The sequence below is a fragment of the Anabaena sp. CCY 9910 genome (assembly GCF_963920875.1).
GTDB classification, from domain to species: domain Bacteria; phylum Cyanobacteriota; class Cyanobacteriia; order Cyanobacteriales; family Nostocaceae; genus Trichormus; species Trichormus variabilis.
In genome coordinates this window covers 1-115,343 of record NZ_CAWUDJ010000011.1, presented here as the reverse complement: position 1 = coordinate 115,343, position 115,343 = coordinate 1, and the positions used below count along the sequence as shown (strand labels likewise).

The window sequence follows — 115,343 nt, the reverse complement described above, 5'->3', positions numbered from 1 at the left end:
GTACACAAGTACCCATGTTTATTACTCATAAGAAAGGCATTCAATTAGATGGGAATAACTCCACTTATCTTTATGCCTATGGTGGTTTTAATGTCTCACTCACGCCCAATTTTTCTGTAAGTATGTTGGTATGGATGGAAATGGGTGGTGTTTATGCCATGCCCAATATACGCGGTGGCGGAGAGTACGGCGAAGAATGGCATCAAGCAGGGATGAAGGATAAAAAGCAAAATGTTTTTGATGACTTTATTGCTGCTGCTGAGTGGTTGATGGCAAATAATTATACAAAACCGGAAAAACTAGCGATCGCTGGTGGTAGTAATGGTGGTTTATTAGTGGGTGCTTGCATGACTCAGCGTCCTGAGTTATTCGGTGCAGCTTTACCAGCCGTTGGTGTGATGGATATGTTACGGTTTCACAAATTTACCATTGGTTGGGCTTGGACTGCTGAATATGGTTCCCCAGATAACCCAGAAGAGTTTCCTGCACTCTACGCTTATTCGCCACTGCATAATCTCAAACCAGGTACAGCATACCCCGCAACCTTGATTACCACCGCCGATCACGACGATCGCGTTGTCCCCGCCCACAGCTTCAAATTTGCCGCAGCTTTGCAAACTGCACACAACGGCAATGCACCCGTATTAATTAGAATTGAAACTAAAGCTGGACATGGTGCAGGTAAACCTACGGCGAAGATTATTGAAGAGGCCGCAGATAAATGGGCTTTTTTAGTCTGGGCTTTAGCTGTTGAGGTTTAGCGGCAGAGGATATTAGGACTTACCGATGAAAGGGTGTAGGGGTATAGAAGTGTAGGGGTATAGGTGTTTAGGGGTGTAGGGGTTTAGGGGTATAGGTGTTTAGGGGTATAGGGGTTTAGGGGTGTAAATGTTTAAAATCCTGACACCTTTTCGTCCTTAACCCCTGATATCTAGTCTCAACAAACAGCCTGGGTGCGTCAGTCCTAAATATTTTTATTCCCGATCAGAAACTGGGAATTATTCACCAGCAAAAACTCTCCGTTGAATTAGTGTAATAGCAATAATCACCACTGCTAAGAGAAAGGCGATCGCCGCAGCATATCCCATCTGTAAATAACGAAATACCATTTGATAAATCAGCAGTACTACAGTCAAGGTGGCATTATTAGGGCCACCAGTACCACCAGAGAAAATATAAGATTGATCAAATAATTGAAAAGTGCCAATTACCCCCACTGCAATCACAAAAAAAGTCACAGGTTTCAGCAGAGGAATTGTGATGTAAATAAATTTCTGCCACCAATTTGCACCATCTAATTCTGCCGCCTCGTAAAGTTTTGCTGGTATATCTTGTAAGGCTGCTAGATATATCACCATATAAAATGGTGCAGTTGACCAAATATTCATGAGCATGATGCCTTTGAGGGCAACAGCCGGATCACCCAACCAATTATAAGTAGGCAGTCCCACAAAAGCTAAAAAATCATTTAATAGTCCATCGGTATTATAAATCCACATAAAAATTAGCGTCAGCACTGCGGAAGAAGTGACTGTTGGCAAAAAGTAAAGGATGCGCCACCAGTTTTTACCCCGGATTCCAGCATTTAAAGTTACCGCTAAAATCAACGCCAAAATAGTTTGGCTTGGTACAACAATAACCACATATTCTGCTGTATTTCTTAAAGCAATCCAAACTAATTGATCATCAAATAATCGCTGAAAATTTTGTAAACCAATGAATTGATAGGCAACACCACCTAACAGTTGAACTTTGTTGAGTGAAAGGAAAACAGAGTAGAGAATAGGTAGAACTACGAAAGTTCCCAAAACCAACAGAGTCGGCATCATGAACACATATCCGAACAAGCTGTCTGTGATGTTCCGTCTATGGTTATTTCTCCACCTTATGATTCGCAACACCATCTAACCTGCCTGTAGCTAGCTGTACTGTGCGATCGCTATCGTAGCGGAAAGGATGAGTTGACTCATAGACACCCTATGGATGATTTTTCCATTTTTTCCTCAAGACATAGCCTGGTTTTAGCGAAAAATAAGGCGAAAAAGTTCTTGCGCCATCACCACACTCAAGGAATTGAGCCTAAGATAAATAATATAAGCCTTCAACAACTGTATTAAGTGAGGTTGTTTTCAGGGCTATAGAGTCTTTGGAATCATGTTCTGCGGATACTCAACTACTAATTGTTAACTGTGACTGTGTAAAAATGCCTAATTTGACATCTTGCACTTGATAAATGACAAGGTGCTGGGCATTGCCTATCAAATAATAGGTAACAATTTAACCACAATTCAGGAATTATTAGCAGTTAGTCACAACTGATGAAGAAAGGAACACAAAAATGAAGATAGCATTTGCTACAAGTGATAGGATTAATGTTGATGCTCACTTTGGCTGGGCGCAAGAAATTGATGTTTATGAAATTTCCGACGGGGGTTATGAATTTATCGAAACTCTCTCCTTTAATAAGGAAACTCCAAAACCTAGTGAAGACACAATCGAAAAAGGCGAAGGTGGTTGCAAACACGGTAAAAGCGATTGCAAAAAAGCTAAAAAAGAAGAGGAGCAAAAACCTAAGGTTCAAAATGGTGAAAGCGATGATAAGTTAGCTCAAAAAATCGCAGCTTTATCTGATTGTAAAATTGTATATGTGGCATCCATTGGCGGTACTGCTGCTGCCAAATTAATCAAAAAGGGCGTAATGCCAGTTAAACCACGTTCAAAGAAGGAAGATATTATCTACCTTTTGAACAGATTAGTGCAAACTCTTAAAGGTAATCCTCCTCCTTGGTTGCGTAAAGCTCTGCGGCCAAATCAAGAAAGTCTCGGCGAACTAGAATCTGTGTAGGAAATTATCTCTGGGTTGATGCTAATTAGGGATTAATCATAGATGGAAATTTTCGCTTCATCTTCCATCTCAATTTTCCTATTTATCAATTAACTAGGTTGGTAAAACATACTAGAAGACGCGATGAATCGCGTCTCTACAAATGGTTTATTCAAATGGGTATCACTTAAATTAATACTCTGTTGCAATTCCAAAATAAACAAGTCAACAAATCATTCTTGTCAAATGTATTAGCTATGTTATTCACTTCATTTATTACTTTAGGGCTAGCTATATTTTTTGTAGTTATTGGTCTAAAAATTACCAATCAAATCTGGCAAGTTATTTGTATAATCGTAGGATTCTTTTGGCTATGCTGTAGCCTTAAATTCTCATTGATTCCTTTGGAAGTATTATTGTTAATTGCTCTGTTTATGACTAGAAAACTAACACGCAAGTATTCTGGTGAATAAATCTAGGAAAAGGATTGTAGCTAATCTTTCATTACATATTCTGGGTTATTTATAACCATTTAGCATGGGCGATCGCACTTTTGTCTGAAAATAGAGGTTAGGGGCTAGAGAAGACAGGTGACTAAATACTCCTCAGGATGAATGAAAATATGACTCAAGTAGTATAAAAATTAGGTCTGTATATTTCCACATTAATTATCGATATGTCACTCTTGATGTCTAAAGTTCAATAACAGGTAACATAATCTCTCCCTAATGCAAATTTCACACTAGGAAAAAGAATTTAGTTAAATCCTGTTAGTTAAAGTCTTGATATCTTTCTCCCTCGTCATCTTATCCCTCATCCCCCAACATTACATGAGGAAATTACCATGACCAATGTCATCAGTTACAACAATGACAAAGGACTTCTTGCCTATATTCAGTTTTTGGTAGATAGGGCGTTAAAACCCAGCAATGGTAACACTGACCCAGTTTTTGACTTCGAGGACGCACTCGACCAAACAGAAATGGCGCAGTTAGCTGTTGATGAGTTGAAAAAAATTCCCGAAGTTAACACCTTGTTTGCGGAACGCTGGCTACCAGCACCTTTCAATTTAGATGATTTAGCTAAACTCCCAGAGGGAACATTAGGCCATGTCTACGCCATTGAAATGAAAGCTAGAGGTTTCGACCCCTATTTTTATAAGAAAGTCCCTGTGGTTGATGACATCTCATATCTGAAAATGCTTTGGCGCTCCACCCATGATATTTATCATATCGTCGCTGGATTTGATACTGATGGGATTGGTGAAATTGGTCTTCAAGCTTTTGTTTTGGCTCAAACCCCAATTCCTATTAGTGTGATGCTGGTAAGTTTTGGTATGGTGATGACTAGTCTTTATCAACCAGCAAAATTCCAAGATTTAATGGCAGAAATAGCTCGTGGATATAGTTTAGGTTCCCATACGCCGAGGAAGTTAATCGCTCAGAAATGGGATCAGTTTTGGGAGGTACCAGTGATTGAAATTCGTGAATGTTTAGGCATAAATACTGTAAAGCAACGTGAAATAGCTTAGGAGAGTGGGAATAAAAGAAAAAACCCAGCCTTGGGAAAAACTGGGTTACTGAAATTTAATCATCCGAGATGCTTTAAATATCTAGAGCCAATCTCGATAGGCAGAAATTTCATTGACACTAATCTCTAAAGGTTCACCTTTGCCAAAAGGGGGATAAACGCGAATTTTGGCATTTTTGGTAAACCTCTCTAGACGATTTCCTAATTGAGGAATATTGCTGACTATATGCCAGTAAGAGACAATATCTGGACAGTCAACAATCAGCATAACGATCGCATCTTTTTTGGTAAGATACCACTGGCAATTATTTAGCAATGCTTGGGTAATGCGATCGCAAGCTTGATAAAAGCATCTGCCAATAGACTGTTCTAATTCCAGATGCAGCATTCCATCCTCTTTTGACACCACACTAGGCGGTAAATCGTCAGGTGGAAGCAGATTCAATTTAGACATAATTTTGTACCTCTTGGTTGTAGCGCTGCAAGCTTTCCTGATTTTTTTGCAAAGCAAAAGATGAGGGTTTGAGCGCTAATGTACCTAGATCCAATTCGTCTTGAAATTTCTTGATTTTGTCTCGACAAGTAGCAACATCACCAATGATGGAATTTTCAATCAAGTAGTCTTCATCAAAACAAATATTTGTGCGGTCAAATTGCTTGTGACCGCTAGAACCGTTCTGCATTACTTGAGACGAATTAGCTGTCATTTTCTGGCTAAAATACCTAATAAAAGGTAAAGCTTCACTGACTGCTTCATCATAGGTTTTACCTACATAAAAGAAGCGTGCTAAAACAAATTTTTCCCCACCACTAGAATTTAAGGCTCGATAGGTTTGCACTGTCTTTTTTAATCTCTCCAGAGCAAACGGCGGCCCCCCCATCAAAGCAAAGGATTGTTTGGCCGCAAATTCAATACCTGCATCATCACCAGTGGCTAGATAAACCGGGATTTCTTGCTGTAAAGGTTTAGGGTAAACTGTGAGGCGATCGCATTGATAATATTGTCCGTTAAATGATACATCAGTTTCATATAAGAGCTTTTGAATCAATGCCAGTGCCTCTAACATCATCGCGCGAGATTCACCCATTGGTGTGGCAAAGTGCTTGTTATGTTGGGGAAATGGCCCCCCTTTAGCGACACCAAATAATAATCGTCCATTGCACAAATTATCTAAGGTAGCAATATCTTCCGCCACCCGAATCGGGTTGTGGAATGGTAATAACACCGCCGCCGTACCTAATTTAATAGTTGAGGTGACACCTGCTAAATGTGCCATCAACAGCAATATTGACGAACTGAGATTTACTTCATTAAAATGATGCTCTGTTACCCAAGCCTCGTCAAAACCCAACTTTTCCGCCTGTCGTACTAGCGCCACTTGTTCAAAAATGGCTCGACGCGAGTCTTGGTGATGATTTTCGTAATTGCAGAACAGTCCAGTTTTCATTATTTGCTAGCGATTCCTACTCTACCTTGCTACCATCTGCAACTCCAGCCATAGGCGTGGGTCGTTATCTTTCAGCTTAGACATGGGGTCTCGCAATAATCGTTTAGCATTCATGCAAACTACTTGCACTAATCCCATGTTTTCAGCTACTTCTCTGAGTATTTCTTTTTGAGACTGCACATAAGGGAGCATTTCACCAGAACAATAAATCCCTATATATTGCAAGCGTCTAGCAGGTCGTCCCCAGAAACAGGTGATGACTTTCACATGACACCCGTCTAATAATTCCCCGACTTTTGGGTAGTAGTGATTGACGACTCTTGTGAATTCCTTAGCTAGGATATCTTCCGCAATCATTGCAATTGATATTTATGTAGCGTACATCACGCTAACTAATATAACATATTTTTGTCATACAATGTTGACAAATTCAGTATTATTTTTTCTATTTATTAATAGAATATATGTGAAAAATTAGATTTTAATTAACATTTATAATTCCATACAAATTGAAATAAAATATCCCCGACTTGTTAAAGAGGTCGAGGATATTAAATCTTATCTAGACTTGCGCTCTGCAACTAATACTTCAGCCACAATTTCTGGTAAATGACTCAAGTCGGCAAATCCTTCAGAAGCATGAATAGGGGAAGCAAAAGTATAGTTAGGGTCACATTCTCCTGTATCGTAAACTTGGATATACCACCTATCAGGAAATCCTTCTATACCTAACTCTACAATATACCAACTCTGACCCGTCAGACGAGAATTAAAAACGCTAAACCAATCTCTGTATTCATCTACAATATTCCAGTCTGCTAGGAGAAACTCTAACGCTATGTGTCCAGCATCAGTTGCAGTTAGTAGCATTATTATCCCTCATTTGCTCCTTCAGATTTTTGAAAATCAGGATACAAGCCCAAACTTTTCGCTAACTCACGAGCTAAAAAAAATAAAAACTGCGCCCCATCTTGATTACCTTGATGTGCAAATGCTGTTGCTACTTGTACGATAGTTTCCACAAAACCAGCATCAATTAATTCTGCTTTAGCTTCTAATATTGCTGGTTCTTGACCATTCGGACATTGTAGTAATTCATCAATTAGATTAAAGTATGAAGTTTGGCGTTCTTGTGTTGCTTCAGTCATAGTGAATTTGTTTTTTTACAAAATTGTTAGTTGTCAGTGGTCAGTCGCCAGTTATTTTTATTGTGAATTTTGAATTGATTCATTGTTCAATACTTTGCTGCCAAAGTCTTTCTAACATTTCAATTTGTTCTCTTAAAACAGCAGCACGGTAAACAAGATATCTGTCATAAACAATAATTCCTAACCCAATAAATATAGGGGTTAGCAAAACGAACCATTGCAGGAGGACAGCGAGTTTATACTGTTCAGCAGTCAGCAGTTGATTCACGATATTTCGATCAGAAATTTGGGTGCTAACTTGGGGTAATTCTAAGTTTTGAGTTGTGCTTGTGGTGGATAGAGTGGTATCTGCTGGATTAATATTATTGACTGCAAATGCTAATTTCTGTGTTTTAACGAACTCTATATGTCTTACCCAAACGACACCGAATATGATTAGCCCTGGAGATAACACCGTAAAAGTAACTAAAAAAACCGTGAGAACATTTAAGAGTTTGACTTTCATCTTTGCTCTCCTATCTTAAAGAAGGGAGTGGGGAGTAGGGAGTGGGGAGTAGTCTGACAAACTTTTTCATGTTCTCATTATCAATAAAGTTTGATGGTCTAACTAAGTAGCCGACACTGAAAAATAAAATATGTCATAATTGAAAAATCATATTATTTTAAAAAGTCGGTATACTTTGGCAAATTTAGATGCCACCAATACCTAATTTAGGTTATCAGCTATTAATTTTTAAAGATGTTCACCGATTACTCTTTAATGATTAAGAAGTCCCCCCTAGTTCTTTGGTTTAACCCATTGAATTTCGGGGGGTAGAGGGGAATCTCTGCGTAAATCCTATTAGTTTTATATCAGCCGACCTTCTTGCCTATGGTTTATATGAGTCGGATCAAGATTATTAAATTTATTAGTTTTGTACTCAAATCTGCAAACCCTTATCTTATAAAGATTACAAAAATTATTTGGGGTATGGGTACTAGTATTTTTGAGGTGGGGTACTAGCATTTATTGACTGGGGTTCTGGCATTTATCAAAGCAAGCTCAAAGCTAAATAGGCGGCGAATACAATCAACTTTGTGGTTGAGTGATTTATGCTGAAAAATTGTACTCAAGCAAAATATATGTATCGGTGAGTATATAAAAACAAGCCAGAAAAAACAATTAAAATTATATAAAATGTGTGATTTGAACAAAGTGATACAATAAATTCACCAAATTCTTAGTTATGTAGACGATGGCTACATAAATAGAGTTCCATGAGCAAGAGATATTTAATATTTTTTAATGTGTAAATGTGTTTGGGAAGACAAATTTTATTTAAAAAGAAAAATACTAGGTAAATGTTTTTAAATAGCTTTATTTAGTCACTGGTTTTATGCTTTAGTGAAAGTACATCACATATATTCTCACGCAAGCTGATTTGTAAATTTAATACGTATAAGCTAATTGTTATAAGTAAACAATTCACTCTGAATTAAGAATTTTAGGAGTAAAATAATGCGAATTGCTAATGATGTAACAGAACTTATTGGAGGTACACCTTTAGTTAAGCTGAATAAGATTCCGCAAGCGGAAGGAGTAGTTGCGAGAATAGTTGTCAAACTAGAAGGTATGAATCCAGCCTCTTCCGTAAAAGACCGGATTGGGGTGAGTATGATTAACTCAGCAGAAGCGGAAGGTTTAATCACACCGGGAAAAACTATTTTAGTAGAACCAACTTCTGGTAACACAGGAATTGCCCTGGCAATGGTAGCCGCCGCCCGTGGTTATCGGTTAATTTTGACTATGCCAGAAACTATGAGCCAAGAAAGACGGGCTATGTTGCGGGCTTATGGTGCAACTTTAGAGTTGACTCCAGGTACAGAAGGTATGCGGGGAGCCATTCGCAAAGCTGAAGAACTTGTGGCTAGTACCCCTGATGCTTATATGCTGCAACAGTTTCGCAACCCAGCTAACCCCAAAATCCACCGCGAAACTACTGCTGAAGAAATTTGGAATGATACCGATGGTGAAGTTGATATTGTAATTGCTGGGGTGGGTACTGGAGGAACCATTACCGGGATTGCAGAGGTACTGAAGCAACGCAAACCTAGCTTTCAGGCGATCGCAGTTGAACCCAGCAATAGCCCTGTCCTCTCCGGTGGACAAGCCGGGCCGCACAAAATCCAAGGTATCGGCGCAGGCTTTGTTCCCGATGTCCTCCGCCTGGAATTGGTGGATGAAGTTATCAGGGTGAGTGATGATCAAGCGATGAGTTACGGGCGGCGTTTAGCCAGGGAAGAAGGTTTGTTATCTGGTATCTCCTCCGGTGCGGCTTTGTGTGCAGCTTTACAGGTAGGGAAACGTCCCGAAAACGCAGGTAAGTTAATTGTCATGGTTCAACCTTCCTTCGGCGAACGCTACCTCAGCACGCCTTTGTTTCAAGATTTGACGAATGAAACTGCTGGCGTTCGGTAATTTTGTGCAATAACTTTGTTGGAGTTGGAGACGTAGCACTGCTACGTCTCTACAAGTGTTTAGTGTTTAATGATGACAGCTTTGTCTGTGGTGTTCTTGTTGACCGTGATGGTTGCATCCGCCTTGATGGTCGTGGTGATGATCGTGACTATGACCATTACCGTGGGCGCAGCCTTGCAAATCTTGGCTCATGAGGTTTTCGCTCATGGCGCGGAAGGATTCGTCTACGGGTTTTAAGCCAATCCAAGTTTCGAGGATTTCGACATCAAAGCCAACTTCGCGGCGATCGCCTACTTGCAGTAAAGGGCGACGGATTAATAAAGGTTCTCTCAGCATTAAAAGTAAGGCTGTTTGTTCGTCTAGTTGTTCGGGAACAATCTCACCAGACTTGATTTGTGGCGCGGAACGATTAAACCAGTCGGTGACTGGGCGATCGCCAAAAAATGAACGCAGACGTTCCACAGTCCAAGGTTCTGTAAGCAGATTGTAAGTGATCACTTCATGTCCAGCAGCAGTTAACAAAACTTTCTGACGAGTACCACCTTTACAGCCGGGTTTTTCATAGAAAATTACTCTAGCCATTTGAAGTATCTCCTAATGAGTAGGGAATGGGTAATGGGGAATAGGGAATAGGAGGATAATTAACCTGATGTGTAACTTATTCTTGAAACCCCTCTCCATAGCTTGCTACTCTACGAGTTCTCCGTAGAAGTACCCGCAGGGTAGCTTTAATTCTTGCTCCCCTTCCCTTGTAGGGAAGGGGTTGGGGGTTAGGTTTGAAAAAGTCGCACACAGCGTTAATTATTAACTCCTACCTTCTACCTCCCCCTTAAAACTTTTTGGCATTATGGGTAACTGCATCAAACTCGAATCTTTGTTTGGGGTCAGTTTCGCCATAGATATTAAAGGTGACAGTTGGTTCATCACCTATTGCTTGGACGCTATGAATTGCATCGGGAGTGAAGCTAATCATGTCCCCTGGTGATAAAATAATTTCTCCCGTCGCCTCGATTTTGTCTTGAGAATCTGGGGTTTTTGTGCGTCGCCAAACAGTATTTTTTTCTTGCCCTTTTAAGACCGCGACAACTCCCCAAGTTCCATGATTATGAATAGTAGATAGGGTTCCTGGTGCAAATGTGACTGTTTGCACAGTCAAGGGAAAACCCAATTCATCATATAGGAGGAGAACAGAGGTTCCTGTGGTTGGAGAAGGGTCTAAATACTGACTTCGCACCCAGTACGAATTTACAATCAAGCGCCTAACGAGCATTCGGATTTCAGGTAAGCGAGTAGATTCATCGCTTACCTGATTGAGAACATCTTCCATCTCAGTTAAAAACCGATAAAGACGATAATTCTCTTGTAATAAATCCCAACTTCTCGCAGATTTACACACTTGATATTGACCGTCTCCTGTCAAGAGCCAATCCCTACCTTGCATGATATTTAAACTCTCAGTTAAGAAAATCTGGGAAGCACAAATACGGGGGTATTAACATTCGGGAGGTTATCAGTTGTGGGGAAAGTTGGAACTACAACTGTAGAGGGAAATTGGTTGTTATTAGTGTTAGAAGATGTAGATAGAGGTTGAGGGGAAGATGCGCTGAAAAAAGAGAAAATATTCATGGTTGTTGAGTGTTAACTGGTAAATGTTGACTGATTTAATCGTCTTCTTCTGCTGGACGCGTCAAAACATCCAGTAGGATTCCCGCTCCGAAATCATGCTTGTCATCAATTTCCTTGACTCTCATGCTGATTTCCTTAGCTTGCTCGATTTCCCCTAACTTAGCTAATACCAATCCAGCAGCCGCATAAGCATTCAAGTATAACCTGATTGGGGATTCCTGTTTGCGACTAACCAAGATAGGTTTAAGTTCCTCCCATTTATCAGGAAACTTTTCCGATTCTCTAATTTTATCTAATAATTGGTAAGTTGTTTGCAATGCTAAAGAATAATTATTTTTATAGTAAAAAAACCTATATGCTGCTACTAATATATCAGTATTTCCTTCAGTTCTAACTAAAGCTTGTTGGATATATTGCTCTGATACTGAAGTATTGTCCCAACTCTGTGCAGCTAAAATTAACAAATGTTTGATATCTTCAGGGACTTGGAACCAGGAAAATTTATTAGTGTCTGTATGCAAAATAACCTCCTGGGAATTGGTAATAGCTAATGATTAATTGGTAATTGAAGAAACTATTACCGATTACCTATTACCGATTACCAATTACCCTTGTATTTACAAAAGGTTGAGCAGATAAACCAAGGTAAAAAGAACAATCCAGATGATGTCTACGAAGTGCCAGTAAATTTCTGCCATTTCGATACCTGTGTGTTTAGTGGCTGAATAATGACCAGAACGGCGCGATCGCCACAACACACCTAAAATCAATAACAGCCCGATAAATACGTGCAGTCCGTGGAACCCGGTCATGATATAGAAGCAGTTAGCGAACACATTGGTGGTCAGACCGTACCCTAAATTCTGGTACTCGTACACCTGACCAGCTAAAAACACTGCTCCCATAATCGCCGTGAGGAAATACCAAATCCGCATTCCCCAGACATTACCTCTCTTAATCGCCATATCACCGAAGTGAATGACCACACTACTAGATAACAGAATGGCGGTATTAATTGCTGGAACAAACAACTCTACCTCTGTTCCTTCCGGCGGCCACACCTCGGTAGTCCCACGAAAAAACAGATAAGTAGCAAAAAATCCGCCAAACATCAAAGATTCAGAAATCAGGAAAGTCAACAACCCCCAAACCCGTAAATCTGGATGCGCCTCATGTCCCCCATGAGCCTCATGCACCGTCACACTAGTCATATTCACTTCTCCATCAATTTTTCGGTTCTTTACCTCTCACCCAACCCCTCTCCTAGCAAACGCCCAGCCTGTAGCGAGTAGTATGGCAAGTCAACTGTGCAAGGTTAATAGCAGCAAAAAACCTCTTTCTCCCCCTGCTTCCCCTGCACCCCCTGCTCTCCCTGCTTCCCCCTTCCCTAGTAGGGAAGGGGGTTAGGGGGTTAGGTTTGTACACTTACTTCCGGTGCAGCTTCTAAACTATGACCATAGTCATAAGGCCCATGAGTCACCACAGGTAAAACTTCCCAATTCTCCACCAATGGGGGAGAAGCAGTAGTCCATTCCAGGCTCAAAGCTTCCCAAGGATTATCCCCTGCTAATTCGCCCTTGCTCCAACTCCAGAGAACATTGATTGTAAAAGGAATCACCGATAAGCCTAAAATGAATGCACCGATAGTACAAAGTACATTCAAATCCACAAATTGAGGATCATACATTGCCACCCGTCGAGGCATACCTTGTAAACCCAATTTGTGCATAGGTAAGAAAGTCAAGTTAGTTCCCACCAAGGTCAGGGCAAAGTGAATCCGACCCCAGCCTTCACCCAACTTCCGCCCCGTCATTTTGGGGAACCAGTGATAAATCCCGGCATAAATCCCAAATACAGAACCACCAAACAGAACGTAGTGGAAGTGTGCCACTACATAATAGGTATCGTGGACGTGAACGTCAAAAGGTGCTGTACCCATTGTCACGCCACTTAAGCCGCCCATGACAAACATGGATAACAAGCCAATAGCAAATAGCATGGCGCTGGTAAAGCGAATCTTTCCGCCCCATAAAGTTGCCACCCAACCGAAAATTTTCACACCAGTGGGAACAGCAACAATCAAGGTAGAAATGGTAAAGAACATCCGCATCCAACCGGGTGTACCACTGGTAAACATATGGTGAACCCAGACGAACAAACCGACAACACAGATGGCGACACTAGAATAGGCGATCGCCTTATAACCAAAAATTGGTTTCCGTGCATGAACGGGAATCACCTCCGACATAATGCCGAAGATGGGCAGAATCATCAAATATACTGCGGGGTGAGAGTAGAACCAGAACAAATGTTGATAAATAACGACGTTACCGCCAGCATCTGGTTTGAAGAAGGAAGTACCAAAGTTGAGGTCAAATAATAGCAGAACTAAACCCGCAGCTAACACTGGTGTAGAGAGTAGTGCTAGTACAGATGTTGCCAAAATTGCCCAGCAGAACAAAGGTAGTTGATCCCATTTCATGCTCGGAACCTTCATCATCAAGATGGTGACGACAAAGTTCACAGAACCGAGAATGGAAGAAGTCCCGACTAATACAATCGCCAAAATCCACAGAGTTTGTGCCATTGGCGCTGTTACTAAACTCAATGGTGGGTAAGCAGTCCAACCAGACTGAGAACCACCAAAAATAAAGCTAAGTAACAACAGTAAACCGGCTGGTGGATTTAACCAAAAGGCGATCGCATTCAGTTTGGGAAACGCCATATCCCGCGCCCCAATCATCAAGGGAATGAGATAATTACCAAAACCCCCAATGGCACTAGGAACAATCCATAAGAAAATCATGATTGTTCCGTGATTGGTCATGAAGGCGTTATACAGATTCGGATCAATGAAGTCCGCATCGGGTGTTGCTAACTCGGTACGGATAGCGATCGCCATCAACCCACCGATTAGATAGAACAAAAATGCTGTTACCAGGTATTGGATACCAATAACCTTATGGTCTACATTAAAAGTGAAGTAATCTCGCCATTTCCAAGCTGGCAGAGTTACGCCATGTCCAACCGCCAAATTTTTCGGCTGATTGTCATCTGGCGGAATGTGTGGTGGAAATTCAACTCGTGTCATAAGGCTATTTTGTGATGATATTTGTAGAAACGTTGTATGGAACGTCTCTACTTAACGGACATTCCCTGCAACGTATCTGCACTAATTCCCAAATCTTGGGTGTAAGGTGCAAGAAACTCGGATGTTGATAAATTAGCTGGGTTAACTGCAACAGCCTGACGTAGATTTTGTTGTTGAGCAACCTGATTTTCTGCAAGCCAGCTATCAAACTCCTCTGGTGTGTGGACAATTACCTGCGATCGCATCGAACCATGATAACCACCACAAAGTTCAGCGCACACTATCGGATATGTCCCTGGTTTGGTAGCCACGAATCTTAATTCGGTAGGAACCCCAGGAATTGCGTCTTGCTTCAGTCGGAATTGGGGAACCCAGAATGAGTGAATTACATCCTGTGCTGAAAGATTAAGTTGTACATCAGCCCCTACCGGAACGTGTAGTTCTCCGGCGGAAACACCGTTATCAGGATAATCGAATAACCAAGCAAACTGCATCCCAGTCACATTGACAACTAAGTCTGCGGTTTTACCGGCAGTTGTCGGACTTGCACCAATCCCAATTCCCGGATTAATTGCAGATGTCGAGGTATCGTTTAGTGTTGCTGCTAATGCAGTACCTGAAGAGTGCGCCACATGAGCGGAAGCATGGGGATGAGTCCCAGGTTCTAATCCTCCCATTTGGTTGAAGACATCTACACTATAGATACCCAAGCAAACCACAATTATTGATGGAATTGCCGTCCAAAAAATTTCTAAGGGAACGTTCCCTTCCACTGGTACGCCATCGGTATTATCACCCCGACGACGACGATACTTAAATAAGAAAATCAGAATCGTACCTTCTACTACCAAAAACAGCGCCACTGCAATGGTAAACATAATATTAAAAAATCCGTCTACCAAAGGCGCTTGTTCTGATGCTTGAATAGGTAGTAGGTTATGATTTTGACCAATCCAAAGACTGATTACTCCAACTACTATTCCAGCAATTAGAGTCCAGAGTGAAACAGGAATTTGCTGCATACCACCTACTCATTTACTTATCGAAATTGGGAATTGAGAATAGGTAATTGGTAATCGCCTCATTAACACCAGTACCTAATTCCTAGTCCCTAATCCCCAGTCCCTTTTTATTTCACTTATTAACTTTCTAACTTATGCCCATAAAAATTGGGGGAATTATTCCAGATATCTTCATATCTTTCCCCCAAAACTTAACAATATATTTTTCGCCATCGCCCAAGTAGCTTTTACCTCTCCAAAGCTACTGAAATCAAAAAGACACAATTATTTTTAACAGCAAGTATGCTTTGTTTAATATTTAACAGTTAGTGATTTACGAGTTTGTTTACCGTGAACTTTTTGTTGATTCTCGGTATTTCTTGGTACAGAAACAAAACAAAACTCAATGTATCATCCTTCAAATTCCCAAAACCATTGTTTTTCCGGTTTTTGAATTTTGTTCGCCCTTGGCGTTCCCGCAGGGTATTTTGAATTTTGAATTTTGTCTTCCCCTCTTGTTACCTTGCGAATAATCATGTCCTATGGTGAAAAACTTAATTTTCTAATGGGTTGTGGGTGTAGCAATTCTTAGGACAAATCCGCGCGCAAGCTTGACATCCAATACAGTTTTCTGGATGAGCAACTACCATGACTTTGCGCTCGATTTCATCATCTTCCTCATCCTCTACAAATTCACCCTCTTCATTGAGTGCTTTTAAATCCAACACAGGATAACCACATACCTTAATACATCTGCCACAACCGATACATTTGTCTTTATCAATTGATTCGGCAAATTTAGGTGTCCAAGTGTTGCCTCCAAAGGTCAATCCTGTGAGTACGGCCATGTATATTCTCCTGGCAATTATGCCAATAAACTTCCCAGTGCTTTAATCATCATCTTAACTTAAGATTATCTATTTTTTTGTTGTTAATCTATTGATTTGTGAGAATCAAAATTCCCTGACTTTATACATTTTTTTAGCTAGTTTTGTGTTTTAAATATTAATGAGAAATTTTATTATTAGTTACGAATATGTGTTTAATGTGAAAATACTTATTGATTTTATCCGGTGAGAAACTTACTATAATAGATTAGTTTAAATAGTTGACTTCTGTAGCCAAGAGGTATTTGCGAATACAAGGCGCTACATATTTTTATTGCCAAAATGTTATCTATACATCAGCCTTAAATAAATTGATAATATTTTCTATATAAATAGTCTTTAAATATACGTGGTTTGGGGTGAAATTCTTGACCCATAATTAAATTACCCATGTCATCGGCTATCTTCAGGGAAGATAATTAAACCACAGGAAATATTAAGGCTATTAATAATGATGATTAATCACATTTTTCCTAAACGTAAATGTTCGCCAGAGCTATTTTGGTTAAGGGACTAAGGCTTAACCAAATGTTCGCAAGCGAAGTATTTTTTAAATTCTTTAAAACCATTTGCAGGCTCATTATGAACAAATTTATCAAACTAGCTATGAAATGTTTATTAAATGATTGGATGCAAAATCTCAAGATGGATGTGAGCGATTATTTCGGCAAGAATCAAATATTTTTGCTGGATAGCTAATTAAGTAAATGGTTAGTTATCAATTAACAGGACACATCCAGGGGGAAACTTGAGCCAAACATCTCAACGATTAGGGTGGGAAGAAAGTTATATGCCTTATACAATTCCTAACAACAGTTGCGTTGGATGTGACAACTGCCGTCCCCAATGTCCTACGGGTGCAATCAAAATCGAAAACAATAAATACTGGATAGATCCGTCTCTTTGTAATAATTGTGAGGGTTATCATGCTGAACCGCAGTGTGTGATAGCTTGTCCAGTCAAATCCCCCATACCGTGGCAAGCTAAGAAGGGGCGATGTAGAGTGGAACCGCGAGATGCAACTAGCCCAGACTTATTTTCTAATGGGAAGAATAACCCATTTGCATCGGCGATCGCAATTTGGGAAGCCTGCAACCTACTAGCGCAACGTACAGCCCTGAACTGGGAAACTGACGAAGCAGGCTATCTCTGCTACAGTCGAGCAGTCAACCAAGGACGAGGAAAAATTACCTTTTATATCCAAGACCCGTTCCAAGTCAGCGAAAAAGCCAAAGATGTAGCAGCCATCGAGGTATTTGATATTAGGGCAGCTTGTATCCATTTAATTCTATCTGCCCACGCTACAGCCTTAGATAAGCCTTGGGAACAGGAGTTTACTATTGACGAACGACAGCTAGAAAAATATTTAGGGTTAGAGAAACGCAAAGACCTGAGCAAAGCTGCCAAACTAGCCCTAATGAAAAATCTTGTGCAGCAAGCTTGCTCACTTATTATTTCTATGGACTGGCCTCAGCAAGGACAAGTCAAGGGGTTTTCAGTCACCAATAGCCGCTTGTGGGACTTAGTAAGTATTCAGCACCACTTTCAAGAAGATAAATTGGGTTGTAAATATCTCGTTGGGCTAACATTTAAAGTCAAAGCCGGGACATGGAGCCAATATTTCTTAAACAAGCAAGGATGCAAAGAACGCACTGCATTCTATCAATATGGCAGCCTACCCAAGACCCTGTTAACCACCGTCATGAGTATTTGGCAGCAGCACGAAGGAGCCGTAAGACTAATGCTGTGGTTATTATTTAAAACCAAAATGGGTAAGGAACAACGCATCACTATTCCTACCTTACTACGCATTGCTTATGGTCAAGAAAAAGTCAACATCGCTACTAGATATAGAGAAGAACGTAAACGCCTATTACGGACATTTGAAAATGATTTAGAAGTACTAAATCATTTAGGAATTAAACCCATTTTTGACCCCATCACTTATCCTCCTGCTATCCAACCCCTATGGGCAAAATTAGTAGATATTCCTGAAGACCCCGACGAAGCATTAGAGTTTTGGATTAATGATGCAGGTGGTGAAACTCGCCTCACCGATAGCGGCCCCCGTGGCAAGTGGAATCTGTTGATGAATGCGCGAATTTTATCCTTTGAATTACCACCAGAATGGGAACGACAAATTGCTGAATCAGAAAAAAAACAACGGCGAACTGCTAAGAGTAGACAAAAAATAAAAACCGCAGGTGATTTAGTTGGTGAGCAAATTTTGCAAGCTCGCAAAAGTTTGAACTTATCTCAACGGGAATTAGCAAAGCTCACTGGTAAAAGCCAAAGCTGGATTCGAGACATAGAAAATGGTCGCTTAAAAGCGAAGCTAGAAGACCAAACACTTTTACGCAAAGTGTTACATATTGCTTAAGCAATAAGCAGCAATTTCATAAATTAAACCGTCGATGTCTGTTGTTATTTAGTCTCAAATTACTATTATTAATCGGCGGTTAATTTTTTATAATTATCCAATCGCAAGACATACATAAATCAGTTAAAATTTATATACTTATACCGTTTCTTAATGAAGATGTGCTTTATTCTGAACTGTAGAGACGTTGCATGCAACGTCTCTACATCATTTATTTGGTGCAACTTCATAGAGAATTGGTGTTACATTTTATATAGGAATCCAATTTGATTATTGAAATATACGTAGGGTGGGCAATGCCCACCGGCTCATAGTTTTGGTGGGCATTGCCCACCCTACAGATACTATTATTAACCGGCGGTTAATTTTTTATAATTATCCAATCGCAAAACACACATAAAAAATTTAATTTCCAATCTAAACATGAATAACGATTCCTCTACCACCACAGACAAATTTGTTAATATTTTATGGGAAGCGACGGCGGCTTATCGTGAACAAAACAAAACTCGTCCCCAGCCAGAGGTAATAGTAAATGCTTTGTTACAAGCAGAAACATCAGCTAAAAAACAACACCTAACTTATAATTTTGATAGTTTAGTTGGACAATGGCGATTGTGTTTTGCAACAGGAACGAAAAAAGCGCAAAAACGCGGGGGAATAATTTTAGGTAAGGGTTGGTATGTACCCCAATTTACCAAAATTTATATATCCTTCAGTTCTGGTTCAACAGAGGATGTTAACAGAGGGGAAGTTGGCAACCAGGTACAGTTGGGGTCATTTTTATTAAAACTTACAGGCCCGGCTAAATATTTAGGCAAGAAAAATCTTTTAGCTTTTGACTTTACCCAAATGTATATTCATGTATTTGGTCGAAAAATTTACCAACAAAATATTCGTTCTGGAAAAGTTAATTACGAAGATTTTTACAGCCAATCCATAGCTAAACAAGCATTTTTTGCTTTCTTTATAGTGACACAGGATTTTATTGCCGCCCGTGGACGCGGGGGCGGTTTGGCGCTGTGGATTCGGGAAAGTAGTTTGTAATTCATAATTATAAATCCAGTAAGCATCCTATTTTGTATGAGTAAGAGAAGCGATCGCTTGCTCAATTTCTTTACTTACTAGCTGATTTCCTTGTAAGCTCAGGTGAATATGGTCTCTGTATAAGGCTTTGAAGTTATTTGTGGCGTTGAATATTGGTAAAAAATCTATATATGTCATCTCCTGAGACTGAGTAAAGTCCTTCAGGCTTTGACGTGCTGTGATTTCGTAATCACGGGGGCCTGGTTCACCCAACTCTCGTAATAAGGGAGTCATCACTAGCAGAAATTGGCTATTGTTTTGACGGGCGAATGTTTGAATTTTACTAACAGCATCCAGATTTATCCCTACACGATCGCCCCCTTCTTTCTGTAATGCAGCCAATTCTGGGATTGACTGGGGTTTTTGGATGTAACGCTGCCATACTTCTATTAATGCTAGGGGCGGTTTTTTGTCTGGATAGTTGCGATCGCGTCCTACTGGTAAAGATGTCGGTGCAGTGGCAAATAAATCATCCGTATTCAGTACTAGCACGATTATTTGGGCATGAAAGTTACCATAACGTTGCAAGTAAGCTAGCTCGTTTCTCGGCCCCCAGGAGTTAGCCGAAGCATTCAGTACCTCTACTTGTCGATAATTGTCATGAGTTGATGAAATAAGGGAAACTGTCATTAAATTAGAGATTGTATTCGTTTGATCCGTCCACCAACCACCGTTAATAATCGAATCCCCCAATAGTAGAACCCGCAGTGTGGCGGGTGGAGGTGTCTTAGCGATCGCCGCACTACGCATAGAATATTCATTGATTTCTATACGATTACCAAAGCGACGGGTACGCTGGTTAGGAGCCAACAAGTAACCGATGTGCTGATCGCCGATGTAAACCAAAGGATTACCAAAACCCAAGAGCGATCGCAACCCTATCTCCAGGGCTAGTAATCCTATGGTTATTAGCGAAATCATTGTTAATACTAATTTCATTTATCACCAACCCTTCCTTAAACGCGGAAAATAACTAAATTTAAAGTAAATGATTATACTCGTTTTTACAAATAAAATATCACCCTTTATGTGATGGAATATTTCTGCGTAAATTTATTGAACACAGACTTTTGAGCAATTATTCATTTCCTATTCCCTATTCTTTTAGCCTGATTTTTTCGTATAAAACTGAACAATTGGTCCGGAGGAGCAAGTAAAATTGATGATGGAAATGTTGCAAAGCTTAAACAAAATATTATTAGTAATTTCGCCTGATCAGCGAATAGAAAGACTAAAATCAAAACGGGTAAATTAGCCCAGTCAAAAAGGAGGATTACAGAGTTATGTCCGACTTAAATCGCGGAATTATGAAATTTGAAGGGGCCGATTCCCCTAAAGTAGTTACCGTCTCTACAGTATTACTGTTGGGAGCGATCGCTGGTTTGATTATTTGGGCGTTACAAGCAGCTTACGCACTCAACTGAGCGTGTAATAGCTTAGAGGGACATCAGAAATACAGTGAGGGCTTACGTATGAAAACATACCTATTAGGGTTATGGGTAAGGATCAAAAGCTATTAAACCCTCATATCCTCATACCCCTGAATCCTCACAAATTTTCATTGCGTGAGTCCTCATCGATTTCCATTATGTGTATTCGTCAAGCGACTAACAACATCCCCAGAATCAGCAGCCAAAATTGTAGAAAAACTTTAGATATTGAAGATTTGAGGTTTTAAGTGCAAGATTAATCTCAAATCAAAAATTCATAAATGAGAGAACTTTGGGGTGCCTTAGTTATATTAATTGTCTGTCCCTTCTTGGGCGCGTTACCTGTAATTGCTTGGATTACTTACGCGCTCAAGAAGAGACGTTTAGCTCAAATAGGTACAAGAAATATCAGTGTCTCCGCAGCTTTTTACCACGGTGGCACAATTGCCGGGATTTTAGCGGTTGTATCAGAAGCCCTTAAAGGAGTCGCCGCAATTTATCTTGCTCGTGCTTTCTTCCCTGAGGGGTCATTTTGGGAATTGCTTTCCCTGATAGCTTTGGTACTCGGTAGGTACTTTATGGGCAGAGGGGCGGGGACAACCAACGTAGTTTGGGGATTATTAGTACATGATCCCCTGCTAACAATTTTTGTGAGCCTGTTGGCAATTATCAGCTTCACCCTGTTGCAGTCGAGAAATGTGGTAAAGTACGGGGTCTTATTTGTGTTTCCTTTATTTGTGGTGCTTCTCCACGCCGAAGACTTTCCTAAAATTATTAGTGCTGTGGCACTAGCGGGATTGTTATGGTGGATTTATAAGAAAATTCCTGACGACTTGGATTTGTCTTCCCAAGAGGTAGATGCAGAGTCACAAGGCGTATTTGAATATTTACAGGGCAATGATGTCATCCTCAGTTTAGATGATGAGTTAGACCCGGCGATCGTGGGACACAAAGCCGCTACTTTATCCCAAATTAAGCGCTGGGGTTATCAAGTACCCAAGGGTTGGGTACTCACCCCTGGAGACGATCCAGAAAAATTATTAGAATTCCTCCAACCTTCCGAATTATCACCCCTAGTTGTCCGTTCTTCCGCCATTGGGGAAGACTCAGAACAGGCTTCGGCGGCTGGGCAATATTTAACAGTGATCCAAGTTGCCAGTTATCAGCAACTACAACAAGCCATTACAGAAGTCAGAGAATCATATAATTATTCACCTGCTGTGCAGTATCGGCGCGATCGCGGTCTACCCGACACAGCCATGTCAGTCCTGATTCAACAACAAGTCCAAAGCGCCTATTCTGGGGTAGCTTTTAGCCGTGATCCTATTACCCAGCAAGGTGATGCGGTGATTATCGAAGCCCTACCCGGTAGCCCTACTCAAGTTGTTTCCGGCAAAGTCACACCAGAACAATATCGGGCTTTTGTGCTGGAGGCCGATAATTTGTCTTCGGTGAAACTAGAAGGTACCGGAAGAGTACCCCAGGCATTAATTAAACAAGTGGCTTACTTAGCTCGTCGGCTAGAAAAGCGTTACCTGGGAGTACCGCAAGACATTGAGTGGAGTTACGACGGACAAACCTTGTGGTTATTGCAAGCAAGACCAATCACCACCTTATTACCCATCTGGACAAGGAAAATCGCGGCAGAAGTGATTCCAGGGGTGGTGCATCCCTTAACTTGGTCGATTAATCGTCCCTTAACTTGTGGCGTTTGGGGTGATATTTTTACGATAGTATTAGGCGATCGCTCTACAGGATTAGATTTTACAGAAACGGCAACCCTGCACTACTCTAGAGCCTACTTTAATGCCTCTCTTCTAGGAGAAATTTTCCTCAGAATGGGATTACCCCCAGAAAGTCTAGAGTTTTTAACAAGAGGCGCAAAAATCAGTAAACCACCGTTGCAGTCCACCTTACAAAATCTGCCGGGATTACTCAAGTTACTCAAACAAGAACTCAATTTAGAGAAAGACTTTAAACAAGATTACCAAAAGGTATTTATTCCGGGGTTATCTCAATTAGCCAATGTGTCCCTAGAGGAACAAGAAATAGGGGAACTGCTAGCCGGGATTGATTTCAACCTAGAATTGATGCGCCGTGGCACTTATTACAGCATTTTAGCTCCCCTGAGTGCCGCCATCAGACAGGGAGTTTTTCGGGTGAAAGATGAGCAAATTGATAACAGCGTCACCCCAGAAGTAGCCGCTTTACGCTCACTCAGAGCTTTAGCTGTAGATGCCAAACAGATATTACCAGAGTGTGAACCTGAGCAAGTCTTCGATACATTAGCGCAAGTCCCAGGGGGAGAAAAAATTCTCTATGAATTTAACGAATTATTGGAAGATTACGGTTATTTGAGTGATGTCGGCACAAATATCGCTGTCCCCACTTGGAAAGAAGACCCTCAACCCATCAAACAGTTATTTGTCCAGTTAATTCAACTCAGTGAGCCAGAAAAAGCCGAATTAGAAGCCAAAAAAGTTGTCGCCCCGAAACGCAAACGGGGGACTGTACAACGACGAGTGGATATAAAAGGGCGAGTCACCGAGCTTTATTCCCGGCTATTAGCCGAATTACGGTGGCGATTTGTGGCTTTAGAAAAAATTCTGCTGAAATCGGGAGTACTGAAGGAAGCAGGCGATATCTTCTTTTTAGAACTGGATGAATTACGAGATTTATTAGCCGATACCAATGATGAGTTAAGAGTTAGCTTAAACGAACTGATCAAATTTAGGCGATCGCAATTCCACCAAGACAGTCAAATTGAACAAGTCCCCCTGGTAGTCTACGGTAATATACCCCCTCATCCTTCAGAAACTACAGATGTTTACTCTGACCAAATATTACAAGGTATTGCCGCCAGTCACGGACAAGCCGAAGGCAGAATCAAAGTAGTACGAAACTTACAAAACTTACCAGACATCGACAAAGATACAATACTAGTAGTACCTTATACAGATTCTGGCTGGGCCCCTCTGTTAGTCAGAGCCGGAGGATTAGTTGCTGAAGCCGGCGGTAGACTTTCCCACGGGGCGATCGTCGCACGAGAATATGGTATACCTGCGGTTATGGATGTTAAAGGCGCAACGTGGATTTTGCAAGATGGTCAACGAGTCAGAATTGACGGGTCTAGGGGGATTGTGGAACTATCCAACGATTTACGACCAGAATGAGCGCAAAGAGGCAGGGTAGCAAAGTAAATCATTAATTTACGCAATGTGCGACTTATTTTTGAAACACCTCTCCATAGCGCGGAGTGCTTCTCGTAGAGTACCTTGCCCCTGAAACTGTAGAGACGTTGCATGCAACGTCTCTACTTTAAATCTTACTCCCCTTCCCTGTCTTTGCTACGCAACGCTAACGCCAACGACACGCTGCGCGAACGCAGGGAAGGGGTTGGGGGTTAGGTTTGAGAGAAAGTTGCACACGGCGTTAATTTTGAATTTTGTTGGCGCAGCCTTCCCGTAGGAAATTTTGAATTTTGAATTTTGAATTGTTCCACCTCCTGTCTTCTTAATGCGCGTTGACTAATAAAGCATTAAAATACATGAAGTAAAATGCTCTTTTAACCTTGGTTGCTGCTTCAGCACAGATTAGTATATGACTGACGTTCCCGCAGTTCGCATTCGCAATTTTTGTATTATTGCTCACATCGATCATGGGAAATCTACCCTGGCCGATCGCTTACTGCAAGCCACTGGCACTGTTGACGAGCGGCAAATGAAGGAACAGTTTCTCGACAACATGGATTTGGAACGGGAGCGCGGCATTACAATTAAGCTGCAAGCTGCCCGGATGAATTATCAAGCCAAAGATGGGCAGCAGTATGTACTGAATTTAATTGATACGCCGGGCCATGTGGACTTTTCCTATGAAGTTTCCCGCAGTTTGGCGGCGTGTGAGGGAGCTTTGCTAGTGGTAGACGCATCTCAAGGGGTTGAGGCGCAAACTCTGGCAAACGTATATTTAGCTCTCGAACATAATCTAGAAATTATCCCAGTTCTGAACAAAATCGACTTACCAGGGGCAGAACCAGACCGGGTAGTCGGTGAAATTGAAGAAATTATTGGTCTAGATTGCAGTGGAGCAATTCTCGCTTCGGCTAAAGAAGGAATCGGTATTAATGAAATTCTCGAAGCCGTTGTTGAGCGTGTACCACCACCCCCCAATACAGTTGATCAGCGCTTACGAGCATTAATCTTCGATAGTTACTATGATATCTATCGCGGTGTCATTGTATACTTCCGGGTAATGGATGGAACAGTGAAAAAAGGCGATCGCGTCTATCTCATGGCTTCCGAGAAAGAATACGAAATCGATGAATTAGGCGTTCTTTCTCCCACCCAAAAACCAGTCAATGAACTGCACGCTGGAGAGGTGGGTTATTTCGGTGCAGCAATTAAAGCAGTAGCTGATGCGCGGGTGGGTGACACAATCACCTTATGCAACGCCAAAGCAACAGAAGCTTTACCGGGATACACAGAAGCCAACCCAATGGTTTTTTGTGGAATGTTCCCCATTGATGCTGACCAATTTGAAGACCTGCGGGAAGCCTTAGAGAAGTTGAGGCTAAATGATGCCGCACTGCAATATGAACCAGAAACCTCTAGTGCGATGGGTTTTGGCTTCCGTTGTGGGTTCTTGGGTTTGCTGCACATGGAAATCGTTCAGGAACGCTTGGAACGAGAGTATGACTTAGATTTAATTATTACAGCCCCCTCGGTGGTGTATAAAGTCATCACCACCAAAGGCGAAGAACTGTATATAGATAATCCTAGCCATTTACCAGCCCCCAATGATCGCGAAAGGATTGAGGAACCATACGTCAAGGTGGAAATGATTACACCGGAAACCTATGTCGGCACTTTAATGGAGTTGTCGCAAAATCGCCGGGGTATCTTCAAAGATATGAAATATCTCACCCAAGGACGTACCACCCTCACTTACGAAATTCCTTTGGCAGAAGTTGTTACCGACTTTTTCGACCAAATGAAATCGCGATCGCGTGGTTATGCCAGTATGGAATATCACCTCATCGGCTACCGCGAGAACCCCTTGGTGAAGTTGGACATCATGATTAACGGCGATCCTGTCGATTCCTTAGCCATGATTGTTCACCGAGATAAAGCCTATGGTGTGGGACGTTCAATGGCGGAAAAACTCAAGGAATTAATTCCTCGTCATCAATTTAAAGTCCCCATTCAAGCGTCTATTGGTAGCAAAGTCATCGCCAGCGAACATATTCCCGCCTTGCGTAAAGATGTACTCGCCAAGTGTTATGGCGGTGACATCAGCCGGAAGAAGAAACTCTTGCAGAAACAAGCAAAAGGTAAAAAGCGGATGAAATCTGTTGGTACAGTCGATGTACCCCAGGAAGCTTTTATGGCTGTCTTGCGTTTAGATCAAAGCTAGAGACTATAGCTTAGCGCCTGACTCAGCTAACTAGGCTGGATGTCTCATCTTGCGTATCTGCATTAGGAAAACTATCAGAAAATCATACAGCGCATTTAATCACAATCGTGCTAACCAAAAATGTAGAAGGGCAGAATGTACCTTCTACATTTTTGTATTTTTTATGACTTCACTTTCAACAACTATAACCAGTATCATATTCGGCTAATAACTAATGATGTGCCTGCGCTGATAGGATATAGCTGTTGACTGTTGATAGACTTAAAAGCCTTATTTTGTCAGGGTTTTGTCTTAGCTTGATGTCCTAATCTATCTGGCCACGGCTATATCATTAAGATTTAAATATGGATATTGTAAAAACTAATTTTTTCATATACGTAAATACACTTAAAAGATTATCTAATTAGACTCTATCAAAATTTAAAATTGTTCCTTTTGATAGTTATTAGTGGAAAAATGTATACTATAAGCTTTTCTAATTTTATATCTTAGATTTTACACTCCACCTACTGGTGAGGGGTAAGAGACTTCATTTTAATGTGGCTTTGATCAGCTAATCTAAAGACCTTCATTAAAGCTCTGATAACTTTTTCCCACTAAAATCGCAAAAAATGTAAAAAAATCCGAAAATTTTAGTAACCAAATTCTGTGTAAGTGTCAATCTCATATTTTTAGATATTTATCAGCTAACGTTCTTTTACGTTCCAAGGTCACAAAAGCCAAAATGCTGACCGTTAGGAATTTTCTTAATTTTTAATTGCTGAAAGCATTGGGGAGTTTAGTCAATGAAGATATTGGTACTAAGTTGGGAATTTCCACCGAGAATAGTTGGCGGTATTGCTCGTCATGTGGCAGAACTATATCCTGAACTGGTAAAGCTAGGGCATGAAATCCATCTAATTACGGTAGAAGTTGGTCAAGCATCGATGTACGAAGTCGTGGAGGGAATACACGTACATCGAGTACCAGTTTCTCATAGTAATGACTTTTTTCACTGGGTAGTTAATCTGAACCAAAGCATGGGACATCACGGTGGGAAGTTAATTACGGAGGAAGGGCCGTTTGATTTAATCCATGCCCATGATTGGCTAGTGGGAGATGCAGCGATCGCTCTTAAGCATAACTTTAAAATTCCCCTGATTGCTACTATCCACGCCACAGAATACGGACGCTACAACGGGATTCACAACGACACCCAACGCTACATTCACGACAAAGAAAACCTACTCGCCTACAACGCCTGGCGAATTATCGTCTGTACCAACTATATGCGCCAAGAAGTAGGGCGCACCCTAGAAAGTCCCTGGGATAAAATCGATGTGATTTATAACGGTATTCGACCAGAAAAGAAACAGCACCACGAAGATTTTCATGCTCAAGATTTTCGTCGTCAATTTGCCGAAGACCATGAGAAGATTGTCTACTATGTTGGTCGGATGACTTATGAAAAAGGTGTATCAAATTTAATCAATGCAGCCCCCAAAGTCCTATCAGAGATGGGCGGCTACGTAAAATTTGTGATTGTTGGTGGTGGTAATACTGACAATCTTAAACGTCAGGCTTGGGATTTAGGAATTTGGCACAAATGTTACTTTACCGGTTTTCTTTCCGATGAGTATTTGGACAAATTCCAAACTGTGGCTGATTGTGCAGTATTTCCTAGTCTTTACGAACCCTTTGGGATTGTAGCTTTAGAAAGCTTCGCCTCGCGGGTTCCCGTAGTGGTGTCCGATACAGGCGGCTTCCCTGAGGTAGTGCAGCATACCCGAACAGGTATCGTAACTTGGGTGAATAACCACGATTCTTTGGCTTGGGGAATTCTAGAAGTTTTGAAAAATCCTGGTTATAGTCAATGGCTGATTGATAACGCCTATAAGGATTTGGAACACCGCTTTAGCTGGCCGAAATTAGCCCAACAAACCCAAGCTGTTTATCAACGAGTGGTGAAAGAGCGATCGCAAGTTGAATGGTAACAAAATGTAAAGACAGGCTGAGGCTTTTGCAGAGGAACTCAGGGAAGCAATAATTACTGGGCGTTATCCAGCGCTAACAAACAGTACAAGCCCTGTACGCTGGGAATTTTAGCCTTTGGAGTGCGAAATTAAGCAATAGTTGCAGTTTGCTCCAAAAGGTTCGTATGACAAGGGCATTCCCAAATATAGCAAAGTGCTGGAAGAATTTTATATCCCGTCTTACAGCATACCTGAAACTCTTGTTTCAGGGCAACACTGTCGAGGTTCTTCCTGCCCTAGCTGGCCCTGTCCTTAACTTAGGTGGGGGCGGCCCGGATGTGGAAGCGGCTATTCAGTGGATGATTAACCAAGTCAGGGGAACCGCTAAGGTTAACGTTGTTGTTCTCCGCACTTACGGCGGTAATGACTACAATCACCTGATTTATCGAATGTCCGGGGTAAACTCCGTGCAGACGTTGGTTATCAGCAATCGCCAAGATGCTAACAGAGATGATATTGTCCAGAAAGTCCTCAATGCTGGTGTAGTTTTCTTTGCAGGTGGCGACCAATGTCAATATATTCGTAGCTGGAAAAACACCAAGTTAGAAAAAGCTGTAGCGTCAGTTTACCGTAGAGGCGGAGCTGTTGGTGGTACTAGCGCTGGGGCAATGATTATGAGTGATTTCATCTACGACGCTTGTGCTTGCGAAGACCCCATCGAAACCAAAGACGCACTTGAAGACCCTTACCAGAACATTACCTTTACCTACAACTTCTTCCAATGGTCACATTTACAAGGAACCATCATTGACACCCACTTTGATAGTCGTAAACGCATGGGAAGAATCATGGCTTTTATTGCCAGACAAATTCAAGATGGTGTGTCTAGAAGTGCCTTAGGGATAGCCATTAGTGAGGAGACATCAGTTGTTGTAGATAAATATGGTAAGGCAAAAGTCCTGGGGAGAAACGCCGCTTATTTCGTCTTAGGCGACCATCCCCCAGAAATCTGCAAACCCCGGACACCACTCACATATTCTGACTACAAAATTTGGCGTGTCCCCTGTGGCGACACTTTTGATTTGAATAATCCACCAGCCAGGGGTTATTACTTCAGGAGTGTGAAGCGCGGGAGGTTCGATTCAGACCCTTATTAGTTGACGGTTGGGAATAAGTTTCTTCCTAAGCTGCTACGCATTTAAATTGTATATTTCGCACTCAGGTTGTCAAAAGTCCACAGTCCAAACTAGCCTTTGACTCTGGACTCTTGACTATGGACAGCCCTGACGCAAGAATATTTGATTTACGCGCGTATTAACTTATACCAAACTTGCTTGTTTACGTAAACTTTGAATAGTAGCGAAACACGCGATCGCTACTATATCAATTTCTTCTGCTGTATTAAAGCGTCCAATACCGAAGCGAATAGAAGCATAGGCTAGTTTTTCCTGGCTTCCCAAGGCTGTGAGGACGTGGGAGGGCGCAGTTTTGGTAGAGGAACAAGCAGAACCAGAAGACACCGCCACAACAGGCTGTAAGCCCAACTGGAGTGCAGCACCGTCCACCCCTTCAATACTGATATTCAAGTTTCCGGCTAATCTCTGGGTGGGATGTCCGTTGAGGTGTATTCCTTCCAGTTGTACAAGTTGTGACCACAATCTTTCCCTTAGCTGGGTAAGGCGCTGATTTTCTGTTGTCTGTTCTGCGAGGGCGATTTCTACAGCTTTGGCAAAACCGACGATTTGCGGTGTGTACAACGTTCCAGAACGCATCCCTCGTTCATGTCCGCCGCCATGCTGCTGGGGCGCGAGTTGGACTCTGGGATTGCACCTGCGGACGTATAATGCACCGATACCCTTAGGCCCGTACACTTTATGGGCTGTCAGAGACATCAAATCGATGTTCATCGCCTGCACATCCAGAGGGATTTTGCCAATAGCTTGGGCTGCATCTGTGTGAAAAATTATATTGTGAGTGCGGCATATTTCCCCAATTTCTGCCAAAGGTTGTAACACCCCAATTTCGTTATTAGCCGCCATCACCGATACTAAAATCGTCTCAGGACGCAACGCTTTTTCTAATTGCGCTAAATCAATCAATCCATCTGCTTGGACTGGTAAAATAGTTATCTCAAAACCAAGTGTTTTTAAATATTCACAAGGGTCAAGTACAGCATGATGTTCAGTGGCAACAGTGATAATATGCTGACCCTTGGTAAAATAAGCCTCAGCCACACCTTTAATAGCTAAATTATTCGCTTCTGTAGCCCCACTAGTAAAGACGATCTCTTCTGGAGTCGCATTAATTGCTGCTGCTAAAATTTCCCGTGCTTGTTTCACAGCCGCTTCTGCTTCCCAACCATAAATATGACCGATACTAGCCGGGTTGCCAAATTTTTCTGTAAAGTAAGGTAGCATTGCTGCTAATACTTGTTCATCTAGAGGTGTGGTAGCGTGACAATCAAGATATATAGGACGATTAGACATAAACTAGCTCAAAAGTTGACTTAATTTTTTTAATATGCTGAGAACTTTGTATAATTCATTTTCTCGTTTAAATAAAGTAAATTGGTCAGATAAAGCATAATGTAACCCAGCATTATTAGTTAATTTTATAAATATAAAATCACTTCCATTTGTTACTAATCCAAATATGGGTTGAGCTTGATCGGGATTAGCTATCATATAAGTTAATGCTTGAGGGATACCTTCCAATAGCGACCAACTTGACCTTTTTGATTCAATTACTAATAACCATAATCTTTGTTGAAGGACTAAAACATCAATTCTCCCTCTAACAACTTCTCCTTCCTGCTCAGCCGAAAGTTCTATAGATTGCTCACTTCTAATAAAAAAAGGTTCATCATAGAATCCAGCTAAATCTAACAATGGAGATAAAATTACTAATTTTACAGTCTCTTCAGCTATCGGAGGGCGATTTACTAAACGAAGAAATTGAGATTTTGCTCTATCTAAATAGAGCTTTTCTACATCTGCAATTTCCGGTAGTAACTCGAACCATTCTGTGAAGAAATTTGCATCCTTTGATATTTGCAGACCAAATCTTTCTTCTAGATAGGCAATGCCGATATTTTGTGCTTGGATAAATTGAACCATAGTTCAGACAATAGAAAGCTTACTATTTATTGTAGGTACAATTTTTGTAAAATATTATTTATTATAAAAATATACAAAACTTAGCATCAGTCTATGATTGTTTACTGCGCTGATATTTGTCGTCACCTAATTTAATTATTCATTAATTCTTGTAACTTATTTAATACTGCTTGAGCATGACCTTTAGTTTTGACATTAGGCCAAGTATAGGCAATGATGCCATCAGTTGATATCAAAAAAGTTGAGCGCGCTACACCCATATATTCTTTGCCCATAAATTTCTTTAAGCGCCAAGCGCCATAGGCTTCTATGAGTTGATGTTCTGGGTCACTTAATAGGGTAATCGATAAATTATGTTTGTCAATAAATTTGCAGTGTGCTTTACCAGAGTCGGGACTAACTCCTAAAATTTTGGCTCCTAATTGATGAAATTCCTGATATAAACCTGTGAAATCTTTGGCTTCTGTGGTACATCCAGGGGTGTCATCTTTGGGGTAGAAATATATGACAACCCATTGACCATGAAAATCATTCAGGCTAACTAAATTACCGTTCTGGTCAGGAGTTGAGAAATCGGGCGCTGGCTGTCCGGCTTGGGGAACGTTACTCATGATGATACTGCTGTAATATTGTGTTAGAGACTTCCAGATAAAAAAATATCCAACTGGGTAGGGTGCGTCAGTGGGAGAAAACTTAGCTGTACCAAGAAATTATTCATACTGACGCACCATACTAACCGTCAATTTAGAATAATTTATTTTTTGGTCTTCCCTTATTTGGAGTACCGAGAATATTTGTTGGAATTGATACTTACTCTACATTACCGCTACGCTGTAACTGAGAAGTTTCATCGACATTAATAGCACTGCGAATATTACCAGTTAAATCACAGTTTTCCACTGTACCCGTACTATTTTTATAGGCGTACACTCCATAATATTTATTCTTATTGATACTACATCTGCGAATCACAGGATTTCCCCTGTCTCTAATTTCTACACCAGAAAAACCATTACTGAAGATATTACAATCTTCCACTATCCCACGTCCGTTGAGGTGAACTAAGATACCATCCCCTTGTTGATTATCATGGATTCGGCATTTTTGAATGGTGGGGTTGCTACTATCTCTAATTTCTATGCCGGATAGATTATTGTTGAAAATATCGCAATCTTCTACAATTCCCTGAGCCTGATTACGAAATAAAATACCGCCTTCTTTATCTTGGTGTATTTTGCAACGACGAATTATCGGTTGCGCTGCATCAACGGTGATTTCCGTGGTTGTATTCCCAAAGAAATCACAATCTTCTATTGTTCCGCGACTATTTTCATACAGATAAATTCCACTTTGTTTACCATCATGAATTTGGCATTTTTGAATGACTGGGTTAGCTGTAGCGCCATGAACACCAATTCCCGACAATGAATCAGATGTAATATCACAGTCTGCTAAAATTACCTGTCCTTGGGATATATCTACAGCAAAATACTGCTTGTTTTCCGTTCCCACACGACTACGGAAAGTCAAGCCTCTGACTTCAGCTTGGTCAGTTTTCACTACAAGACAACCTGCATCTTTACTTTCGATGATAATTTCTGCCTTGACCCCATCACCGATGATTTTTAATGCTTTGTCGAGTACTAAACTTTCTTGGTAGAGACCAGGACGTACCAGAATACGCATCCCTGGTTGAGCATTTTCTATGGCTGCACTAATAGTTTTATAGTCGCCACCGCCTTCTTGAGACACAATCAAAGTAGTCTTTGGTAATAATCTAGATAGAGCTAAAGCCCCAGTTAACCCTAGACCACTAAAACCAACTGCTGTAATTAACCGTCGTCTCGTCCATCCTTTTGGTTTTGGTGGAGGTGGTGGAGGTGGTTGCAAGCTTTTTTCAATATCTGCTAACCGTTGCAAAATTATATGGGTATTTTGTGGGCGTTGGGCAGGTAAACGCTCCATCATTTGATCGAGTAAATCTGCAAACTGTGGCAGAATATTAGGGCGATCGCCTACTGTAGGCGTAACACTATTACTTCCAGTAGACAGTAGCCCATCACGCCAGCGTAATTCATCATTTAAATAATTATAAATTGTTGGGTCAGATGGTTCTTTTCCTGTTAATAAATAAATGAAGGTACGTCCCAAAGCAAAAAAGTCTGATTGCTGTACGGCTTGACCGTTAATTTGTTCTGAAGGTGTGTAACCTGCGGAAATAACCCCTGTAACTTGTCCTACCGCTTGCTTGGCTATGTAAGTTCCCGTCACTGACCGCGCTGTACCAAAGTCTATCAGCACCAGACGACCATCCGCCCGTAACATAATATTTGATGGTTTAATATCTCGATGAAACAAGCCTTGCTGATGGACTTGATGGAGAATTATCATGACTTCTTTGAACCATTGCAAAGCTAACTTTTGGTCAATGGGTCGATAATCTCTTTGTCTTAAATATTGACCTAAATCTAAACCCTCAATTTTTTCCATGACCAAACAGTGCATTGGTTCTTGACTATTTCGCGGAAAATACACGAAATAACCATTGGCTTCTACTGTCGGGATTCCGGGATAATTGAGTAGAGCTAAAACTTCGGCTTCTCGTTGAAATAGCTCCACTGCTTTGGGATGATTGTTAATTAGGACTTTGAGGACTTTTGCTGTTTGAGTACGTGTATCGTTGACTGCAAAAGTTTTACCAAAGCCACCACCTCCCAGAACACTAACTACTCGGTAGCGTCCTTCCAGAAGTAATTCTGAGCCACAAGTCTGACAAAACAGGACATTATCAGGGTTTTGTGGTTTTGAGCATTGAGGGTTTATGCAGAGGCTCATCGCTTCGGCAAGTAACAGTTTTATCAGAATAGTTTAACCTGATCAGGATTCTTCATAATAAATTAGGCGATCGCAATAAGCTATTCTGCTTTTAAGTCCCACAATCCTAGTACTTACGTAGTGTTGCTAATTTTCTGGCTTTTTTATCAATAGTCAAAATCAAGGTTTTTGGACTGTGGACTATTGACTATTGACCTTTCTTCATCATGATTTTTCCATTTCATGGTTCAAAAAAGCTCCTACTGTGGCACTCTGAGAAACATAGGCTTTTAAATCTGATATTTTAACTACAGCAAATCCACCTAATTAAGGTTATGCAAACTCTGCCGACACCCACAACATCCAGTAATACAGCCAACCAAAGCACATTTGATACGACAATCAAGCGTCGTAAAACCCGTCCGGTAAAAGTGGGTAATGTCACCATCGGCGGTGGTTACCCTGTGGTGGTGCAGTCGATGATTAACGAAGACACTCTTGATATCGACGGTTCCGTAGCCGCTATTCGGCGCTTGCACGAAATTGGCTGTGAAATCGTCCGTGTCACAGTGCCAAGCATAGCTCACGCCGTAGCGTTGGCAGAAATTAAACAAAAACTCATTACAACTTACCAAGATGTGCCAATTGTTGCTGACGTACATCACAATGGGATGAAAATTGCCCTGGAAGTTGCCAAACATATCGAAAAAGTACGGATAAATCCCGGCTTGTATGTGTTTGAGAAACCCAACACCAACAGAACTGAATATACTCAAGCCGAATTTGAGGAAATTGGCGAAAAAATCCGCGAAACTCTCGCACCCTTGGTAATTACTCTGCGCGACCAAGGTAAAGCCATGCGTATTGGTGTCAATCATGGTTCTCTTGCTGAGAGAATGTTATTTACCTACGGCGATACTCCAGAAGGCATGGTGGAATCAGCCTTAGAATTTATTCGCATCTGCGAATCTCTAGACTTCCGCAACATCGTCATTTCCATGAAAGCCTCACGAGTTCCCGTGATGGTAGCCGCCTATCGCCTCATGGCTAAACGCATGGATGATTTAGGCATGGATTATCCCTTACATTTAGGTGTCACCGAAGCTGGTGATGGTGAATATGGACGGATTAAATCTACAGCAGGTATTGCCACATTATTAGCTGATGGTATTGGTGATACTATTCGCGTCTCCCTAACAGAAGCACCGGAAAAGGAAATTCCGGTCTGTTACAGCATTCTGCAAGCTTTAGGTTTGCGGAAAACAATGGTGGAATATGTAGCTTGTCCTTCCTGCGGTCGTACTTTATTTAACTTAGAAGAAGTACTACATAAAGTACGTGAATCTACTAAACACCTCACAGGACTAGACATTGCCGTCATGGGTTGCATCGTCAATGGCCCTGGAGAGATGGCTGATGCTGACTACGGTTATGTAGGTAAAACTCCTGGTTACATTTCTTTATATCGTGGCAGAGAAGAAATTAAAAAAGTTCCAGAAGATAAAGGCGTTGAAGAACTCATTAATTTAATTAAAGCTGATGGTCGCTGGGTAGATCCTTAGTGAAAGCATGGGTGTAGGGAGTAGAGGGAAATAAGAAATCCGGCGTTGCATAAATGCGGGATGAATTGGGACTTTTGCACAAAGCATAATATTGATTCTTTGCGTCTTTGCGCCTTTGCGTGAGACAAAAATCATCCCACTAATCAGCAACGCCAGAAATCCCTACTCCCACATTTTTCATAAATAAACTTTCTGTAAACAACAGTCGCCTATGTCGCCGGATTACAAAGTATTTTGATGAAGTTAGGAATACATACTCGGTCGTTACACTTTACCCTGTGTTAGATTGAGCATACTGACTATAAATCTTTCCCTCTGACGCAGCTGTCATTATGGTGATTACAAAAAGTAGGCTTGTTTTGGGTGCTACGGCAGTGACACTCTCCACGATCGCAGTTACTAGCCTTGGCATCCACTCGCGCGGTCAGGCTTTATTTAAAGCAAGTCCCAAGGAATTGGTAGATGAAGTATGGCAAATCGTTCAGCGTCAATACGTAGACGGCACTTTTAACCAAGTGGATTGGCAAGCTGTTCGTAAGGAATACTTAAACAAGTCCTACAGTAACCAGCAGGAAGCTTATAAGTCCATACGGGAAATGCTCAAACGCCTGAATGATCCATACACCCGGTTTATGGACCCTCAGGAGTTCAAGAATATGCAGGTGGATACCTCCGGAGAACTTACAGGGATTGGTATCACCATCAGTCAGGATGAAAAAACTAAGCAATTGGTAGTGATTGCACCAATTGAAGACACCCCAGCTTTTAAAGCTGGCATTTTAGCTAAAGATGTCATCCTCAAAATTGATGGTAAAAGCACCAAGGGGATGGATACTAATCAAGCTGTAAATTTGATCCGAGGTGCAGCTGGCTCACAAGTAACCTTGACGATTCAGCGTAGCAATCAAGAAAAACAATTTAAAATCACAAGGGCGCGGATTGAAATTCATCCGGTGCGCTATTCTCAAAAGCCAACCTCTGTTGGTAAAGTAGGCTACATTCGTCTTAACCAGTTCAGCGCCAATGCTGGTAAAGAGATGCAGGAAGCCATCAAAAATTTAGAAAAACAACAAGTAGCTGGTTATATTCTGGATTTACGCGGTAATCCTGGTGGTTTACTCTTTTCCAGTGTAGAAATTGCGCGGATGTGGATGGATAAAGGCACAATTGTCTCTACTGTTGACCGCCAAGGGGAACGAGAAAGAGAAGTGGCGAACGGACGCGCTTTGACAAACAAACCTTTAGTAATTTTGGTGGATAAAGGTTCAGCCAGTGCTAGTGAAATTCTCTCTGGCGCATTGCAAGATAATAAGCGTGCTGTTATTGTAGGTACTCAAACTTTTGGTAAGGGCTTAGTACAATCAGTCCGTCCTCTAGATGATGGCTCAGGATTGGCAGTCACAATCGCCAAATACCTAACTCCCAATGATAGGGATATTAACAAGCATGGTATTGATCCCGATGTGAAAGTAGAATTAACCGATGCCCAACGCCAAGATTTGTGGCTACGTGAGCGCGAAAAACTCGGCACATTGGACGATTTGCAATTTGCTAAAGCAGTGGAAATCTTAGGTAAACAGATTGCTGCCAAAGGTACGCCAACGGCAGAAAAGAAGTAAGGCAGTTAGTGAATGGGGAAGAAATTTCCCCACATTCCCTAAAATTACTGTGGTTGGCACTTGCCAGCTCTAATTAAGCCGATGCGACGGGCGATCGCATCTTCTCTTGAGTCAAAAGGCCCCCATTGTTCAACAAACTCTGAATTACTCTCCCCAAGTTTTTCGCTGGGGATAATGTCACAGCTACCAGTATTTTGCTTGACAATATGCCAAGTTTGTGCATTATTCATATATTAATAAAAATTTTATTTTTATCGGAAAAATTGTCTGGTATTAGCATTAAGCACTCTATCATTTTTGTGCTATGCCCTCACAATTTCCATAAAAGGTAATCAAAAATACCCTAAATGTAGGGTGCGTCAGTGCGATAGATCCCAACTATACTCAGAAATTATTCATACTGACGCACCCTACCAAATCATCGATTTCGGATAATTTATTTTTTGGTGTTCCCTAAGGTAAAATTCAGTATACAAATGCTGAATCCATTATGAATAAACCAAAGATTTTTATTGATGGGGAAGCGGGAACTACAGGCTTACAGATTTACTCACGCCTCAACGAGCGAGATGATATTGAGCTAGTTAGTATTGCAGCATCGAAGCGCAAGGATGCGGATGAGCGAGCAAAATTACTCAACTCCGTCGATGTAGCCATTCTTTGTTTACCTGATGATGCAGCGCGGGAAGCTGTTAGTTTAGTTAACAGTAGTCAGGTGAAAATCCTTGATGCTAGCACCGCTTATCGCACGGCTCAAGGTTGGGTATATGGTTTTCCGGAAATGAACCCAGGACAGCGAGAAAAAATCGCCAATGCTCAGTTTGTGAGCAATCCGGGGTGTTATCCTACAGGGTTTTTAGCTTGTGTACGTCCGTTAATAGCTCAAGGTATTCTTCCCAGTAGCTTCCCCATAACAATTAATGCGGTGTCTGGTTACTCTGGGGGTGGTAAGAGCTTGATCCAAAAATATGATAGCTTCCACGAGCAGCAGAAGGGCGCAACCTCAGATTATCCCTTCGGTATTTATGGTTTACAGTTCGGTCATAAGCACGTTAAAGAGATGCACCAGCATTCTGGGTTAGCATCACCGCCATTGTTTATCCCTGCGGTGGGTGACTTCGAGCAAGGAATGTTGGTACAAATACCCTTACCTCTGTGGACTTTAGACAATCCGCCATCGGGTGAAGAGATTCATCAAGCGATCGCCCAATACTACCAAGGGGAAAAGTTTGTGCAGGTAGCCCCATTTCAAGACCCTAGCCTGTTACGTGACGGCACATTTTTAGACGCAACGGCAGTTAACGGTAGTAATATTGTTCAGGTTTTCGTCTTTGCTAACGATAATACAAAAGAAGCGCTGTTAGTGGCTAGATTAGATAATTTGGGCAAAGGCGCATCAGGTGCAGCCGTCCAAAACCTAAATATTATGCTAGGTCTTCCAGAAGAGTTAGGATTATGACGTTATTGGTTATCAGATTAACTAATGACTAATAACTAATGACTACTGACTAATGACTAATGACTAATAAAAAACGAGTTTGCATTATCTTAGGGACACGCCCCGAAGCAATTAAACTAGCACCGGTAATTCAGGTCTTTCAAAAATCTCCAGACTTTGAGCTGCAAGTGATTTTAACTGGACAGCATCGTGAGATGGTGGAACAAGTGATGCAGTTATTCCACCTCAAGGCGGATTATGACCTAGAGATTATGCAGCCTCAACAGTCTCTAAGTGATATTACTTGTCGTAGTTTACGAGGTTTGGAAAGTTTATTTATTCAAAATAAGCCAGATTTAGTCCTGGTACAAGGAGATACGACAACAGCTTTTGCGGCAAGTTTAGCAGCCTTTTACCAAAAAATTCCTGTGGGTCATGTGGAAGCTGGGTTAAGAACAGATGAATTATTTAATCCTTACCCAGAAGAAGCTAATCGGCGGTTGATTTCCCAAATAACTCAGTTGCACTTTGCACCAACGACTTTGGCTGTGGAAAACTTGCAGCGTTCTGGTGTTTTGGGGAAAATTCACTTAACTGGTAATACTGTAATCGATGCTTTATTGTATGTAGCCGCCAATGCACCAGCTTGCGATGTAGCTGGTTTAAATTGGGATGAGTATCGTGTGCTATTGGCTACAGTTCATCGGCGGGAAAATTGGGGTGAGCCACTACAGGCGATCGCTCAAGGATTTTTGCAGATATTAGATAAGTTTCCTGATACTGCCTTGCTCTTACCCTTACACCGTAATCCCACAGTCCGCGAACCATTGCAAGCATTACTAGGGAATCATCCACGGGTATTTTTAACAGAACCCCTTGATTATTCCGAACTGGTGGGAGCAATCGGGCGATCGCACTTTTTATTGACTGATTCTGGCGGTTTGCAAGAAGAAGCCCCTAGTCTGGGTAAACCAGTCCTGGTTCTCAGGGAAACGACAGAAAGACCGGAAGCAGTCACGGCGGGTACAGCTAAACTGGTCGGTACTGACAGCAAAACTATTGCCTCTGCTGCCAGTGAGTTATTGAGTAATCCAGTAGCTTATAATGCGATGGCTAATGCCATTAATCCCTTCGGTGATGGTCATGCAGCCGAACGCATCTTAGAAATTGTGCAGAATTACTTTGCTAGTTGAAGTATTTTACAAAAGAGATTTGAACACTCTCAATGACGTGAGTTCGATAAATTCGGAAGAACCCCTCTCCATCGCTTGCTACTCTACGAGAACGCCTTACGGCGAACCTGCCGGGTAACTCTCCCGTTCAGTCGAACTCACATTCTCAATGAGGCTAAATGGGATCGTAATAGGAATATACGGCATTTTGTTTACTCGGATGTTCTTGACGCACATCAAGTCCCCTACTTTCAAAAACACAAGCTTTACCATTTACTTTCTTCAAACCAGTACCTATTTCGCCAAATCTGGTTGGTTTTTTCTTTTGAAATGATTCTGCAAGTAAGCGAAGAGCTTGATTTTGTGTTCTTCTAGAAACAAATCTGCTCCACGTCCGTCGCCAAAATGCTTCAGGGCGATATCGAGCGCGTACTACAATCTCTTTACACTCTTTTCTAGGATGGTTTTGTTCTCGCCTTGTGGGACGTAGAGAAAATTCTGCTGATGTCGGGGATGTTTTCTTGAACTTAACAACTTGATATTCCCAACTAGACCCTCCTGCGATCGCCCCATGAGGAATCAAAACCCAAACCAAACATAGCAGAGTTAAAGTAGATTTTTTCATAAAAATCAAAAGGTGGGCATTGCCCACCCTAAGTTAACCAAAGATCCCAGCAAAAAAGTCAATGGTTTCCTTGAGTGCTTTGATGAATACATCAATTTCCTCACGGGTATTGTAGAAAGATAGGCTGGCGCGTGCGGTTCCAGCTAAACCTAAGTGGCGGTGTAATGGTTGGGTGCAGTGGTGTCCAGAACGGATGGCTACACCTTCTTGATCTAATAATGTAGATAGGTCGTTAGCGTGGATACCTTCAATTGTAAATGTGGCTAATGCGGCTCTACCTTCTCCATGAGCATCCGGTGTGGGGCCGTAGAGGGTAATTTGAGGAATTTGACCTAACTTTTGCCACAAATAAGCTGTTAATTCAGCTTCGTAGGCGTGGATTTTATCCATGCCGATATCAGTAAGATAATCTATCGCTGCACCAAGAGCGATCGCCTCACCAATGGCAGGTGTACCAGCTTCAAATTTATGGGGCAATTCCGCATAGGTAGAATGGTCTAAATATACCTCAGCGATCATTTCCCCACCACCAAAAAATGGGGGCATTGCTTCTAATAATGCCAACTTACCATATAAGAATCCGATGCCTGTGGGAGCGCACATTTTATGCCCAGATGCTACCAACCAGTCACAGTCTATTTGCTGGACATCGACGGGCATATGGGGAACACTTTGACAAGCATCAACTAAGAATTTCGCGCCGTATCTGTGAGTAATTTCCGCAATCTCTGCCACTGGATTTATACAACCCAATGTGTTAGAAACGTGGACGATGGAAACCAGTTTGGTTTTTTCGGAAATCAGTTGTTTAAACTGTTCCATATCCAAGGTTTGTTCTGGTGTCAGTTCCACAAACTTGAGAACTGCACCCGTTTTTTGAGCCACAAATTGCCAGGGGACTATATTACTGTGGTGTTCCATCACCGACAGAATAATTTCGTCACCTGCTTGTAAATTGTTCATCCCCCAGCTGTAGGCGACGAGGTTAATCGCTTCGCTGGCGTTGCGGGTGTAAACAATTTCTTGGCGGGAGGCTGCATTAATAAATTTAGCGATTTTGTCCCGTGCGCCTTCATAAGCGTCTGTGGCTTTGGCGCTGAGAGTATGCGCTCCCCGATGCACATTGGAGTTATATTGCTCGTAATAATCCCTGAGTGCATTTAAGACGAACAAGGGTTTTTGCGATGTTGCCGCATTATCTAAGTAAACTAAGGTTTTACCGTTGACTTCCTGATGCAATATGGGGAAGTCGGCGCGGACTTTATCTGCAAGGGTTTTGGTAGGTGTATAAGTCATGGGTAATTAGTCAATAGTCAATAGTCATTAGTCATTAGTCGTTAGTTAAGGATTTAAAACTAGTGACTGTGGTTAGTAATTTATCTCGTAGGGAGGGTACAGGTATTTGATTGATGATTTCGGCGGCGAAGGCGTTTACTAATAACTTCCGTGCGTCGTTGGCATCTATTCCCCGGCTTTGCAGGTAGAATATTTCATCGTCTTCTAACTGGCTAACGGTTGCACCGTGGGCGCATTTTACGTTGTCGGCGGTAATTTCTAATTGGGGTTTGGTGTCAACTCTGGCTTTTGATGATAACAGCAAATTGCGGTTTAACTGGGCTGCATCTGTTAGCTGGGCGGGTTTGGGGACGAAAACTTTACCGTTGAAGACGGCGTGAGCGCGATCGCCTACAATACATTTATGTAACTGCTTACTTGTACCATAAGGATGATTGAGAGCGATCGCACTATGAGTATCTGCTAATTGGTTACTGGCTATCATCGTCAAACCGTTGAGAGTAGTTTCGGTTTGTTCACCAGTCTGCAAAATCTCTAAATTGTGCCGTGATATCTTCCCACCTAAAGTTACGGCGTGACAAGTATAGCGGCTATAACGCGCTTGGGTTACCGCAGTTTTCCCGATATGGAAAGCTTGCTTACTTTCATTCTCAACTCTAGTGTGAACTACTTGGGCATTGTCGGCGATCGTAATTTCCGTAACTGCGTTGGTAAGGTAAACCCCTTCGTCTGCATTGGGGGTAACAAATTCTTCAACTACACTCACCTGGGAACCACTTTCCGCCACCACTAAACACCGGGGTTGGGAAATCGTAGCAGTTTCATCAGCCACAGAAATAAATAATAGATGTATTGGTGTTTCCACAATGACATTCTTTGCCACCAACACCACAGCCACATCAGAGATACCAGCCGTATTCAGGGCGGTGAATACTTCTAATGCACCTTCCGATTGTGCTAAATATTTTTGTACACGTTCCTGCTCAGTGATGGGTAATGCAGATAAATTACCAACGACTATACCTGTTGGTAGATTGGCGACGTTGGATAATTCTGGTGTGTAAACCCCATTCACAAACACCAATCCTTTATCACCTCTACCCCGTAGTAGAGACGTTGCATGCAACGTCTCTACACCCAATTTTGCATGCAACGTTTCTACATCTGTATGCGCCGCCGCGCGATGAAATTCCACCCGCCGCAACGCCGACAAATCTGTAAACCGCCATTCTTCCTCACGGGTGTTGGGAATCACCGAATGACGCGCCCAACTCGTCGCCCGTTCACGCAATTCCCGTAACCATCCCTCTGTTGCTGGGACAGTTACCTGATTTAACAAACTAACCAAATAACTATCTCTATCCAACAAACTCGCTGTCAAATTCACCACATCCGAGTTAGCAATTGCACTAGGAGAAACTTGCATTGTCATTACACACCCACCTCAACAGCAGTATCTTCTAGCAGCCAGTCATAACCACGAGACTCTAACTCTAGTGCCAATTCCTTACCACCACTAGTAATTATCTGCCCCCGTGCCATCACATGAACAAAATCCGGCACAATATAATCGAGCAACCGTTGGTAGTGAGTAATCATAATCGTGGCATTTTCCGGACTAGCGAGTTGATTCACACCATGAGCCACAATTTTTAGTGCATCAATATCTAAACCAGAATCAGTCTCATCCAAAATTGCCAACTTCGGTTCCAGCAGCGCCATTTGCAGAATCTCATTGCGCTTTTTCTCACCACCAGAAAACCCTTCATTCACACTCCGATTCAGGAAAGCAGGATTCATCTTTACCACTTCCAACTTTTCCTCAATCAAGTCGTCAAAATCAAAGGTATCAATTTCCTCCAACCCTTGGGCTTTGCGACGAGAATTATAAGCCACCCGCAAGAAATCCAAATTACTCACGCCAGGAATTTCCAAAGGATACTGGAAAGCCAGAAACACACCAGTCCGCGCCCGTTCCTCCGGTTCCAACTCCAATAAATTCTGTCCTTGAAAAATTACCTCACCACCAGTCACCGTATAAGCAGGATGTCCCGCCAACACCTTAGAAAAAGTACTCTTCCCCGAACCATTCGGCCCCATGATCGCATGGATTTCACCAGAACGCACCTCAAGATTCACACCCTTGAGAATGGGCGTACCATCAACCTCCGCCGTCAAATTCTTCACCGACAGCACAACTTCACTATTTTCAATAATCATGTTCTCTCTCTTCTCTCTTTCTTCTCTCTCTTCTCCTCGTACCTCAGCGCCTACCTCAGCGCTTCTCTGCGTTAAAAATCCCTAACCCACACTACCTTCCAACTTCAAACTCAACAACTTATCAGCTTCCACCGCAAACTCCATCGGTAGCTGATTAAACACATCCTTACAGAAGCCGCTAATCATCATAGAAATAGCGTCCTCCGAAGAAATACCGCGTTGAGCAAAGAAAAATAACTGATCTTCCCCTATTTTGGAAGTAGAAGCCTCATGTTCCACCTTACCCGTATTATTCTGCACTTGAATATAAGGGAAAGTATTAGCGTGGGCATTATCGCCAATTAACATAGAGTCACACTGGGAATAGTTCCGTGCGCCTTTGGCTGTGGGATTGATTTTCACCAAACCCCGGTAACTATTACTAGATTGACCGGCAGAGATTCCTTTAGAAATAATTGTGCTACGGGTGTTCTTCCCGATATGAATCATCTTCGTCCCGGTGTCGGCTTGCTGCATATTATTTGTCAGTGCTACCGAGTAAAATTCACCGACGGAGTTATCGCCAACCAATACGCAACTAGGATACTTCCAAGTAATAGCAGAACCAGTTTCGACTTGTGTCCAAGAAATCTTAGAATTTACGCCTTGACACAAACCCCGCTTGGTGACGAAGTTATAAATCCCGCCTTTACCATTAGCATCGCCAGCATACCAGTTCTGCACTGTGGAATATTTAATCTCGGCGTTATCTAAGGCGATGAGTTCCACTACAGCCGCGTGGAGTTGATTGCTGTCGTACATAGGTGCGGTGCAACCTTCCAGGTAAGAAACATAACTACCTTCTTCAGCGACAATCAAAGTCCGCTCAAACTGTCCCGTATCACCGGAGTTGATGCGGAAGTAGGTAGATAATTCCATTGGGCATTTTACGCCTTTAGGAATATAGACAAAAGAACCATCACTAAATACTGCGGCATTGAGGGCTGCAAAGTAGTTATCAGCAATGGGAACAACGCTACCCAGGTATTTCTTGATGAGTTCTGGGTGTTCTTGTAAAGCTTCGGAAATTGAGCAGAAAATTACGCCGTCTTTGGCGAGTTTTTCTTTAAATGTAGTGGCGACAGAAACGCTATCAAAAATGGCATCTACCGCAACGTTTGCCAAGCGCTTTTGTTCAGATAGGGGAATCCCCAACTTCTCGAAGGTTTCTATCAGGGTGGGATCAACTTCGTCTAAGCTGTTGAGTTTGGCTTTCTTTTGTTTCGGCGCTGAGTAATAGATGATATTCTGATAGTCTATGGGTGGATACTTGACACTTGGCCAAGCTGGTTCCGTCATTTTTTGCCACTGACGAAACGCTTTAAGACGATATTCCAGCATAAACTCCGGCTCGTTCTTCTTGGCGGAGATTAAGCGGACAACGTCTTCACTGAGTCCACGCGGGATAGTGTCGGCTTCAATATCGGTGACAAAGCCGTACTTGTAGGGTTGGTTGACTAAGGTTTTTACAGTGGCACTCATTGGTAGTGTTCTCTCGTGTTCGGTTCTAAATCTCTAGATAAGGATGGGAGACGGGCTTTGGTCTAGCCGAACTCATCTCGTATTACTGAGTGGTGACACGGCTGTTAGAATGGGGGTGGAGAGTAAAACAACATCGATGTTGTTTAAGGTATCTTCATTTTACGCTAGATTAACAACAACAATGTTGTCAAAGTCAAATTTTCTCAAAAAATTTTTAGAAGAAGATGGCGACTACTCAGCAAGCCTCAACTAAGCAAGAGATTTTAGAGTATCTCTTAAAACACTCACAGGCAACAGCCCTGGACTTAGCCACTGTATTAGATGTCAGCCCCCAAGCAATTCGTCGTCATCTCAAAGATTTGGAGGCGGAAGAGTTAGTTGTGTATTCCAATACAACACAAGCGGGAATGGGGCGACCGCAGCATATTTATCAATTAAGTCGCCAAGGAAGAGAACGCTTGCACAAAAACGCCAGCGATCGCCACGGTGATTTTGCCGTATCCTTATTAGATACCCTAGCCGAAACCGTCGGACACGACCAATTCAAGACTATTTTACAAAAACAGTGGGAGCGTAAAGCCCAAGAATACCGCGATCTTGTAGGTTGCGGTTCAATTAAAGAAAGGGTAGCTAATTTAGTTAATTTGCGAAAAGCTGAAGGCTTCATGGCTGAATATCACCCTGTAGATTCCCCTGACTCAATAGAGGAAGAAAGATTTATCTTCATCGAACATAATTGTGCAATTTCCAACGTTGCTGAATCATTCCCCAGCGTCTGCGGTCATGAACTAGAAATGTTTGCGGCTGTTCTCCCAGACTGTACAGTCGAGCGTACTCATTGGTTAATCAACGGCGAACATCGTTGCGGCTATCTAGTCCAAGCCCGCAAACCAATATCTCTTATATAAATTGGTTTTCTCATATCAGTTTAGGTCATGAATCATAGCCGATTGGTAAAAGCGTTTACCAATTAGTCGCTATATAATTACCCAAGACTGACTTCTTAAACAATTTTATGGATTTACCATCTCAACAACCATCAACCCAATTTCTCACTTTAGAAGAATCAGCAAAAGTTGATGCGGCTCTTTTGTCATCTCCGGAAAAATTTTTAACAAGATTGACCATTTCTTCACTAAAACTCTTACAGCATATTGCCCAAGAGTATGGTGTATCTATAGAAGATTTGACAACACAACAAGTTATTTCTTGGTTTGAAAAAGATAGCAAACTTAGAAGAGAGCAAGGTATAGAATCATCATATTTGAAGTGGTGAAGCGCCGATTTTTTCCAAAAAATAACTGAATTATTCTAGTTGATCTGGTGCTGTGAAGAATAATTATCCCAGTTACCAATTAAATGAGTTATACAGATAGGGACGCACTTTTGTGCGTCCCTAAGAAAATTAATATTTATCTGCGGTTAATCTTTTTTCTGTACCTTAACTGTACAAAAATCCCTATATTAAGTTGGTATTAAGCGTTGTAATTGTTAGAGCGAGGATTACGAACTCCTGCTGCTGCACCTATCATGGAAGCAACTAAACCTAATAAAGAACCGAATACAAACCACCACAAACCTCTAGAAGTTGCGGCCGCAATATCACGAGCTTGTTCTGCCGTAACGTTGGGTACATTTTGTGGTATGGCAGCACCTGGTTGTTGTACCTGGTTGATAACTTCTCCTGCGTTAGAAGCCGCAACACCAAAAGCACCCGATACTCCACTGGCTAATAACCATGAGCTAAGTGCTAAAGTGGTCGCCCAAAGAATTGCGCCGTTAAGTAGCGCTGTATTTCGGTTCATTGGACCACAAGCGCGAGCTGTTACCCAACCACCAACGAACAGAGAAAGCAGTAAAGCAACCGTAGACCAAAGCCCTACATTCCCCGCCACATTGGGCGCAATAGTTCTAGGTGCGCCTGAGCCAGAAACTGTACCAGCACCAATGGCACCAAATAAAGCACTCAAGATTAGTTGAGTAGCTAAAGCAACTAATACACCAGAAATTATGGGACCCCAACGCACACGGTCATGGTAATCACCTACTCTTCCTACCACTGTAGGTTCAGGTTGAATAACATCGTCGCCTACTCTATTAACGTATGACATAAGTCTTTATTTCTCCTGACTACTTTAACTTCAGCGAAATTTTTCTTAGTTTTTATGCTTACGTTAAAATTAAATGGCTAATTGCAGATTTTAATATCTATCAGCAGAAAGAGTTATTTGCTCTATCTTGAGTAATAATAAATAGATTATATTTATATAAGTTGATTTATATTTTTTGAAATAAAAATGTCTACTTTTTATATGGATGGTAATTAGATAAACTTAGTAAGATTACCATTATATTTAGGAATTTAAAACATTTTGATATTTAATAATGGGTAATAATAATAAAAAATTACCCATCTTTAATGAATAAGAAACTATAACCGCAGTGTATGTAAATGAAGTATTCAGCCACCCTAACGTACTCTCACTGCTGTACCTGTTGCAGTGATCAATAATAAAACACCTGACTGGTCTACATTAATTGTTCCGGTGTCTATTTCAATACCAATGACAGCATTTGCTCCTAAACGTTGCGCCCGGAGTTCTAATTCTTCTATGGCTTTACGTTGTCCCTGCTCAAATAAACGTTCATAGCTGCCAGTCCGTCCACCGATAACATCACGGATACCAGCTAGGAAATCTCGGAGAAAATTGCTACCATAAACGACTTCTGCGGTAACAATACCTAAGTAAGAATCAATTACTGCACCTTGAATTACATCTGTTGTTGTGACAATCATAAGTTATCCTGAGAAATTGCTGATGAGGGAACTTAGCTCCTAGTTTATCAAGCTGATACTCAATCGGAGGATTGACACTAAATATTTATGTCTTCATCGCTAATTAACTCAGTAGAAACTCTGGTTTTTCTGTATGGAAAATTTTGAGAAAATTTACGTATTATTAATATTTTGTGAAAAGGGATAAATACAGTTTTCAAAATGCAAATTTTTTGTTTTAATAAACAAGAAAAAAGTTCACTATAATTTAGGGAAAATTACTGTGTACAAACACATATCATTCGTGTTGAGTGTGTTGTTGTTGGGTGGTGGCACTGCGACTATCCCTACAATAGCCCAAGGGCAGGTTTTGGTTGTGCAAGCTAACAATGCAGAGTTAAAACGACTGCTAGAGGATGGTAAGAGGTTAGTGGATGCTGGCGACTATAATGGAGCGATCGCAGTTTATCAACAAGCTGCCACAATGGAACCGAGAAACCCCAGAATTCATTCGGGAATTGGGTATTTACACGCACAACAGGGAAATTTCCAGGCTGCACTAGCATCATACCGTAGGGCGATCGCTATCAACCCGAATAATAGTGATTTTTTCTATGCAGTAGGTTACATCAAAGGCAACATGGGCGATACACCAGGTGCAAAAGAAGCTTACCGCCGTGCTATTCAATTAAACCGCAACAATGTTAGCGCTTATGTGGGTTTAGGTATCACTCAATCTCGGATGGGAGATTTCCAATCAGCTAATTGGGCATTTGAGCAAGCAATTAAGCTTGATAAAAACAATGCCCAGACTTATGAGTTTATGGCAGCAATGTATAAACAAAGACGGCAAACTAAACAAGCAAGTAACCTACTGCAAAAAGCCCGCGACTTATACCAAAGGCGAAACGATGCAGATGGTGTCGCTAGAGTAGAGGCGATGTTGCAGCAGTTATAAAGCTCAATTAATTTAATTGTCTTCCTGTTAACTCAACGAAAATATCCTCTAAATTAGAGGGACGAACCATCATTCCTGTTTTATCTGGCTGTTGATTTAGATAAATATTTGCCTCTTCCAAAGAAGGAAAAAATAAATATTCCCAACCTCGTGAACTATCATTGCTTGTTGTGGTCACGCTCAACTGTTTCATAATTAGGCCTTCGCCGTGAGCAGAACGCAATTGTTTTAAAGTCCCCAAAGAAATTAATTTACCGCCATCCATAATACCTATGCGCCCTGGTTTAGTAGAGCCAAAAGCATCACATAAAAATTCCACCTCATCCATGTAATGAGTTGTTAATAACATCGTCATACCTTGTTTATTTAAATCCCGAATAATTTCCCACAACCGACGACGAGTTTGGGGGTCTAGCCCTACCGTCGGTTCATCCAAAAACAATATTTGTGGTTGATGCAATAAAGCTCTCGCTATTTGCAATCTTCGTTTCATCCCTCCAGACAGAGTTTTTACCAAGCTTTCCCGTCTGTCTGCTAATTCAACATAATCCAGCCATTGATTAATTAGTCGCTGTCGCTGTGGGTTAGGGATGTGATGTAGTCTCCCATGTAGTTCCATATTTTCCCACACACTTAAATCACCATCTACGCTAGTTTGCTGCAAGACAACGCCAATACTTTGCTTAGCTAGCATAGGTTGGCGCACTACATCATATCCAGCCACCTCCATCTTTCCTTGGGATGGTTTTGTTAGTGTAGTCAGCATCCGAATTGTGGTTGATTTCCCTGCACCGTTCGGGCCGAGGAGGGCAAATATTTCTCCGGCCTCAATGTTGAATGACAGGTCGTTAACTACAGGAGTGTTGTTATAGAATTTGTAGACGTTTTCGAGAAGAACAGCAGCCATCATTCAGTAAATTGGTTACATCATTTTCTCATCTACACTACCATTCATTAAATGAGGCTTTCAGAATGTGTAACTTAGGCGGTAATTGTTTTTAATCGCATTCCAACTGCTAGCAATTGGCATTCGCCAGCCAGTACCAAAGGCGCGGTCGGTGATTTTTAGTCCTGGGGGTGCTTGGCGGCGCTTAAATTCTGCCCGTGCGACCATCTGGATAACTTTGTCTACCACCATAGGGTCGTGACCGGCGGCGACAATTTCCCCTACTGATTGATGGTTGTGAATGAGGCGCTGTAAGATGTCGTCTAAAATTTCGTAGGGGGGTAGGGAATCTTGGTCAACTTGACCGGGTTTGAGTTCGGCGCTTGGTGCTTTGGTGAGGATGTGTTCGGGGATGACTGGGGACTGGTGAGAGTTTAGCCATTTGCAAAGGGAGTAAACGCGGGTTTTGGGAACATCGGCAATTACAGCCAAGCCGCCGTTCATGTCGCCGTAGAGGGTGCAGTAACCGACTGCCATTTCCGACTTGTTACCGGTGGATAGTAATAGATAGCCAAATTTATTAGCGATCGCCATTAATAAGTTACCGCGAATCCGTGACTGGATGTTCTCCTCAGCCAAACCAAATTCTGTCCCGGCAAATAACTCTACTAAACTATGGTCAAAACTCTGCATTAAATCCCCTATGGGTAAGATTTGGGTCTTAATTCCCAAATTGTCGGCTAATGCTAAAGCATCACTAATAGAATGTTCGGAACTGTAAGGAGATGGCATCAACACACCAAAGACATTTTCCTTACCTAAGGCCTCAGTGGCAATTGTCGCCACCAGTGCAGAATCAATCCCACCGCTTAAACCCAGCACAACTTGAGAAAAACGGCATTTTTGAGCATAGTCTCGCACACCCAAAACTAAAGCGTGCCAAATTTCTTCATCTTCTGATTCATAAATAGAAGCAACAGAACTTAGTTGTAAATCTCGTTGTGATTCGTCAAAATCTACTGTAACTAAATCAGATGCAAAACCCTTAGCCCGACACATCACTTCGCCTTGACGATTTAAGGCAAAACTCCGACCATCAAAAATTAAATCATCATTACCGCCGACTTGGTTAGCGTAAATTACTGGTTGTTGAAACCTGACTGCACTATGTCTAAGCATTGCTTCTCGGAAGCTTTGCTTACCTAAACTGTAGGGCGAAGCCGATAAATTGACAATTAAATCTACACCTAAAATTGCTAAGTCAGAAATGGGATTAGCTGTGTAACTGCGTTTGCCCCAAAACTCCTCATCATTCCATAAATCTTCGCAAATTGTCACGCCGATATTAATATTATCTAAGGCAAAATAATTAGCTTGTTGTCCAGCTTCAAAATAACGATGTTCATCAAATACATCATAGGTAGGCAATAGTCGCTTATGAAACATCTGTTTGACTTTGCCATTTTCTAATAAAGCTGTGCTGTTAAATAAAGGTTTTCCTCCAGTAGTATGGGCTTGATAATTTGGCTCAACTGTCCCTACTAATACAGCCAAATTTACAGGCAAATCCCTAGCTAGCTGCTGTAAAGTTACACTCATTGCCTCTACAAAACTGGGATTTAATAATAAATCTCGTGGTGGATAACCACATAAAGATAGTTCTGGAGTTAGCAGCAGTCTTGCACCTTTTTTTATTGCCTGTTGTGCCACTTCCAGAATTTTTTGAGCATTCCCAGTTAAATCACCAATAATAGGATTAATTTGAGCGATCGCAATTTTCATTGTTTTTAGTTAGTGATCAGTGGTCAGTGGTCAGTTGCCATTACAGAAAGGTTATCTCACGCCGTGTGCAACGTTCTCTCAAACCTAACCCCCAACCCCTTCCCTGCAAGGGAAGGGGCGCAAGATTCAAAGCCTCTCTCCGCTTCGGGGAGAGGTTTGGAGAGGGGTTTCACAAATAAGTCGCACATCGCGTTATCTCTGCATCAACAATTACTAATTACTAATTACCAATTACCAATTAAATAAATACTAAAGGTTTGTCCTTGAAGGGAGCGAAGGCTTCAGCATCAAACTTATATAAACTCGCGGGACGACCTGCGCCGCGTGATACTTTGACTCCGGTATCAGATAAAAATCCCAACTTCAGTAAACGCGCGCGAAAGTTAGAATAATCAGAGAAGTTTTCGCCTAAAACTGTTGTGTACAACTGATATAAATCATTTAAAGTAAACATTTCTGGTAATACTTCAAATGCAACCGGACTGTACTCTAATTTGTTGCGTAAGCGTCTATGCCCATAAGCCAAAATTTCATTATGGTCAAAAGATAATTTCGGTACTTGCTTGACTGGATACCAAGCAATACCAGTAACACCATCAGCAATTAATTCGGCTTCTTCAAATCTGACGAGAGCAAAATAACTAACTGATAGGTAACGTACACCATAACTGCCAGTTGCTTCCCTTGGGTCGCGTTCGGGGCCGCCAAAGGTGTATAGCTGTTCCAAATAGAGATTTTTAACTCTAATTTTTTCTGCCATAATGCGATAAGCAGCGTCTTCTAGAGACTCTCCTTCTCGCACTAAAGTACCAGGAAGACTCCAATAATTTAAAAATGGTTCTTGCTGTCGCATTACTAACAGAACTAACAGCCGATTTTTTTCAGTATCTACAGAAAAAATCACATTATCAACACCAACCTTAAAATCGGCTAAAGGTTGTTGATTTAACGAAGTTGAAAACTTTTTTTGGTTGCGTCCGGGCATTTGTACAAATGCTGTTGATGAATGTATTCGACTATAGGGGGGGTGAGAGCTTCGGTTTCTCCACGTTCACGATATGCTGTTGAAGAAACATCTAGACCAGTAAGAGAAGCGATCGCTATTTTACCGCCCAGTTGTTGCACAGCTTCTAAACTAGTCCCATCTATGGCATATCCTGGTCGTGGCACAATCAACAGTTGCACCTGCTGTAATAATTCTTCAACTCGATACCAACGGGGTAGTTGTTGCAGTAAATCTGAACCAATGATCAAAGTAAACTCTGTTTCTGTACCCCAACGTAATTTTGCTTTCTCCAATGTTTCCAGGGTTCTAAAGCTACTCAAATCCTGCTCTAAAGCTATATTCTGCCGAGGCGCTTCTATATCCGCAATCAACAGCCGCAGCATTGCCGCCCGATGCTCTAATAGTGTTTGATGAGATTTAAACGGGTTATCCGCCGCCCAAACCGCCACCCAATCATAACGCTCAGACAACCAGCGTAAAATAGTCTGATGTCCGGCCGTCGGTGGGTCTGCACTAGTACCAAATAAAGCGATTTTTTTCATTGTCAGTTATCAGTTGTCGTTAGTTGAGACGTTGTAATGTAACTTCTGTCAAATTTTGCAGTGCGGCGGAAATTTCTATAGGTATGGGAACGGGATTATCTAAACGCTTTGTTTGTTCGGGTAAACTGGCGACGGAAGCGGCGGTGCGTTGGCGAATTGCGGACAGCTTTTCTGGGGGTTGTAGGCGTTGACCTTCTTTAACTACCAATTGCAACAAAGGTTTTTCTGTAATTAAGGGTGTATCTGTGATTAACCCCAATCTGTCTGCTTGAACCTGACCTCCCCCGTAGGAACGAAAAATTTGCTTACGACCTGGGTATGTTGCTTTACCACTGGACTTTTTCATCACTGGGATATCGTCAATTTCTACGAGTTTGTAAACTCCATTCACGGGGGAACCTGTAACTAGCTTGGTTCCTAGTCCGTAGCCGTCGATTTCTGCGCCGGCTGCTTGGAGTTTGGCAATTTCCCATTCATCTAAGTCGCCACTGGCAAAAATCGATACTTTCGGCAGGAGCGATCGCACTTGTTTTGATAAACTTACTAAGTCACCAGAATCTAACCTGACACCGGATAATTCCATTTTTCCGGTATTCACTTTTTCTGCTAAGTGCTGGGCAGCTGCAACAGTATCATAAGTATCAATTAACAATGGCGCACCGGGAAAATAGCGATGAAACGCACTAAAGGCTTGTTCTTCACTGCCTTCCATCGCCGACAACGCCATAACCAAGGCGTGAGCCATCGTACCACTTGGCTGTTGTCCCAGTTGTAGCGCTGCTAACACATTGGAGGTGGCATCTAAACCACCTGCTAAAGCTGCTCGTGCTGCCCACAAAGAGGCTTGGGGGCTAAAAGCCCGTCTTGTACCAAATTCTAAAAGTGTTGCTTGCTCACCAGCTATATCACGGAGACGTGCTGCTCTTGTGGCTACTAAGGTTTGGTAATTGAGTGTATTTAATAAGTAAGTTTCTACTAACTGTGCTTGCCATAACGGTGCTTCTACCCGTAACAGTGGCTCGTTAGCAAATACGGCTGCCCCTTCTGGTACTGCCCACACATCCCCAGTAAATCGCGCCTCTGCTAGCAATGACCAAAAGCGTTCCCCTGCATGAGCGAAAATGCCTGTGGCTTGTAATGCTGCTATCTGTTCCGAGCTAAAACGTAACTTTTCTAAATATTCCAGTGCTTGAGTCAGTCCCATCGCAATTAAATAGCCAAAACCCTCTGGCGATCGCCTCACAAATAACTCAAAGCTAGCCCGTCGTTGTTCTACGCCTTCACCTGTATAACAAGCAGCCATTGTCAGCTGATAAAGATCGGTAAGTAGGCTGTAATCAGCCGCAGAGATGTTTAATTCTGGGGTTTGCTGAACATCCCAGATGGGGATAGTTGTCATGCAAGCGCTTCCTTAAAAGAATGCTCTTTTTATTATGGTAGAATTTACCATAAATCTTGTCAACCCCTAAGAAGAAATTATTTATTTACAAGGACACACAAGCTTTTTAGCCTTTCATAAGGTTTAAAATATTCATTAATTAATATTTATTAATAGTTGATTTCGATATTATTCCGATAATGACTATTTTTGCAGAATATCCACAAGAAATTTCGATGCTTTTGGCAGCGAGGAAGAGAAGGAAAATATCAGCTTGTTCTTCCTTAGTTTTTCACCTTTTCTCTGAGAAATTTTTAGGTTAAAATCTTGGTGAAAACTGTCAACTCTCCCATAATTTAAAGTATTGCAAAGCTATCTAAAAAAGTATTGCTTTTGTTCTCAATATGTTGAGAGTAAGACTCAGATCAAGTTATTGGGATTAGAGTAGATAAATCACCAGAAATTGACTCAAATAGGAGTCCAACTTTATGGCTATTACCAAAATGATCGCTGGCGTAGTGCAGTATGTTTCTGAAGCCTTCTTGCGGATTTTTGGCCCTAATGACGACGCTTATCCAACTATAGGCGTACAACCATTTACAGGTGATCCTTATAAAAAGCGTACAGCAGAGATTTGGTAAATATAGCAGGAAAAAGGCTGATGATTATTTTCTGTTCTCATCTTCCTAGATACTGCTACTACGAACTCATCAATAAATGACCAATAAAATTTTGATTATCAGAAAGGCATGGGATAATTATTCCATGCTTTTTTGTGTAATGACTTAATCGTCATTAAGCAACATTTTTTAATGTTAGTCAAGTCGCTTCGCTCCAATTCAAAATTCAAAATTCAAAATTCAAAATTCAAGCCCCCGGATTTATCCGGGGGCTTGAATTAATGTTGTTTCAATTCTTTTTTTCGCCATAAATAAATTTAGGGGCTTGTATCCTTTTTTTGTTCGGTCAAAAGTTATTTATTGTTGAATAGGAATTTCAATGATAAATTCTGTACCCTTTCCCAGGTGGGAATTGCATAGCAGTTTACCGCCATGCTTTTCGGTGATGATTTGGTAGCTGATAGACATCCCCATACCTGTTCCTTTGCCCACAGGTTTGGTAGTAAAAAACGGATTAAATATCTGTTGTTGAGTTTTTTCAGACATACCCATACCGTTATCAGCGATCGCCATCTTAATCCAATTAGAAGCAATAACCGAAGTAGAAATCCGAATTGTGGGAATGTCATTAGTTTGTTGTCCCTTGTCCGTTACTTGAGCATTAACTACTGACCACTGACCACTGACAACCGACTCCTCTAAAGCATCAATGGCATTGGCCAGAATATTCATAAAAACTTGATTAAGTTGCCCTGCATAGCATTCTACTGACGGTAAAGCCCCATATTCTTTAATCACTTGAATGGCTGGACGTTCTGGTTGCTCTTTGAGGCGATGTTGTAAGATCATTAAAGTACTGTCGATGCCTGCATGAATGTCCACAGCTTTAAATTCGGCTTCATCCATGCGAGAAAAAGTACGCAACGACAACACAATTTGGCGGATACGTTGAGTACCCACCTTCATAGAGCTTAAGATTTTTGGCAAATCTTGTTGGATATATTCCAGGTCGATTTCCTCATGCAAATCTTGTAAACCAGGTTCGTAATTGGTATTTTTTTGTTGATAAACTTCAATAATTCGCAGTAAGTCTTGAGTATGTTCCTCAAGATAATTGAGATTACCGTGGATAAAGTTAACAGGATTATTAATTTCGTGGGCGACACCAGCAACTAACTGTCCTAAGCTAGACATTTTTTCTGCTTGAATCATCTGCGTCTGAGTGCGTTGGAGTTCTTGCAGAGTTGCTTCTAAATTTTTCGCTTGCTGTCTGAGTCGGGCTTCAATTTGTTGGCGATCGCGGATATCACGGGCAATAGTGGATAAAAATTCTACTTCCCCTTGTTCATTTTTATGGGCAATAATCACTTGAGAAACCGGGAACTCTTCCCCTTTGCGCGATCGCATTAAAGCTTCTCCAGACCAAATCCCCTGTTGCATAACAAGAGGAATGATCTCAGTCTGAAATTTATCTAATATTGACAATCCTACAGCTTCGCTGATGGGAAACTGGTCAGTTGAGGATATACCAAGCATCCTCTGTCCTGCTTTATTTAAGTAGCAATTCGTTCCATAAACATCAGCAATCCCTACAATATCAGGAGTCGCTTCCAAGATTGCCAGTAATCTTTGCTGCTCTTGCTCTGCCTGTATCCGCTCGCTAATATCCCTCACTACCGAAATTGCATGAGGCTTACCATTGTAGAGAAGCAGTTTTCCAGTCACCTCAATATCAAAGCAAGTGCCATCTTTACGAACACCCACAGCATGATCATGAAATTTTTGTCCAGCTTTAACTGTCCTCATACATTCAGCCAATTTTTCATAAGAATTCGGATGAATATATTCTGTGGAGCTTAAATTGAGAAATTCTGCTTGAGAATAGCCGTGCATCTCGCATAAAGCAGAATTAACAGCAACCATCTTGCCAGTATCCAGATCCAAAACACTGATACCATCATTAACGGTCTCAAAAATGCCGCGATATTGGGCTTCTTGTTGACGTAGCACAGCTTCGGCTTGTTTGCGATCGCTAACATCATTCAACGTACCCAGCATTCGATATGCTTGTCCTTCATTGTTAAACAAAAAGATCCCGGTATCTTCTACATGAATATATGTACCGTCTTTTTTTTGCAAGCGATACTCAACTTGGTAGCGGGTTTTTTGTACCATCGCTTCTGTCAGCAAAGAAGTCGCTAGATCCCGATCCTCTGGATGAATCATTGATTCCCAAGTAGCAATATCAAAAGACTGCAATTCTTCAGAAGTTAAACCCATAACTTTTGTGGTCGTACCAGCCCAGAGGATTTTGCCTGAGAGGACGTTATAGTCATAGACAGCTTGCCCGCTTTGCTCAGTAGCTAGGCGAAATCTTTCTTCACTTTCGCGCAGTGCAGTTTGAAAATTGAGGCGATCGCTCACATCCTGTACCATTGAATAGATCCCCAAGGAATTACCCTCAGCATCCACCAATGGAGTATTAATCCATTCACAGCTAATTAATCTGCCATCTTTGGTAATGTTCTCATTCAGACTATAATGACCACCTTTTTGTTCGAGCAAAGACTTCATTGTTTGAATAACAGCATCTCTGTGGTTTGTTGGTACAATTTCTAAGGCGTGTTGATGCAGCATTTCTGTGACTGAATAGCCAAATATTTTTTCCGCCGCCGGGTTCCATTCAACCACTTCAAAAGACGAATTCCACTCAATAATTGCCAAGGGTGTTTGTTGGAGCAAGAATTTTATTTTTGTCTCGAATTGCTTCAAAGCTTCTTCCGTAGTTTTGCGTTCAGTCACATCTCTAGCCATAGCAAAAATATAGTTATCGTGAGCAACCGAAGTCCACGATAGCCAGCAATAGGAACCATCTTTGCAGCGATAGCGATTTTCAAACCGAAAAACTCGAATTCCTTCACTCAACTTAGACATTTCAGCCAATGTAGCTGCTCTATCTTCTGGATGTACTAACTCCATGAAGGGTAAAGATAAAAGCTCTGCTTGAGAATAACCTAGAATATTTTCACCAGCCTGATTCACTCGCTGAAAATAGCCATTAAAGTCAGCAATACAAAGTAGATCCACTGAAATATCAAAAAATAGCAACGATTTTTTAGATTCACTGAGTTCTTGTTCTAGCCGGAAAATAGTTGCGTTAAATTCATGGGTAGTTGCTGTTAACTGTTGCTTTAATTCAGCATTTTGTCGCTGGAGAAGATTTATTTGCGCTTTTAATGCTTTAGTATCCATAAACTATTGCTCCCATTGACTGGCATACTATGATACCCATCACTAATTTCCTAGTTCGTCTACATAGTAGTATTCCCATTACTGATTAAGAAAATTCCTCTACCCGCACGGGAGTAGAGGAATCGGAAAATCACATAACTTTTTTCGAGGAGTGAAAACTTAGAACTTACTAGAATCCTCGGAGAGAGATTTTTGCTGTAACCAATCTTTGCCTACTTGGATACTAATATCTGAGTTGAGACTACCAGTGCTTTCTACCCGCACTTCGCCAAAACCTAAAGCGTTGCGAATGGACTCAGCGCTGTTACCGTCGCCTTGCTGGGCAATAATATTAGTGACTTCCAACGGTTCAGTCCAAGCATTAGCCACATAAACGTTACGATAGCCTGCTTTTTCTAAAGCATTGATTAAAGGACGTAGTTGAGAGCGATCGCTACCTGTGCTATCTTGAATTGCTACTCGCACAGATGTTGGATCATTTACCGGGTTTTCTGATAGAGATTCCAAACCAAAGTGCTGTGCCATCAGTTTAGCAATACCATTTTTACTTGGTATCCAATAGCTGGCGTTATACTCATTCGGTTCGCTGAAACGTCCCGGAAGCATTAACATTTGCATATTGGTGCGATTAGTCCGCACACCAAAACCTACTAGCGCCACTAATTCTTCAACTGTCAAGTTGGTGTCGATATTATCTTTAACTACGTTGAGAATTTTTGGTAACTGAGCTACTGTTACAGGGTTAAGAGCTTGATCCATTAAAGCACGCATTACCATTTGCTGGCGTTGAATCCTGCCAATATCTCCTAGTTCATCATGACGGAAGCGCAGTAATTGTAGTACTTGGTCGCCATTGAGATGCTGTTTACCTGCCTTTAAATTGATGTATAAGTGTTGGGAATGATCTTGATATTTCATATCTTTGGGGACATAAACTGTCACTCCGCCCAAAGCATCAATAAGTTTACCAACTCCCAAAACATTAATGCGGATATAGCGGTCAATACCCACACCACCCAACAGGTTACTAACAGTTGTGGCAGTTAAAGCAGGCCCACCCTCCACGTTAGCGGCATTAATTTTTCTGACTCCATGCCCTTCTATACGCGTGCGGGTATCTCTAGGAATGGAAAGCATAGCAATTTTTTTGGTCTCTGGGTCAAACTTCACCATGAGCATGACATCAGCAAGACCATCAAAGGAATTGACTTGGGGTAGGTAGCGGAGATTTTGAGCTTCAGCAGGGGGAGTTTGCACATCTGGTGGTAGTACACTCATCCCCATGACTAATAAATTCACAGGCCGAGTTAACTCAGAAAAACGTAATCCACTACCAGAGATGGCATCACCATCAAAGACTGCTTCTTCCTGGGGGCTGAGTTGAGCTTGCTGCAATGGTGTACTGGTTAACGAAACAGCTAATAGCGCTCCGGCTGTTGCTGATACCATCGCAATTCCACCCATACCCATCCAAAACCATAGCCAACGCCCCGGTTTAGTATTGTGCGAATTTTTGCCACTGGAGTTAGGGGCGTTTGACGATGGATTTCCTTCTGCTGAAGTTCTTTGAATGGTCACAGACTTCCTCACACTATACTGATGAATTAAGTAAATTTGCTGAATTACAATAATGCAGATAAATCAACCCATAATAGCTAACTTTTAATCAATTACATTGACATTTTATTTTGCTTTCAACCACAACACTTATAGCAGGATTTTTTGTCATTGTGGCAATTTTTTAATTGATTTATTGCAGTATGGCAATAGTCCGTTCCCTTTGACTAGGCCTATAAGAAAATTATTTGCGATTTTGTTAGCCATTAAGTAAAAATGCTGCCTAATCATCTGAGAAACTCAAGATAAATATTTGCTAAACATCTGTTCTGCAAAGCGGCTTAACCCCGGTAAACGATGGGACTTACCTTGGAGTAAGCGCAAAATTAACCAGATACTTACCAAAAAGTAACCAGATGTGAAAAAGCCATTCAGGATTAACAGGCGCAGTGTGAAAAATTCCGCAGTTGCCGCTCCAGTAGCCAACAAGAGATACCCCAACAACCAAGTAAACGCCAAAGTAATAGACAGACGACTCACCGCTAGTTGTTCCCGGCTACCTTGAGAGCGATAAACGGCCCATAGGGATGGGAAAAAGCCGATAACAGGGATTAGATGTAAAATAAGCTGTGTTTTGGGAATAGTTGACTCTTCCTCGCTCCCCATGATTTTTTGACTTGATTGAAAGTCTTCCATTGTTTTTTCGTCAAATCCTAAACTAGAGGGATGAATGACAATGATGTAGTTAGAGATAATAAGCTATAGATACAGAATTTTTTAGTTCTATCCCGCAATCGGCTCAAGATGCAGACACTCAAGCTACTCAACTGGTGGCAAACACTAACACCAATAGCGAGAATTGGGGCGATCGCTCTGTTCGCTCCTTTATTAGTTCTCAATGGTTGGGCAATTTCCGCAATTTTTGATTACTTCCATTCCTTAATAGTCATTTTAGTCGGAGCTTCAGTTTTAGCATTTCTGCTCAACTATCCTGTTAGTTGGATGGAGCATCGCGGCGCGAGGCGAGAGCAAGTTGCTATTTTAGTGTTTTTATTGGCTCTATCAATTTTGTTAGCTCTGGGTGTGACTTTGTTTCCTCTAGCGCTTACCCAAGCTCAACAACTGGTAGCACGTATCCCAGAGTTAATTGATTCTGGGCGATCGCAGCTCATGATGTTAAACGAGAAAGCCGAAACTGTAGGTTTACCGATTAACCTGGATGCTTTGGTAGTGCAGATCAACGATCGCGTCAAAGGACAACTACAGGCGATCGCCGGACAAGTCCTCAATCTGGCTGTTGTTACTTTCACCAGCTTGCTAGATTTTCTGTTGACGATGGTGTTAACTTTCTATCTTCTCCAGCATGGCGGTGAACTCTGGCAAAGCTTAGTAGAATGGCTTCCTACCAAATTTCGCGCCCCATTCTCGCAAACAGTACGCTTGAGCTTTCAAAATTTCTTTATTACCCAGTTAATTTTATCTACTTGTATGGCATCAGCCCTCATTCCTGCTTTCTTATGGCTGAAGGTGCCATTTGGATTGTTATTTGGGCTAACTATTGGGATTATGGCGCTTGTGCCATTTGGCGGCTCTGTGGGTATTGCTCTTACTACCTCACTAGTCGCATTGCAAGATTTTTCGATGGGAGTAAGAGTTTTGATTGCGGCTGTAATTGTCCAGCAAATTCTGGAAAACTTAATTGCTCCCCGCATCTTGGGCAATTTTACTGGCTTGAATCCAGTCTGGATATTGATATCTGTTTTGACAGGAGCTAGAGTTGGTGGACTTTTAGGGGTGATTGTTGCTGTCCCCACTGCTGTAATTATTAAAACTGCCTTGACAGCCTTACGTCCCTCTAGTGTAAATAATGAAACAGAAGTAACAGACACTACAGAAATAACCGCAACCATAGTACAAAAAGAGAATCCCAAAAATACCCTGAGTATTTCCGAACCAACTACGCCTTAATTTGGGCATTTATGGGAAATGGGTTATAGGGAATATACTTTTCTCTACAGGTGAATAAAATTAACGATTTGGATAAACATGGCGCATTTCAAAGCGGCTTTGCTCCCACAGTGGTAGTAAAGCCTGCTTTGCAGCATTTAACTGGGCTTGGGAACAGCTTATTTTGCCATGTTCGATAATCCAGATAAAAATGCGAGTAATTAAAACTGCTTTAAAACTATTTTCATATTGATAATTATTTATCCTACCTACTTGAGCATCCAAATAATAAATTACATCTTTAAAATTCCATTTCTGGAAATTACTTTTCACTCTATCTTTTGTATTGTCAGACTCCATCAAAGATAAGTTACGGATAATATAATCCATGCCTTCTATTGATGAATCTGTATTCCGTACTAAATTAGTGAATGTCCTGTAATATACTCGTAATAATGTAGTTGAGATATTTTCTATATATATATTTAGCCAAGATTGTATATCTTGGAGATAAGGAATTAATTCTTGAATCTCATGAATTTCTGTAATATAGATCCTGTTATTTTCGGTACTCAATATATTATTTAATAATTCCTCTTCAGACAAAGGATATTTGTCAGAATAATAGTCAATAACTTTAGGAATAAATTGATTTAACAACCATTGTTGAGTATATTTAGCAGTCCAAGTTCCTCGCGGGCCGATATCTTGTTGCCATGTATTCAGTTCACCTTTTTCCAAAGATTGTAAATGTACATCATTGATTTCATAAACTATGTTAATTATGCCATTTGGTAATATGGATAAATAATTGACAGGTTTGGGTAAGATAAAAGCATGATCTCGAATTCCACGACTAACACGAATGGAAATATCTTCTTGCTGAAATAAATGCCACTCTGATTTACCTTGTACATAGTTAAACTCATTGGCGAAATTGTGCATTAATCGCCATAATTTTGCATCTACAGAAAACAAAGTTACTCCGCGCACGCCTAAAAATTCTGTAAATTCAAAATCCCAAGTTTCTAAAGCATTTTCAAAAGCAACAATTGCTTTTTTATATTCTTCGGAAACTATATCGATACATAAACACAAGTCTGCTGTTTCTAAGTCAGACAATATAACTGTTGTTTGACCTAGATTAACTTCAAAAGCGTTATCATCTAATTGTTTAAGAAAACTTCTACAACCCCATTCTGGACGGGTATTTAAGCCTGTCATGAGGTTACCTAAAATATATTGATGATTTAAGCTAACCTTTAGTCCTCTTAAGATAACGCTGCTAAATTGTATTTGACAATTGCCTTCCCCAAAAGCTTTAGGTAAGTTACATTCTATAACTACTTTCGGCTTGACAACAGTCAGGCGATCGCCTTCTCGAAAAGTAGAGGTTCTAAAGTCAGTATTAGCTACAATTTCCTGCAAATTGTACCGTCTTAAGGATTTTTCTATGAGATTATATTGTGTATATTTGGAAATATTAGCTGTGTTCTTATCAATATTTTTAACTAAATTGAAATTGAACTTATTATGGAATTCTGTGGCTATATGAGTATTTTTTAAAGAATCAACACTTTTATCAAAGATTAATTCTTCTTTGTGGTAAATAAAATACTGAAAAATTCTCACATGATAACCATTAGTTACTAAAAAGTATAAGGGTTTTAAATAATTACTATAAAACTTGGCGCGTTCGACAGCTTCTGGAAAATTATGAGAATTTGGCTCTAAATATATAGCAATGATTAAAGCTGTTTCAGAATTTTGTTGAATAACATCATCAGTAGAGAAATATATATAAATACTTTCTAGATTTTTTTCAATGTTTTGAGTATCTAAAGGATAGTTGCCGGTAGAATATGTCCTGGGATAACAGAGATGGCGAAACATGGGTACAATAAAATTTATCTCGACATCATCTTTGTTTTTTAAAACACGATAATCAAAAGATTGTATCCATTGAATAAATTGTTTAGTTTCATTAGAAATTGACATTATATAGTTACAATATGCACTTTAATAGAAACTGAGAAAGGCACAGCCTGACTGTGCCTCTATCTTGTTTAACTATGATGGGTGCGAAGGTCAACATTATGCCAACGCCACCACCTTCTCAAGCAACCCTTGGAATAACTTTAATCCATCGCTGCCACCAAGCACAGGGTCAGAAGCCCTTTCAGGGTGAGGCATCATACCTAAAACATTGCCTTGGCGATCGCAAATCCCGGCTATGTTATTCAGAGAACCGTTGGGATTTTCACCCGCATAACGGAACAGCACCTGCCCATTATCTTCAATCTCAGATAAAGTTGCCTCATCAGCATAAAATCTGCCTTCTCCGTGGGCAATTGGCAGAGTGATGACTTCACCAGGGTTGTAAGCTTGAGTCCAAAGGCTATTGGTACTCTCAACGGTGAGAGGGACGCGATCGCAAATAAAATGCAAATCTCGATTTCTCGCCAATGCACCGGGTAACAGTCCGGCTTCAGTTAAGACCTGAAAACCGTTACAAATACCCAAAACCAACTTACCTTTCTGGGCGTGTTCCACCACCTGCTGCATCACAGGGGAAAACCGAGCGATCGCCCCACAGCGTAAATAGTCACCATAACTAAATCCACCGGGAATAATCACCACATCCAAATCAGCAATATCGGTGTCTTGATGCCAAACCATGCGAGTTGGCTGTCCTAGTAGGTCTCTAGTGACATAGGCAACATCGCGATCGCAGTTAGAACCAGGAAATACAACAACGCCAAATTTCATGATTAGTCAGTTGTTAGTTGTTAGTTGTGAGCCAGTACGGTCTTGGGGGTTTCCCCCATGAGTAACTGGCGAACCCAGAGGGTCGGTTGTCGGTTGTCAGTTGCTATTGTTGTTTTCTTACCTATTCCCCGATCCCTAAAATACTCCGGTCTGGGTTTCGACTTCGATCAAATCAAAGCGGTAATTTTCAATTACTGGATTAGATAACATTTGGTCACAAATGCGGTTTAAGTCTTGACGCGCTTTTGCTTCATCAGAAGTAGTAATGTTGAGTTCAATGTACTTACCAATTCGTACATGATCAACGTTATCGTATCCCATTTGCTGGAGGCCAGATTGTACAGCCACACCAGCCGGGTCTAAAACGGAAGGACGAAGTGTCACGAAAATTTTGGCTAGATACTTAGTTTGCACGGAGTTTTGCTGAAAGCTGCGATCGCTATACTATAACTTTCTGTTCCAACTGAGTAAAAATAAGTTAATCGAGACGTTAAAGTTAATTTATTGCACTGCGTATGTCAGTTGTTAGTCGTCAGTTGTCAGTTGTGGAAATGATCTGGTCTAATACCCCAACCCCTAATGGGTGGTTTTTACATATCTTTGCCACTGACCACTGACTACTGACAAAACTCTATCCCCTTGCGGGTAGAGTTTTTATTAGTTAGGCAGTGTAACAGCTTCTAATCCAGTGGCAAATTTAAATAATAGTCTATGAGAGCCATACGCACCCGCAGTCAAGAGCGCATTTTAAACCTGTTGCAAACCATTAAACAAGGTATTTCTGCCCAGGATATTTATGTAGAACTCCGTAATCGCAATCAGAGTATGGGGTTAGCAACAGTTTATCGTTCCTTGGAAGCCTTAAAACTAGAAGGCTTGGTGCAGGTACGGACTTTACCCAATGGCGAAGCTCTCTACAGCCTCGCGCAGCAAGATAAACACCACCTTACGTGCTTGCAATGTGGTGTATCTATTCCTATTCATCAATGCCCTGTCCACAACTTAGAAGACCAGTTAGAAACTGACCATAAGTTTAAAATTTTCTACCACACTCTGGAGTTTTTCGGTTTGTGTGGTAAGTGCCAAATGAATCACGCGAGTGAAATTAGTCACTAGCAGAAACTACTGACCACTGACCACCGACGACTGACTATCCGAAACAATCGAGCGAATACCCTCTAAAGTCGCGGGAATAGTGCGGGGGTCTATAAACATAACTTTGCTACTATCGCTCTTACCGATGGTTGCGCCCATATCGAGATAACCCAAAGCTAATAACACCTCTAGGGCTTGTTCCGCAGTACCGTTGGAATTGATTTTCTGGGCAAGAATTTCTGCTGATTCGGCAATAGCCTGAGCTTTGAGAACTTGTTGCTGACGTTCAGCCTGTGCTTTGAGAACGATCGCTTTTTGTTCAGCTTCTGCTTGCAATATTACCGACTTTTGCCTGGCTTCTGCATCTAATATTTGGGCTTCAGCTTTACCTTTGGCAGAGTTAACGGCTGCTTCCCGTTCACCCTCAGAATTTAAAATTGCCGCCCTTCTGCGTCGTTCTGCTGACATTTGCAATTCCATCGATTCCCGTACAGCTTGGGAAGGGATAATGTCTCGCAGTTCTACCCTAGTTACTTTTACACCCCAAGGATCAGTAGCAATATCTAAATCCCGCAATAAAAGTTCATTAATTTGGGAACGAGCCGTAAAGGTTTGATCTAACTCCAACTGTCCCATTTCCGAGCGAATTTGAGTCAGTACCAAGTTCACCATCGCCGAGTGGAGGTTTTCTACTTTGTACCAAGCCTTCTCCATATCGACAATCCGCCAGTAAACCACTGCATCTACTTCAATCCCTACGTTGTCACGGGTAATACATTTTTGCGGTGGAATATCTAAAACCTTTTCGCGGATAGTTTCTTTGTAGACGGCTTTATCAATAAAAGGAAGGACAAGATTTAGTCCAGGGCCGAGCTTTTTGTGGTAGCTACCTAATCTTTCTACTAAAACTTCATTACCCTGATTAATCACCTTCACAGACCCCGCAACGGCAGAACCACCGAGTGCTAGAGCAATCAATAAAAATAACTGTTCCATTACCAACCTCCAAATATTTCTGTATAAGTTATAACCAACTCTTAATTAAGACTTACGCACTGAACCAAAAAACCCTTCTGAGGGCGGTCAATAGTCCACAGTCTAAAAACCTTGATTTTGACTATTGACCCTTGACTCTTGACAAAAAAGCCAGAAAATTAGTAACACTGCGTAAGTCTAATTAATGACTAATGACTAAAAATGCAGCAGATTTTCTGGCATCACCACTAAAGTAGTCCCTTCCCTCCTGACTACATAAACCCTTTGGTGCGGGGCGATAGTGATTTGCTCGTCATCGCACTTTGCCCGCCAAGAATTTCCCTCGTATAATACTCGTCCTGCTTGTCCGGGAAGAATTTCTGTTAAGGTTTCTGCCGTAATTGCATCTTGAATTTTTGACTTACGTTGTCGTGGTTGCAAAAATCGACGGGAAAGTACAATCAAAACGGTAGAAAGAAACAACCAAGCCACAACTTGCAGCCATAAAGCTAACCCCAATTGAGATAGTAACGCCACCATTAAGGCGCTAATTCCCATCATGAAAGCGATAAACGCCGATGGTAAGAACAATTCTGTTAAGCAGAGAACTGCTCCAGCCAGTAGCCAAATTAAGGTAGATATTGGCATAGCGCCATCCTAGACACTACATTCACACAAACCAGCTTAGTTGCTGGTTATCTGGATTTGGTAATTGGTGATCAAACATAACTCTTACCCATTACCCATTCCCTTTTTCCCAGCAATTTTGATTAAAATCAGTAACAATGTGTAGCCACAGGTACACAGAACCAGTCTATTCTGTCCTTCAAGCCTTTGACTGCTAAAGTTAATCGAACTTCACCACTTAATTTATTTTTTAAATTTATACCTATATGCTTTCTATCGAACGGATAATTTATTGCATAAATAAAAACTGTGATAACCCAATTAATTTTGCGGGAGAACGTGTTTGCGCTAGTTGTCAAACGCCTTTAGTTCACCGTTATCTTTGGGCTACTGGCTCATTAGTAACCGAGATTCCACTAGGTACAAAAGTATCAGATAGATATGAGGTAATAGATCGACAGGTTTGGCTGGACACTCGACCGGGATTATTACCAGAAGTACCTCAAGAATTGCCGTCGGATGTTATTCCTTATCTTCGCTTATATCCAGAGCGATCGCATCTCCCCCAAGTTTATGGTTTTGTTACCTCTTTACCAGAAGGCACAGACCATATCTTGTTACTAGAAAACGTCCCTATCGATGAAGAGGGGAATATTTATCCAACTATCATTGATGCTTGGCAAAAAGCCAAACCAGTCAGACAAGTTTACTGGTTATGGCAGATTCTCCAACTATGGACACCTTTACTGGAGTTAGGACTAGCTCACAACTTGCTGAAAGCAGACAATTTGCGCGTCCAAGGTTGGTGTGTGCGATTGTTAGACCTTAACGCCACAACACCGACAGAACAGCCTAATTTAAAAGATTTGAGCGATTCTTGGCAGCCTTTACTAGAGTTGACAACAACTTCGGTTACGCCAAAGTTGCAGAATATCATCCAGCAGATGGCTAACTCAGAAGTGGAGTTAGAAACTATTGCGAGTCAACTTAACGCTTTACTACTCGCCGCCGCCGGAGAATTGCCATTAACTTTAACCATAGCAGGGGCGACAGATGCAGGCCCCCAACTCAAACAAAATGAAGATACTTGCTATCCCAATACTGCTGTTGACTCCCATGAATTATTAGTACCAAATTTGGCGATCGTTTGTGATGGCATTGGCGGACATCAAGGGGGTGAAGTCGCCAGCCAATTGGCAGTACAGTCTCTAAAGTTACAAATTCGTGCATTATTCGCCGAAGTGGCGACACAGCCAGAAATTGTCCCACCAAATTTGTTACAGGAACAACTAGAAGCTAGTCTGCGTGTGGCTAACAACCTCATCAATTCTCGTAATGATGAACAAAAGCGCCAAGGTAGAGAACGCATGGCCACAACGCTGGTAATGGCAGTACAAGTACCGCAACGAGTATTAACTACATCTGAGTGGCAATCAGATAATGCCCATGAGCTTTATTTGGCTAACGTGGGTGATAGCCGTGCTTATTGGATCACTCGTGAATATTGCCAACAGCTGACAGTAGACGATGATATAGTCACAAGGGAAGTCCGTTCTGCCCGGAGTTTGTATCGGCAGGCACTCCAACGACAAGATGCCAATGCTTTAACTCAAGCCTTGGGAAACAGAGATGCTGAATCTTTACGGTTGGCGATTAAGCGATTCATCATCGATGAAGATGGGATTTTATTATTATGTTCTGATGGGTTAAGTGATAACAACTGGGTAGAAAATTCTTGGCAAGATTACGCTGTACCAGTATTAACTGGTCAAATGACTGTTGAAGATGCTGCCCACCATTGGATTAATCTAGCCAATGAAAAAAATGGCCATGATAATACTTCTGTTGTGCTGACTCTTTGCCGTGTTTCCAAAGAATATTTAGTGCCAATCACACCAACGCCGCCACTGGTAGAGATTCCAGAACCAGAAATAGCAGAACTGGAAAGATACCCAGAAGAATCTGTCTTGACGGAAAGTTCTCAAGCATTGCTGGACTTGGAACTCCCTGATGAACCCAGCCCAGCCCCAATTAAACAACCAAACCGCCGTCAACCTTTATTATTGGTTGGGGGATTATTGGCGTTAATAGTAGGAGGTACAGGTATAGGATTATTTGCTTGGTGGCAACTTAGTCCCCAATCATTTCAGCAGATGTGTCAGAAACTACCCCCATCATTGCAGCAATATTGTTCACCCAGGGGCAGATGAGGAGCAGGGGAGGCAGGGGAGGCAGGGGAGCAAAGAAGAAGACCATAAACTATTGACCAATCACAACTGGCAACTGGCAACTGACTAATGACTATGGACTAACGACTATTTATTGTAGAATTGATTCTGTCGTTAAAGCGCACAGCAAAGGCAATTTTGCTCACTAATTGCGCTCAAAGCCTGCGTAGGTAAGCTTTGTTTGTATATAAGTTAGAGAGTTGTGAAACAGAGCATCTGTAAATGTTGAGTGCTATGGGAGTTGCTGTTGTAAACAATACTTTTTGTTAAAAAAGCAAGTTAGTTCAGTGAGGATGGCCGTGGAGATACTTGTTGAAAAAGGTGTGAATGTTGTTATGAAAGTTGGCGATCGCGTCCGTGTAAAAGAATCGGTAGTAGTTTACCATCATCCTGAACATCGCGGTAAAGCTTTTGACCTCAAAGGCTCAGAAGGCGAAATTGTGGAGATTGTCACCCAATGGCAAGGTAGACCTGTTAGTGCTAATTTACCTTTTCTCATCCAGTTTGGTAAAAAATTTAAAGCTCACCTACGGGAAAATGAGTTAGAAGTTATCTAAAGTATCCAAATCTTTCAGGAGCGGCGGAACCACGAGAAAATATTAACTTCGCCGCGCATTCTTTCTAACTCCCGGCGGTGCTGCTCGGCAGTTGTACGATACCATTCACAATGGCGCTGAAACTCAGAACGTTTTTGCACTTCATAATAAAACTGATGAGTTGTCTGATAAGCTGCAAAAGTGTCCTCGCCTTGAGGTTGGGGTGCAGGCAGAATATAAGGTAAGTTTTCGTTCATAGATTTTAGGGAGCAGAGGGAGCAGGGGAAGCAGGGGAAGGAAAGAAAAATTACTATTGACTATTGACTATTGACTATTGACATCGCGTCTCTAATTACACCCAACCTCTTAACCAATAAATAAAGCTACCAACATATTCTTTTAAGGCGTTGGTGAATAGGTGTAAGTTGTAAGTATCTGGTAGTAAATTCAATATAGCGGCTTTGGGGGTGTTGCCGAGTTCTTGGAGTTCACCTGCGCTAACTAAAAAGTCGGTGGGTGCGGGGATAACGTTCATACCTTGACGCTGGAAAATTTTCAGCGATCGCGGCATATGCAATGCTGAAGTTACCAACAATACTTTATCAATACCACGAGATGCTAGTATTTTCTTGACATTTACGGCATTTTGATAAGTATTGAGTGAATCGGGTTCTTCAATCAACACACTAGCCGGAATACCTAGAGAGGTGAGGATATTTGCCATATCTGTTGATTCTGATGAACCACTTCCACGCCAATCGATGCGTCCCCCACTGAGGATGATGAGCGGGGCTTTGTTTTGGCGATATAATTGGGCAGCATAGATGACGCGATCGCCTTGTTCACTTAAATCTGGTGTAATCCTTGGGGGAAAGACTGATTTAGTCGCACCACCTAAGACGATAATGGCTTCAGCGTTGGGTAATTGTGCGGGAGGTAGATTTTGCCATTCTAGCGATCGCACCAGGTATTTAGCAACCCAGGCGTTACTGCACAGTAGTAATAAAGTTAACGATAAAGCTATGGCTGTAGTCGCTATACGTGGACGTTTCCGCAAAGTTACTAGTGCTACTACTAAACTGACACTAGCTAATCCCAAAGGATAAAAAAATAAAGGCAGTAATTTAGATAAATATAAGAACATATTTATGGCTGTGGAATTGGGTATCGCGGGTTGAGTTTTGGCTGTGCTAAGACAAGGTAGCAGATGAGTCTTAGATTTCCATGAAACAGCAAAAAAATCAATTCAGCCATCTCACCGCCATTGAAAGAACTTATCTATCATTTCCTGCACAGTTTTTAATCAATCAAAACCTGCTACAAGGACAAATATTAGACTTTGGTTGTGGATTTGGTAATGATGTTAAATTATTGCAGCACAAAGGCTTTGATATTAGAGGTTACGACCCTTATTATTTTCCTCAATATCCTGAAAATAAATTTGACACTATAATTTGCTTGTATGTTTTAAATGTTTTATTCCCTGAAGACCAGGCTAATGTTCTTATGGATATATCCCACTTATTAAAACCAGGGGGTAAAGCTTATTATGTAGTGAGAAGAGATATTAAAAGGGAAGGATTTCGGGAACATTATATTCATAAAAAACCTACATATCAATGTCTTGTTAAACTACCTTTTCATTCAATTCATTTAGATGAAAGCCGAGAAATATATGAATACACCCACTATAATAATCAGCGCCATTCATCTAATTATTGTATATTTTGCAATCCCCATAAAAACTTAAAACTATTAACAGAATCAGCAACCGCATACGCTATATTTGATGGCTATCCAATCAGCAAAGGACACATATTAGTTATTCCCAAACGCCATGTTAGCGACTACTTCGAGCTACCCCAAAAAGAGCAATCAGCCTGTTGGTTAATGGTGAATAAAGCACAGGAATTTCTAAAAGCCGAGTTTTCCCCTGATGGGTTTAATATAGGTATGAACATCAATCGAGCCGCCGGACAAAATATTATGCACGCGAGTATCCACATCATCCCACGTTACAAAGGCGATGCGATGGGTGCGAAAAGTGGCATTAGAAACGTCATCCCCCAAAGAAAATAGTTAAAACTTTGCGTTCCTCCGCGCCAACCTCCGCGATACTTTGCGTTTAAAAAAATTAAACAACCTCTCTAGCCTTTCGCCTTTCCACCTCCTCCGTTTCCTTGCGATAACCATCCAACCACTGAATAATTTCCGTAGATAACTCTTGCTTACTTCTAGTATTAGCATCAATACAAACGTGTCGAGTTACAGCCTTAGCCACTAACACATCTGCCAAATAAATTTCATAATTAATCTCAAACTTTTCCGCACCAATCTTTTGTGGTACTAAGCTAATTATCACCTGATCTCCACAAAATAGCGGACGCAAAAAATCTACACTGGCATGGACAATAGGAAAAGCCATATTAGGATTAGTAAAAAACTCCTTGAGACTAATTCCTGATGTTCTCAAAGACGCTTCATAACCTTCATGACAAATGCTGAGGATATTAGCAAAATAAACTACTCCCGCAGCGTCCGTATCTTGAAAGTGAATTGTCCGATGATAAGTAAAAGGCATATTGAAAATTACCAAATAAAAAAAGAGCAGACTAGAAGTCCGCTCTACAAAATCATATTACTGTGCAAGGAAAATTTATAACTTTAATGGAGAATATATATCTTCAGAAGTAGGGTTAAGATAAGGACGCTGTAAATCTATAGAATGATGTTGAAAGTGTTTGTTAATCGTCTTCATTCTTTCTTCGACTGCATTCTTACCCTTCTGCCAAGCTTCTAACAAAGCATTCGCCACAATTTGACAACGATTCATACCAAAAGTTTCTTGTGCGGCAAATTTTTGCGTAGGTTCTTCAGCCAGACTCAACCCAGGTGCTAGGAATTTGGTAAACAGGGGTATTTCTGGTTGAAAATAAGCTTGATACTCTTGATATATAACCTGAAGAATTTTATGTATTACTGGATAGTTTTCGTGTTCAAAATAGAGTACGCCTGCGTCATAGCGTCCATAGGCGCAGGGATTATAGAGAACTTGAAAGGTAAAAGGAAGTGCGGCGGCGTTGAATTGTTGAGTTAAACTATCCATGAGTGCGATCGCACCAGCTGCACTGAAATTAAAATAGATTCTCCCTGTACCTAAATCAGCATCCGGGTTACCTGACTTTTCCTGTCCCACATCACTCACAGCTAAGTAGTAGCCGTTTTGCAATCGATTATTAGGCATCCAAATCGCTACTGATTCCCCCACAGTGGCGGATTTTTTACCGGGTTTGAGATGGCAATCGGGTTCTATGTATAAAGTTAAACCACCTTTAGTCACTGCTATACTACCATCTGGTTCCTTACGTAACACCTGCCAACTAGGGTCAAAATAACCCCGTCCGTGATTACTGGCTTGCAGTTGTTCGTAAAATTCCCAATCGATACCCACATTGGTATTAGTTGCTAAATTTTGTGGCATCGAGTAACTAGCATAGTTATCATTTGCCAAATTACTTTGCAGTACACCGTTGTAATAAATTCCATAAAGGAAGTTACGCAGTAATAAGGCGAGATATTTATTTTGTAGAGCAGGAGAGTTGTGCTGAAATCTATCTGCTACTTTGGTTGGTAAAGCAAAAGGCTGATAACTGGGATGGTTGATACAAAAGTTCGGCTCAATTCGGATATTAGTAGCAATATCCATCAGGGAATTAAACAGTGGGTTAGCAGAATAATCTAGCATCAATCAATTCCAAACTCAAAATTGATAATTTAGAAAAACCCTACAGGGTAAACATCCTGGCTCTAATATTAATTCTTACCAAATCGATGACAAATTCAAAATTCAAAACTGATAATTTTGCTTTTTGAATTGTTCATCATCTTGCTTTTAGCAACCACGTAAGCGGGTTTTTTCGTAATACAGGGGAACTAACTGTTTTTCTTTCTCAGGATGTGATACTTGAGGAACCTTTGCTACCGGAGAGAGAATTTCTGCCTCCGAGATACCAAAAATACTCAGTATAGATTGCTCAGGCATAGTCAGTAGATTTTTAGCTACTTGCAGCATATAAAGGTGGGAATTATCAAATAATTTATAGTTATTAATCTTGTCTTGAATTTGGTGAATTAAAGCCAAGCCGATAAACTTGATAACTCGTACCAAAAAATTAGGATGGTATTCCAAAATCATGGGAAAGGCTTGCAAATAAGCTTGTAATAAAGCCACTAAAGATGGTTGAATCTCCTCTAGTGGTATCATTACTAGTTCTAAAGACTCTGCTAATTCCAGAGTGGGATCTACAACTAAACTCTCAAGCCAAATTTCTAAATAACTAGCTAAAATAGTTCCTAAATCAAAAGCCGGATCTCCCCAAGTACAGGTTTCCCAATCAATCAATCGCACTAGGCAATTATCTAATTGGTTCCATCGGGAATGAATTAATATATTGTTGAGTTTGAGGTCGTTATGAGTTAAACAGCAAGCATCCCACTCATAAGCTAAGTCAGCGATCGCTGCTTCTAAACTCTCATAGCATTGATAGAGAACATGAAATTTTAAGGCTTCAGTAGGAATTTTACCAAAAATCTCTGGATTCAGAGAACTTATTCCTTGTGCCGGATTGTAAAAATGATAACGGAATTGTCCTTGAGGCGCAGTCGCCATGAAATCACGATATTCTTTCCCCTGGAAGGTAGTACGGTGTAAGGCTGCTAATGTCGTCCCAATCGCCGCCGCAATTTCTTTTGGGAAAACATTCGGGTTTTGATAAAACTCAGCTAAATCCAGGTACTCGCTTAAATAACTGCGAACGAGGATGGAATTTTCCTCATCAAAATGTACCACCAAAGGAGCGATCGCAGAAATATTACCTAGAATGGGAAACTTTTGTAGTAATTGGTGAAATAGCCATTCATTAAACAATTCATGGAGAATTCCGTCATCTTCAACACCACGTTCTTGTTTAACTAGCAGTTTGCGATTATCTGCTAAATTCACCACTAAATTGTAGTTCTTCTTGCTAATTGGCAATTCAACTATGTCTGATTTGCCATCTTCTGAGCTACACAGGTCTGCTGCTTGCAGATGCTGGATAACGTTTTGAGAAGACAGTGGTAATAACATTGATTATTTCCTAGTTCGTAAAATTGCTGAGATAATCACCTAATCTCAAGATCGGTCTCGTTTTATTCGTCTAGGTAGATAACAACAAGGATATAAATATCAATCATGATTGCTTTAATCTATAAATATCTCATCTCCTTTACTAATACCTGCCAAAATGGCAAAATAGCCTTTATTTTTGCTTTAATTTTTGATGTAATCGCCACGAAATCTTTAAAATAAATATTCATTTTTTGGAAAAATTATGGCAGATTATTTAATTTCTTTTATAAAGTGATGATTGATTGTTTACTGGTTATTCCTAAACCATAATTGATTGCGCTTTGCGTGTCAGTTGTCAGTTGTTATTTATCATTTGTCTAAAGGATCTGGTTTAATACCCTATTCCCTTATGGGTGAAGTTTTTGATTAACTGAAGCACCTATCTAAAGACAGATTTATACTTCTTCATATATTAAACATAGGATTTTTTATAGGATAAATCTATCAGAAGTAAGGTACATAAAAAACCATATCATGCCCACTATGGCATCGATATGCAAAAGCTGATTTCACTTACTACGTTAGATAAATAGGAAATCTAATTTTAAGGCATTAAAATACTTTGTAATAATTAATACATTTTCACTCTCGGCTTTTCAAAGCTATTAATTTAATATGTGTATTATTTTTATTTATCATCACCAAGTTCACAAAACCGGATACTTTGGGTAGTCGGCAATGATTTTTTGAAAAAACATTAAAATACATTATGTAACACAATGATGTTTCGTCGCTTGCGTCTCCTAAAGCGGAGTTTTTGTATAAACTCCTGATGAGTAAGCAAAGAAACAGATATATTTCACCTTTTCTAAATAAGCAAAAATTATGTCATCAGTAAAGATTTTTGCTTAATTTCCTTTGTTATTTACAATACAGCATATACTTAATAAGCCGACATTTCTAGAGCAAAAGATTTTCGTTACGTGAGATACACCTAATTTCACTAGATATGCTGTCAGAGTCATTCACATATTATTAATACTGATGTACTATGATGAGGACAATCCTCAATCAATTTAAAATACATTTTGTCGCAGTCTACTAAACAAAATCCCCAGCCACAGGGGGATGGAGATTTTTGAAACTATTTAGGAGCTACCATTTGATTGACTAAAACTACTAGTGACAACATCCCTAAAATAGTCATTAATCCCGCAGGCATAAACTTGCGTGTTCTAACCAACCTTAATGCAAAAAAGACTACCAGTGCAGCAGTTACCACAGTTGCTAAAATTAAACCCCAAGTTTGTCCTTGGAGTTGCAAGTAAGCAGCAACAAATAGTAATAAACCACTAACAACACCACTAAGGAGAGAAACTTGACTATTAGCCTGAAAGTAGCCAATAATGCCACCAATAAGCGCTAACATACCATAGGCGATCGCAGCAGTTACACTTAAATTCATTGTTAAACCTTATCTAGATGTTGATGATGTGGTCAACAGTCAACAGTCAACAGTCAATAGTGAAGGTTTTGGACTAATGACTACTGACTACTGACTAAGTTAATTGATGGATAATCCAGTAATGTCGGCAATTACTTCTCTATATCCCCAAGTACAATTTCTCCAACGCCAAGCAGCGTCCCTTTTACTGTACCAATCAGTCCTACAAACTGATGTCGGGATTGCATTTCAAGAACTATTACAAGCCATACGTTATGCTGATGCTGATGCTAGGGGTTCTCTTCAAGCCTATGGCAATTACTTTCACGCTTTAGCTACGAGAAAGCAAAATTGGGAAGATTATTTAGTTTCGCAAATTTTGATAGCCGAGAATCCCTTTAGCAAACTTACTCAACAGCAAGACTTTAAAGATTTACCCCCGGCTTTAATCTCAGCCGTAAAGCATGATTTACAAGTCTTACAAAGTCTTTATGAATGTAATAGTGCTGTTTTGAGTCAATGGGTGCAAGCCGTAGCACATTTACCTATTTCACCTGTGGTATGGTATTTGGAACAAGATGATATGGGGTCAGAAACAGCATTATCTTTACATCATTTAGAGCATTGGGCAGATGCAGTCGAAGAATTAGCCATTTATTATCAGAAATTTGGGATAGGTTTATTTGCTCAATACCGCGCCTTACGCTGGCAAGATGGGGAATTTGTTGGTATTCCTTACCCTGACCCAGTTAAGCTAGGTACACTCGTGGGCTATGAGTCACAACAAGAAGCCTTATTGAAAAATACAGAATTTTTATTATCGGGTGAGAAAGCGCTGCACGTATTACTTTATGGTAGTCGAGGGGCGGGGAAATCTTCCTTAGTCAAAGCCTTATTAAATGAATATAGTCATCGCCAACTCCGTTTACTGGAAGTGTCAAAAGCAGACTTAAAAGATTTACCCAAGATTGTGGAACAGTTACGCGGAGTGCCACAAAAATTTATCATTTTTGTTGATGATTTATCCTTTGAAGAAGACGATGATGCCTTCAAAGCGCTGAAAGTTGTTTTAGAAGGAAATTTGACAGCCCGTCCCCAAAATGTAGTGGTTTATGCTACCTCAAATCGCCGCCACTTGATTCGAGAGTTTTTTGCCGATAGACCTAGCTTGAAAAATAATGAAGAAGTCCATGCTGGGGATACAATGCAGGAAAAACTTTCCTTTAGCGATCGCTTCGGCTTAACCCTCACCTTTGAATCTGCCGATCAAAGCACCTATCTAAAAATTGTACGCCATCTAGCAGCCCAAGCAAGAATTAGTATCAGCCCAGAAGAGTTAGAATATCAAGCATTACAGTGGGCAACACGCCATAATGGACGTTCTGGGCGTACTGCACAACAATTCATAGATTTTCTCAAAGCAGACACATTTGTGTTTGCTGCAAATAACAGTATCTTAGATACCCAATCATGAAAATAATTGTTGCGTGATTTCAATATTTTGTTACTTTCACAACAATCTTATCCACAAACACTTACAACTAGAGTGACTAACACCAGAATATGAAGAGTAATAATTGGCAACGCTGCTCAGTCAAAAAGCTTAACTAAGCTAAAAATCAGCAATATGCAACAAGTCATAGTAAGTAATCGATTTATTTTAGGCATAGTTGCCTTTAGTGTCAGTTTTGGTTTGAGCCTAGTTCCCAAATGGAATTTTAGTCAAGCTTTTTTCACAGGTTTAATTACAGTAGTAGCTACTTATGCAGCAGCCTTATTTGTAGATAAGCGACGGAGGAATTATGAACTATTACTTTTAAGTTCACTCCGCAAACGCATTCAAGAAACCGAGGGTCTGAAGTCCAGGCTGGCCAGAGAAATTGAACAACTAGAGACCCATCGCAGTTTATTATACACAGAGTCACAGCAGCTAAAAAATCAAATTTTAGATGGACGTAGTCAAAGAGATAGTTTACATCGGGATTTAGGAGTTTTTGCCAGTCAAAGAAAACAGATAGAGTCGGAAATCGCTAACCTAAAATCTACAATTTGTAGCTTAGAAGAAAATCAAATAGAATTGAACAATTCCTTATCTACACTAGCATCGGAAAAACGTAGATTAGAATCTAACCATCATGTCTTTCGGACAGAAATTACTCAGTTACAATCCCAAATTAGTGACCTGAATCAAGAAAAGCAAGAACTTGAAAACAGTATTACTTTGCTGGAAAGGATAAAACCTCAATTAGAAGAAAAACTTTATGAACTGCGAATTACTATACAAAATTTAGAGTCAGAAAAAAACAAGCAATCTCAAATACTTCTAGATACTACCAACGAACATGAAAGACTAGCTGCAAACATTGACTATTTACAAAGTCAAAAAACAGAACGCCACAACGAACTACAACAAATCCAAAATGAAATCTTTTTGTTGCAACAAGAACGAGACAGCCTGCAAAATCAAGTCTGGGAACTCTTACAACAAATAGAAACATTTAATCAAGAATCTATTTCTGTTAATACATCAGAACAAACAGGAACATTTTTTCCCTTTTCAGATGTTCTCGAAAATTTAGATAAATTAGATGCTGAAAATGATACTACATCCCCAGATTTACCCGAAGAATGGCATACATTATTAAAGCAATTACCTAGTCATGAAATTCAGGTATTAAAAATTATCATGGAGCAAGACAATCCCCACGCATCGATCAAAAAAATTGCCGAAGCTAACATCACTATGCCGAATTTGTTGATTGATTCCATCAATGAACGTGCTAATGACACTATTGGTGAATTAATAATTGAAACTGACATAGACGTACCAAAAATTTATGCAGAACATATAATCAATGTCAGAAACATAGTTGCATTGTACGAAAACTTCATAGCTAGACACGCATCCTCAAATTAAATATCCCTATCTCATTGTAAAATATATATAAACATAATGTGATCATTACAAAATCTATGTACGTGGGGCCTAGAAATTATCCAAAAAACATGATGTTATTCTGATTATTTAAAGCTTTACAACACAACATACAATAAAAAGCGGCTAGGGACTAGAGAATAATAAATTTACCCCCCACTCAGCGCTATAAAATTGGCATTGATATCCCGTACATCAAAATACATGGCAAAGCTCAAAATCCCGAAAAAAACCTCAACTGCTTTGATTAATTCACTAGGTGCAGGAGTAGTACCCAGATTAGGAGTAGAACATATAGCAGTTGGTCGAGAAAAAGAACTTAAAAGCCTATTACAAAATCTCAATGATATTGCCGAAGGCGTGGCAGCATTTCGTTTTATCATTGGTAACTATGGCGCGGGAAAAAGCTTCATCCTCCAGATGGTTCGTAACCGAGCAATGGAGCAAGGTTTTGTAGTTGCTGATGTTGATTTATCTTCTGAACATCGCCTAGCAGGAAGCAACAATGAAGGTCTAGCAACCTATCGAGAATTGATGAGTAGCCTTTCGACCAAAACCCGTCCTGATGGTGGTGCGTTAGTTTCAATTCTAGAAGGATGGATTAACAAAATTCAACAAGAGGTCGTTAAAGAAACTGAGCTACGTCCCAATGATGAGGGTTTTGATGACCAAGTGGAAGCCAAAATTCGAGAAGTTGTTCAGTATATAGAAGACTTAGTTCATGGATTTGATTTTGGTAGCATTATTATTGCTTATTGGCGTGGCTACCGCTTAGACGATGATGATTTAAAAAATTCTGCTCTGCGCTGGTTACGGGGAGAATTTAATACTAAAACTGAAGCCAGGACAGCTTTGGGCGTAAGGATAATTATTGATGATGATAGCTGGTATGACTATATTAAACTCCTAGCTAAATTCGTGGCAGAGATTGGTTATAAGGGATTACTAATTTTAATGGATGAAGCAGTTAATCTTTACCAAATATCTACTACAGTTACTCGTGAGAAGAACTATAACAGATTACTAGCAATGTTTAATGACACTATGCAGTGTAAAGCAGAACATTTAGGTATTGTTATAGGTGGGACAACAAAGTTTTTAGAAGACCCTAATCGAGGACTCTTTGCAGACCAAGCTTGGCGTAGACGCACAAAAGAGAGCCGCTTTGCTGCACAAGCAGATATGCAAGAGTTTATTGGGCCGGTTATCCGCCTGAATCCTTTAAGTGAAGCAGAAATTCTGACACTTTTGCAGCGTTTAACTGAAATTCATGCCCTTCATTTTGGTTATGACAAGATTTTGACCAACAAGGAATTACAAGAATTTGTCAAAGAAATTGTCAGTCGTTTAGGCGCAGAAGCATTATTAACACCAGGAGAGATTGTGAGGGATTTTATTAGTGTGTTGAATATCCTACACCACAATCAAAACATTAAGTTTAACGAGCTAATTCATGGTTCTAGTTTTAAACCTACTGCTGTGGGTAAAGATATCGGTGTAGATGAGGATAATGCAGCCGAATTTAGCTTGTGATTTTGAAGTTTTTTTCAACACTAAGCCAGGACTTACGCAACTGGCATAATAGTAGGGTGCTTCAGAGGCGAAAAATCCTCTAATGCGTACGAAATTATTGGGGCTGACGCACCCTACAGTTACTAAAAATTTGACGATAAAAATTTAGATAATAAAAAGGGCTTCGGGAATAGTACTTATCCCCAGCCCCTCTTGTTACTTTACTAATCTATATGCGGATGAAAGGACTTGAACCTTCACTCCTCTCGGAACTAGAACCTAAATCTAGCGCGTCTGCCAATTCCGCCACATCCGCTTATGCAACTATACTAGTGTAGCACGTTATGTAAGGGAATAGGCAATAGGAAATAGGAATTAGTTAAAAATTCGTAACAATTACCAAAGCCCTATTTGATTACATTACTCCTACACGAGGTAGGCGATGTTTAAATCCACAGAGAATTTCCCAGGAAATGGTATTTAACTGTTCTGCCCAATCATCAGCTGTGATTTTTTCTTTTCCTTGTTTCCCAAGTAAGGTGACAATTTCCCCTTCTTGTAGGTCTGGTAAAGCACTAACATCTATCATCAACTGATCCATCGTGATAGCACCGATTTGTGGTACTCGCTGACCACGAATTAAAACCTGCATTTTGTTGGATAGATTACGCGGTACTCCATCAGCGTAACCAATACCGACAACGGCAAGGCGCATTTCATGGGGGGCGATAAATTGGTGTCCGTAACTTACGCCAGTACCAGCAGCAATTGTTTTGACGTGGGTAACTCGCGCTTGGACTTGGATGACTGGTTTTAGGCTGATTTTCTGCTGTAAATGAGGGGCTGGATAGAGTCCATACACAGCTAAACCTACCCGTACCATATCGTAGTGTAATCTTGGATCTGCCAAGGTTGCAGCCGAGTTTGCTAAATGCAGGCAGGGAATTTTAATACTCAAAGCTTTGATTTGAGCGATCGCCTCCTCAAATCTTCTATACTGTTCTTCCATAATCCTTGGATCTGGGCTATCTGCTGTTGCTAGGTGAGAGTAAACGCTAGCAATATCCAAATGGGGTAAACGCTCTACTAACTGTACAAATTCCCCTGCTTGTTGCCAGTTAGTCCCAAGTCTAGACATCCCTGTATCTAACTTAATATGTACAGGTATGGGAGAATCATGCTGGATAGTCTCCAAGGTATTGGAAAATATTAAAGCTTGTTTAGGACTACCAATAGTTGGTTGCAGTTGCCATTGAGCGATCGCCTGAATTTGTTCTGGTGTATGGGTAGCCCCTAAAATCAAAATGGGCGATTGAATACCCGCCTCTCGCAGTTGAATACCCTCCGGAACAGTGGCGACACCCAAACAACTAGCACCTGCTTGTAATGCTGTCTGCGCTACCGTTACAGCACCATGACCATAAGCATCTGCTTTGACTACCGCCATTAACTGAGTACGCGGTGATAAAAACTGCTTCAGTTGCTGGACATTGTGCGACAACGCCTCTAGGTCAATTTCCACCCAAGCGCGTTGTGAAAACCAAGCATAGGTATCACACTGTTGATGAGCAGCCATACTTGAGGCTTGTTGGCGACTTAACATTTTACTCCCCCTTATTACACCACTGCTTTTTAACTGCGTATTTATGTGTATTTCCACTTCTGATAACCACATCAGAGTTAATCAGGAAGTTTAACGCGCATTTCGCAACAGATACAACATACTGGAGTAAAATTTTGAAATTTTCTCGCTCAGGTGTTGATCAGGGAGGGGGTTATAGACTCAAACCTAGTGTGTTTTACTCCAGACTCCACCTCTTAATTAAAATTAACAGGTTCTTTTTGCTACTAATAACTAGCACTAAGAAGAGCTAAAATTCTGTTTTCGACTGAGGTAATAGGCAATTAAGAGGGGTTTTGAGCCATCATCAATAACCGACAGGATCAATTACTCAATTATTGCGGAAGTATACTTTAATCTCCTCTCCCAAGGAGAGGAAAATCGTGTTAATATATGTAAAACTAATACCTTGAGCGCTGATCAATGGGTAAGGTTTTAGTCCTAAACGCCTCTTACGAACCGCTCAACATAACGAGCTGGCGACGCGCTGTAGTTCTGTTAATCAAAGGCAAAGCAGAACGCGTTGAACATAACGGTAGTTTTCTTTACTCAGACTTTCCGTTACCAACTGTAATCCGGTTGCGTCATTACGTCCGCGTTCCATACAAGGAAATTCCTCTGACCCGTCGCAACATATTGCATCGTGACGGACATACTTGCCAATACTGTGGCTATACTGGGGACGAACTGACATTGGATCATGTAAATCCGCGATCGCGCGGCGGTGGTGATAGCTGGGAAAATATTGTAACGGCTTGCGTGCGTTGCAATGTCAAGAAAGGCAGTCGCACACCCCAAGAGGCACGTATGCCTTTGCGTCATCTTCCTCGTCAACCCTATAGCAGTCTGTATTTTGAGGTCAGCAAGCATCTCAAAAATGGATTGCATCAAGAGTGGCAAAAATATGTTATAGGACTTTGACACTAACACAGTAACCTTTGATACCCAGTTTTTTGTCACCTAAAAGTAGGTGCTATATTTACTTGTCTATTTGATTGCACTTTGTCAGCCTGATTTTAAGCCTTATAAAGTGCCAAACTGGGTATAAATTCGATTTGTCCTTTATCCTGTGATGGATATTTTGCCTACGAGTGGTGTAGGGGAGTACTCAATTAACCAGTTAAATAGCCAACAGCCTCCTATGATAACACACAAATCAGGAAAATAGTAAGATAAATCGTGAAAGCAGTTTTTTATAGAATAGTTTTCTTTCAATCTTTACATTTACGCTGACGCAAGCAGTCTCCTGTCTGCTCGTCCCTAGCTGATATTTGCCACGGAATCATCTGTGACTGAGTATTTTTGCTGTAAGTCATCACAGCAGTTGTACTCACAGTCTGAGTCATGAAACTGGAAACATTACTACCACTAAAAATATTCACCCAGGCATGAAAGAAACACATAGGTAATGCCATGAGGCTAATGTAAATCTGCCTATTCATCCCAACCTCAGCAAAATTTTTAATCATCTACGGTGGAAGCTCTGCGAAAATAGCCAGAAGAGCTTAGTTTTACGTTCTGTAGATGCCACCTGATGAATCGGAGTTTAGAACTGCATATTGTACGACTGATGCTATCTCCCGTGACTTAATGATGCTGTTCCCACAGACGTGATGAAAAAATTAATTCTTCCTACTTTTGTCGTAGCAGTTGCGATCTAAGCTTACGGAGCAAGTATTTTTTCCCAGTGCAGAGTCAAGAGTGGATTACTTCCCCATATTCTTATAGTCTGACATATTTTTCTGTTCATCCTCACCCCATCTGGAAATTTTCGCTTTGAGTGGGTTTCTCCTATCGTGGTAGCTGCTTCCCCAGATACAATAGTTAGCAAATGTTGCCTACCACCTGAGCCATGACCCCCTCACAAGAAGTAGATACAATAAACACTCCTGAGATTGATACAGAAGGATACGGCAACTCAGATATTGATTCTCTCGATGAGTTGCCTGGTGAAGTCGAAATGTCCCTATTCGACCACCTAGAAGAATTAAGACAGCGCATCTTTTATTCACTGATTGCCGTAGCAGCGGGTGTAGTTGGCTGCTTCTTCGCCGTCAAGCCAATTGTTCAGTTACTAGAAGTTCCAGCCCAAGGCGTTAAATTTCTCCAGCTAGCCCCCGGAGAATATTTCTTTGTTTCTCTGAAAGTTGCAGGCTACACTGGCTTGTTACTTTCTAGTCCTTTCATTCTCTACCAAATTATTTTGTTTGTTCTCCCTGGATTAACTCGGCGCGAACGTGGTCTACTTGGGCCTATTGTTTTAGGGTCAAGTGTGCTGTTTGCCGCCGGTTTAGTCTTTGCTTATTTACTTTTGATTCCCGCCGCTTTGAATTTTTTCATCAGTTACGGCGCGGATGTAGTCGAACAACTGTGGTCTATCGACAAATATTTTGAATTTGTACTATTGCTTTTATTTAGTACTGGGTTGGCTTTCCAAGTTCCCATCATCCAACTTTTACTAGCTAATTTAGGTATTGTTTCATCCCAAAGAATGATTTCTGGCTGGCGATTTGTAATTATGGCAGCCGTGGTTTTAGGTGCTGTACTTACACCTTCCACAGACCCCCTAACTCAAAGCCTTTTGGCAGGCGCAGTACTTACCCTTTACTTTGGTGGTATTGGTTTAGTGAAGCTGACAGGTAAATGAAAAACCTGCGATGTGAGAATTCAGGAGTCAGAATATATCAGATTTTGGTATTTCAGTTTAGTACTTTGAAGAAAACAAAAGCCATCAGAATTTCTTGATTTTATATCATTTTGAATTCTGAATTCTGATTTCTGAATTCCTCCTTCGCTGGGATTCATAACTTGAAAAATTATGCAAATTAGTTATGAAAATTTAGCAAAGTGATTATTATAAATAATTATTTTAATACACCTTAATAATCACCATTTTCTGCTACCAATATTTCAGATAATCCATTCAGATGCACGTTCACCCAAATCTAGAGGTATGCTGACAGCTTTACCGAGTCGAGGGCGCTCTTTTGTTTGTGTAATAAATGTTTTCACTTGGACTGCACCACCTAAAGCATGAAGGTAATTGGCGACACTATCAAGATGCTCTTGATATTCGGTTTCACTCATAGGGAAAGAAGCTTGCTCCAAGTATTTCCACATGACTTGTAAAAATATCTTGCCTTGTGTCCGGCGAAACTGGACATCATAAGAGTATCCCCATTTATCCAGCAATAGTTGGCGTAATTCCTGTCCTGTCATAGTTTTTCTCAACTAGATTTTACATTTAGTTATGACGTTAAGTTCCGTAACTCAAGTATGATAAGGATATAAAGAAATGTAATGCTAGCAGAAAGGATGCGAGATATATCTTGAAACAAAGAATAACAGCATCGTTACAAGCGTTAGCATTTCAACCAGACAGGAGTTGCTCAAGCATTTAGCGCTCTTGTCGAATGCTTAACAAAATACACGAAGAGCGCGTAGATTATGGCTCAATTTTCTGAATCCGTAGACGTTCCCGATATGGGGCGACGTCAGTTCATGAACCTGCTAACTTTTGGAACCGTCACTGGTGTGGCTCTGGGTGCATTGTATCCCGTTGTCAATTACTTTATTCCACCTGCAACTGGTGGCGCTGGTGGCGGTACAACAGCAAAAGATGAGCTGGGCAACGATGTTAGCGTCAGCAAATTTCTAGAAAGCCATAATGTAGGCGATCGCACTCTAGTTCAAGGACTCAAGGGCGACCCCACCTATATCGTGGTAGAAAGCAAAGAAGCCATCACAGATTATGGCATCAACGCCGTCTGCACCCACTTGGGTTGCGTCGTCCCCTGGAACGCGGCAGAAAACAAATTTAAATGCCCTTGCCACGGTTCTCAATACGATGCAACGGGTAAGGTTGTTCGCGGCCCAGCACCAAAGTCTCTGGCTTTGAGTCACGCTAAAACCGAAAACGACAAAATCGTTTTAACTCCTTGGACTGAAACCGACTTCCGCACCGGTGAAGAACCCTGGTGGTCTTAATGATTTCGTTCTGTGTCAGTAGTCAGTTGTTAGTTGTGAATTTGCCACTGACCACTGACCACTGACCACTGACTATTGACTCTTGACTAAATTCAATCGTTGCCCCTATAGAGATGAGAAATGCTTGTACAAGAGCGAGGTTAACTCGCACTGCTAGAGCAATGGTAAAAACATTGTTCATAGCGATCGCCAGCGTGACATTTTTCTTCACCAGCGACTTAGCCCTTCCCCAATCAGCTGCTGCATATCCTTTCTGGGCGCAGCAAACTTACCCAGAAACCCCCCGCGAACCGACAGGTAGAATTGTTTGCGCTAACTGTCACCTAGCAGCGAAGCCCACAGAAGTAGAAGTTCCTCAATCAGTACTACCCGATACCGTATTTAAAGCCGTTGTTAAAATCCCTTACGACACCAGCGTGCAACAAGTTGGTGCTGATGGCTCTAAGGTCGGCTTAAACGTCGGTGCTGTACTGATGTTACCCGAAGGCTTCAAGATTGCTCCTGAAGACCGCATTCCCGAAGAACTGAAAGAAGAAATCGGCGATGTTTACTTCCAACCCTACGGCGAAGATAAAGACAACATCGTCATCGTCGGGCCTTTACCCGGTGAACAGTACCAGGAAATCGTCTTCCCTGTTCTTTCTCCCAACCCTGCCAACGACAAGAACATTCACTTCGGTAAATATTCAGTTCATGTTGGTGGTAACCGGGGACGTGGACAAGTTTATCCCACAGGTGAAAAGAGCAACAACAACCTTTATAGCGCTGCTGCTACCGGGACAATTAGCAAGATTGCCAAACAAGAAGGCGAAGATGGTAGCGTTAAATATCTAGTAGACATCAAAACTGAGTCTGGAGAAGTTGTCAGCGACACTATCCCCGCAGGCCCAGAATTGATTGTTTCTGAAGGACAAGCTGTCAAAGCAGGTGACGCGTTGACCAATAACCCCAACGTTGGTGGTTTCGGTCAATTAGACGCAGAAATCGTTCTCCAAGATGCTAATAGAGTTGGCTGGTTGATTGCTTTCGTTGCTCTGGTGATGTTAGCTCAAGTCATGCTAGTTCTGAAGAAGAAGCAGGTGGAAAAAGTCCAAGCTGCGGAAATGAATTTCTAATACTCTCTGATAAATCAATACTTTTTAGACAGGCGATCGCCTGTCTTTTTTATGTCTTAAAGTCTCAATGAAGCAAATTTCACAGTCAAATATGAAAGATGTCTTTCTCCCCCTGCTCTTTCAAGCTAGAGGTGGGAAATACCCTACCGGACTAGTCGGCATACACACCTCTAGATATATTGCAAATTTTGTTGCAATAAAGTTATATTTATTTACATAAAGTTACAAAAATATAAAAAAGAGGTTCGTGATGGTTATCTTATTTGCAGTATTACTTTTAGGTTGGGTTGCAGCTTCGGTTATAGGTTCTCTAGCCTACTTCCTGGGAGAACAGAAAAAGCCCATCCATGAGCGTAACTGGCGTTCTGAGTCTTTTGAAAAGTTGGCTAAATCGATCACTGGTATGGAAATAGATTACAGCGATCGCGCTCCTGCTTATGCAATGGATGCGTATACCAGCCGGACTCTGCCCCAATAGCAGCAAAAATGCTCACACCCAGACAAATAAAACCCCCAATCATTGATGTTGGGGGTTTTGCTTTTCATGAAAAAAAGGAAGTTCCAGGCTTAAAACTCATACCAATTCAATTGATGATTGCAACACATCATTGGGTGAAGACGCGATTTATCTCGTCTCTACGGATGGTTTATTTGTCGCATTCTTTTTTCAAATTGGTATCAGCAATTCTTATAAAGGACGGTAAACCCGATAATTAATATTGGGGAAAATATTATCCATCACCTCAACTTTTTCTAACCAACCACTGTCAAACTTGCCGGCTTTAGCATCTTCGTATAGCTTATTAAAACGCATGAGGTGCGATCGCGTCCGTCTCACAGCATAAGGAACCATTGTTCCCGTCCGCATAATAAACGCCCAGTCAGAAGATTGCGCCAACAGCAGTTCTCTTGCTGCTTGGTTAAGCGCCCTCCATCCTAACTCATCTTCTGGTTCTAGGGTAGATATTTCGATCATGCGTTCAGCCGCTTTGTGCAAATGTGGATAAATCCAAGCATTTGTTTCATTCAACCAATATTCATGGAAACCCTTATAACCCCAGCTTGATTGGGAAGGACGACAGACTTGTTGTGTCGGTTCATTCCGTAAATAGTCTGCCAAATGAGTCATCGCATAAGTTCCTTGGTCATACCAAGACTTGCGGAACAGGTAATCGATGAACCAAGGGCCTTCATACCACCAATGACCAAACAATTCTGCATCATAGGGCGAAACGATAATCGGCGGACGCTGCATAATTCCATACAGATGCTCTGCTTGGCGTTCACGATTATACATAAAATTGGCTGCGTGTTCTGCCGCCTTTTCCCTTGCCCAGTAAGGATCGTATAGTGCTTTATCTGATAAACCTAAACCGCGCCCAGTAATCTTGTGATACTTAATACCTGTATTTTTACGTTGGCCGTTGGGCATGATGTAGGGCTTGATATATTCATACTCAGCCTCCCAACCCAAATCTTTATAAAATTCTCGATATTCTGCCGCACCTGGATAACCAACCTCAGAAGACCATACCTGCTGAGAAGATTCATGATCTCGACCAAAAGCAGCAACACCAGTTTCCGTAAAAATTGGCGCATAAGTGCCGAACCGAGGACGAGGACGAGCATACAAAATACCATGCCCATCAGTAAGGAAGTAACGTAAACCAGCATCAGCCAGCATCCGTTCCAAACCTTCATAGTAGGCGCATTCTGGCAACCAAATACCTTTGGGTGGACGACCAAAAGTTTCCTCGTAGTGTTCACAAGCCACCTGAATTTGCGCCCACACCGCTTGGGGATACATCTTCATCAGTGGCAAATAGCCGTGGGTAGCACCACAAGTGATAATTTCTAGGTTGTTAGTATCTTGGAACTGCTTAAAAGCTGTTACCAAATCACCGTTGTAGCGCTCCCACATCTGACGCGCTTCGTTAAACTCAGTGGCGTAGTGTTCAGCTAAGTAACGCAGGTGTCCATTTTGGGCATTACGTTCGGCTTCCAGTTCTATCAGTTCTTCGAGTTGGGCTAAGTGTGCGTCATAGCGTTCTTGCAATAGAGGATCGCGGAGCATGGACACAAGAGGCGGTGTCATACTCATGGTGATTTTAAAGTCGATACCGTCTCGCTTTAAGCCCTCAAATACTTTCAATAGGGGAATGTATGTTTCGGTGATGGCTTCATAAAGCCATTCTTCCTCTAGCACGTAGTCACTTTCTGGGTGACGAACGAAGGGTAGATGTGCGTGAAGTACGAGCGCGACGTAGCCGATAGCCATAGTGTTCTGGGGTGATACTTGTAAAGTGAAGGTCGAGGGATAAGGGGGAAATTAACAATATTTTAAGACCTTCTGGGGATCGTATCCGATTGACTTGAAAAAGTACTGACTAATGAGTCCCCATTACCCATTACCTACTCTTCCTCTTGATACAAATCTTGCAAACCTTGTACTTGAGTGCGTCGGGAGGTGCGGCGATATTTTTTACTTTCTAGTTTGGGTTCGTATTGGCTTTGACCTTTGCCTTTGGTTTTGAGCTTTAATGTAGATTCGGGATCGGCTTGTTGGTAAAGTTGAGTTTGCCGGGCGATCGCATCTGCTAAAAATTCTAGATAATGTTCGTATCGTTCCCAATCACCACGCACAGCACAATCTGGCTCGTCTCGATGTAAGCAGTCGTTAAACCGACAACTAGCAACAGCTAAACGTTCTCTGGCTTCTGGGAAATAATGTACTAATTCTTCTGGGCTACAATCCACATCAGGCTGATTAAATCCCGGCGTATCTGCCAGTAAACCACCGTTGGGTAACTCAAATAACTCCACATGGCGGGTGGTATGACGACCACGAGCCAGTTTACCGGAAACTTCCCCCACGCGCAGGTTAATGTCGGGAATCAGAGCATTAATCAAGCTAGATTTACCCACACCGGAAGGGCCAGCAACTACAGTAATTTTATTGCTGAGATATTTGGCGATTTGGTCAATATTTATCTGCTTTTCGACGCTAATAAATAAGGGTTGATAACCCCAAGCTAATAAGCGATCGCTAATTTGTTGTTGTATTTCTGGTGAAACTAGATCGCTTTTATTTAAGCATAAAACCACATCTAAACCAGTGGTTTCCGCCTTCACGAGAAATCGGCTGAGTTGATAGGGTTCTAGGGGAGGATCAGCCACAGCAAAAACCAGTAGGATTTGGTCAGCATTGGCGATTGGCGGTCTATCTAACTGAGTTTGCCGAGATAAAACCTCAGCGATCGCCCCCCGTCCTCCTGCCCAATCTGGCTCCTCTACGACCACGCGATCGCCCACCATCACCTGTTGCCCGATTTTTTTCAATCGGGTTCTGCGAGTACAAAGAAGAAGAGGCAGGGAATAGAGGGGCAAAGGAGAATCTAAATGCACCTCTTCCCCTGCTCCTCTGCTCCCCTGCTCCCTCACCTCTTGGTCTAACTGTACTTTGTAAAAATTGGCTTGCACGGCTACAACCGTACCCAATAACTGTCCAGTGGTGAAAACTCTCATTGGGCAGTTACAGGACGGCGGATTAGTAAAGAAAAATAGCCAGTACAATCTGTAATTTGTTCTACCTGATAACCTGCCATTGTCAAGCTATCAGGGACTTGCTCAATTGGTTCCCCTGGGTCTAACCAGACTTCCAATAATGCTCCTGGGGGCATTTTCTCCAAACGGAGTTTTGTCCGCACGAAGTTAAGCGGGCAAGGAGTGCCACGCAGGTCAAGTTGAGCATCAGGAGTTGAAACAGAAGAGAGCGTCATTACTTAAACAAATTTCCCAAAAATCCTTCCAGACCACCTTTACCGGTACGGTCTCCCTTAATTTTAGCTAGCTTCTCTAGCAATTCTCTCTCCTCAGGGATTACTTTAGTAGGGATATCAATTAACACCGTTAACAGATGATCGCCCCGACTAACAGGATTCCCCAAGCGAGGTACACCACGATTTTCTAGTTTCATCACCGTATTCGGTTGAGTACCCGCCGGAATAATCAACTCCACAGGCCCATCTACTGTGTTTACTTCCAGCCGACAGCCTAAAATTGCTTGCAAGTAGCTAACTTTAATTTCCGAGATCACATTAATGCCATCCCGTTGAAATTCTTCGTCTTCATTGACGAACAGATATACATACAAATCCCCTGGAGGGCCACCACGTTGACCCGCATCACCTTCCTGTTGTATGCGTAAGCGCGTACCATTGTCCACGCCTGCGGGAATGGTAATTTTTAGTTTTTTGGTAACTTGATTTGTCCCCTTACCATCACAAGCATCACATTTGTCTTCAATTACCATACCTGTACCATTACAGGTAGGACAAGTAGAGACTTGAGTGAAGCTACCAAAGGGGGTTCTGGTGACGCGGCGGACTTGACCGGAACCGCTACAAGTCGAACAAGTGCGGGGACGGGTTCCTGGTTTTGCGCCTGAACCACTACAGGTTTCACAGGTTTCTAAATGGGAAATGCGAATTTCCTTTTCCCCACCAAATACCGCTTCTCGAAAGTCTAACTTTAGGTCTAGCCGTAAATCATCACCCCGCGCTGGCCCACCGCGTCTTCTTTGCTGCGTTGGGCCACCCATACCACCACCAGCAAAACCACTGAAAATACTTTCAAAGATATCGGCGAAACCACCCATATCGCTCATATCTTGGAAGCCGACACCAGCACCTGAAACACCTTCCGGGCCGAAGCGATCGTAACGTGCGCGGGTTTCCGGCTCAGAAAGTACTTCATAAGCACGGTTAATTTCCTTAAAACGCTCTTCGGCTCCCGGTTCTTTATTCACATCAGGGTGATATTTCCGGGCTAGACGGCGGTAGGCTTGTTTGATTTCTTCTTTGTCAGCGTCACGAGCAACGCCTAGAATCTCATAATAGTCGCGGGCCATATAGCAAAGGTAAAGGTTAGGAGGAAGAAAGCAATAGGCAGTAGACACCACAAGGTCAACTTGCCGGGGGCTAGATAGAAGGCAAAGTTAAATTATGTTAATAACTGATTTTACCTTTTACCTTTAACAAAAATCATTAACAAGTCAAGTAATGAGTACTTTCCTCGTAAAACGGAAAAAGCAACCGAAGCTAAGAGCAGGGTAACCATAAGTTTGGGCTGGCACTGCTAAGTCGGCTGTCCCTTTTACAATTGTGCTACGTACTACGAGGAAACCCCCTAGTGAACTAGAGGGGCTAGCCGCACGATTAGGTGTGGAAAACCCTCCATGTTGGAGATTAGGGACTGATAATTGATTTACTATAGGGTTAATACTTGATTTTTGAAGTGTATGTAGGCGTTGCCCACCACATGCTTGATACGGTGGGCTGCACCTAGATTTTTTCAATCATCAAATCAGATTCCTACATTTATTGCTCAATACCTAATACTTAATCGCCGAAACCAATCTCTAATCTATCGCTTCATAATCAGCTTGTGCTGTACTTTCATCATCAAAATCAAAGTTAAATTGTGGTATTAAGGTTCCACTGATGGGGTGTTCTATATCTAAAGGTGATGAACCATCAGATATTACCTCTACTTCATCATCAGTTTGAGTGTTAGCTCGTTGGTAAACATTAGCACCGATAGAAAAGAGGGTTTGTTGGAAATCATCTAAACATTGTTGAAACTCTTTCAGGGAAATGGCAGGATTAGTCATTACACTCTGAATTTGTGCAACTTTTTCGTTGGCTAGAACTTTGATTTGTTCTCCAATTAATTCACCATTGTCTTTTAAGGTAGATTCATAAATAATCAACAAATTATCTGCTTGATTTTTTAGTTCGACCAGTTCTTTGCGTCTTCTATCTTCTTCGGCAAAAACTTCTGCTTCTTGCCGCATTCTTTCCACTTCATTGGTACTTAATCCACCAGTATTAGTAATTCTAATACTTTGTTCTCTGCCTGTGCCTTTATCTTGGGCAGCAACTTTGAGAATGCCGTTGACATCAATTTCAAAGGAAACTTCGATTTGTGGGACTCCACGGGGCGCTGGGGGAATACCTGCCAAAAGAAATTTGCCTAAGCTCTTGTTATCCCGTGCCATTGTTCTTTCACCTTGGAGGATGTGAATTTCTACCGAGGTTTGACCATCAACAGCAGTGGAAAATATTTGAGATTTGCTGGTAGGTATTGTGGTGTTACGTTCAATGATTTTGGTGAATACTTCTCCTAAAGTTTCAATTCCTAGAGATAAAGGTGTGACATCTAGTAGTAGGAGATTATCAACTTCGCCACCTAGTACCCCAGCTTGAATTGCTGCACCCAGGGCTACGGCTTCATCCGGATTAACCGAACGGTCTGGGGCTTTACCATTAAAAAACTTGATTAAGGCATTCTGCACCGCCGGAATACGGGTAGAACCACCCACCAAAATAATCTTATCTATATCTTGTGGTTTCAGGTCTGCATCTTTGAGGGCTTGAATCATGGGCTGGATGGTAGCTTCAATTAACTGCCCTACCAACTCTTCAAACTTAGAACGGCTAAGTTCCATTTCTAGATGCTTGGGTCCAGTTTCATCGGCCGTAATAAAAGGCAAGTTAATGGAGGTACTTGCCATGCTGGAGAGTTCTATTTTGGCTTTCTCGGCTGCTTCTCGTAAGCGTTGCAGCGCCATCTTATCTTGGGCTAGGTCGATTTTTTCCTGTTGTTGGAAGCGTTCAATCATCCAACAGACGACACAGCCGTCAAAGTCATCACCGCCTAATTGATTATTACCACCGGTGGCTTTGACTTCAAATACACCGTCTCCTAATTGGAGGATTGATACGTCAAAAGTTCCGCCGCCCAAGTCAAAAACTAAAATTAGCTGTTCTTGATCTTGCTTCTCTAGTCCAAAAGCTAAAGCCGCAGCCGTTGGTTCATTGATAATTCGTAAGACTTCCAGCCCGGCAATAGTACCAGCATCTTTAGTGGCTTGTCTTTGAGCATCAGTAAAATAGGCAGGTACGGTAATTACTGCTTGTGTAACTGCTTCACCCAAAAAATTTTCTGCATCTTGCTTAAGTTTTTGCAGAACCATAGCAGATATTTCTTGAGGCGTGTAATTGCGTCCACGAATCTGCACATCAACAGTATCGTCTCGACCTTTGACACAACCATAAGGTACACGATCGCGTTCTATTTCTGTATCTTCCCAACGACGACCGATAAACCGTTTAATACTAAAAATCGTATTTTCGGCATTAGTTACAGCTTGGCGTTTTGCTAGTTGACCGACCAAGCGATCGCCACTTTTGCCAAACCCCACAATACTTGGTGTAGTTCTTCCGCCTTCAGAATTAGCGATCACTATCGGTTGACCACCTTCCAAAACCGCAACACAACTATTTGTCGTGCCTAAGTCGATCCCAATAACTTTTCCCATACGTAAATATTTTTACTTAGTGCTTTTGCGCGGACTATCTTTTTTTGGGTACGAACTTAGGCTGACTTGAATGTTAGGAGGCTAAGTCAATTCAAAATTCAAAATTCGTCTTGGAAAGTTTGCTCAACAGGGGGAACCCCCGCACCGCAACTTTCCGCAAAATTCAAAATTAAGAATTGAAGAAGACCGGAGGTAGTAGCTGAAGGCAAACCGCAGGCGCTAGGCAGAAGTTCTACTATTACCCAGTCCCCAGTCCCCAGTCTCCAGTTCCCAATCCCCAATCCCTAACAATGCTCGCCTCTTCTATGACCTAAGCACTATTGGTCAGCGAGGCGAGCTGATACAGCTTAACTGTCGGCTGGACTCGACTGATTTTCTTGTGCAGGGAGCGTATCTTCCTTTGGAGCAGCCACCTTGACCATAGAATGGCGTAGCACGCGATCGCCCAAGTAATATCCGCGCACTAACTCTTCTAACACTGTTCCTTCAGGATGTTCATCCGTAGGTTCCCGCATTACTGCTTCATGAAGGTTGGGGTCAAACTCTTGTCCTTCGGGACGCATTGGTGATACACCCAGGCGCTTCAGGGAATCTACTAGTTGTTTGTATACTCCTTGATAACTTTTGTGAATTGTCATCTCACTTTCAGTTTGTGGCTTAAGATGCGATCGCGCCCGCTCAAAATTATCGACAATAGGTAGCAATTCCAAAATTGTGTTGCGTTTTACCTGTAAGTCCAACTCTTCTTTTTCTTTTTGAGTACGCTTGCGGTAATTTTCAAAATCTGCCGCAATCCTCATATATTGCGTACTGCGTTCATCTAACTGTGTTTTGAGAGAATTGATCTGTTGAGTCAATTCAGCCAAAGCAGCTGTATTCGCTTCCTGTATCTGTGTTGCTGTGAAGCCATTATCTTCTGTAGCTGTAGTGTCTCCCACTACATTTGTGGGGATTGCCACTGACTCAGTTACTTCGTTAGTAGATTCGTTATTGTTAATTTGGGCTGGGGATTCACTCATAATTGCTTGCTTTACCTCTGTTGATTCACCCAATTGCTGGCTTGTATGGTTTACCTGTTTATTTTCGTCGATCATTGTCCAAGTCTACTCACCCCCAAGAGGATTTACGGCAGTATTTCACCACAATGAACAACCCTAACAATTGATGGCTGTACACTGAGACTGATTTCTTGCCGAAATTTCTTTAGAGATGAGGGTAACATCATCTTATTTTTACAAATGGTGAACAGATTAGCGTCAACATTCTAGGGGCGGTATTCCGAACGAGGAGTTAAGGTGATACGCACCTAAATCAAATATTCTTGTGTCAGGACTGTCAATAGTCAATAGTAATTCTTCTTTGCTTCCCCTGCTTCCCCTGCTTCCCCTGCTCCTCTGCTTCCTCTCGTCCCCAATCTCTTCGTAAAGTTTTGGCTGGAATTTACTAAGTGTGGATGAAAATTTTTAGCCTCTGGCTGGGAATACTCTAAATAGAGGTTTTCCCTACTCATTGCTCACCTATGACTTACTCGTCACCACAACGGCGCAGTACCGCTCTTACTACAAGAACAGAGTTTTCACCTTTCGGTAATAAGCTAGTGCAGTCTGGCTACATTAATACCGAACAGATGAGACAGGCGCTGATTGAAAGTCGCAAGTCTGGTAGACCCTTAACAGAAGTTTTGGAGTCAATTACTGGGCGACAATTATCACCTGAGTACCTCAGGCAGTACAAGAAACAACAATTATTTGAACTGAAAATACTATACGGTGTTGAATACCTCGATCCGGAGGTCAACGATATCGGTAGCACGATGGTGGGTAATTTAATTGAAACCCTCATCCCAGTTGATATCTGCCGTCGTCATCGTTTAGTACCACTATCTAAAAATGATGAACACACCCCGCCTTATGTTTTAGTGGCGATGGTTGCTCCGGATAACTTGGAAGCTTCGGATGACCTAAACCGCATCTTGCGCCCCCAAGGTTTAACATTACAGCGTATGGTAATTACCCAGGAGGATTACCAACGGCTAATCAACCAATATTTGGATGAATTGGCCGTGCGGCAAAAGCACCTGGAACAAGAAAAATTTACAGATATTAATCAGGATTTAGAAAATCTTGGCAATCTCGACCTAGAAGATGCTCCTGAAGAGATGGAGGCTGATTTAGGTTCAGCGATGAAGGGTGCAGAAGATGCACCTGTCATCAACCTCGTTAACAGAATTTTAGCGAAAGCTTTGCATGACAAGGTTTCTGATATCCACATTGAACCCCAAGAAGAAAATCTGCGGATTCGCTTCCGCAAGGATGGGGTACTACGGGAGGCTTTTGACCCCTTACCGAAAAAAATTATTCCGGCGGTAACAGCCAGATTTAAAATTATCTCCAATTTGGATATTGCCGAGCGACGTTTACCCCAAGATGGACGCATCCGCCGGATGTTTGAGGGACGGAAAGTAGACTTCCGGGTCAATACCTTACCCAGTCGCTATGGGGAAAAGGTAGTACTGCGGATTTTGGATAACTCTTCTACGCAACTGGGACTGAATAAGTTAATTACTGACCCAGAAACATTGCAGATTGTCCAAGATATGGTGAGTAAGCCTTTCGGTTTAATTTTAGTGACTGGGCCAACTGGTTCAGGTAAAACAACTTCCTTATATTCAGCACTGGCGGAGAAGAACTCACCAGGTATTAACATCAGTACGGTAGAAGACCCAATTGAGTACAGTTTGCCAGGGATTACCCAGGTACAGGTAATTAGAGAAAAAGGGCTAGATTTTGCGACGGCATTACGGGCTTTTTTGCGGCAAGACCCCGATGTGTTGCTGGTGGGTGAAACAAGAGACAAAGAAACAGCGAAAACAGCGATTGAAGCGGCTTTAACAGGTCACTTGGTATTAACTACATTACACACCAACGATGCCCCTGGTGCGATCGCTCGTTTGGGTGAAATGGGTATTGAACCATTCATGGTTTCCAGTTCTCTGATTGGGGTATTGGCACAACGTTTAGTGCGCCGTGTTTGTGGTGAGTGCCGTATTGCTTACACTCCCACCACTGAGGAGTTAGCTCGTTATGGTATGACGGCTTCTCAAGAAGTGTCTGTCACCTTCTATAAAGCTAACACCATCCCCGCAGAAGCGATCGCCGAAGCTAAAGCGAAAAACCAGCTTTGTCCAGCTTGTAACGGTGTCGGCTACAAAGGACGCTGTGGTGTGTATGAAGTGATGCGGGTTACAGAAAACTTACAAACTTTAATCAACGAAGAAGCACCAACAGAACGCATCAAAGAAGTAGCCGTAGAAGAAGGGATGAAAACCTTATTGGCTTATAGCTTAGACCTCGTTCGCCAAGGTTCTACCACCCTAGAAGAAGTGGAACGGGTGACATTCACAGATACAGGTTTGGAAGCTGAGTTAAAAGCGAAACGCAAAACTGGTCTTACCTGCCGGACTTGTAGCGCCATATTACAACCGGAATGGCTAGATTGTCCCTACTGTCTAACACCCCGTTTTGAAGATTAGTTACTGCATTTATTTGTTTGAATTTTGAATTGGAGCAAAGCGACCCTATGGAAATGATGATTGAAGACTTGATGGAGCAGATGATTGAAATGGGTGGCTCGGATATGCACTTATCCGCAGGTTTGCCTCCCTATTTCCGCATCAGTGGTAAACTCACACCCATAGGCGAAGAGGTGCTGACCGCCGACCAGTGCCAAAGACTGATTTTTAGTATGCTCAATAACACCCAACGTAAAACCTTAGAACAGACTTGGGAGTTAGATTGTTCCTATGGTGTCAAAGGTTTGGCTCGCTTCCGGGTCAATGTTTATAAAGAGCGTGGTGCTTATGCGGCTTGTTTAAGGGCGCTTAGTTCCAAAATTCCTAACTTTGAAAAATTGGGTTTACCCGATGTTGTGCGGGAAATGTGCGACAAACCTAGAGGGCTAATTCTCGTCACAGGTCCGACAGGTTCCGGTAAAACAACCACTCTGGCGGCAATGATTGACTTAATTAACCGCACGAAGGCAGAGCATATCCTCACAGTAGAAGACCCAATTGAGTTTGTATACGAACCAATTAAAAGCTTAGTTCACCAAAGACAATTAGGTGAAGATACAAAAAGTTTTGCTAACGCTTTAAAAGCGGCTTTGCGGGAAGATCCAGATATTGTTTTGGTAGGGGAAATGCGGGATTTAGAGACAATCTCTTTGGCAATTTCTGCCGCAGAAACTGGACACTTAGTATTTGGTACGCTGCACACTAGTTCTGCTTCCCAGACTGTTGACAGGATTATTGACGTTTTCCCCCACGAAAAACAAACTCAAGTACGGGTACAGTTATCTAACTCGTTAGTAGCTGTATTTAGCCAAACATTAGTGCCAAAGAAAAACCCCAAACCCGGTGAATACGGACGCGTCATGGCACAAGAAATTATGGTTATTACTCCTGCTATTTCTAACTTGATTCGTGAAGGTAAAACTTCACAAATTTATTCCGCAATTCAGACTGGCGGTAAATTAGGAATGCAAACATTAGAAAAAGTTTTAGCTGATTTTTATAAATCAGGCACAATTTCTTTTGAAGCAGCAATGTCTAAGACTTCAAAACCAGATGAAATTCAACGCCTTATAGGCCCTTCGGCTCCACCAGCAAATGCTAAACCTGGAGCCGTAAAAGCACACTAAAAAAAAGTCAATAGTTATTATTTTTGAATCATAACTATTGACTTTTTTTGAATTTTGAATTTTGTAGATTTAGCTTCCCGTAGGGTATTTTGAATTGATATATGCCAACATTTATTGCCCAAGTTAGGGACACACAAGGAAAAACGAGAAAAGAAAAAGTTGTTGCTGAATCTTTGGCACAAGCTCGTACTAATCTTAGAGATCAAGGATTGGTCGTTCAAGAACTTAAGCAGTCGCAAAATTTTGCTGCCAATTTTGATTTGCAAAAGTTTCAGAATTCCTTCGTCAAGGTAACAGTGAAGGAAAAGGCAGTGTTCTCTCGACAACTTGCCACATTGGTAAATGCTGGTGTAGCAATTGTTCGAGGACTAGGAGTGCTGGGTGATCAGTGTACCAATGCTAAACTTAAGCAAGCCCTCAATGATATTAGCAATGATGTTCAAAGTGGGGTCAATCTTTCGGATGCTATGCGTAAGCATCCTGATTGTTTTGATGGTTTGTATGTGAGCATGATTCAAGCTGGGGAAGTCGGTGGTGTTCTAGATGAAGTTTTGAATCGTTTAGCCAAATTGTTAGAAGATATGGCTAGATTACAGAACCAACTTAAATCAGCCCTGGCTTATCCCGTCGTTGTGGGTATTTTAGCAACCGCCATTTTCGTAGGGATGACTGTTTTTCTTATCCCTATTTTTGCTAAGATTTTCGTGGAATTAGGCACAGAATTACCAGCACTTACCCAATTTTTAATGAATTGCAGCGAGATTTTGAGAAGTTGGCGAGCAGGACTTATTGTTGCTGTGATTGTAGGCACAAAATTTAGTTATACACAGTACTACAAAACCCGTGTTGGTAAAGAAACAATTGACCGTCTTGCGTTAAAAATGCCCTTATTTGGTGACTTAATTCAAAAGTCTTCAGTTGCTCGTTTCAGCCGGACATTTGGTTCCCTAACTCGTTCTGGTGTGCCGATTCTTACATCTTTGGAAATTGTGCGAGATACCTCTGGAAATCAGGTAGTTGCTAATGCTATTGATGCGGCCAGAGCCGAAATTCAACAAGGTGGTATGATTAGCATTGCTTTACAAAAAGAGCAAGTTTTTCCACCAATGGCAATTCAAATGATTAGCATCGGTGAAGAAACCGGGGAATTAGATGGAATGCTGATGAAAATTGCCGATTTCTATGAAGATGAAGTCGAGCAAGCAGTCAAAGCATTAACCAGCGTTTTAGAACCAATTATGATTTTGGTTCTAGGGGGTATGGTGGGGACAATCTTGTTATCAATGTATCTGCCTCTGTTCAAAGTATTTGAAAAATTGGGATAAATAAACCTTGAATTTTGATTTTTCTCATTGATTTTTCTAATATTTATGCCTGTGCAAAAATCTGACTATGAAGCGAGTTTGGCAGAGTATAGTAATTATGAGGCGGCGATCGCACTACTCAAACAACACCGACCATATCTAGAGATGATTCCTAGTTTGCGTCGTCCTGATGAAAGTATAATTATTATCCCTCTGCCAATTGTTCGCTTGCGTGATCCTGTTGCTGCAACCACCAAGGCACATTGTTTACCTTGTGATGTGGCAATTATTATGTGCGATCCCGAATGGAAGGTCAAAACGGGATCTGAGATTCTATTATTTATTCATCGTCCCTATGAAGACTTTTCTGATTTGTTGGGGCGTTGGCGACAAACCCAAGTTTTGCTAAACCAGGACTATGAATGGTTAATGCCCCTCCGCCATAGTCATATTTTAAGTGAAGGGGCTGATATCGTATATCCCTTGTTTGTGGTTTTTAGTGAAACATCCGAACGCATCCAACGGGGGCTGAGAGGTGCAGAATTGCCCTTCGTGATTCAAGCACCATATTCACCAGCCGATGAAGCCAGAAAGGAAGAGAGGTTAGAAGCTAGAGACTAGCAATTTAAGTATGCAATTCTTGTCAAGAATCCATTTGTCTAGGCTCTAAACTTTAACCTCTAAGCTTTTACTTCACAAATTGGGGCATGATTTCAGCAGCCGTAAATATGCCATGAATGCCACGTTGATACAATTGCATACCAGCTTTGAGATAGCCAAAGGCGGGACCGCAGACATTGGCTGCCATGCTGGTTTCATCTCCTAAGGTAAAGGTATGGGTGGAAATCTTGCCTTCAAAGGTGCGTCCTGTAACTTTGACATTAGTGCTGAGTGGCTTTTTGGGATTGCGGGTATCAACTACGCCACCCACAGTTACGCGATCGCGCCCTACTATCCCTGCTAACTCTAACATGACATCATCGGCGTGTTCCATGTTTTCCAAGGTCAGTACGCCATTGGTTTTGTCTAGTAATGCTTCTACCTCTGCATCAGTCATAGCCCTAGCCGCTTCTACAGTATAACCAGGCATATGACCAATATCTTCCCGCACAGTAGCGCGGTAAGCTTCCCAGTTGGCAATACCAACACCAAAGGTAATCTCTACCTGATGAATTTCGGCGTAGCTTTGGGCTGCTAAGGCGGCGGCGGCGGTTAATAGTCCCGGTGTTGCACCACAGCCTGTCATGTAGGTAATACCAGCCGCTTGTAGTTCATCTTTCATCGCAATTAGCTGTTCTACTGCACTGGTGCGCTTAATAGCATCTACCAACACACCACGCCAGCCGGATTGAATAAACTGTCTGGCTACGGAAGGAATAAAGTCATTGGGTAGGTTGGGTAAAGCGAGAAAATACCCGTCTACAGGTTGGCTACTATCGATTAAATCTTGAATACTGTTGTTGCCTAAACTACCTACTGGTTCTAAATAACCCACCGAACCTTGAGACTGGTAGGTAGCAATGCAATCTTTAAAATTTAAACCTGCCGCAGCATAAGCATAACCTTTTTGGTCTGCCACAGCTACTAATTTCATCTCCCGTTTACCAGCTAGTACCTTGGCGGCTGCTTGTCCGAGTCCACCGAAACCCAATACTCCGATACGTATAGCTGGTGCAATATTTGCTGTACTCATAGTCAATTAGTTAAGTTGAATCACCAACCTTGAGTATGAACCATCTAGCGATCGCCTATGGCGGAGCGTAGTCCAATGCTCAAAGCTATAAAGGTTAATTATGCTTTATTATCCTGGTTTCTTCCCCAAGCAGATCAGTTTTTTCACCAGAAATTATTGGTGAGTCGTTTAGCCTTGAGCAAATTTTCACGCCGGACGTTATCAAAGGGACTTCCAGATAAAAGATATCCAATGGGTGAGAAATTACTACTAGAATCGGTGAATGTAGAAATAGCGATCGCTGATTTGTACCGACAAGTTGAGTTTGTCGCAGAAGCAAGGGAAAATGAGTAGGCGATCGTCTATTCATGTAAGAATCCGCATCCTGAAAGGATTTCGTGAGCATTCCTTAACAATATTGTGACTAAATGCTCACTAACGCGAGATAATAATAAATCCTCGCCACCCTCTGCTGTCATACGCCCTCGCTTTGGCTTGGCTTACATAATTAGCACCATAGGGTAAATCCGCAAGCTGCGTTTAACTGAGATGATGAAAACAGCCACCGAATTACAAGCTCGACTGGAATATTACTACCAGCAAATCAAAACCGTGATTATGACGCGTCAAAATCCTATCACGGGTTTGCTACCGGCGAGTACGGCTATTACTGCCCACGGTGATTATACAGATGCTTGGGTAAGGGATAATGTTTACAGCATTTTGGCAGTTTGGGGTTTAGCGCTGGCATACCGCAAGGTGGATGAAGACCAAGGGCGTACCTATGAATTAGAACATAGCGTCATTAAGTTAATGCGTGGGTTGCTGTTTGCGATGATGCGACAGGCGCACAAGGTAGAAAGATTTAAAGAAACTCAGTCACCTTTGGATGGGTTACACGCCAAATACAACACCGCTACTGGTGATATTGTCGTAGGTGATGATGAATGGGGACATTTGCAATTAGATGCCACATCTATATTCTTGTTGATGTTGGCACAAATGACCGCTTCCGGATTGCAGATAATTTATACCATTGATGAAGTCAACTTTGTCCAAAATTTAGTTTATTACATTGGCCGAGCTTACCGCACACCAGACTATGGTATTTGGGAACGGGGTAATAAAATTAATCATGGCAATGCTGAGTTAAACGCCAGTTCTGTAGGTATGGCAAAAGCTGCTTTAGAAGCCATGAACGAACTGGATTTGTTTGGTGTGCGGGGTAGTCAAGCATCAGTAATTCATGTGCTACCCGATGAGATCGCTCGCACTCGCAGCACTTTAGAATCCTTATTACCCAGAGAATCTGCCTCTAAAGAAATTGATGCAGCCTTGTTAAGTATTATTAGCTATCCAGCGTTTGCGGTGGAAGATTCACAATTGAGAAAACGCACTCTCAACGAGATTATCAAAAAACTCCAAGGCAAATACGGCTGTAAACGCTTTCTGCGTGATGGACATCAAACTGTTTTAGAAGACACCCAACGCCTACACTACGAACCTTGGGAACTGAAACAATTTGAGCATATAGAATGTGAATGGCCGTTATTCTTTACTTATTTAGCCCTTGATGGGTTATTTTGTGGTGATCAAAAACAAGCGCAATTTTATCAAGAGCAGTTAGAGAAGTTACTTATTGAGCGTGATGGCGTATCATCCAACATAGGTCATGGCTTACGTTTATTACCAGAATTGTATTATGTCCCCGCCGAAAATGTGGAAGCGGAAAAGTTAGCCCCCCAAACTCAACCCCGTTTACCAAATGAAAATGTACCTTTAGTTTGGGCGCAGAGTTTGTATTATCTTGGTCAAATGTTGAGTGAGGGGTTACTGGCAGTTGGTGATGTTGATCCTTTGGGTAGACACTTATCTATAGGTAAAAAACGCGAAGCTTTAGTGCAGATCGTTTTGTTAGCAGAAGATGAAGATTTACAAGCACAACTAGCTGTTCACGGTATTGAAACGCAAACACCGAAGCAAGTAGCACCAATTCAAGTTAGACAAGCTAGTGAACTATCAACTATTTATACCCAAATTGGGCGTAACGATAAACTTGGTTTAACAGGTCGTCCAGTGCGGCGGCTGAGGAGTTTGACCACATCAAGAGTTTTCCGTCTCCGGGGTGAGACTATTGTTTTTTTACCTTCATTCTTGGATTCTCAGCAGTTTTATTTAACTCTTGATTACCATTTTTTGGTAGACCAGATAAGAAGTGAACTTGCATACATCCAAAAGTATTGGAGTGATTTAGGTCGTCCCATATTAACTTTAATGTTGACTCACACCATGTTGGAAACTGGTTCTCAGGCATTACTGGAACTCATGCAGGAACTAAAAGATGGTGTATGTAATGGTGTGGCAGTAAAATTAGGGCGACTGAATCAGTTGATGCTGACAGGGGCAATCCAAAGGATAGATTTTCTGCAAGATGTGGAATTTTACCAGTCAGCAGTGCAAGATGCTGGCAAACGTTATTATTACCTGGCTTATCATCCTGGGAAAAACTGGCGTTTGGGACACAGCCAAGAATTTCAGGTGGAATACGAAACTAACTTGGATTTTCTGCTGTCATCTCTGCGTGCATCAGAAAATTTATATGAGCAAATTGAGTTATTGCAGACTTTGACTCGGTTGCAGGGGTTGGATTTTGATACAGGGTTTGGGACAAATCAACGAGTTACTGTAGCCGATTTACTAGATGAAGTTTACACCAAAGCTGGGGAGTTGGGCTTTTGGGCTGTGGTGCGGCGGGCGGCTGGTTTGCGGCAAATGGTAGATATTGGACTAACTGATGCAGTCACAAGTATTTTGATTAGAGGTAAGCAAATAGCTGTAGGTAGGGCTTACAGTGAAGCGTCTTTGATTTCCGTGCCGATGCCTCACAATGAAATTGCTGATAAAATTAATCACTTCTGTCGTGAGGATATCCGCGATCGCGTGCTGACGCAAGAAGTTCTGATCTATCTGGGTATCCTCATCAGATCACAACCGGAATCATTCCAAGGACTACTCACCCTGAGAGTTGGTTATCTCATCCTCTTAATTACCAGCGAACTCGCCCAAGAGTTAAAAGTTACCCAAGATGAAGCCTATGAACGCTTGATGGAACTCCCACCATTTGAAGTTAAGACGCGGTTACAGCAGGTATTAACAGCTTATCCAGGGATGAGTCAATTATTGCGCCAGCAGGAATCATTACACGTCAAGCAAAAGGTAACCGATATTGATTGGGTGATATTACCTGCTATCAGTGAAGAAATGGAAGTTCCTAGCGGTGGTTGGCGACGTTTCCGCCAAGCCGAGGGTGCATTAAACCGCGTCCCGAAAAATTTCTTTCAACAGGTTTGGCTAATCATGCAGCATTGCAAAGGGTTGGTCATTGGCGATAAATTAGAGCGGCGCAATCGTTTAGATAGTGATGTAATTTTGTCAGAAATGACGGCAGGTGAAAAGAACTTTGCCTTACGCATCGAGCATTTGTTAAATAAAATTGAAGCGCCAGAATATCGCCAAGTTAACATCGAAGCATTAATGGAACTAGCTGCGATCGCCTCTAGAAACCCCAACCTCCAAATCGAAGAATATATGGTACTAGATGTACTCATCGGTCACGCCGTGCGCTTGGCTTGGTTAGAACAACATCCAGAACGGGGCGATCGCTATGATGAGGATAAGGCTTCAGCGTGGCGATCGTTTTACAATACTTCTCCTAAGGAATGTGCTACCTATATCCTCGAAGCCTTCAAGTTCTTGACTGAGTTTGTGAAATAAAGATAAGGGTGTAGGGGGGTAAGGGTATAAGGGTGTAGGGGCAATACATTCACAATTAATAAATCTTGCCTCCTTTGTGCTGATTCCGCCTGGGCTGAACGACCGGCTACCGCACTTCAGCACCCCCCATTTTCTTATCTTCCTAACCAAGTCTTGATGATATCTAAAAGACTGGAACCGCCCCAAGCTAAAGCCATGAGAATGGAAGTAGTTAAAATTGCTCCCATGACACAGAGAACTAAACCACCTAAACTGATTGCACCATCGTCTTCTAATAAACCAAAACCAGTCACGAAAATACCCATTGCTGGTAAGGTGTTAGTTCCGGGGATGGGAATCATCATAGAAATTGCCATCAAGGCGATCGCAATCCCAATTGTTATCCTACCTGCTAGAGTGGTACAGATATAAGATAAACGAGGACGGGCGATCGCCTCAATTCTTTTTAACCAAGGAATTCCCGCCTTCAGGAACTTCTGGACTGTTTGCAGTTCAATTGGGTGATTCATCATTTTTTGTGGTAGCCAAGGGCTTTTAGCACCAGCAATTAACTGAACGGCTAACAGAAAAATTAAGACACCAAAGGGTGTTGAATAACCAGGTGCAGGGACAGGCAAAGCTGATGGTAGAGACAAGATAACCAGCAAAAAGCCAAAAATCCTTTCCCCAGCCAGCAACAGAATATCTGCTAAAGTGACTTTTTCTGGTCTTTCTTCTTCAAAAAAGTGGCGTTGTAATTCGTTAGATAGCTTAGCCATAGTATAGTTAAATGTTTCCTTGTCTAAATCTGGAACAATCAATAAGTAGATTTTTTATCTCCAATTTTTGTTGTCCAAGGACTGCCTGTGACAACTCATAACTGCACACTAACCAATAAAAGCCTAATTCTAATTTATTATCGACTGAAAGTAGTGCCATTTTTCTAGTTAACCCTTACAGCCTAAACCCGTGTTTTCAGGGCAAAGCATAAATAACCTAAACTTATTAGCTCCCCACCCCCCACCCTCAGGACTGATAGATTAGTTGAGTGAGAGAACACAACAGGAGAGCAAAATGACAGAAGGGTCACAACAAAAACGAGTGGTAGTTGTCGGTGCGGGTTGGGCTGGTTTAGGTGCTACCTACCATTTGGCAAAGCAAGGTTATGATGTAACACTTCTAGAAGCAGGCCCCTACCCTGGTGGACTGGTGGCTGGTTGGCAAACCACGGGCGGTAAATCTGTAGAAGCTGGAATTCATGGCTTCTGGTATCCTTATAGAAATATATTTGCTCTCATTAATGAATTAAACATTCATCCCTTCACTACCTGGACTCGTTCCGCCCAATATTCCCCTGCGGGTTTGGAAGTAGAATCACCAATTTTTCAAGATTTGCCCAGACTCCCCACACCTTTAGGCACTTTTGTTTATACTCAATTTCAACGACTGCCCTTAATTGACCGCCTCAGCGCCTTACCTTTACTGTATGCAGTGGTTGACTTTGATAATTCTGATGCGGCTTGGCGACGTTATGACAGTGTAACCGCAAGGGAATTATTCAAAGACTTTGGGGTTTCGGCGCGACTATACAAAGAAGCTTTTGAACCAATGTTATTAGTGGGTTTATTTGCCCCTGGGGAACAATGTTCAGCCGCCGCTACATTGGGGATGCTTTACTTTTTCATTTTGGCTCACCAAGCTGATTTTGATGTAGTTTGGTGTCGGGGAACTGTGGGGGAAAAAATATTTCGTCCTTGGGTGGAACGTATAGAAAAAGCTGGGGCAAAGGTGCTACCCAAACATCGAGTTACTGATTTAATTATTGATAGTAATAATCAAGTAACAAGCGTAGTTTGTGGTAATGAAGTATTTGAGGCTGATGCTGTAATTTTTGCAGTTGGTATTACTGGAATGAAGAAAATTGTTTCTAGTAGCCCTAGTTTACAAAGCCGAGCCGAATTTCGTAATTTAAACAATTTAGGGGCAATCGATGTTTTAGCAACCAGACTTTGGTTTGACCGCAAAATTGATATTCCCCGTCCCTCCAATGCTTGTTTTGGTTTTGATAATACTACAGGTTGGACGTTCTTTGATTTAAATGCCTTACATGATGAATATAAAAATGAGGCAGAAACGGTAATTGAAGCTGATTTTTATCATGCTAATCAGTTTCTCAATTGGAGTGATGCAGAAATTGTCGCTACAGTTCAGAATTATTTAACAACTTGTGTCCCAGGTTTCCAAGAAGCAAAAGTAATTGATAGCAGTGTGATTCGCTTACCCCAGGCGGTAACTCACTTTGCCCCTGGTAGCTATCCCCATATGTTACCTGCCAAGACGAGTTTAGATAATGTCTTTATGAGTGGTGATTGGATTGTCAATCGCCACGGTTCTTGGTCACAAGAAAAAGCTTATGTGACAGGTTTGGAAGCCGCGAATTTAGTAGTGTCACATTTAGGAAAAGGTACACCTGTCGAGATTTTACCAGTAGAAGCAGATGAAACGCATATTCAAGTGGCGCGATCGCTCAACCAAACTGTACGTAAATTAGGTAAATCCATCCTGCCTAACTTTTGGTTGCCCTAGTAGCGCGGCGAGCATAATTTTTTGTTGAGATATGGCTGTTGCCAGTAGTGTTACAACATCAATATATGATCCAACCCAGTCCCCAGTCCCCAGCTATAATTGGGACAGCATATTTAACCCGAAAAAAAACCCCCTTTTGGGGGATAGGGTAATAGACGTTTATTTGTAGTAAGATCAGTACTGTATAGTTAATTCGTCTACGATCACGGTAATCACTGTGGTCGTTTTCTCTATTTTAAGCTGTGGGGCAAGAAAACGGGGTGAGGGGTCACAACTCCCACCGCGAAGTACACCAAAAATGTTTAACTAATTCCTGAGTAATTACTCAAGGTACAACCACCGGAGACTATCCGCCTCCGGTTTGACTGATTATTCATTGAGTTCGCGCAAATCCCTGAGAGTACTTGCATAGATAAACTCTCAGAGTAGCCAATACGCTCAACTACTGAAATATTGCAATTTCTTAGCGTGATAAAACATTTTGTAGCCCAATTAGTGACAGAAATAAGGCACATAAACCAAATATGTGGCTTATTTTTTCTAGGAAACTAATTAGAACAATGATTTACATCAGCCACGAGTCTGAGAAATAAATTTTGATATTTTAGCGAATCTAAAACTAAAGATATAAATAGGTGGGTGGGAAAACTTACTGCCATTGTCAGGAGGTAGGCGACAGTTAGCAGAACCATCGCCCCATGAGAGTGCGAATAAAAGTCAAAGGTCAAGAAAAACTAACCATTATTTACTTTTGTAGACTAATTGCTAAAGAAATCTGATGAAAATGGGCGACTCAAAAAACTCAAATTATAAACAGTTGTATGGGAGTGAACGGATGTCATACTAGACCATATTTCTACCTGACGTAAATTACTCACTGAAGATGATTTTTATGTAGTCATGTCCAAATTATGTAGTTAACGTCAGTATTTTACTCTAGAAAATTAGGGCGAAGTTCTATGAAGCAACCATATCTTTCTCCCGACGATTTGCCCACACATAAAACAACCCTGATCAGTGAAGTATTGCTTAGTCAACTAGAAGAGACGACTAAGAAAAGCTTTTATTTAGCTTGCAAGCAACCAGTACGTATTTTGTTATCTAGTTGTCATTGGTACTTTAAGGTTAATGGTGGCATTCTGATGTTAGTCATGGTTTGTCATAATATCGAAAGCTACCAAAATATTATGATGATCGTTCCTTACTTAGCTAGTAAATTAAAACGGTTTGCTAACCAAGCGAAAATTAGCATTAGTTCTCCCGTAAATCAAGGTATACCTTGGGTTATCAGCATTAACCAAATTTTACCTGAAGAAGAATAGAGACGTTACATACAACGTCTGTATATGAGTCATTAGTCATTAAGGTGATACGCACCTAGAGCAAATATTCTTGCGTCAGGGCTGTCCATAGTCAAGAGTCCAGAGTCAAAGGCTAGCTTGGACTGTGGACTGTGGACTTTTGACAACCTGAGTGCGAAATATACGATTTAAATGCGTAACAGCCTAGCTCGTTAACTGGTTGTATAAATTGGGAATTTGGGCTGTAGACTAATGACTTTTGAATATTACATTCTCTTATCCACCTAACAATTTTTGGTACTCTTTCAATCGGGTGACGATGATATTCATGAACTCTGTAAAATCAATATTATTACCAGTGTCAATATCAGTCGGGCTGTTGGCTAGGCTGTTGGGTAGAGAGTCTTGATAATATTTGTGGGTCAACTCTGTTTGGTAAGCGGTGGATGTTTGATTATTGGATAATACAGATGCAGTATTTGAACTGGTGGTGAAAGTATTGCTTTTTTGCAAAGACTGGGAGTTGAGGCTAGAAGTGCTAATTGATGTGTTATTCAGACTTAAATCACCAAATAAGTTATCCACAACAGAACCAAAGTCAAAGTTAAAATTAGAGTCTGTTTTGGGTGTAGTGTCGCTGTTGGTGTTTCCTGCGGTGCTGGTAATAATATCTCGCACCTGGGTTTCAGTTAAATTGGGGTTAGCACTGAGCATGAGGGCGACTACACCAGCAACGTAAGGGGTCGCCATCGATGTACCACTATAATTGGCGTACTGATTATTTGGTACTGAAGAATAAACGCTTTGTCCTGGGGCGGTGACATAAGCCATTGTCGTATTGCCAGAACGGTTGGAGAAATTAGTTAAATTTTTATTAGCATCTACCGCACCAACAGCGATTCCTGTTTGATTGGCGTAACGAGCCGGGTAGTCTGGCGTAGATTCACCATCATTGCCAGCAGCCATGACAACGATCGCCCCTTTACTGCTAGCATATTCAATTGCAGACTTGAGCGTACGACTGGACGAATTGCCACCTAGACTGAGGTTGATGACTTTTGCCCCATTATCTACAGCATAGTAAATCCCATTAGCGATCGCACTATAAGAACCAGAACCAGATTCGTCCAGAACCTTCACAGCCATAATCTGGGAATTGTAAGCAACGCCAGTTACACCAAAGCCATTATTTCCCCCAGCAATAATCCCGGAAACGTGGGTTCCATGACCATTGTTATCGAGGGTGTTGTTATTGTTGTCGTTAAAATTCCAGCCGTGGACATCATCCACATAGCCATTACCATCATCATCTATGCCATTACCAGCAATTTCTTTGCTATTAGTCCAGATATTATTACGTAAATCCTCATGGTTAGTGTCTACGCCCGTATCTATCACCGCCACAATCACCCCTTGGCCTGTATGTCCATTTGCCCATACTTCTGGGGCATTAATCATATCTAAGCCCCAGTTATTCCCACCAAGGTTAGCAACATCACTATAAGGATTTTGTCCAGCAGCTTGAGATACGGCTACGCCTGCATTGACTAAACCATAGCCATTGGTTGAGTTGTAAGTGCTGGTAGCAGTGGTAGTAGCATTCTCTGGAGTGTAGCTACTACGAAAACCTAGCTGAGAAGTATGATTATTTTCTGTATTAAAAATATCTGATGAGGAGATATAAGCGGAATTTTGCCTGTCAATTGAAAGGGGATTTTGATCAATCGTGTTTGTGGGCATAGGTATTTGCTCCTCAACTAACATAAGTGTTTTTTGCGGTTTTAATTCTTAAACCCTTCCAGGCAATATTTGCGCTTCTCGTTTGTATGCAATACACTTTGACCGCTCCCCAAACCCATCTTTTAAAAAGTATCTGTAGGCAATGCTCACCATATCCTGGTTTTGGTGGGCATTGCCCACCCTACCTATAATTCACATTGATTACTCCCCTTCTCTAGTAGGGAAGGGGCTGGGGGTTAGGTCAGTATTGGACTCAACTGCAAACCGCTATATTTGCACCGAATAAATTTGCCCTCCTAGTCAATAATTACTACGGATTAATTCCAGAAAATGCCTTTTTGTTTACCAAAATTTTCCCAATTCTTTTAATTTTTTATCGAAAGTTGCTGAAACCCATAATTGTAAGCAAGTTTATTGATTAAATGAAAGTCAAAATATTGAATTTTTCATGACAATAGAACAGTCAAGTCGCTTCGCTCTAATTCAAAATTCAAAACCCCCCGGATAAATCAGGGGGATTGTATCCTTTTTTTGTTCGGTCATCAAATATCAAATTATTTGATGTTGACTATGTACATAATTATGGCGATAGATGAATTCTCTACATCATTTATTTGGCGCAGCCTTGCCGTAGGTTATTTTGAATTTTGAATTGGTATTAACGTGAGTTCGACGAATTTAAAAAACCCCTCTCCAAACCTCTCCCCTGCAAGGAGAGAGGCTTCAAAACCCTAATTTTTCGTTGAAATTTCAGGATATTTAAGCCCCTCTCCGCGTCGGAGCGAAAAGTCTGAGCGCCGGCTTCCGGCGATCAGAACTTTTCAAGAGAGAGGGGTTTGGGGAGAGGTCATCGAACTCACGTTGGTATTAGATGATTCGCCTTTACCACTGGGAATCATAAAAAAATGCTGGCGATATCTCTTGTGGAGAGTTGCCATTGCCATTTGACAATTAGATTTAACCGGGTAAATATCCAATGGCTTATCAAAATATCACTGCTTCCCTTTCTGCTGAAGATGTCAAAGAAATTAAAGCCGCATTTGCCACCATTCAAGCAAAGTTGCCGTTTCTCGTTACCTTGAGTGTGGAAGAACGACGTAAGTTATTTAAGATGGGCGATAAAAGCCTAGCTTTTGTCAACAATAGCCTGACTGCTGCCCAGTCTAACCCAGACATTCTACCAGCCAGTTTTAACGTAGAGGAATTTGTGCGGGATTATCAACTAGCCGCCACCCTCACCGAACTGTTAATTGGGCTGCGACAACTGACAGAACAGGTTGATGATACGCTGTTGGCAGTTGGTAGCGAAGCGATGGGCAGCAGTTTGACTGTATATGATTACGTGAAGACGGCTGCAAAGAAAACACCGGGGTTAAAAACTCTGGCGGAACAGTTAGGGGAACGATTCAAGGCGATTAAAAATAAACCTGCAAAAGCGGCTACTGGTTCATAAGTTATATTTCGACGTACAAGATACCCGACTTCTCGAATAAGTCGGGTATCTTGCTTTTAAGGGGTTTCTTGATCAAAAATACCTGCAATGTAAGGTGCGTCAGTATGAATAATTTCAAGTAGAGTTAGGTTCTATCGCACTGACGCACCCTACCAGACTGGCGGGAGAGTCTTTAATACTCGTAAGCGAGTCTTTGATACTGACAAGAGAGTGTTTGATACTTGTGAACGAGTCTTTGACACTGGTGACCAAGTTTTTCATACTCGTAAGCGAGTCTTTGATACTGGCGGGGGAGTGTTTGATATTCGTGCGTGAGTCTTTAATACTCGTGAGCGAGTGTTTGACACTGGTAAGCAAGTTTTTAATACTCGCAAGCAAGTCTTTGATACTGGCGAGAGAGTGTTTGATACTCGTGAGCGAGTCTTTAATACTGGCGGGAGAGTAAAGAGTAGAGTGGGCAATGCCCGCCACAATCATCATACGGTGGGCATTGCCCACCCTACTACTTGTGTGATTAAGGGGAGTAAAGCATATTCTGTACCCAGCACTCAGATATATGTACACCGTAGGCATAATTATTCTAAGTAAGCCTGATATATTACTCATAAGCGCGTGTAATCTGCCACCTTGCCCCCAACATGGTCACAACTCTCCGCCATCATCGCCAGCCTTCTCGCTACATTTTTTATTCTTTAGCCTTCATCCTTTCTTTCCTACTCTGCCTACCTTGGGTGAGCGCAAAGGAACAGCCCAAGCCCCAACCGGAAGCATGGCAGATTAACGGCATAGTAGCTGCCCTTGATGATGGACATGACCAAGTGAAGCAATATGCACTGAGTAAATTAGTTGAATATAACCTGCAAAACTTAAAATCTGTCAATCAAAAACTGGAGGATATCGCTAAGAAAACTGCCCAAATCCTCAAGGATCAATCTGTTAACAAAGATGTTCGTAGAGGTGCAGCATCGGCATTGGGAAATCTGGGGGAGGCAGCCAAACCCTACCTCAAAGACATCGCTGACATCCTCAAGGATCAATCCGTTGACTCAACTGTTCGTGCCAGTGCAGCACAGGCATTGGGCAATATGGGGGAGGCAGCCAAACCCTACCTCAAAGACATCGCTGACATCCTCAAGGATCA

101 protein-coding genes, 1 tRNA gene and 1 pseudogene (1 of these 103 running past the window's edge) are annotated in these 115,343 nt (G+C 41.6%); 42 read left to right on the top strand and 61 right to left on the bottom strand.

Annotated elements, in window-relative coordinates; all coding sequences use genetic code 11:
* A protein-coding gene (locus ACM5QX_RS11275) for a prolyl oligopeptidase family serine peptidase (protein ID WP_414753580.1) crosses the window boundary here: on the top strand, positions 1-761 show its 3' portion. 1,309 nt of this gene lie to the left of the window's left edge; 761 of the gene's 2,070 nt are visible here — the last part of the coding sequence; the start codon falls outside the window, past its left edge; the stop codon is at positions 759-761.
* Between the two features lie 237 nt (positions 762-998).
* Here ACM5QX_RS11275 and ACM5QX_RS11270 read toward each other — a convergent pair whose 3' ends face one another.
* Positions 999-1,904: a carbohydrate ABC transporter permease gene (locus ACM5QX_RS11270; RefSeq protein ID WP_414753579.1), complete on the bottom strand. Its 906-nt coding sequence runs from the start codon at positions 1,902-1,904 to the stop codon at positions 999-1,001.
* Between the two features lie 434 nt (positions 1,905-2,338).
* On the opposite strand from ACM5QX_RS11270, the gene ACM5QX_RS11265 reads away from it, so the two are divergent.
* Together ACM5QX_RS11265 and ACM5QX_RS11260 are read left to right on the top strand one after the other, a co-directional pair.
* Positions 2,339-2,845, top strand: coding sequence for a NifB/NifX family molybdenum-iron cluster-binding protein (locus tag ACM5QX_RS11265; RefSeq protein WP_414753578.1), 507 nt, complete (start codon positions 2,339-2,341; stop codon positions 2,843-2,845).
* An 823-nt stretch (positions 2,846-3,668) separates the two neighbouring features.
* Positions 3,669-4,355, top strand: coding sequence for a Coq4 family protein (locus ACM5QX_RS11260; protein WP_414753577.1), 687 nt, complete (start codon positions 3,669-3,671; stop codon positions 4,353-4,355).
* An 81-nt stretch (positions 4,356-4,436) separates the two neighbouring features.
* Here ACM5QX_RS11260 and ACM5QX_RS11255 read toward each other — a convergent pair whose 3' ends face one another.
* From ACM5QX_RS11255 to ACM5QX_RS11230, 6 genes are all read right to left on the bottom strand, one after another.
* The gene (locus tag ACM5QX_RS11255) at positions 4,437-4,808 is read right to left on the bottom strand and encodes a hypothetical protein (protein WP_011317341.1); all 372 of its coding nucleotides are present in this window, start codon (positions 4,806-4,808) and stop codon (positions 4,437-4,439) included.
* Complete coding sequence (locus tag ACM5QX_RS11250) at positions 4,801-5,802, bottom strand: LLM class flavin-dependent oxidoreductase (protein ID WP_414753576.1); 1,002 nt, start codon at positions 5,800-5,802, stop codon at positions 4,801-4,803. The genes ACM5QX_RS11255 and ACM5QX_RS11250 overlap by 8 nt, the downstream gene beginning before the upstream one ends.
* Before the next feature lie 21 nt (positions 5,803-5,823).
* Positions 5,824-6,159: a hypothetical protein gene (locus ACM5QX_RS11245; RefSeq protein ID WP_011317339.1), complete on the bottom strand. Its 336-nt coding sequence runs from the start codon at positions 6,157-6,159 to the stop codon at positions 5,824-5,826.
* 201 nt (positions 6,160-6,360) lie between these two features.
* Positions 6,361-6,672: a hypothetical protein gene (locus tag ACM5QX_RS11240; RefSeq protein WP_011317338.1), complete on the bottom strand. Its 312-nt coding sequence runs from the start codon at positions 6,670-6,672 to the stop codon at positions 6,361-6,363.
* Positions 6,673-6,674: 2 nt separating this feature from the next.
* Positions 6,675-6,950: a hypothetical protein gene (locus ACM5QX_RS11235; protein ID WP_011317337.1), complete on the bottom strand. Its 276-nt coding sequence runs from the start codon at positions 6,948-6,950 to the stop codon at positions 6,675-6,677.
* Positions 6,951-7,029: 79 nt separating this feature from the next.
* On the bottom strand, positions 7,030-7,455 hold the full coding sequence (locus tag ACM5QX_RS11230; RefSeq protein ID WP_414753575.1) for a hypothetical protein: 426 nt from the start codon (positions 7,453-7,455) through the stop codon (positions 7,030-7,032).
* A gap of 993 nt (positions 7,456-8,448) precedes the next feature.
* On the opposite strand from ACM5QX_RS11230, the gene cysK reads away from it, so the two are divergent.
* A complete protein-coding gene (gene cysK, locus ACM5QX_RS11225; protein WP_414753574.1) occupies positions 8,449-9,408 on the top strand; it encodes a cysteine synthase A in 960 nt (319 codons plus the stop codon).
* 66 nt (positions 9,409-9,474) lie between these two features.
* Here cysK and ACM5QX_RS11220 read toward each other — a convergent pair whose 3' ends face one another.
* The 7 genes from ACM5QX_RS11220 to fdxB form a co-directional block, all read right to left on the bottom strand.
* Positions 9,475-9,990 carry an ArsC/Spx/MgsR family protein gene (locus ACM5QX_RS11220; RefSeq protein ID WP_011317334.1) on the bottom strand — a complete coding sequence of 172 codons (516 nt, stop codon included), beginning with the start codon at positions 9,988-9,990 and terminating at the stop codon, positions 9,475-9,477.
* A 247-nt stretch (positions 9,991-10,237) separates the two neighbouring features.
* Positions 10,238-10,849 carry a cupin domain-containing protein gene (locus tag ACM5QX_RS11215; RefSeq protein ID WP_414753573.1) on the bottom strand — a complete coding sequence of 204 codons (612 nt, stop codon included), beginning with the start codon at positions 10,847-10,849 and terminating at the stop codon, positions 10,238-10,240.
* A 220-nt stretch (positions 10,850-11,069) separates the two neighbouring features.
* Positions 11,070-11,555 carry a hypothetical protein gene (locus ACM5QX_RS11210; RefSeq protein ID WP_414753572.1) on the bottom strand — a complete coding sequence of 162 codons (486 nt, stop codon included), beginning with the start codon at positions 11,553-11,555 and terminating at the stop codon, positions 11,070-11,072.
* 96 nt (positions 11,556-11,651) lie between these two features.
* Positions 11,652-12,245: a cytochrome c oxidase subunit 3 gene (locus ACM5QX_RS11205; RefSeq protein ID WP_414753571.1), complete on the bottom strand. Its 594-nt coding sequence runs from the start codon at positions 12,243-12,245 to the stop codon at positions 11,652-11,654.
* A gap of 200 nt (positions 12,246-12,445) precedes the next feature.
* Entirely contained in the window at positions 12,446-14,125 is a 1,680-nt protein-coding gene (gene ctaD / locus ACM5QX_RS11200; protein ID WP_414753570.1) for a cytochrome c oxidase subunit I, read from the bottom strand.
* Between the two features lie 47 nt (positions 14,126-14,172).
* Entirely contained in the window at positions 14,173-15,147 is a 975-nt protein-coding gene (locus ACM5QX_RS11195) for a cytochrome c oxidase subunit II (RefSeq protein WP_414753569.1), read from the bottom strand.
* Positions 15,148-15,680: 533 nt separating this feature from the next.
* Positions 15,681-15,974 (bottom strand): ferredoxin III, nif-specific, encoded by a 294-nt coding sequence (gene fdxB, locus ACM5QX_RS11190; RefSeq protein WP_010996669.1) that lies wholly within the window; start codon positions 15,972-15,974, stop codon positions 15,681-15,683.
* Between the two features lie 829 nt (positions 15,975-16,803).
* Here fdxB and ACM5QX_RS11185 point away from each other — a divergent pair.
* Positions 16,804-18,393 (top strand): helix-turn-helix domain-containing protein, encoded by a 1,590-nt coding sequence (locus ACM5QX_RS11185; protein WP_414753615.1) that lies wholly within the window; start codon positions 16,804-16,806, stop codon positions 18,391-18,393.
* A 423-nt stretch (positions 18,394-18,816) separates the two neighbouring features.
* Positions 18,817-19,440 (top strand): hypothetical protein, encoded by a 624-nt coding sequence (locus ACM5QX_RS11180; protein WP_414753568.1) that lies wholly within the window; start codon positions 18,817-18,819, stop codon positions 19,438-19,440.
* A gap of 27 nt (positions 19,441-19,467) precedes the next feature.
* On the opposite strand, the gene ACM5QX_RS11175 is transcribed toward ACM5QX_RS11180, so the two are convergent.
* Positions 19,468-20,418 (bottom strand): GDSL-type esterase/lipase family protein, encoded by a 951-nt coding sequence (locus ACM5QX_RS11175; protein ID WP_414753567.1) that lies wholly within the window; start codon positions 20,416-20,418, stop codon positions 19,468-19,470.
* Between the two features lie 368 nt (positions 20,419-20,786).
* Between ACM5QX_RS11175 and ACM5QX_RS11170 the strand changes: the two genes are divergently transcribed.
* From ACM5QX_RS11170 to ACM5QX_RS11150, 5 genes are all read left to right on the top strand, one after another.
* Entirely contained in the window at positions 20,787-20,903 is a 117-nt protein-coding gene (locus ACM5QX_RS11170; protein ID WP_162470531.1) for an RNA polymerase subunit sigma, read from the top strand.
* A 287-nt stretch (positions 20,904-21,190) separates the two neighbouring features.
* Complete coding sequence (locus tag ACM5QX_RS11165; RefSeq protein ID WP_414753566.1) at positions 21,191-24,082, top strand: glycerol-3-phosphate acyltransferase; 2,892 nt, start codon at positions 21,191-21,193, stop codon at positions 24,080-24,082.
* A 427-nt stretch (positions 24,083-24,509) separates the two neighbouring features.
* A complete protein-coding gene (lepA, locus tag ACM5QX_RS11160; protein ID WP_414753565.1) occupies positions 24,510-26,321 on the top strand; it encodes a translation elongation factor 4 in 1,812 nt (603 codons plus the stop codon).
* Positions 26,322-27,106: 785 nt separating this feature from the next.
* Positions 27,107-28,294, top strand: coding sequence for a glycosyltransferase family 4 protein (locus tag ACM5QX_RS11155; RefSeq protein ID WP_011317323.1), 1,188 nt, complete (start codon positions 27,107-27,109; stop codon positions 28,292-28,294).
* Between the two features lie 164 nt (positions 28,295-28,458).
* Positions 28,459-29,430: a cyanophycinase gene (locus ACM5QX_RS11150; protein WP_414753564.1), complete on the top strand. Its 972-nt coding sequence runs from the start codon at positions 28,459-28,461 to the stop codon at positions 29,428-29,430.
* A gap of 162 nt (positions 29,431-29,592) precedes the next feature.
* On the opposite strand, the gene ACM5QX_RS11145 is transcribed toward ACM5QX_RS11150, so the two are convergent.
* The 4 genes from ACM5QX_RS11145 to ACM5QX_RS11130 form a co-directional block, all read right to left on the bottom strand.
* A complete protein-coding gene (locus tag ACM5QX_RS11145) occupies positions 29,593-30,759 on the bottom strand; it encodes a cysteine desulfurase family protein (protein WP_414753563.1) in 1,167 nt (388 codons plus the stop codon).
* A gap of 3 nt (positions 30,760-30,762) precedes the next feature.
* Positions 30,763-31,389, bottom strand: coding sequence for a type I restriction endonuclease (locus ACM5QX_RS11140; RefSeq protein WP_414753562.1), 627 nt, complete (start codon positions 31,387-31,389; stop codon positions 30,763-30,765).
* A 131-nt stretch (positions 31,390-31,520) separates the two neighbouring features.
* Positions 31,521-32,000: a thioredoxin-dependent thiol peroxidase gene (gene bcp / locus ACM5QX_RS11135; RefSeq protein WP_414753561.1), complete on the bottom strand. Its 480-nt coding sequence runs from the start codon at positions 31,998-32,000 to the stop codon at positions 31,521-31,523.
* Positions 32,001-32,199: 199 nt separating this feature from the next.
* The gene (locus ACM5QX_RS11130) at positions 32,200-34,224 is read right to left on the bottom strand and encodes a right-handed parallel beta-helix repeat-containing protein (RefSeq protein ID WP_414753560.1); all 2,025 of its coding nucleotides are present in this window, start codon (positions 34,222-34,224) and stop codon (positions 32,200-32,202) included.
* 314 nt (positions 34,225-34,538) lie between these two features.
* On the opposite strand from ACM5QX_RS11130, the gene ispG reads away from it, so the two are divergent.
* Together ispG and ctpC are read left to right on the top strand one after the other, a co-directional pair.
* On the top strand, positions 34,539-35,765 hold the full coding sequence (gene ispG / locus ACM5QX_RS11125; protein ID WP_011317317.1) for a (E)-4-hydroxy-3-methylbut-2-enyl-diphosphate synthase: 1,227 nt from the start codon (positions 34,539-34,541) through the stop codon (positions 35,763-35,765).
* Positions 35,766-36,097: 332 nt separating this feature from the next.
* Complete coding sequence (gene ctpC, locus ACM5QX_RS11120) at positions 36,098-37,384, top strand: carboxyl-terminal processing protease CtpC (RefSeq protein WP_414753559.1); 1,287 nt, start codon at positions 36,098-36,100, stop codon at positions 37,382-37,384.
* Positions 37,385-37,428: 44 nt separating this feature from the next.
* Here ctpC and ACM5QX_RS11115 read toward each other — a convergent pair whose 3' ends face one another.
* Positions 37,429-37,614, bottom strand: a complete 186-nt coding sequence (locus tag ACM5QX_RS11115) for a DDE transposase family protein (protein WP_414753558.1) — start codon at positions 37,612-37,614, stop codon at positions 37,429-37,431.
* 260 nt (positions 37,615-37,874) lie between these two features.
* On the opposite strand from ACM5QX_RS11115, the gene argC reads away from it, so the two are divergent.
* Together argC and wecB are read left to right on the top strand one after the other, a co-directional pair.
* A complete protein-coding gene (gene argC, locus ACM5QX_RS11110) occupies positions 37,875-38,843 on the top strand; it encodes an N-acetyl-gamma-glutamyl-phosphate reductase (protein WP_414753557.1) in 969 nt (322 codons plus the stop codon).
* A 59-nt stretch (positions 38,844-38,902) separates the two neighbouring features.
* Positions 38,903-40,015: a non-hydrolyzing UDP-N-acetylglucosamine 2-epimerase gene (gene wecB / locus ACM5QX_RS11105; RefSeq protein ID WP_414753556.1), complete on the top strand. Its 1,113-nt coding sequence runs from the start codon at positions 38,903-38,905 to the stop codon at positions 40,013-40,015.
* A gap of 154 nt (positions 40,016-40,169) precedes the next feature.
* Here the strand turns inward: wecB and ACM5QX_RS11100 are convergent, their stop codons facing one another.
* The 5 genes from ACM5QX_RS11100 to sufB form a co-directional block, all read right to left on the bottom strand.
* On the bottom strand, positions 40,170-40,619 hold the full coding sequence (locus ACM5QX_RS11100) for a hypothetical protein (RefSeq protein WP_414753555.1): 450 nt from the start codon (positions 40,617-40,619) through the stop codon (positions 40,170-40,172).
* 33 nt (positions 40,620-40,652) lie between these two features.
* Positions 40,653-41,915: a cysteine desulfurase gene (locus ACM5QX_RS11095; RefSeq protein WP_414753554.1), complete on the bottom strand. Its 1,263-nt coding sequence runs from the start codon at positions 41,913-41,915 to the stop codon at positions 40,653-40,655.
* A 34-nt stretch (positions 41,916-41,949) separates the two neighbouring features.
* Positions 41,950-43,347, bottom strand: coding sequence for a Fe-S cluster assembly protein SufD (sufD, locus tag ACM5QX_RS11090; protein ID WP_414753553.1), 1,398 nt, complete (start codon positions 43,345-43,347; stop codon positions 41,950-41,952).
* Positions 43,347-44,135: a Fe-S cluster assembly ATPase SufC gene (gene sufC / locus ACM5QX_RS11085; protein WP_414753552.1), complete on the bottom strand. Its 789-nt coding sequence runs from the start codon at positions 44,133-44,135 to the stop codon at positions 43,347-43,349. The genes sufD and sufC overlap by 1 nt, the downstream gene beginning before the upstream one ends.
* Before the next feature lie 81 nt (positions 44,136-44,216).
* The gene (sufB, locus tag ACM5QX_RS11080; protein ID WP_414753551.1) at positions 44,217-45,656 is read right to left on the bottom strand and encodes a Fe-S cluster assembly protein SufB; all 1,440 of its coding nucleotides are present in this window, start codon (positions 45,654-45,656) and stop codon (positions 44,217-44,219) included.
* Between the two features lie 224 nt (positions 45,657-45,880).
* On the opposite strand from sufB, the gene sufR reads away from it, so the two are divergent.
* Together sufR and ACM5QX_RS11070 are read left to right on the top strand one after the other, a co-directional pair.
* Positions 45,881-46,564, top strand: a complete 684-nt coding sequence (sufR, locus tag ACM5QX_RS11075) for an iron-sulfur cluster biosynthesis transcriptional regulator SufR (protein ID WP_414753550.1) — start codon at positions 45,881-45,883, stop codon at positions 46,562-46,564.
* A 107-nt stretch (positions 46,565-46,671) separates the two neighbouring features.
* Positions 46,672-46,932 (top strand): hypothetical protein, encoded by a 261-nt coding sequence (locus ACM5QX_RS11070; RefSeq protein ID WP_414753549.1) that lies wholly within the window; start codon positions 46,672-46,674, stop codon positions 46,930-46,932.
* A 199-nt stretch (positions 46,933-47,131) separates the two neighbouring features.
* Here the strand turns inward: ACM5QX_RS11070 and ACM5QX_RS11065 are convergent, their stop codons facing one another.
* Complete coding sequence (locus tag ACM5QX_RS11065) at positions 47,132-47,767, bottom strand: hypothetical protein (RefSeq protein WP_011317305.1); 636 nt, start codon at positions 47,765-47,767, stop codon at positions 47,132-47,134.
* A 359-nt stretch (positions 47,768-48,126) separates the two neighbouring features.
* Positions 48,127-48,453 (bottom strand): YbjQ family protein, encoded by a 327-nt coding sequence (locus tag ACM5QX_RS11060; RefSeq protein ID WP_011317304.1) that lies wholly within the window; start codon positions 48,451-48,453, stop codon positions 48,127-48,129.
* 262 nt (positions 48,454-48,715) lie between these two features.
* Between ACM5QX_RS11060 and ACM5QX_RS11055 the strand changes: the two genes are divergently transcribed.
* Positions 48,716-49,390: a tetratricopeptide repeat protein gene (locus tag ACM5QX_RS11055; protein ID WP_414753548.1), complete on the top strand. Its 675-nt coding sequence runs from the start codon at positions 48,716-48,718 to the stop codon at positions 49,388-49,390.
* A 7-nt stretch (positions 49,391-49,397) separates the two neighbouring features.
* On the opposite strand, the gene ACM5QX_RS11050 is transcribed toward ACM5QX_RS11055, so the two are convergent.
* From ACM5QX_RS11050 to ACM5QX_RS11030, 5 genes are all read right to left on the bottom strand, one after another.
* Complete coding sequence (locus ACM5QX_RS11050) at positions 49,398-50,300, bottom strand: ABC transporter ATP-binding protein (RefSeq protein ID WP_414753547.1); 903 nt, start codon at positions 50,298-50,300, stop codon at positions 49,398-49,400.
* A gap of 57 nt (positions 50,301-50,357) precedes the next feature.
* On the bottom strand, positions 50,358-52,058 hold the full coding sequence (locus ACM5QX_RS11045; protein ID WP_414753546.1) for an NAD+ synthase: 1,701 nt from the start codon (positions 52,056-52,058) through the stop codon (positions 50,358-50,360).
* 238 nt (positions 52,059-52,296) lie between these two features.
* Positions 52,297-53,043, bottom strand: a complete 747-nt coding sequence (locus ACM5QX_RS11040; RefSeq protein WP_190565592.1) for an NUDIX hydrolase — start codon at positions 53,041-53,043, stop codon at positions 52,297-52,299.
* Positions 53,004-53,606, bottom strand: a complete 603-nt coding sequence (locus tag ACM5QX_RS11035) for a nicotinate-nucleotide adenylyltransferase (RefSeq protein WP_414753545.1) — start codon at positions 53,604-53,606, stop codon at positions 53,004-53,006. The genes ACM5QX_RS11040 and ACM5QX_RS11035 overlap by 40 nt, the downstream gene beginning before the upstream one ends.
* A 19-nt stretch (positions 53,607-53,625) precedes the next feature.
* Complete coding sequence (locus ACM5QX_RS11030; RefSeq protein WP_414753544.1) at positions 53,626-55,005, bottom strand: nicotinate phosphoribosyltransferase; 1,380 nt, start codon at positions 55,003-55,005, stop codon at positions 53,626-53,628.
* A gap of 467 nt (positions 55,006-55,472) precedes the next feature.
* Here ACM5QX_RS11030 and ACM5QX_RS11025 point away from each other — a divergent pair, with 467 nt between their 5' ends.
* Positions 55,473-55,625, top strand: coding sequence for a hypothetical protein (locus ACM5QX_RS11025; RefSeq protein WP_044521395.1), 153 nt, complete (start codon positions 55,473-55,475; stop codon positions 55,623-55,625).
* Positions 55,626-55,961: 336 nt separating this feature from the next.
* Here ACM5QX_RS11025 and ACM5QX_RS11020 read toward each other — a convergent pair whose 3' ends face one another.
* The 3 genes from ACM5QX_RS11020 to ACM5QX_RS11010 all read right to left on the bottom strand — a co-directional run bounded on the left by ACM5QX_RS11020 (position 55,962) and on the right by ACM5QX_RS11010 (position 61,109).
* The gene (locus ACM5QX_RS11020; protein WP_414753543.1) at positions 55,962-58,856 is read right to left on the bottom strand and encodes a PAS domain S-box protein; all 2,895 of its coding nucleotides are present in this window, start codon (positions 58,854-58,856) and stop codon (positions 55,962-55,964) included.
* 159 nt (positions 58,857-59,015) lie between these two features.
* Positions 59,016-60,434 (bottom strand): LCP family protein, encoded by a 1,419-nt coding sequence (locus ACM5QX_RS11015; RefSeq protein WP_414753542.1) that lies wholly within the window; start codon positions 60,432-60,434, stop codon positions 59,016-59,018.
* A 279-nt stretch (positions 60,435-60,713) separates the two neighbouring features.
* Positions 60,714-61,109 (bottom strand): hypothetical protein, encoded by a 396-nt coding sequence (locus ACM5QX_RS11010; RefSeq protein ID WP_414753541.1) that lies wholly within the window; start codon positions 61,107-61,109, stop codon positions 60,714-60,716.
* Between the two features lie 108 nt (positions 61,110-61,217).
* Here ACM5QX_RS11010 and ACM5QX_RS11005 point away from each other — a divergent pair, with 108 nt between their 5' ends.
* Positions 61,218-62,381, top strand: a complete 1,164-nt coding sequence (locus ACM5QX_RS11005) for an AI-2E family transporter (protein WP_414753540.1) — start codon at positions 61,218-61,220, stop codon at positions 62,379-62,381.
* 60 nt (positions 62,382-62,441) lie between these two features.
* Here ACM5QX_RS11005 and ACM5QX_RS11000 read toward each other — a convergent pair whose 3' ends face one another.
* The 3 genes from ACM5QX_RS11000 to purS all read right to left on the bottom strand — a co-directional run bounded on the left by ACM5QX_RS11000 (position 62,442) and on the right by purS (position 65,543).
* Positions 62,442-64,358, bottom strand: coding sequence for a hypothetical protein (locus tag ACM5QX_RS11000; protein WP_414753539.1), 1,917 nt, complete (start codon positions 64,356-64,358; stop codon positions 62,442-62,444).
* 96 nt (positions 64,359-64,454) lie between these two features.
* Positions 64,455-65,129, bottom strand: coding sequence for a phosphoribosylformylglycinamidine synthase subunit PurQ (purQ, locus tag ACM5QX_RS10995; protein WP_011317291.1), 675 nt, complete (start codon positions 65,127-65,129; stop codon positions 64,455-64,457).
* Positions 65,130-65,264: 135 nt separating this feature from the next.
* Positions 65,265-65,543, bottom strand: a complete 279-nt coding sequence (gene purS / locus ACM5QX_RS10990; protein WP_190565601.1) for a phosphoribosylformylglycinamidine synthase subunit PurS — start codon at positions 65,541-65,543, stop codon at positions 65,265-65,267.
* 297 nt (positions 65,544-65,840) lie between these two features.
* Between purS and ACM5QX_RS10985 the strand changes: the two genes are divergently transcribed.
* Positions 65,841-66,245, top strand: coding sequence for a Fur family transcriptional regulator (locus ACM5QX_RS10985; RefSeq protein WP_414753538.1), 405 nt, complete (start codon positions 65,841-65,843; stop codon positions 66,243-66,245).
* 6 nt (positions 66,246-66,251) lie between these two features.
* Here the strand turns inward: ACM5QX_RS10985 and ACM5QX_RS10980 are convergent, their stop codons facing one another.
* On the bottom strand, positions 66,252-67,220 hold the full coding sequence (locus tag ACM5QX_RS10980) for an SPFH domain-containing protein (protein ID WP_414753537.1): 969 nt from the start codon (positions 67,218-67,220) through the stop codon (positions 66,252-66,254).
* Between the two features lie 195 nt (positions 67,221-67,415).
* Complete coding sequence (locus ACM5QX_RS10975; RefSeq protein ID WP_011317287.1) at positions 67,416-67,847, bottom strand: NfeD family protein; 432 nt, start codon at positions 67,845-67,847, stop codon at positions 67,416-67,418.
* 245 nt (positions 67,848-68,092) lie between these two features.
* Between ACM5QX_RS10975 and ACM5QX_RS10970 the strand changes: the two genes are divergently transcribed.
* Complete coding sequence (locus tag ACM5QX_RS10970; protein WP_414753536.1) at positions 68,093-70,036, top strand: PP2C family protein-serine/threonine phosphatase; 1,944 nt, start codon at positions 68,093-68,095, stop codon at positions 70,034-70,036.
* Between the two features lie 311 nt (positions 70,037-70,347).
* A complete protein-coding gene (locus tag ACM5QX_RS10965; RefSeq protein WP_414753614.1) occupies positions 70,348-70,611 on the top strand; it encodes a ferredoxin-thioredoxin reductase variable chain in 264 nt (87 codons plus the stop codon).
* A 14-nt stretch (positions 70,612-70,625) separates the two neighbouring features.
* On the opposite strand, the gene ACM5QX_RS10960 is transcribed toward ACM5QX_RS10965, so the two are convergent.
* Positions 70,626-70,847: a hypothetical protein gene (locus ACM5QX_RS10960; RefSeq protein WP_414753535.1), complete on the bottom strand. Its 222-nt coding sequence runs from the start codon at positions 70,845-70,847 to the stop codon at positions 70,626-70,628.
* 95 nt (positions 70,848-70,942) lie between these two features.
* Positions 70,943-71,734, bottom strand: a complete 792-nt coding sequence (locus ACM5QX_RS10955; RefSeq protein WP_011317283.1) for a YdcF family protein — start codon at positions 71,732-71,734, stop codon at positions 70,943-70,945.
* A gap of 80 nt (positions 71,735-71,814) precedes the next feature.
* Between ACM5QX_RS10955 and ACM5QX_RS10950 the strand changes: the two genes are divergently transcribed.
* Positions 71,815-72,669 carry an HIT domain-containing protein gene (locus tag ACM5QX_RS10950; RefSeq protein ID WP_414753533.1) on the top strand — a complete coding sequence of 285 codons (855 nt, stop codon included), beginning with the start codon at positions 71,815-71,817 and terminating at the stop codon, positions 72,667-72,669.
* Between the two features lie 55 nt (positions 72,670-72,724).
* On the opposite strand, the gene ACM5QX_RS10945 is transcribed toward ACM5QX_RS10950, so the two are convergent.
* The 4 genes from ACM5QX_RS10945 to ACM5QX_RS10930 all read right to left on the bottom strand — a co-directional run bounded on the left by ACM5QX_RS10945 (position 72,725) and on the right by ACM5QX_RS10930 (position 77,165).
* Positions 72,725-73,171 (bottom strand): acyl-CoA thioesterase, encoded by a 447-nt coding sequence (locus ACM5QX_RS10945; RefSeq protein WP_011317281.1) that lies wholly within the window; start codon positions 73,169-73,171, stop codon positions 72,725-72,727.
* 75 nt (positions 73,172-73,246) lie between these two features.
* Positions 73,247-74,335, bottom strand: coding sequence for a T3SS effector HopA1 family protein (locus ACM5QX_RS10940; RefSeq protein ID WP_414753532.1), 1,089 nt, complete (start codon positions 74,333-74,335; stop codon positions 73,247-73,249).
* A 147-nt stretch (positions 74,336-74,482) separates the two neighbouring features.
* Positions 74,483-75,718, bottom strand: coding sequence for a phosphotransferase family protein (locus tag ACM5QX_RS10935; RefSeq protein WP_414753531.1), 1,236 nt, complete (start codon positions 75,716-75,718; stop codon positions 74,483-74,485).
* A 1,126-nt stretch (positions 75,719-76,844) separates the two neighbouring features.
* Positions 76,845-77,165, bottom strand: coding sequence for a TMEM14 family protein (locus ACM5QX_RS10930; protein ID WP_011317278.1), 321 nt, complete (start codon positions 77,163-77,165; stop codon positions 76,845-76,847).
* Positions 77,166-77,271: 106 nt separating this feature from the next.
* Between ACM5QX_RS10930 and ACM5QX_RS10925 the strand changes: the two genes are divergently transcribed.
* From ACM5QX_RS10925 to ACM5QX_RS10915, 3 genes are all read left to right on the top strand, one after another.
* The gene (locus ACM5QX_RS10925) at positions 77,272-78,618 is read left to right on the top strand and encodes an ATP-binding protein (protein ID WP_414753530.1); all 1,347 of its coding nucleotides are present in this window, start codon (positions 77,272-77,274) and stop codon (positions 78,616-78,618) included.
* A gap of 153 nt (positions 78,619-78,771) precedes the next feature.
* Positions 78,772-80,061 (top strand): tellurite resistance TerB C-terminal domain-containing protein, encoded by a 1,290-nt coding sequence (locus tag ACM5QX_RS10920; protein WP_414753529.1) that lies wholly within the window; start codon positions 78,772-78,774, stop codon positions 80,059-80,061.
* 222 nt (positions 80,062-80,283) lie between these two features.
* Positions 80,284-81,612: an ATP-binding protein gene (locus tag ACM5QX_RS10915; protein ID WP_414753528.1), complete on the top strand. Its 1,329-nt coding sequence runs from the start codon at positions 80,284-80,286 to the stop codon at positions 81,610-81,612.
* Between the two features lie 213 nt (positions 81,613-81,825).
* Here the strand turns inward: ACM5QX_RS10915 and ACM5QX_RS10910 are convergent.
* Positions 81,826-81,907 (bottom strand) — tRNA-Leu (locus ACM5QX_RS10910).
* A 99-nt stretch (positions 81,908-82,006) separates the two neighbouring features.
* A complete protein-coding gene (gene alr / locus ACM5QX_RS10905; protein ID WP_414753527.1) occupies positions 82,007-83,194 on the bottom strand; it encodes an alanine racemase in 1,188 nt (395 codons plus the stop codon).
* Positions 83,195-83,635: 441 nt separating this feature from the next.
* Here alr and ACM5QX_RS10900 point away from each other — a divergent pair, with 441 nt between their 5' ends.
* Positions 83,636-84,133 (top strand): HNH endonuclease, encoded by a 498-nt coding sequence (locus tag ACM5QX_RS10900; protein ID WP_011317273.1) that lies wholly within the window; start codon positions 83,636-83,638, stop codon positions 84,131-84,133.
* A 290-nt stretch (positions 84,134-84,423) separates the two neighbouring features.
* Here ACM5QX_RS10900 and ACM5QX_RS10895 read toward each other — a convergent pair whose 3' ends face one another.
* Positions 84,424-84,654: a hypothetical protein gene (locus ACM5QX_RS10895; protein WP_414753526.1), complete on the bottom strand. Its 231-nt coding sequence runs from the start codon at positions 84,652-84,654 to the stop codon at positions 84,424-84,426.
* Between the two features lie 410 nt (positions 84,655-85,064).
* Between ACM5QX_RS10895 and tatC the strand changes: the two genes are divergently transcribed.
* Entirely contained in the window at positions 85,065-85,859 is a 795-nt protein-coding gene (gene tatC, locus ACM5QX_RS10890; protein ID WP_414753525.1) for a twin-arginine translocase subunit TatC, read from the top strand.
* A gap of 263 nt (positions 85,860-86,122) precedes the next feature.
* Here the strand turns inward: tatC and ACM5QX_RS10885 are convergent, their stop codons facing one another.
* On the bottom strand, positions 86,123-86,431 hold the full coding sequence (locus tag ACM5QX_RS10885; protein ID WP_011317270.1) for a DUF3067 family protein: 309 nt from the start codon (positions 86,429-86,431) through the stop codon (positions 86,123-86,125).
* A 228-nt stretch (positions 86,432-86,659) separates the two neighbouring features.
* Between ACM5QX_RS10885 and petC the strand changes: the two genes are divergently transcribed.
* Positions 86,660-87,199: a cytochrome b6-f complex iron-sulfur subunit gene (gene petC / locus ACM5QX_RS10880; protein ID WP_011317269.1), complete on the top strand. Its 540-nt coding sequence runs from the start codon at positions 86,660-86,662 to the stop codon at positions 87,197-87,199.
* A gap of 22 nt (positions 87,200-87,221) precedes the next feature.
* Here petC and ACM5QX_RS10875 read toward each other — a convergent pair whose 3' ends face one another.
* Positions 87,222-87,380: a hypothetical protein gene (locus ACM5QX_RS10875; protein WP_162470530.1), complete on the bottom strand. Its 159-nt coding sequence runs from the start codon at positions 87,378-87,380 to the stop codon at positions 87,222-87,224.
* On the opposite strand from ACM5QX_RS10875, the gene petA reads away from it, so the two are divergent.
* Both petA and ACM5QX_RS10865 read left to right on the top strand, forming a co-directional pair.
* Positions 87,313-88,314, top strand: coding sequence for a cytochrome f (petA, locus tag ACM5QX_RS10870; RefSeq protein ID WP_041455941.1), 1,002 nt, complete (start codon positions 87,313-87,315; stop codon positions 88,312-88,314). The genes ACM5QX_RS10875 and petA overlap by 68 nt on opposite strands.
* Positions 88,315-88,564: 250 nt before the next feature.
* A complete protein-coding gene (locus ACM5QX_RS10865; RefSeq protein WP_414753524.1) occupies positions 88,565-88,792 on the top strand; it encodes a photosystem II protein, Psb35-related in 228 nt (75 codons plus the stop codon).
* A 210-nt stretch (positions 88,793-89,002) separates the two neighbouring features.
* Here ACM5QX_RS10865 and ACM5QX_RS10860 read toward each other — a convergent pair whose 3' ends face one another.
* The 7 genes from ACM5QX_RS10860 to ACM5QX_RS10830 form a co-directional block, all read right to left on the bottom strand.
* The gene (locus tag ACM5QX_RS10860) at positions 89,003-90,592 is read right to left on the bottom strand and encodes a glycoside hydrolase family 57 protein (RefSeq protein WP_414753523.1); all 1,590 of its coding nucleotides are present in this window, start codon (positions 90,590-90,592) and stop codon (positions 89,003-89,005) included.
* Between the two features lie 134 nt (positions 90,593-90,726).
* Complete coding sequence (rsgA, locus tag ACM5QX_RS10855) at positions 90,727-91,839, bottom strand: small ribosomal subunit biogenesis GTPase RsgA (protein WP_414753522.1); 1,113 nt, start codon at positions 91,837-91,839, stop codon at positions 90,727-90,729.
* On the bottom strand, positions 91,836-92,093 hold the full coding sequence (locus ACM5QX_RS10850) for a sulfurtransferase TusA family protein (protein WP_011317264.1): 258 nt from the start codon (positions 92,091-92,093) through the stop codon (positions 91,836-91,838). Before ACM5QX_RS10850 ends, rsgA begins: the two co-directional genes overlap by 4 nt.
* The gene (dnaJ, locus tag ACM5QX_RS10845; RefSeq protein WP_011317263.1) at positions 92,093-93,223 is read right to left on the bottom strand and encodes a molecular chaperone DnaJ; all 1,131 of its coding nucleotides are present in this window, start codon (positions 93,221-93,223) and stop codon (positions 92,093-92,095) included. The genes ACM5QX_RS10850 and dnaJ overlap by 1 nt, the downstream gene beginning before the upstream one ends.
* 510 nt (positions 93,224-93,733) lie before the next feature.
* Positions 93,734-95,695 carry a molecular chaperone DnaK gene (gene dnaK, locus ACM5QX_RS10840; protein ID WP_414753521.1) on the bottom strand — a complete coding sequence of 654 codons (1,962 nt, stop codon included), beginning with the start codon at positions 95,693-95,695 and terminating at the stop codon, positions 93,734-93,736.
* A 347-nt stretch (positions 95,696-96,042) separates the two neighbouring features.
* The gene (gene grpE / locus ACM5QX_RS10835; RefSeq protein ID WP_011317261.1) at positions 96,043-96,789 is read right to left on the bottom strand and encodes a nucleotide exchange factor GrpE; all 747 of its coding nucleotides are present in this window, start codon (positions 96,787-96,789) and stop codon (positions 96,043-96,045) included.
* 248 nt (positions 96,790-97,037) lie between these two features.
* Positions 97,038-97,205, bottom strand: coding sequence for a hypothetical protein (locus ACM5QX_RS10830; protein ID WP_414753520.1), 168 nt, complete (start codon positions 97,203-97,205; stop codon positions 97,038-97,040).
* Between the two features lie 9 nt (positions 97,206-97,214).
* On the opposite strand from ACM5QX_RS10830, the gene ACM5QX_RS10825 reads away from it, so the two are divergent.
* The 4 genes from ACM5QX_RS10825 (at position 97,215) to ACM5QX_RS10810 (ending at position 102,318) form a co-directional block, all read left to right on the top strand.
* Positions 97,215-99,227 carry a GspE/PulE family protein gene (locus ACM5QX_RS10825; protein WP_414753519.1) on the top strand — a complete coding sequence of 671 codons (2,013 nt, stop codon included), beginning with the start codon at positions 97,215-97,217 and terminating at the stop codon, positions 99,225-99,227.
* A 47-nt stretch (positions 99,228-99,274) separates the two neighbouring features.
* Entirely contained in the window at positions 99,275-100,393 is a 1,119-nt protein-coding gene (locus ACM5QX_RS10820; RefSeq protein ID WP_011317259.1) for a type IV pilus twitching motility protein PilT, read from the top strand.
* 101 nt (positions 100,394-100,494) lie between these two features.
* Entirely contained in the window at positions 100,495-101,718 is a 1,224-nt protein-coding gene (locus ACM5QX_RS10815) for a type II secretion system F family protein (protein ID WP_011317258.1), read from the top strand.
* A 45-nt stretch (positions 101,719-101,763) separates the two neighbouring features.
* Positions 101,764-102,318: a hypothetical protein gene (locus ACM5QX_RS10810; protein ID WP_414753518.1), complete on the top strand. Its 555-nt coding sequence runs from the start codon at positions 101,764-101,766 to the stop codon at positions 102,316-102,318.
* 67 nt (positions 102,319-102,385) lie between these two features.
* Here ACM5QX_RS10810 and bioU read toward each other — a convergent pair whose 3' ends face one another.
* Entirely contained in the window at positions 102,386-103,390 is a 1,005-nt protein-coding gene (bioU, locus tag ACM5QX_RS10805) for a (S)-8-amino-7-oxononanoate synthase BioU (RefSeq protein WP_414753517.1), read from the bottom strand.
* Positions 103,391-103,615: 225 nt separating this feature from the next.
* On the opposite strand from bioU, the pseudogene ACM5QX_RS10800 reads away from it, so the two are divergent.
* A pseudogene (locus ACM5QX_RS10800) lies at positions 103,616-103,723 on the top strand (Uma2 family endonuclease); the annotation flags it as partial.
* A 198-nt stretch (positions 103,724-103,921) separates the two neighbouring features.
* Positions 103,922-107,143 (top strand): glycoside hydrolase family 15 protein, encoded by a 3,222-nt coding sequence (locus ACM5QX_RS10795; protein ID WP_414753613.1) that lies wholly within the window; start codon positions 103,922-103,924, stop codon positions 107,141-107,143.
* Between the two features lie 134 nt (positions 107,144-107,277).
* On the opposite strand, the gene ACM5QX_RS10790 is transcribed toward ACM5QX_RS10795, so the two are convergent.
* Positions 107,278-107,901, bottom strand: a complete 624-nt coding sequence (locus tag ACM5QX_RS10790) for an exopolysaccharide biosynthesis protein (RefSeq protein ID WP_011317253.1) — start codon at positions 107,899-107,901, stop codon at positions 107,278-107,280.
* Positions 107,902-108,196: 295 nt separating this feature from the next.
* Here ACM5QX_RS10790 and ACM5QX_RS10785 point away from each other — a divergent pair, with 295 nt between their 5' ends.
* Together ACM5QX_RS10785 and ACM5QX_RS10780 are read left to right on the top strand one after the other, a co-directional pair.
* Positions 108,197-109,708 carry an FAD-dependent oxidoreductase gene (locus ACM5QX_RS10785; protein WP_414753516.1) on the top strand — a complete coding sequence of 504 codons (1,512 nt, stop codon included), beginning with the start codon at positions 108,197-108,199 and terminating at the stop codon, positions 109,706-109,708.
* Between the two features lie 959 nt (positions 109,709-110,667).
* Positions 110,668-111,030, top strand: a complete 363-nt coding sequence (locus ACM5QX_RS10780) for a hypothetical protein (protein ID WP_011317250.1) — start codon at positions 110,668-110,670, stop codon at positions 111,028-111,030.
* Positions 111,031-111,285: 255 nt separating this feature from the next.
* On the opposite strand, the gene ACM5QX_RS10775 is transcribed toward ACM5QX_RS10780, so the two are convergent.
* Positions 111,286-112,749, bottom strand: a complete 1,464-nt coding sequence (locus tag ACM5QX_RS10775) for a S8 family serine peptidase (RefSeq protein ID WP_414753515.1) — start codon at positions 112,747-112,749, stop codon at positions 111,286-111,288.
* A 976-nt stretch (positions 112,750-113,725) separates the two neighbouring features.
* On the opposite strand from ACM5QX_RS10775, the gene ACM5QX_RS10770 reads away from it, so the two are divergent.
* Positions 113,726-114,202 carry a hypothetical protein gene (locus ACM5QX_RS10770; RefSeq protein ID WP_414753514.1) on the top strand — a complete coding sequence of 159 codons (477 nt, stop codon included), beginning with the start codon at positions 113,726-113,728 and terminating at the stop codon, positions 114,200-114,202.
* Positions 114,203-114,840: 638 nt separating this feature from the next.
* The coding region (locus tag ACM5QX_RS10765) for a HEAT repeat domain-containing protein (protein ID WP_414753513.1) at positions 114,841-115,343 on the top strand (503 nt) is incomplete at its 3' end.

What these genes read in the sequence shown, in the direction of transcription:
- ACM5QX_RS10825 (WP_414753519.1), top strand. Translation starts at nt 97,215, where the DNA reads ATGACTTACTCGTCACCACAACGGCGCAGTACCGCTCTTACTACAAGA.
- ACM5QX_RS11030 (WP_414753544.1), bottom strand. Translation starts at nt 55,005, where the DNA reads ATGACAACTATCCCCATCTGGGATGTTCAGCAAACCCCAGAATTAAAC.
- ACM5QX_RS10785 (WP_414753516.1), top strand. Translation starts at nt 108,197, where the DNA reads ATGACAGAAGGGTCACAACAAAAACGAGTGGTAGTTGTCGGTGCGGGT.
- ACM5QX_RS10975 (WP_011317287.1), bottom strand. Translation starts at nt 67,847, where the DNA reads ATGCCAATATCTACCTTAATTTGGCTACTGGCTGGAGCAGTTCTCTGC.
- ACM5QX_RS10980 (WP_414753537.1), bottom strand. Translation starts at nt 67,220, where the DNA reads ATGGAACAGTTATTTTTATTGATTGCTCTAGCACTCGGTGGTTCTGCC.
- ACM5QX_RS11020 (WP_414753543.1), bottom strand. Translation starts at nt 58,856, where the DNA reads ATGGATACTAAAGCATTAAAAGCGCAAATAAATCTTCTCCAGCGACAA.
- sufR (WP_414753550.1), top strand. Translation starts at nt 45,881, where the DNA reads ATGGCGACTACTCAGCAAGCCTCAACTAAGCAAGAGATTTTAGAGTAT.
- petA (WP_041455941.1), top strand. Translation starts at nt 87,313, where the DNA reads ATGAGAAATGCTTGTACAAGAGCGAGGTTAACTCGCACTGCTAGAGCA.
- ACM5QX_RS10770 (WP_414753514.1), top strand. Translation starts at nt 113,726, where the DNA reads ATGGCTTATCAAAATATCACTGCTTCCCTTTCTGCTGAAGATGTCAAA.
- ACM5QX_RS10940 (WP_414753532.1), bottom strand. Translation starts at nt 74,335, where the DNA reads ATGCTAGATTATTCTGCTAACCCACTGTTTAATTCCCTGATGGATATT.
- ACM5QX_RS11010 (WP_414753541.1), bottom strand. Translation starts at nt 61,109, where the DNA reads ATGGAAGACTTTCAATCAAGTCAAAAAATCATGGGGAGCGAGGAAGAG.
- ACM5QX_RS11005 (WP_414753540.1), top strand. Translation starts at nt 61,218, where the DNA reads ATGCAGACACTCAAGCTACTCAACTGGTGGCAAACACTAACACCAATA.
- tatC (WP_414753525.1), top strand. Translation starts at nt 85,065, where the DNA reads ATGACCCCCTCACAAGAAGTAGATACAATAAACACTCCTGAGATTGAT.
- ACM5QX_RS11235 (WP_011317337.1), bottom strand. Translation starts at nt 6,950, where the DNA reads ATGACTGAAGCAACACAAGAACGCCAAACTTCATACTTTAATCTAATT.
- ACM5QX_RS11145 (WP_414753563.1), bottom strand. Translation starts at nt 30,759, where the DNA reads ATGTCTAATCGTCCTATATATCTTGATTGTCACGCTACCACACCTCTA.
- ACM5QX_RS10815 (WP_011317258.1), top strand. Translation starts at nt 100,495, where the DNA reads ATGCCAACATTTATTGCCCAAGTTAGGGACACACAAGGAAAAACGAGA.
- ACM5QX_RS11040 (WP_190565592.1), bottom strand. Translation starts at nt 53,043, where the DNA reads ATGCCCGGACGCAACCAAAAAAAGTTTTCAACTTCGTTAAATCAACAA.
- lepA (WP_414753565.1), top strand. Translation starts at nt 24,510, where the DNA reads ATGACTGACGTTCCCGCAGTTCGCATTCGCAATTTTTGTATTATTGCT.
- ACM5QX_RS11180 (WP_414753568.1), top strand. Translation starts at nt 18,817, where the DNA reads ATGAATAACGATTCCTCTACCACCACAGACAAATTTGTTAATATTTTA.
- ACM5QX_RS10950 (WP_414753533.1), top strand. Translation starts at nt 71,815, where the DNA reads ATGAAACAGCAAAAAAATCAATTCAGCCATCTCACCGCCATTGAAAGA.
- ACM5QX_RS10885 (WP_011317270.1), bottom strand. Translation starts at nt 86,431, where the DNA reads ATGACAGGACAGGAATTACGCCAACTATTGCTGGATAAATGGGGATAC.
- ACM5QX_RS11250 (WP_414753576.1), bottom strand. Translation starts at nt 5,802, where the DNA reads ATGAAAACTGGACTGTTCTGCAATTACGAAAATCATCACCAAGACTCG.
- grpE (WP_011317261.1), bottom strand. Translation starts at nt 96,789, where the DNA reads ATGATCGACGAAAATAAACAGGTAAACCATACAAGCCAGCAATTGGGT.
- ispG (WP_011317317.1), top strand. Translation starts at nt 34,539, where the DNA reads ATGCAAACTCTGCCGACACCCACAACATCCAGTAATACAGCCAACCAA.
- ACM5QX_RS10960 (WP_414753535.1), bottom strand. Translation starts at nt 70,847, where the DNA reads ATGAACGAAAACTTACCTTATATTCTGCCTGCACCCCAACCTCAAGGC.
- ctaD (WP_414753570.1), bottom strand. Translation starts at nt 14,125, where the DNA reads ATGACACGAGTTGAATTTCCACCACACATTCCGCCAGATGACAATCAG.
- ACM5QX_RS10865 (WP_414753524.1), top strand. Translation starts at nt 88,565, where the DNA reads ATGGTTATCTTATTTGCAGTATTACTTTTAGGTTGGGTTGCAGCTTCG.
- ACM5QX_RS10875 (WP_162470530.1), bottom strand. Translation starts at nt 87,380, where the DNA reads ATGAACAATGTTTTTACCATTGCTCTAGCAGTGCGAGTTAACCTCGCT.
- ACM5QX_RS10955 (WP_011317283.1), bottom strand. Translation starts at nt 71,734, where the DNA reads ATGTTCTTATATTTATCTAAATTACTGCCTTTATTTTTTTATCCTTTG.
- purQ (WP_011317291.1), bottom strand. Translation starts at nt 65,129, where the DNA reads ATGAAATTTGGCGTTGTTGTATTTCCTGGTTCTAACTGCGATCGCGAT.
- ACM5QX_RS10780 (WP_011317250.1), top strand. Translation starts at nt 110,668, where the DNA reads ATGAAGCAACCATATCTTTCTCCCGACGATTTGCCCACACATAAAACA.
- ACM5QX_RS11035 (WP_414753545.1), bottom strand. Translation starts at nt 53,606, where the DNA reads ATGAAAAAAATCGCTTTATTTGGTACTAGTGCAGACCCACCGACGGCC.
- ACM5QX_RS11150 (WP_414753564.1), top strand. Translation starts at nt 28,459, where the DNA reads ATGACAAGGGCATTCCCAAATATAGCAAAGTGCTGGAAGAATTTTATA.
- ACM5QX_RS11215 (WP_414753573.1), bottom strand. Translation starts at nt 10,849, where the DNA reads ATGCAAGGTAGGGATTGGCTCTTGACAGGAGACGGTCAATATCAAGTG.
- bcp (WP_414753561.1), bottom strand. Translation starts at nt 32,000, where the DNA reads ATGAGTAACGTTCCCCAAGCCGGACAGCCAGCGCCCGATTTCTCAACT.
- petC (WP_011317269.1), top strand. Translation starts at nt 86,660, where the DNA reads ATGGCTCAATTTTCTGAATCCGTAGACGTTCCCGATATGGGGCGACGT.
- ACM5QX_RS11205 (WP_414753571.1), bottom strand. Translation starts at nt 12,245, where the DNA reads ATGACTAGTGTGACGGTGCATGAGGCTCATGGGGGACATGAGGCGCAT.
- ACM5QX_RS10945 (WP_011317281.1), bottom strand. Translation starts at nt 73,171, where the DNA reads ATGCCTTTTACTTATCATCGGACAATTCACTTTCAAGATACGGACGCT.
- ACM5QX_RS10935 (WP_414753531.1), bottom strand. Translation starts at nt 75,718, where the DNA reads ATGTTATTACCACTGTCTTCTCAAAACGTTATCCAGCATCTGCAAGCA.
- ACM5QX_RS11025 (WP_044521395.1), top strand. Translation starts at nt 55,473, where the DNA reads ATGGCTATTACCAAAATGATCGCTGGCGTAGTGCAGTATGTTTCTGAA.
- ACM5QX_RS11230 (WP_414753575.1), bottom strand. Translation starts at nt 7,455, where the DNA reads ATGAAAGTCAAACTCTTAAATGTTCTCACGGTTTTTTTAGTTACTTTT.
- ACM5QX_RS11095 (WP_414753554.1), bottom strand. Translation starts at nt 41,915, where the DNA reads ATGACTTATACACCTACCAAAACCCTTGCAGATAAAGTCCGCGCCGAC.
- sufB (WP_414753551.1), bottom strand. Translation starts at nt 45,656, where the DNA reads ATGAGTGCCACTGTAAAAACCTTAGTCAACCAACCCTACAAGTACGGC.
- ACM5QX_RS10970 (WP_414753536.1), top strand. Translation starts at nt 68,093, where the DNA reads ATGCTTTCTATCGAACGGATAATTTATTGCATAAATAAAAACTGTGAT.
- ACM5QX_RS10895 (WP_414753526.1), bottom strand. Translation starts at nt 84,654, where the DNA reads ATGAATAGGCAGATTTACATTAGCCTCATGGCATTACCTATGTGTTTC.
- ACM5QX_RS11270 (WP_414753579.1), bottom strand. Translation starts at nt 1,904, where the DNA reads ATGGTGTTGCGAATCATAAGGTGGAGAAATAACCATAGACGGAACATC.
- ACM5QX_RS11240 (WP_011317338.1), bottom strand. Translation starts at nt 6,672, where the DNA reads ATGCTACTAACTGCAACTGATGCTGGACACATAGCGTTAGAGTTTCTC.
- ACM5QX_RS10985 (WP_414753538.1), top strand. Translation starts at nt 65,841, where the DNA reads ATGAGAGCCATACGCACCCGCAGTCAAGAGCGCATTTTAAACCTGTTG.
- ACM5QX_RS10965 (WP_414753614.1), top strand. Translation starts at nt 70,348, where the DNA reads ATGGCCGTGGAGATACTTGTTGAAAAAGGTGTGAATGTTGTTATGAAA.
- dnaJ (WP_011317263.1), bottom strand. Translation starts at nt 93,223, where the DNA reads ATGGCCCGCGACTATTATGAGATTCTAGGCGTTGCTCGTGACGCTGAC.
- ACM5QX_RS11255 (WP_011317341.1), bottom strand. Translation starts at nt 4,808, where the DNA reads ATGTCTAAATTGAATCTGCTTCCACCTGACGATTTACCGCCTAGTGTG.
- ACM5QX_RS11175 (WP_414753567.1), bottom strand. Translation starts at nt 20,418, where the DNA reads ATGAAATTAGTATTAACAATGATTTCGCTAATAACCATAGGATTACTA.
- ACM5QX_RS11165 (WP_414753566.1), top strand. Translation starts at nt 21,191, where the DNA reads ATGAGAGAACTTTGGGGTGCCTTAGTTATATTAATTGTCTGTCCCTTC.
- ACM5QX_RS11100 (WP_414753555.1), bottom strand. Translation starts at nt 40,619, where the DNA reads ATGAAAAAATCTACTTTAACTCTGCTATGTTTGGTTTGGGTTTTGATT.
- ctpC (WP_414753559.1), top strand. Translation starts at nt 36,098, where the DNA reads ATGGTGATTACAAAAAGTAGGCTTGTTTTGGGTGCTACGGCAGTGACA.
- ACM5QX_RS10915 (WP_414753528.1), top strand. Translation starts at nt 80,284, where the DNA reads ATGGCAAAGCTCAAAATCCCGAAAAAAACCTCAACTGCTTTGATTAAT.
- ACM5QX_RS11060 (WP_011317304.1), bottom strand. Translation starts at nt 48,453, where the DNA reads ATGATTGTCACAACAACAGATGTAATTCAAGGTGCAGTAATTGATTCT.
- argC (WP_414753557.1), top strand. Translation starts at nt 37,875, where the DNA reads ATGAATAAACCAAAGATTTTTATTGATGGGGAAGCGGGAACTACAGGC.
- sufC (WP_414753552.1), bottom strand. Translation starts at nt 44,135, where the DNA reads ATGATTATTGAAAATAGTGAAGTTGTGCTGTCGGTGAAGAATTTGACG.
- ACM5QX_RS11140 (WP_414753562.1), bottom strand. Translation starts at nt 31,389, where the DNA reads ATGGTTCAATTTATCCAAGCACAAAATATCGGCATTGCCTATCTAGAA.
- ACM5QX_RS11195 (WP_414753569.1), bottom strand. Translation starts at nt 15,147, where the DNA reads ATGCAGCAAATTCCTGTTTCACTCTGGACTCTAATTGCTGGAATAGTA.
- ACM5QX_RS10920 (WP_414753529.1), top strand. Translation starts at nt 78,772, where the DNA reads ATGCAACAAGTCATAGTAAGTAATCGATTTATTTTAGGCATAGTTGCC.
- ACM5QX_RS10795 (WP_414753613.1), top strand. Translation starts at nt 103,922, where the DNA reads ATGAAAACAGCCACCGAATTACAAGCTCGACTGGAATATTACTACCAG.
- ACM5QX_RS11170 (WP_162470531.1), top strand. Translation starts at nt 20,787, where the DNA reads ATGAAATTTGAAGGGGCCGATTCCCCTAAAGTAGTTACCGTCTCTACA.
- wecB (WP_414753556.1), top strand. Translation starts at nt 38,903, where the DNA reads ATGACTAATAAAAAACGAGTTTGCATTATCTTAGGGACACGCCCCGAA.
- cysK (WP_414753574.1), top strand. Translation starts at nt 8,449, where the DNA reads ATGCGAATTGCTAATGATGTAACAGAACTTATTGGAGGTACACCTTTA.
- ACM5QX_RS11260 (WP_414753577.1), top strand. Translation starts at nt 3,669, where the DNA reads ATGACCAATGTCATCAGTTACAACAATGACAAAGGACTTCTTGCCTAT.
- ACM5QX_RS10900 (WP_011317273.1), top strand. Translation starts at nt 83,636, where the DNA reads ATGGGTAAGGTTTTAGTCCTAAACGCCTCTTACGAACCGCTCAACATA.
- ACM5QX_RS10820 (WP_011317259.1), top strand. Translation starts at nt 99,275, where the DNA reads ATGGAAATGATGATTGAAGACTTGATGGAGCAGATGATTGAAATGGGT.
- ACM5QX_RS10790 (WP_011317253.1), bottom strand. Translation starts at nt 107,901, where the DNA reads ATGGCTAAGCTATCTAACGAATTACAACGCCACTTTTTTGAAGAAGAA.
- ACM5QX_RS11115 (WP_414753558.1), bottom strand. Translation starts at nt 37,614, where the DNA reads ATGAATAATGCACAAACTTGGCATATTGTCAAGCAAAATACTGGTAGC.
- bioU (WP_414753517.1), bottom strand. Translation starts at nt 103,390, where the DNA reads ATGAGTACAGCAAATATTGCACCAGCTATACGTATCGGAGTATTGGGT.
- ACM5QX_RS10775 (WP_414753515.1), bottom strand. Translation starts at nt 112,749, where the DNA reads ATGCCCACAAACACGATTGATCAAAATCCCCTTTCAATTGACAGGCAA.
- sufD (WP_414753553.1), bottom strand. Translation starts at nt 43,347, where the DNA reads ATGACAATGCAAGTTTCTCCTAGTGCAATTGCTAACTCGGATGTGGTG.
- ACM5QX_RS11220 (WP_011317334.1), bottom strand. Translation starts at nt 9,990, where the DNA reads ATGGCTAGAGTAATTTTCTATGAAAAACCCGGCTGTAAAGGTGGTACT.
- ACM5QX_RS10925 (WP_414753530.1), top strand. Translation starts at nt 77,272, where the DNA reads ATGGATAATCCAGTAATGTCGGCAATTACTTCTCTATATCCCCAAGTA.
- ACM5QX_RS11265 (WP_414753578.1), top strand. Translation starts at nt 2,339, where the DNA reads ATGAAGATAGCATTTGCTACAAGTGATAGGATTAATGTTGATGCTCAC.
- rsgA (WP_414753522.1), bottom strand. Translation starts at nt 91,839, where the DNA reads ATGAGAGTTTTCACCACTGGACAGTTATTGGGTACGGTTGTAGCCGTG.
- ACM5QX_RS10850 (WP_011317264.1), bottom strand. Translation starts at nt 92,093, where the DNA reads ATGACGCTCTCTTCTGTTTCAACTCCTGATGCTCAACTTGACCTGCGT.
- ACM5QX_RS11050 (WP_414753547.1), bottom strand. Translation starts at nt 50,300, where the DNA reads ATGATGGCTGCTGTTCTTCTCGAAAACGTCTACAAATTCTATAACAAC.
- ACM5QX_RS11000 (WP_414753539.1), bottom strand. Translation starts at nt 64,358, where the DNA reads ATGTCAATTTCTAATGAAACTAAACAATTTATTCAATGGATACAATCT.
- ACM5QX_RS10830 (WP_414753520.1), bottom strand. Translation starts at nt 97,205, where the DNA reads ATGAGTAGGGAAAACCTCTATTTAGAGTATTCCCAGCCAGAGGCTAAA.
- ACM5QX_RS10930 (WP_011317278.1), bottom strand. Translation starts at nt 77,165, where the DNA reads ATGAATTTAAGTGTAACTGCTGCGATCGCCTATGGTATGTTAGCGCTT.
- ACM5QX_RS11245 (WP_011317339.1), bottom strand. Translation starts at nt 6,159, where the DNA reads ATGATTGCGGAAGATATCCTAGCTAAGGAATTCACAAGAGTCGTCAAT.
- ACM5QX_RS10860 (WP_414753523.1), bottom strand. Translation starts at nt 90,592, where the DNA reads ATGGCTATCGGCTACGTCGCGCTCGTACTTCACGCACATCTACCCTTC.
- ACM5QX_RS11070 (WP_414753549.1), top strand. Translation starts at nt 46,672, where the DNA reads ATGGATTTACCATCTCAACAACCATCAACCCAATTTCTCACTTTAGAA.
- ACM5QX_RS11065 (WP_011317305.1), bottom strand. Translation starts at nt 47,767, where the DNA reads ATGTCATACGTTAATAGAGTAGGCGACGATGTTATTCAACCTGAACCT.
- ACM5QX_RS11130 (WP_414753560.1), bottom strand. Translation starts at nt 34,224, where the DNA reads ATGAGCCTCTGCATAAACCCTCAATGCTCAAAACCACAAAACCCTGAT.
- ACM5QX_RS10810 (WP_414753518.1), top strand. Translation starts at nt 101,764, where the DNA reads ATGCCTGTGCAAAAATCTGACTATGAAGCGAGTTTGGCAGAGTATAGT.
- dnaK (WP_414753521.1), bottom strand. Translation starts at nt 95,695, where the DNA reads ATGGGAAAAGTTATTGGGATCGACTTAGGCACGACAAATAGTTGTGTT.
- ACM5QX_RS11045 (WP_414753546.1), bottom strand. Translation starts at nt 52,058, where the DNA reads ATGAAAATTGCGATCGCTCAAATTAATCCTATTATTGGTGATTTAACT.
- ACM5QX_RS11155 (WP_011317323.1), top strand. Translation starts at nt 27,107, where the DNA reads ATGAAGATATTGGTACTAAGTTGGGAATTTCCACCGAGAATAGTTGGC.
- fdxB (WP_010996669.1), bottom strand. Translation starts at nt 15,974, where the DNA reads ATGGCCGTACTCACAGGATTGACCTTTGGAGGCAACACTTGGACACCT.
- alr (WP_414753527.1), bottom strand. Translation starts at nt 83,194, where the DNA reads ATGTTAAGTCGCCAACAAGCCTCAAGTATGGCTGCTCATCAACAGTGT.
- ACM5QX_RS11185 (WP_414753615.1), top strand. Translation starts at nt 16,804, where the DNA reads ATGCCTTATACAATTCCTAACAACAGTTGCGTTGGATGTGACAACTGC.